The organism is Myroides marinus (genome assembly GCF_900109075.1).
Classification (GTDB): Bacteria; Bacteroidota; Bacteroidia; order Flavobacteriales; family Flavobacteriaceae; genus Flavobacterium; species Flavobacterium marinum_A.
Genome location: NZ_FNYS01000001.1, coordinates 115,344 through 230,686, shown reverse-complemented (window position 1 = coordinate 230,686; position 115,343 = coordinate 115,344). Strand labels below are relative to the sequence as shown.

91 protein-coding genes and 6 tRNA genes (2 of these 97 cut by a window edge) are annotated in these 115,343 nt (G+C 34.8%); 69 read left to right on the top strand and 28 right to left on the bottom strand.

Annotated features, from left to right (window positions below):
* Window positions 1–597 carry the 3' portion of a cytochrome-c peroxidase gene (locus BMX53_RS01050; RefSeq protein WP_074744202.1) on the top strand. 447 nt of this gene lie to the left of the window's left edge, so the window shows 597 of its 1,044 coding nt (coding positions 448–1,044); its start codon lies off the left edge, out of view; the stop codon is at window positions 595–597.
* A gap of 45 nt (window positions 598–642) precedes the next feature.
* Here the strand turns inward: BMX53_RS01050 and lysS are convergent, their stop codons facing one another.
* Entirely contained in the window at window positions 643–2,343 is a 1,701-nt protein-coding gene (gene lysS, locus BMX53_RS01045; RefSeq protein WP_038984694.1) for a lysine--tRNA ligase, read from the bottom strand.
* 190 nt (window positions 2,344–2,533) lie between these two features.
* On the opposite strand from lysS, the gene BMX53_RS01040 reads away from it, so the two are divergent.
* The 3 genes from BMX53_RS01040 (at window position 2,534) to rpe (ending at window position 4,155) form a co-directional block, all read left to right on the top strand.
* Window positions 2,534–2,698: a YqaE/Pmp3 family membrane protein gene (locus BMX53_RS01040; protein WP_074744200.1), complete on the top strand. Its 165-nt coding sequence runs from the start codon at window positions 2,534–2,536 to the stop codon at window positions 2,696–2,698.
* Between the two features lie 10 nt (window positions 2,699–2,708).
* Window positions 2,709–3,422 (top strand): lipoyl(octanoyl) transferase LipB, encoded by a 714-nt coding sequence (gene lipB / locus BMX53_RS01035; RefSeq protein WP_038984697.1) that lies wholly within the window; start codon window positions 2,709–2,711, stop codon window positions 3,420–3,422.
* Window positions 3,423–3,492: 70 nt separating this feature from the next.
* On the top strand, window positions 3,493–4,155 hold the full coding sequence (rpe, locus tag BMX53_RS01030; protein WP_074744198.1) for a ribulose-phosphate 3-epimerase: 663 nt from the start codon (window positions 3,493–3,495) through the stop codon (window positions 4,153–4,155).
* Between the two features lie 130 nt (window positions 4,156–4,285).
* Here rpe and groL read toward each other — a convergent pair whose 3' ends face one another.
* From groL to miaB, 7 genes are all read right to left on the bottom strand, one after another.
* Complete coding sequence (groL, locus tag BMX53_RS01025; RefSeq protein WP_074744196.1) at window positions 4,286–5,914, bottom strand: chaperonin GroEL; 1,629 nt, start codon at window positions 5,912–5,914, stop codon at window positions 4,286–4,288.
* Between the two features lie 37 nt (window positions 5,915–5,951).
* Window positions 5,952–6,227, bottom strand: a complete 276-nt coding sequence (locus BMX53_RS01020) for a co-chaperone GroES (protein ID WP_006259659.1) — start codon at window positions 6,225–6,227, stop codon at window positions 5,952–5,954.
* 151 nt (window positions 6,228–6,378) lie between these two features.
* Entirely contained in the window at window positions 6,379–6,753 is a 375-nt protein-coding gene (secG, locus tag BMX53_RS01015) for a preprotein translocase subunit SecG (protein ID WP_038984705.1), read from the bottom strand.
* A gap of 5 nt (window positions 6,754–6,758) precedes the next feature.
* The gene (locus BMX53_RS19215; protein WP_244154458.1) at window positions 6,759–8,102 is read right to left on the bottom strand and encodes a tetratricopeptide repeat protein; all 1,344 of its coding nucleotides are present in this window, start codon (window positions 8,100–8,102) and stop codon (window positions 6,759–6,761) included.
* Between the two features lie 22 nt (window positions 8,103–8,124).
* A complete protein-coding gene (locus BMX53_RS01005; RefSeq protein ID WP_038984707.1) occupies window positions 8,125–8,628 on the bottom strand; it encodes an LptE family protein in 504 nt (167 codons plus the stop codon).
* A gap of 2 nt (window positions 8,629–8,630) precedes the next feature.
* Window positions 8,631–9,920, bottom strand: a complete 1,290-nt coding sequence (locus BMX53_RS01000; RefSeq protein ID WP_074744194.1) for a sigma-54 interaction domain-containing protein — start codon at window positions 9,918–9,920, stop codon at window positions 8,631–8,633.
* 26 nt (window positions 9,921–9,946) lie between these two features.
* Window positions 9,947–11,395 carry a tRNA (N6-isopentenyl adenosine(37)-C2)-methylthiotransferase MiaB gene (miaB, locus tag BMX53_RS00995; RefSeq protein WP_074744192.1) on the bottom strand — a complete coding sequence of 483 codons (1,449 nt, stop codon included), beginning with the start codon at window positions 11,393–11,395 and terminating at the stop codon, window positions 9,947–9,949.
* A gap of 782 nt (window positions 11,396–12,177) precedes the next feature.
* On the opposite strand from miaB, the gene BMX53_RS00990 reads away from it, so the two are divergent.
* Window positions 12,178–12,765, top strand: a complete 588-nt coding sequence (locus BMX53_RS00990; RefSeq protein WP_074744190.1) for a hypothetical protein — start codon at window positions 12,178–12,180, stop codon at window positions 12,763–12,765.
* Here the strand turns inward: BMX53_RS00990 and BMX53_RS00985 are convergent.
* The gene (locus BMX53_RS00985) at window positions 12,752–13,555 is read right to left on the bottom strand and encodes a helix-turn-helix domain-containing protein (protein WP_083394377.1); all 804 of its coding nucleotides are present in this window, start codon (window positions 13,553–13,555) and stop codon (window positions 12,752–12,754) included. The genes BMX53_RS00990 and BMX53_RS00985 overlap by 14 nt on opposite strands.
* Window positions 13,556–13,559: 4 nt before the next feature.
* Window positions 13,560–13,841: a putative quinol monooxygenase gene (locus BMX53_RS00980; protein ID WP_074744186.1), complete on the bottom strand. Its 282-nt coding sequence runs from the start codon at window positions 13,839–13,841 to the stop codon at window positions 13,560–13,562.
* Window positions 13,842–14,397: 556 nt separating this feature from the next.
* Between BMX53_RS00980 and topA the strand changes: the two genes are divergently transcribed.
* From topA to BMX53_RS00940, 8 genes are all read left to right on the top strand, one after another.
* Complete coding sequence (gene topA / locus BMX53_RS00975) at window positions 14,398–16,914, top strand: type I DNA topoisomerase (protein WP_074744184.1); 2,517 nt, start codon at window positions 14,398–14,400, stop codon at window positions 16,912–16,914.
* 6 nt (window positions 16,915–16,920) lie between these two features.
* Window positions 16,921–18,063 carry a formimidoylglutamase gene (locus BMX53_RS00970; protein ID WP_074744182.1) on the top strand — a complete coding sequence of 381 codons (1,143 nt, stop codon included), beginning with the start codon at window positions 16,921–16,923 and terminating at the stop codon, window positions 18,061–18,063.
* Window positions 18,064–18,185: 122 nt separating this feature from the next.
* A complete protein-coding gene (porK, locus tag BMX53_RS00965) occupies window positions 18,186–19,586 on the top strand; it encodes a T9SS ring complex lipoprotein PorK/GldK (RefSeq protein WP_038984725.1) in 1,401 nt (466 codons plus the stop codon).
* A gap of 35 nt (window positions 19,587–19,621) precedes the next feature.
* Complete coding sequence (porL, locus tag BMX53_RS00960; RefSeq protein ID WP_038984727.1) at window positions 19,622–20,290, top strand: type IX secretion system motor protein PorL/GldL; 669 nt, start codon at window positions 19,622–19,624, stop codon at window positions 20,288–20,290.
* 27 nt (window positions 20,291–20,317) lie between these two features.
* Entirely contained in the window at window positions 20,318–21,883 is a 1,566-nt protein-coding gene (porM, locus tag BMX53_RS00955) for a type IX secretion system motor protein PorM/GldM (RefSeq protein WP_074744180.1), read from the top strand.
* Between the two features lie 75 nt (window positions 21,884–21,958).
* On the top strand, window positions 21,959–22,816 hold the full coding sequence (porN, locus tag BMX53_RS00950) for a type IX secretion system ring subunit PorN/GldN (RefSeq protein ID WP_240485443.1): 858 nt from the start codon (window positions 21,959–21,961) through the stop codon (window positions 22,814–22,816).
* Between the two features lie 71 nt (window positions 22,817–22,887).
* Entirely contained in the window at window positions 22,888–23,937 is a 1,050-nt protein-coding gene (locus BMX53_RS00945; protein WP_074744178.1) for an NAD(P)/FAD-dependent oxidoreductase, read from the top strand.
* Window positions 23,938–23,949: 12 nt separating this feature from the next.
* The gene (locus BMX53_RS00940) at window positions 23,950–25,866 is read left to right on the top strand and encodes an ABC-F family ATP-binding cassette domain-containing protein (protein ID WP_074744176.1); all 1,917 of its coding nucleotides are present in this window, start codon (window positions 23,950–23,952) and stop codon (window positions 25,864–25,866) included.
* A 112-nt stretch (window positions 25,867–25,978) separates the two neighbouring features.
* On the opposite strand, the gene BMX53_RS00935 is transcribed toward BMX53_RS00940, so the two are convergent.
* Window positions 25,979–26,051: transfer RNA gene (locus BMX53_RS00935), tRNA-Met, on the bottom strand.
* A gap of 342 nt (window positions 26,052–26,393) precedes the next feature.
* Between BMX53_RS00935 and BMX53_RS00930 the strand changes: the two genes are divergently transcribed.
* Window positions 26,394–26,831 (top strand): hypothetical protein, encoded by a 438-nt coding sequence (locus BMX53_RS00930; protein ID WP_038984732.1) that lies wholly within the window; start codon window positions 26,394–26,396, stop codon window positions 26,829–26,831.
* Window positions 26,832–26,859: 28 nt separating this feature from the next.
* Here the strand turns inward: BMX53_RS00930 and BMX53_RS00925 are convergent, their stop codons facing one another.
* The 3 genes from BMX53_RS00925 to BMX53_RS00915 all read right to left on the bottom strand — a co-directional run bounded on the left by BMX53_RS00925 (window position 26,860) and on the right by BMX53_RS00915 (window position 28,607).
* Window positions 26,860–27,690 (bottom strand): hypothetical protein, encoded by an 831-nt coding sequence (locus BMX53_RS00925; protein WP_074744174.1) that lies wholly within the window; start codon window positions 27,688–27,690, stop codon window positions 26,860–26,862.
* 111 nt (window positions 27,691–27,801) lie between these two features.
* A tRNA-Met gene (locus tag BMX53_RS00920) sits at window positions 27,802–27,874 on the bottom strand.
* 76 nt (window positions 27,875–27,950) lie between these two features.
* On the bottom strand, window positions 27,951–28,607 hold the full coding sequence (locus tag BMX53_RS00915) for a CatB-related O-acetyltransferase (RefSeq protein WP_074744172.1): 657 nt from the start codon (window positions 28,605–28,607) through the stop codon (window positions 27,951–27,953).
* A gap of 122 nt (window positions 28,608–28,729) precedes the next feature.
* Between BMX53_RS00915 and era the strand changes: the two genes are divergently transcribed.
* From era to BMX53_RS00900, 3 genes are all read left to right on the top strand, one after another.
* Entirely contained in the window at window positions 28,730–29,617 is an 888-nt protein-coding gene (era, locus tag BMX53_RS00910) for a GTPase Era (protein WP_074744170.1), read from the top strand.
* A 66-nt stretch (window positions 29,618–29,683) separates the two neighbouring features.
* Window positions 29,684–30,994: a ribosome biogenesis GTPase Der gene (gene der, locus BMX53_RS00905; protein WP_038984738.1), complete on the top strand. Its 1,311-nt coding sequence runs from the start codon at window positions 29,684–29,686 to the stop codon at window positions 30,992–30,994.
* Window positions 30,995–31,054: 60 nt separating this feature from the next.
* On the top strand, window positions 31,055–33,796 hold the full coding sequence (locus tag BMX53_RS00900; RefSeq protein WP_074744168.1) for a TonB-dependent receptor: 2,742 nt from the start codon (window positions 31,055–31,057) through the stop codon (window positions 33,794–33,796).
* Window positions 33,797–34,255: 459 nt separating this feature from the next.
* Here the strand turns inward: BMX53_RS00900 and BMX53_RS00895 are convergent, their stop codons facing one another.
* The 5 genes from BMX53_RS00895 to BMX53_RS00875 are packed head-to-tail and all read right to left on the bottom strand — an operon-like array spanning window position 34,256 to window position 37,450.
* Entirely contained in the window at window positions 34,256–35,092 is an 837-nt protein-coding gene (locus BMX53_RS00895) for a TPM domain-containing protein (protein ID WP_074744166.1), read from the bottom strand.
* 4 nt (window positions 35,093–35,096) lie between these two features.
* Entirely contained in the window at window positions 35,097–35,537 is a 441-nt protein-coding gene (locus tag BMX53_RS00890) for a TPM domain-containing protein (protein WP_074744164.1), read from the bottom strand.
* A gap of 10 nt (window positions 35,538–35,547) precedes the next feature.
* Complete coding sequence (locus BMX53_RS00885; RefSeq protein WP_074744162.1) at window positions 35,548–36,132, bottom strand: LemA family protein; 585 nt, start codon at window positions 36,130–36,132, stop codon at window positions 35,548–35,550.
* A gap of 11 nt (window positions 36,133–36,143) precedes the next feature.
* Window positions 36,144–36,473 (bottom strand): MerR family transcriptional regulator, encoded by a 330-nt coding sequence (locus BMX53_RS00880; protein WP_038984745.1) that lies wholly within the window; start codon window positions 36,471–36,473, stop codon window positions 36,144–36,146.
* A complete protein-coding gene (locus BMX53_RS00875; RefSeq protein ID WP_038984746.1) occupies window positions 36,473–37,450 on the bottom strand; it encodes a M23 family metallopeptidase in 978 nt (325 codons plus the stop codon). Before BMX53_RS00875 ends, BMX53_RS00880 begins: the two co-directional genes overlap by 1 nt.
* Window positions 37,451–37,674: 224 nt before the next feature.
* Between BMX53_RS00875 and alaS the strand changes: the two genes are divergently transcribed.
* The 3 genes from alaS (at window position 37,675) to BMX53_RS00860 (ending at window position 41,958) form a co-directional block, all read left to right on the top strand.
* Window positions 37,675–40,302 carry an alanine--tRNA ligase gene (gene alaS / locus BMX53_RS00870; protein WP_074744160.1) on the top strand — a complete coding sequence of 876 codons (2,628 nt, stop codon included), beginning with the start codon at window positions 37,675–37,677 and terminating at the stop codon, window positions 40,300–40,302.
* Between the two features lie 64 nt (window positions 40,303–40,366).
* The gene (locus tag BMX53_RS00865) at window positions 40,367–41,323 is read left to right on the top strand and encodes a GSCFA domain-containing protein (RefSeq protein WP_074744158.1); all 957 of its coding nucleotides are present in this window, start codon (window positions 40,367–40,369) and stop codon (window positions 41,321–41,323) included.
* Window positions 41,324–41,325: 2 nt separating this feature from the next.
* Complete coding sequence (locus BMX53_RS00860) at window positions 41,326–41,958, top strand: DUF4230 domain-containing protein (protein ID WP_038984752.1); 633 nt, start codon at window positions 41,326–41,328, stop codon at window positions 41,956–41,958.
* Here BMX53_RS00860 and BMX53_RS00855 read toward each other — a convergent pair.
* Window positions 41,953–43,704, bottom strand: a complete 1,752-nt coding sequence (locus BMX53_RS00855; protein ID WP_074744156.1) for an aromatic amino acid hydroxylase — start codon at window positions 43,702–43,704, stop codon at window positions 41,953–41,955. The two genes, BMX53_RS00860 and BMX53_RS00855, sit on opposite strands and share 6 nt — an antisense overlap.
* 282 nt (window positions 43,705–43,986) lie before the next feature.
* Here BMX53_RS00855 and BMX53_RS00850 point away from each other — a divergent pair, with 282 nt between their 5' ends.
* The 4 genes from BMX53_RS00850 (at window position 43,987) to BMX53_RS00835 (ending at window position 48,544) form a co-directional block, all read left to right on the top strand.
* Window positions 43,987–45,108 carry a hypothetical protein gene (locus BMX53_RS00850; protein ID WP_074744154.1) on the top strand — a complete coding sequence of 374 codons (1,122 nt, stop codon included), beginning with the start codon at window positions 43,987–43,989 and terminating at the stop codon, window positions 45,106–45,108.
* Between the two features lie 45 nt (window positions 45,109–45,153).
* A complete protein-coding gene (locus BMX53_RS00845; RefSeq protein WP_143061399.1) occupies window positions 45,154–46,209 on the top strand; it encodes a hypothetical protein in 1,056 nt (351 codons plus the stop codon).
* A 92-nt stretch (window positions 46,210–46,301) separates the two neighbouring features.
* Window positions 46,302–47,399, top strand: a complete 1,098-nt coding sequence (locus BMX53_RS00840) for a hypothetical protein (protein WP_074744150.1) — start codon at window positions 46,302–46,304, stop codon at window positions 47,397–47,399.
* A gap of 20 nt (window positions 47,400–47,419) precedes the next feature.
* The gene (locus BMX53_RS00835) at window positions 47,420–48,544 is read left to right on the top strand and encodes a hypothetical protein (RefSeq protein ID WP_074744148.1); all 1,125 of its coding nucleotides are present in this window, start codon (window positions 47,420–47,422) and stop codon (window positions 48,542–48,544) included.
* A 57-nt stretch (window positions 48,545–48,601) separates the two neighbouring features.
* On the opposite strand, the gene BMX53_RS00830 is transcribed toward BMX53_RS00835, so the two are convergent.
* A complete protein-coding gene (locus tag BMX53_RS00830; protein WP_074744146.1) occupies window positions 48,602–49,159 on the bottom strand; it encodes a DUF4136 domain-containing protein in 558 nt (185 codons plus the stop codon).
* 19 nt (window positions 49,160–49,178) lie between these two features.
* Window positions 49,179–51,167 carry a urocanate hydratase gene (locus tag BMX53_RS00825; protein WP_074744144.1) on the bottom strand — a complete coding sequence of 663 codons (1,989 nt, stop codon included), beginning with the start codon at window positions 51,165–51,167 and terminating at the stop codon, window positions 49,179–49,181.
* Window positions 51,168–51,346: 179 nt separating this feature from the next.
* Here BMX53_RS00825 and BMX53_RS00820 point away from each other — a divergent pair, with 179 nt between their 5' ends.
* From BMX53_RS00820 to hemL, 4 genes are all read left to right on the top strand, one after another.
* Window positions 51,347–51,673, top strand: a complete 327-nt coding sequence (locus BMX53_RS00820) for a hypothetical protein (RefSeq protein WP_074744142.1) — start codon at window positions 51,347–51,349, stop codon at window positions 51,671–51,673.
* Entirely contained in the window at window positions 51,673–52,551 is an 879-nt protein-coding gene (locus BMX53_RS00815; RefSeq protein WP_074744140.1) for a 1-aminocyclopropane-1-carboxylate deaminase/D-cysteine desulfhydrase, read from the top strand. Before BMX53_RS00820 ends, BMX53_RS00815 begins: the two co-directional genes overlap by 1 nt.
* 81 nt (window positions 52,552–52,632) lie before the next feature.
* Complete coding sequence (locus BMX53_RS00810) at window positions 52,633–53,529, top strand: glucosaminidase domain-containing protein (RefSeq protein ID WP_038984783.1); 897 nt, start codon at window positions 52,633–52,635, stop codon at window positions 53,527–53,529.
* Between the two features lies 1 nt (window position 53,530).
* Window positions 53,531–54,814: a glutamate-1-semialdehyde 2,1-aminomutase gene (gene hemL, locus BMX53_RS00805; protein ID WP_074744138.1), complete on the top strand. Its 1,284-nt coding sequence runs from the start codon at window positions 53,531–53,533 to the stop codon at window positions 54,812–54,814.
* A gap of 371 nt (window positions 54,815–55,185) precedes the next feature.
* Here the strand turns inward: hemL and BMX53_RS00800 are convergent, their stop codons facing one another.
* Entirely contained in the window at window positions 55,186–55,785 is a 600-nt protein-coding gene (locus BMX53_RS00800; RefSeq protein WP_038984773.1) for a ribonuclease HII, read from the bottom strand.
* A 408-nt stretch (window positions 55,786–56,193) separates the two neighbouring features.
* Between BMX53_RS00800 and BMX53_RS00795 the strand changes: the two genes are divergently transcribed.
* From BMX53_RS00795 to BMX53_RS00750, 10 genes are all read left to right on the top strand, one after another.
* Window positions 56,194–59,349, top strand: coding sequence for a SusC/RagA family TonB-linked outer membrane protein (locus BMX53_RS00795; RefSeq protein WP_074744135.1), 3,156 nt, complete (start codon window positions 56,194–56,196; stop codon window positions 59,347–59,349).
* Window positions 59,350–59,364: 15 nt separating this feature from the next.
* A complete protein-coding gene (locus tag BMX53_RS00790) occupies window positions 59,365–60,879 on the top strand; it encodes a RagB/SusD family nutrient uptake outer membrane protein (RefSeq protein ID WP_074744133.1) in 1,515 nt (504 codons plus the stop codon).
* A gap of 79 nt (window positions 60,880–60,958) precedes the next feature.
* Complete coding sequence (locus BMX53_RS00785; protein ID WP_074744131.1) at window positions 60,959–61,759, top strand: hypothetical protein; 801 nt, start codon at window positions 60,959–60,961, stop codon at window positions 61,757–61,759.
* 259 nt (window positions 61,760–62,018) lie between these two features.
* Window positions 62,019–65,066 (top strand): SusC/RagA family TonB-linked outer membrane protein, encoded by a 3,048-nt coding sequence (locus BMX53_RS00780; RefSeq protein WP_074744129.1) that lies wholly within the window; start codon window positions 62,019–62,021, stop codon window positions 65,064–65,066.
* A gap of 5 nt (window positions 65,067–65,071) precedes the next feature.
* Window positions 65,072–66,562 carry a RagB/SusD family nutrient uptake outer membrane protein gene (locus BMX53_RS00775; RefSeq protein ID WP_074744127.1) on the top strand — a complete coding sequence of 497 codons (1,491 nt, stop codon included), beginning with the start codon at window positions 65,072–65,074 and terminating at the stop codon, window positions 66,560–66,562.
* A 186-nt stretch (window positions 66,563–66,748) separates the two neighbouring features.
* Entirely contained in the window at window positions 66,749–69,952 is a 3,204-nt protein-coding gene (locus tag BMX53_RS00770; RefSeq protein WP_074744125.1) for a SusC/RagA family TonB-linked outer membrane protein, read from the top strand.
* A 15-nt stretch (window positions 69,953–69,967) separates the two neighbouring features.
* Window positions 69,968–71,473: a RagB/SusD family nutrient uptake outer membrane protein gene (locus BMX53_RS00765; RefSeq protein ID WP_074744123.1), complete on the top strand. Its 1,506-nt coding sequence runs from the start codon at window positions 69,968–69,970 to the stop codon at window positions 71,471–71,473.
* A gap of 288 nt (window positions 71,474–71,761) precedes the next feature.
* On the top strand, window positions 71,762–74,881 hold the full coding sequence (locus BMX53_RS00760) for a SusC/RagA family TonB-linked outer membrane protein (RefSeq protein WP_038987492.1): 3,120 nt from the start codon (window positions 71,762–71,764) through the stop codon (window positions 74,879–74,881).
* An 8-nt stretch (window positions 74,882–74,889) separates the two neighbouring features.
* Window positions 74,890–76,548: a SusD/RagB family nutrient-binding outer membrane lipoprotein gene (locus BMX53_RS00755; RefSeq protein WP_074744120.1), complete on the top strand. Its 1,659-nt coding sequence runs from the start codon at window positions 74,890–74,892 to the stop codon at window positions 76,546–76,548.
* Window positions 76,549–76,642: 94 nt separating this feature from the next.
* Window positions 76,643–78,625: a putative porin gene (locus BMX53_RS00750; protein WP_074744118.1), complete on the top strand. Its 1,983-nt coding sequence runs from the start codon at window positions 76,643–76,645 to the stop codon at window positions 78,623–78,625.
* A 59-nt stretch (window positions 78,626–78,684) separates the two neighbouring features.
* On the opposite strand, the gene BMX53_RS00745 is transcribed toward BMX53_RS00750, so the two are convergent.
* A complete protein-coding gene (locus BMX53_RS00745; protein WP_074744116.1) occupies window positions 78,685–80,370 on the bottom strand; it encodes a GLPGLI family protein in 1,686 nt (561 codons plus the stop codon).
* Between the two features lie 78 nt (window positions 80,371–80,448).
* On the opposite strand from BMX53_RS00745, the gene BMX53_RS00740 reads away from it, so the two are divergent.
* The 4 genes from BMX53_RS00740 (at window position 80,449) to BMX53_RS00725 (ending at window position 84,158) form a co-directional block, all read left to right on the top strand.
* Window positions 80,449–81,732: a DUF2851 family protein gene (locus BMX53_RS00740; protein ID WP_074744114.1), complete on the top strand. Its 1,284-nt coding sequence runs from the start codon at window positions 80,449–80,451 to the stop codon at window positions 81,730–81,732.
* A gap of 87 nt (window positions 81,733–81,819) precedes the next feature.
* The gene (locus tag BMX53_RS00735; RefSeq protein WP_038987497.1) at window positions 81,820–82,041 is read left to right on the top strand and encodes a PspC family transcriptional regulator; all 222 of its coding nucleotides are present in this window, start codon (window positions 81,820–81,822) and stop codon (window positions 82,039–82,041) included.
* Window positions 82,042–82,290: 249 nt separating this feature from the next.
* On the top strand, window positions 82,291–83,004 hold the full coding sequence (locus BMX53_RS00730) for a ComEA family DNA-binding protein (RefSeq protein WP_244154457.1): 714 nt from the start codon (window positions 82,291–82,293) through the stop codon (window positions 83,002–83,004).
* An 11-nt stretch (window positions 83,005–83,015) separates the two neighbouring features.
* The gene (locus BMX53_RS00725; RefSeq protein WP_038987499.1) at window positions 83,016–84,158 is read left to right on the top strand and encodes an acyl-CoA dehydrogenase family protein; all 1,143 of its coding nucleotides are present in this window, start codon (window positions 83,016–83,018) and stop codon (window positions 84,156–84,158) included.
* A gap of 28 nt (window positions 84,159–84,186) precedes the next feature.
* Here BMX53_RS00725 and BMX53_RS00720 read toward each other — a convergent pair whose 3' ends face one another.
* Window positions 84,187–85,365, bottom strand: coding sequence for a cation:dicarboxylate symporter family transporter (locus tag BMX53_RS00720; protein ID WP_074744110.1), 1,179 nt, complete (start codon window positions 85,363–85,365; stop codon window positions 84,187–84,189).
* Window positions 85,366–85,413: 48 nt separating this feature from the next.
* Window positions 85,414–86,568 (bottom strand): dicarboxylate/amino acid:cation symporter, encoded by a 1,155-nt coding sequence (locus tag BMX53_RS00715; RefSeq protein ID WP_074744108.1) that lies wholly within the window; start codon window positions 86,566–86,568, stop codon window positions 85,414–85,416.
* Between the two features lie 736 nt (window positions 86,569–87,304).
* Between BMX53_RS00715 and BMX53_RS00710 the strand changes: the two genes are divergently transcribed.
* The 24 genes from BMX53_RS00710 (at window position 87,305) to BMX53_RS00595 (ending at window position 109,249) form a co-directional block, all read left to right on the top strand.
* The gene (locus tag BMX53_RS00710; RefSeq protein WP_074744106.1) at window positions 87,305–87,817 is read left to right on the top strand and encodes a GNAT family N-acetyltransferase; all 513 of its coding nucleotides are present in this window, start codon (window positions 87,305–87,307) and stop codon (window positions 87,815–87,817) included.
* Window positions 87,818–88,291: 474 nt separating this feature from the next.
* Window positions 88,292–90,424 carry a TonB-dependent receptor gene (locus BMX53_RS00705; protein ID WP_074744104.1) on the top strand — a complete coding sequence of 711 codons (2,133 nt, stop codon included), beginning with the start codon at window positions 88,292–88,294 and terminating at the stop codon, window positions 90,422–90,424.
* A gap of 97 nt (window positions 90,425–90,521) precedes the next feature.
* Window positions 90,522–91,142 carry a tetratricopeptide repeat protein gene (locus BMX53_RS00700; RefSeq protein WP_074744102.1) on the top strand — a complete coding sequence of 207 codons (621 nt, stop codon included), beginning with the start codon at window positions 90,522–90,524 and terminating at the stop codon, window positions 91,140–91,142.
* Window positions 91,143–91,205: 63 nt separating this feature from the next.
* Window positions 91,206–92,288 (top strand): sensor histidine kinase, encoded by a 1,083-nt coding sequence (locus tag BMX53_RS00695; protein WP_074744101.1) that lies wholly within the window; start codon window positions 91,206–91,208, stop codon window positions 92,286–92,288.
* Window positions 92,289–92,445: 157 nt separating this feature from the next.
* Window positions 92,446–93,189: a LytR/AlgR family response regulator transcription factor gene (locus BMX53_RS00690; protein WP_074744099.1), complete on the top strand. Its 744-nt coding sequence runs from the start codon at window positions 92,446–92,448 to the stop codon at window positions 93,187–93,189.
* A gap of 264 nt (window positions 93,190–93,453) precedes the next feature.
* Window positions 93,454–93,942, top strand: a complete 489-nt coding sequence (locus BMX53_RS00685) for a DUF5362 family protein (RefSeq protein ID WP_074744097.1) — start codon at window positions 93,454–93,456, stop codon at window positions 93,940–93,942.
* A gap of 32 nt (window positions 93,943–93,974) precedes the next feature.
* Window positions 93,975–94,328 carry a hypothetical protein gene (locus tag BMX53_RS00680; RefSeq protein WP_074744095.1) on the top strand — a complete coding sequence of 118 codons (354 nt, stop codon included), beginning with the start codon at window positions 93,975–93,977 and terminating at the stop codon, window positions 94,326–94,328.
* 123 nt (window positions 94,329–94,451) lie between these two features.
* Window positions 94,452–94,646 (top strand): 30S ribosomal protein S21, encoded by a 195-nt coding sequence (gene rpsU, locus BMX53_RS00675; protein WP_038987509.1) that lies wholly within the window; start codon window positions 94,452–94,454, stop codon window positions 94,644–94,646.
* Window positions 94,647–94,712: 66 nt separating this feature from the next.
* Entirely contained in the window at window positions 94,713–95,615 is a 903-nt protein-coding gene (locus BMX53_RS00670; protein WP_074744093.1) for a tyrosine-type recombinase/integrase, read from the top strand.
* Window positions 95,616–95,634: 19 nt separating this feature from the next.
* Complete coding sequence (gene hpf / locus BMX53_RS00665; RefSeq protein WP_038987511.1) at window positions 95,635–95,934, top strand: ribosome hibernation-promoting factor, HPF/YfiA family; 300 nt, start codon at window positions 95,635–95,637, stop codon at window positions 95,932–95,934.
* Between the two features lie 93 nt (window positions 95,935–96,027).
* A tRNA-Thr gene (locus BMX53_RS00660) sits at window positions 96,028–96,101 on the top strand.
* A 31-nt stretch (window positions 96,102–96,132) separates the two neighbouring features.
* Window positions 96,133–96,213: transfer RNA gene (locus BMX53_RS00655), tRNA-Tyr, on the top strand.
* 19 nt (window positions 96,214–96,232) lie between these two features.
* Window positions 96,233–96,304, top strand: a tRNA-Thr gene (locus tag BMX53_RS00650).
* Between the two features lie 58 nt (window positions 96,305–96,362).
* Complete coding sequence (gene tuf, locus BMX53_RS00645) at window positions 96,363–97,550, top strand: elongation factor Tu (RefSeq protein WP_038987512.1); 1,188 nt, start codon at window positions 96,363–96,365, stop codon at window positions 97,548–97,550.
* Window positions 97,551–97,612: 62 nt separating this feature from the next.
* Window positions 97,613–97,683: transfer RNA gene (locus BMX53_RS00640), tRNA-Trp, on the top strand.
* A 16-nt stretch (window positions 97,684–97,699) separates the two neighbouring features.
* On the top strand, window positions 97,700–97,897 hold the full coding sequence (gene secE, locus BMX53_RS00635; protein WP_038987513.1) for a preprotein translocase subunit SecE: 198 nt from the start codon (window positions 97,700–97,702) through the stop codon (window positions 97,895–97,897).
* 17 nt (window positions 97,898–97,914) lie between these two features.
* A complete protein-coding gene (gene nusG / locus BMX53_RS00630; protein WP_038987514.1) occupies window positions 97,915–98,466 on the top strand; it encodes a transcription termination/antitermination protein NusG in 552 nt (183 codons plus the stop codon).
* A gap of 55 nt (window positions 98,467–98,521) precedes the next feature.
* Window positions 98,522–98,959, top strand: coding sequence for a 50S ribosomal protein L11 (gene rplK / locus BMX53_RS00625; RefSeq protein WP_038987515.1), 438 nt, complete (start codon window positions 98,522–98,524; stop codon window positions 98,957–98,959).
* An 18-nt stretch (window positions 98,960–98,977) separates the two neighbouring features.
* Window positions 98,978–99,667 carry a 50S ribosomal protein L1 gene (gene rplA, locus BMX53_RS00620; RefSeq protein ID WP_038987516.1) on the top strand — a complete coding sequence of 230 codons (690 nt, stop codon included), beginning with the start codon at window positions 98,978–98,980 and terminating at the stop codon, window positions 99,665–99,667.
* A 23-nt stretch (window positions 99,668–99,690) separates the two neighbouring features.
* Complete coding sequence (rplJ, locus tag BMX53_RS00615) at window positions 99,691–100,179, top strand: 50S ribosomal protein L10 (RefSeq protein ID WP_038987517.1); 489 nt, start codon at window positions 99,691–99,693, stop codon at window positions 100,177–100,179.
* Window positions 100,180–100,262: 83 nt separating this feature from the next.
* Window positions 100,263–100,631 carry a 50S ribosomal protein L7/L12 gene (gene rplL / locus BMX53_RS00610; protein WP_038987518.1) on the top strand — a complete coding sequence of 123 codons (369 nt, stop codon included), beginning with the start codon at window positions 100,263–100,265 and terminating at the stop codon, window positions 100,629–100,631.
* A gap of 126 nt (window positions 100,632–100,757) precedes the next feature.
* Window positions 100,758–104,570: a DNA-directed RNA polymerase subunit beta gene (gene rpoB / locus BMX53_RS00605; RefSeq protein WP_074744091.1), complete on the top strand. Its 3,813-nt coding sequence runs from the start codon at window positions 100,758–100,760 to the stop codon at window positions 104,568–104,570.
* 70 nt (window positions 104,571–104,640) lie between these two features.
* Window positions 104,641–108,936, top strand: coding sequence for a DNA-directed RNA polymerase subunit beta' (gene rpoC / locus BMX53_RS00600; protein WP_038987520.1), 4,296 nt, complete (start codon window positions 104,641–104,643; stop codon window positions 108,934–108,936).
* Window positions 108,937–108,940: 4 nt separating this feature from the next.
* Window positions 108,941–109,249 (top strand): DUF3467 domain-containing protein, encoded by a 309-nt coding sequence (locus BMX53_RS00595; protein WP_038987521.1) that lies wholly within the window; start codon window positions 108,941–108,943, stop codon window positions 109,247–109,249.
* A gap of 158 nt (window positions 109,250–109,407) precedes the next feature.
* On the opposite strand, the gene BMX53_RS00590 is transcribed toward BMX53_RS00595, so the two are convergent.
* The gene (locus BMX53_RS00590; RefSeq protein WP_074744089.1) at window positions 109,408–109,770 is read right to left on the bottom strand and encodes a hypothetical protein; all 363 of its coding nucleotides are present in this window, start codon (window positions 109,768–109,770) and stop codon (window positions 109,408–109,410) included.
* Window positions 109,767–110,360: a superoxide dismutase gene (locus BMX53_RS00585; protein WP_074744087.1), complete on the bottom strand. Its 594-nt coding sequence runs from the start codon at window positions 110,358–110,360 to the stop codon at window positions 109,767–109,769. Before BMX53_RS00585 ends, BMX53_RS00590 begins: the two co-directional genes overlap by 4 nt.
* A 208-nt stretch (window positions 110,361–110,568) precedes the next feature.
* Between BMX53_RS00585 and BMX53_RS00580 the strand changes: the two genes are divergently transcribed.
* The 3 genes in view from BMX53_RS00580 to BMX53_RS00570 are tightly spaced (at most 18 nt apart) and all read left to right on the top strand, a layout consistent with a single transcriptional unit that may run on beyond the window.
* Window positions 110,569–113,817 carry a SusC/RagA family TonB-linked outer membrane protein gene (locus BMX53_RS00580; protein ID WP_074744384.1) on the top strand — a complete coding sequence of 1,083 codons (3,249 nt, stop codon included), beginning with the start codon at window positions 110,569–110,571 and terminating at the stop codon, window positions 113,815–113,817.
* Window positions 113,818–113,835: 18 nt separating this feature from the next.
* Window positions 113,836–115,284 carry a SusD/RagB family nutrient-binding outer membrane lipoprotein gene (locus BMX53_RS00575; RefSeq protein ID WP_074744085.1) on the top strand — a complete coding sequence of 483 codons (1,449 nt, stop codon included), beginning with the start codon at window positions 113,836–113,838 and terminating at the stop codon, window positions 115,282–115,284.
* Between the two features lie 15 nt (window positions 115,285–115,299).
* Window positions 115,300–115,343 carry the 5' end (the start) of a calcineurin-like phosphoesterase C-terminal domain-containing protein gene (locus BMX53_RS00570; protein WP_074744083.1) on the top strand. It continues 1,468 nt past the right edge of the window, so 44 of the gene's 1,512 nt are visible here — the first part of the coding sequence; it begins with the start codon at window positions 115,300–115,302; its stop codon lies beyond the right edge, outside the window.

Sequence of the window (115,343 nt, the reverse complement as noted above, 5' to 3'; positions counted from 1 at the left end):
ATACTTGATAAGTTGCGTTTGGATATAGAGTACCAACAGATGTTCAAGAAGGCTTATAATGATGAAAAAATGACGTCTACGAGTATGTTAAAAGCTTTAGCTCAATATATGACTCTGTTAGTATCAAGTAATTCTAAATATGATAAGTATGTCCGCAAAGAAGAAGGAGGTAACTTAAACGAGTTAGAGAAGAAAGGTTTAGTTCTTTTTAGACAGAATTGTTCATCTTGTCATAGCACAGATCTATTTACAGATAACAGCTTTAGGAATAATGGAGTGAGGGTTAATCCTTCTGTCAATGATAAAGGAAGAGAGGATGTGTCAGGTGAAGAGGAAGACCGATATAAGTTTAAAGTGAGTACAGTACGTAATGTGGCACTGACCGCCCCTTATATGCATGATGGTAGTATAGCTACATTAGAAGATGTCTTAGACTTTTATTCTTCAGGGATAAAAGATAGCCCGACATTAGATCCATTACTAAGACAAAAGAATGGACGAGTAGGAATACCAATGACAAGTGAAGAGAAGAAAGCTATAATCGCTTTTCTACATACGCTTACGGATTATGACTTTATTAATAACCCAAAGTATTAAGCATAAAAAAAACGAGACTCATTGAGTCTCGTTTTTTAGTATCTCTTAGTGTTGGTACACTACATATTTTACATCACCTTCTGTCTCTACTTTAGTTAAGTTATGAGAAGAAAGGCCTTTCATTGCTTTATCCCATTTCTTACCACTTAAAGCAGCTTGTTCTTTTAAAGAAGCAATCTCAACTTTATTGTCGTTGTTCTCTAAGATTTGAATGATGATTTTTTCTTCATCTGATAATTCTACTGAAGGAGCAGTCTTCTCTGGTCTCATTTGAGGGAAGAATAATACTTCTTGAATAGAAGGGTTGTTCGTTAAGAACATGATTAAACGGTCCATACCGATACCTAATCCTGATGTAGGAGGCATACCATACTCTAATGCACGTAAAAAGTCTTGGTCGATAAACATCGCTTCATCATCACCTCTATCAGCTAACGCCATTTGAGCCTCAAAACGTTCTCTTTGGTCGATAGGATCATTAAGCTCAGAGTACGCATTAGCAATCTCTTTACCACAAACCATTAACTCAAAACGCTCCGTTAAATCTGGATTGTCTCTGTGTAATTTAGTCAATGGAGACATCTCTTTAGGATAGTCAGTAATGAATGTTGGTTGGATGTAGTTTCCTTCACATTTCTCACCGAAGATTTCATCAATAAGTTTTCCTTTACCCATTGTTTCATCTACAGGAATACCCATACCTAAAGCAGCTTGACGAATTTCATCCTCTGTTTTACCAGTGATATCAAACCCAGTAAACTCTTTAATAGAGTCTGCCATTGTGATACGTTTGTAAGGAGCCTTAAAGTTAATCTCGTGTTCTCCGAAAGTAGCATTAGTAGTACCATTAACTGCGATGGCACATTGCTCTAATAGACGCTCAGTGAAGTCCATCATCCAGTTGTAGTCTTTATATGCTACATAGATTTCCATAGCTGTAAACTCAGGATTGTGTGTTCTATCCATTCCTTCGTTACGGAAGTTTTTAGAGAATTCGTATACTCCATCAAAACCACCTACGATTAAACGTTTTAAGTACAACTCATTAGCAATTCTCAAGTATAATGGAATATCTAATGCATTGTGGTGCGTGATGAATGGACGAGCAGAAGCTCCACCAGGGATAGACTGTAATACAGGAGTTTCTACTTCCATATAACCAGCTTCGTTAAAGAAGTTACGCATAGCAGTAAACAACTTCGTACGTTTGATGAAGATATCTTTGTTTAATGGGTTTACCACTAAATCAACATAACGCATTCTGTAACGCAATTCTGGATCAGTAAATGCGTCAAACGTATTTCCTTCAGCATCTGTTTTTGGTAATGGAAGAGGACGTAAAGATTTGCTTAATAACTGTAAACCTTTTACACGTACTGTTTTTTCACCTACTTGAGTAGTGAATAATTCTCCTTCGATACCTACGATATCACCTAAGTCAATAAGTTTTTTGTAGATCTCATTGTATAACGTTTTATCCTCGTCTGGACAAAGTTCATCTCTATTGATATATAACTGAATCTTACCTTCGCTATCTTGGATAGTTGCGAAAGAAGCTTTTCCTTGAATTCTTGAAGACATTAATCTACCAGCCACGATAACCTTCTTACCTTCTTCAAAATCGTTCTTAATCTGCTTCGAAGTATGGTCTACTGGAAATAGATTAGCAGGATAAGGATTCACACCAAGCTCTTGTAACTTGCTCAGTTTTTCTCTTCTGATGATTTCTTGTTCTGAAAGTTGCATAATAACTGTAAATTAATTTAAAAGGCAAATATAGTTAATCTTTGAAAATGCGACAATTACTATTCCTCTTAAAAGCAGTTAATTTGCAATACTTTGTCTTAAAAGTATATAGAGCTGATGATTTTTGACTGTGCATAGGGCAGTTCACCAAAAAAATGCCGAAATTTGTACTATATAAAAATATTTAGTCATGAGTTTAGGACGAGTGCTTTTAGCTATTATTTTTCCACCTTTAACTGTTTTAGATAAGGGATGTGGATCTATATTATTGGTATGTATATTGACGCTTTGTGGATGGATACCTGGTGTTATCGCTGCATTAGTCATCTTAAACAATCCTAAATACAATAAATAACAAGATCACAATGAACAAGCAAGTAAAGCTTATTGACTTAGGCGAGAAAGATTATAAAGATACTTGGGATTACCAAGAAGAGATATTTCAATCTATTTTAGACGTAAAGATTAGAAATAGAAGAGAAGAGCGTACTGATGATACAGATAATTATTTATTATTTGTAGAACACCCTCATGTATATACTTTAGGTAAGAGTGGAGATGCTCACAATATGCTTCTTAACGATGAACAATTAAAAGCAAAAGGAGCGACATTCTATAAGATTAACCGAGGAGGAGATATTACATACCACGGACCAGGGCAAGTAGTAGGTTATCCAATCTTAGATCTAGAGAACTTCTTTACAGACATTCATAAATACCTACGTCTTTTAGAAGAAACTATTATTTTAGTATTACAAGACTACGGTATAGAGTCAGGTAGAAGTGAAGGAGAAACAGGAGTATGGTTAGGAGTAGGTACAGCTTTCCCTCGTAAGATTTGTGCGATGGGAGTGAGAGCTTCTCGTTGGGTGACGATGCATGGTTTTGCCCTAAATGTCAACTCTGATTTAGGTTACTTTGACAATATTATCCCTTGTGGAATACGAGGTAAAGGAGTAACATCTCTTAACGTAGAGCTTGGAGTAGAGTATGTAGATGAAGATGAAGTAAGAGCTAAGATCATTAAGTATTTCTCTGAATTATTTGAAGCAGAAGTAATCGCTCAACAAGCGATCTAACCGATATAATACATCCCAATAGCCTCTGCTGTTGGGATTTTTTTTATCTTTGTACAAACAACACAATTATATGAAAAATACTATTATAGCACCTTCAGTATTAGCTGCTGACTTTGCTAATCTTCAGAGAGATATCGAAATGGTGAACAACAGTCAAGCAGATTGGTTTCACATTGATATCATGGACGGAGTATTCGTTCCTAATATCTCTTTTGGGATGCCTGTATTAGCAGCAATTAATAAGCATGCTAAGAAAACATTAGATGTGCACTTAATGATTGTTGATCCTGATCGTTATATCAAAACGTTTAAAGAATTAGGAGCAGACATCTTAACAGTACACTACGAAGCGTGTACACACCTTCACCGTACTGTACAAGCTATCAAAGCTGAAGGAATGAAAGCAGGAGTAGCACTTAATCCACATACACCAGTTAGTGTGTTAGAAGATATTATTCAAGACTTAGATTTAGTATTGATCATGAGTGTTAACCCAGGTTTTGGAGGACAGAGCTTTATTGAGAATACGTATGAGAAAGTGCGTAAGCTTAAAGCAATGATTGATGCTAAAGGAGCGAATGTAATGATTGAGATTGACGGAGGAGTGAATAATAAGAATGCAAAAGCATTAGTAGATGCTGGAGTAGATGCATTAGTAGCAGGTAACTTTGTATTCAGTGCTGCTGACCCTATCGCAACTATTGCTGATTTAAAAGAAATAACTTTGAAGTAAGAAGTAAAAGATAATAATCAAAAAGGCTTAGTACGTTCATAGTACTAAGCCTTTTTTTGTCATTACTGGTAAGGTAAAAAATAAGGGGCTATCATAGACAGCCCCTTTAATATTGAAATAAGATAAGGTATTACATCATACCTGGCATACCACCACCCATTGGCATAGCAGCAGCGCTGTCGTCTTTAATATCTACTAAAGCGCACTCAGTGATTAAGATCATACCCGCTACAGAAGCAGCGTTTTCTAAAGCAACTCTAGTTACTTTCTTAGGGTCGATTACACCAGCGTTAAGCATATCTACGTATTCATTTGTTTTAGCATTGTATCCGAAGCTTTCTTTTCCTTCTAATACTTTAGATACTACTACAGAACCTTCTAAACCAGCGTTCTCAACAATAGTTCTCAATGGAGCCTCTACTGCCTTAGCGATGATAGAGATACCAGTTTCTTCGTCAGCGTTATCAGCTTTGATATCAACTAAAGTATTCTTAGCTCTTAATAAAGCTACACCACCACCAGCTACGATACCTTCTTCTACAGCAGCTCTTGTAGCGTGTAGAGCGTCATCTACGCGGTCTTTTTTCTCTTTCATTTCTACTTCAGAAGCAGCACCTACATAAAGAACAGCTACACCACCAGCTAACTTAGCTAAACGCTCTTGTAACTTCTCTCTGTCATAGTCAGAAGTAGTAGTTTCCATTTGCGCTTTGATTTGGTTTACTCTGTTTTTAATCATTTCAGCCTCACCATCACCACTTACGATAGTTGTGTTATCTTTATCGATGTTAACTCTCTTACAAGTACCTAACATGTCTAAAGTTGTGTTTTCTAAAGTATATCCTTGCTCTTCAGAGATAACCACACCACCAGTAAGGATAGCGATATCTTCTAATATAGCTTTTCTTCTATCACCGAATCCAGGAGCTTTAACAGCTGCGATTTTTAACGCACCTCTTAATTTGTTTACTACTAATGTAGATAAAGCTTCACCATCAACATCTTCAGCGATGATTAACAATGGTTTTCCTGATTGAGCGATAGGTTCTAATACAGGTAAAAGCTCTTTTAATGAAGAAACTTTTTTATCGTATAATAAGATATATGGAGTATCTAATTCTACTTCCATTTTCTCAGAGTTTGTAACGAAGTATGGAGATAAATAACCTCTGTCAAACTGCATACCTTCTACTACATCAACATAAGTCTCAGTACCTTTAGCCTCTTCTACAGTGATAACACCTTCTTTACCTACTTTTTCGAAAGCTTGAGCGATTAACTCACCGATAAAGTCATCGTTATTAGCAGAGATAGACGCTACTTGTTTGATTTTATCCATAGAACCACCTACTTCTTGAGATTGTTTTCTCAAGTCTTCTACGATGATTTCTACAGCTTTATCTATACCGCGTTTTAAGTCCATAGGGTTAGCACCAGCAGCTACGTTTTTAAGACCTTCTTTTACGATAGCTTGAGCTAATACAGTAGCAGTAGTAGTACCGTCACCAGCTAAGTCATTCGTTTTAGAAGCAACTTCTTTCACCATCTGAGCACCCATGTTCTCTAATGTATTCTCTAACTCAACTTCTTTTGCTACAGATACACCATCTTTAGTTACAGTAGGAGCACCGAATGATTTACCGATGATTACGTTTCTACCTTTAGGTCCTAATGTTACTTTAACAGCGTTAGCTAAAGCATCCACTCCGCGTTTTAAACCTTCGCGAGCTTCAATGTCGAATTTAATATCTTTTGCCATTTTATTCTTTTGGATTTAGTTGTTATTGATTCAATTTTTAAACGATTGCTAAAATATCGTCCTCTCTCATGATTAGGTAATCAGTACCTTCTAATTTTAGCTCAGTTCCAGCATACTTACCGTATAATACAGTATCACCTACTTTAACTGTCATTTCATGATCTTTAGTGCCATTTCCTACAGCTACTACAGTACCTCTTTGTGGTTTCTCTTTTGCTGTATCAGGGATAAATAATCCTGAAGCAGTTTTAGTTTCAGCTGGTAATGGTTCGATAAGAACTCTATCTGCAAGTGGTTTAATATTTACTGCCATAGTTTTTATAGTTTATGAAATTGAATTACTATTTTTAATTATTATAGATAGTAGATGTCATAAAGTGTGCCAAAGCAAAAAAGTGACATTATAGGCAAAAAAAAATGCCAGCTTGACAGCCGGCATCTTGTGTATTTATTGAAGCTAAAGGTTATTCAGCTTGATTTTGAGTTTCTTGAGCTGGAGCAGGTGTCTCAGCTGGTGTCACAGGAGCTTCTTGCGTAGCAGGAGCTTCTGGTGTTACAGGTTGAACTGGCACTGCGTTAGGATCTAATAATTTAGAATCTCCTGCAGCTCCACCACTAAAGCTAGTTGATGATAACAATATTAAAATAATTAATACTGCACCTAAAGTCCATGTACTTTTATCTAAGAAATCATTTGTATTCTTTACACCTCCAGCTACAGTAGAACCTCCGAAAGAAGAGTCAAGACCTCCACCTTTAGGATTCTGTACCATAATTACTACGATAAGTAAAAAACATACAATTGCGATTAAGATTAAAAATATTGTAAATGTGTTCATGGTGATTAACTATTATGTTGTTGTAACGCTTTTATATCTAATATTTGGTTTGCAAAGAAACTACTTTTTTCTGGATATTTCAAAATTAATATTTCATAAGCTTGAATGGCCTTTTGATATTTCTTTTGTTCCAAGTAAATTTTAGCTAAAGTTTCAGTCATTAAACTACTGTTTTCTTGTACTGAAGACTCGATGTTTACTGGGGTTACCGTAGATTTCTTTGTAGGAACTATCTTTGGATTTGTTTCGATAAATTTATCTATTAATTCTATTTTTTTTTGTTTTTCGACATCTGATTTTTGCTCAATATCTGTTAAAATAGAATCATTTTCTCTATCTATCGGCTTTATTTTAGATAATTGTAACCACTCTTGGAAGGACAATTTCTCCTTTTCGTCAAAGTTTAATGGACTACCTATATCTAGTTTGTCTTCAAGCCTATCTATCTCTTCTTGTTTCTGATTTGTTATAGTATCTTCATTAGATAAGGATTCTGATACAGTAGGCTCAATTACAGCCTTTTCCTCTTGTGTCGAATCTTCACTATTTGATTTACTCTGAGACTGTTGGTTCTCTACTATTGTGATAGACTGTAAAAGACTCTTAATAGCAGTAGAAGTAAGCTTAGGTTCAGGAGTTTCCCTCATTAGACTTTCTTCTATCTCAGTCTCTTCTGAAGTAGCGATATCTTCATTTACTAATTGTCCAACAGTAGGAGTAACGTCTATTTCAGTCTCTTCTGAAGTAGTGATGTCTTGATTTACTAGTTGTCCAACGGTAGGAGTAACGTCTATTTCAGTCTCTTTTGAAGTAGTGATGTCTTGATTTCCTAATTGTCCAACGGTAGGAGTAACGTCTATCTCAGTCTCTTCTGAAGTAGTGATGTCCTGATTAACTAATTGTCCAACGGTAGGAGTAACGTCTATCTCAGTCTCTTCTGAAGTAGTGATGTCCTGATTAACTAATTGTCCAACCGTAGGAGTTACATCTATTTCAGTTTCTTCTGGTGCAGTGATTACTTCAGTAACAGTAGTAACTGTGTCAGCAGGCTTTAAGGTGTCAGTAGATTCTAGTGCTATATTAGCGTCAATGTGTATTGGCTTATAAGCAACGAAATCAGGAGAAACGATAAAGTCAAACAAGATGTCTCTATCTAGGGTATAAGCCGCAGTTGTCTTTAACTCTTGGTTATAATTATAACTATTCTGTGCATATAAGCTTTTCAGATAAAGACTTCTCACAGACTGAAAGTACGGATACTGGTCTATGATCTGTTTTAGCTGTGTAGCATCCTCCTCAGTAATCTGTTGAGGTTGGCGAAGCAATATGTCTAATTCGTTTAGAGTCAAGATATTTCTGTTTATTAAATAATTACCACTTAGCTAAAGACTCATTGAATACATCTTGAGTGATACGTTCATATATAGTCTCCATAGCTGTATTAAGAGTAGGTCCCATCAGCTGCGTATTAGCAGGATAGTCATAGTAGAACGAGAATCTCTTTTCGAAGTCCTCATCCGGTTTTCTCTTATTAAAGAATCTCACGTTCACTGCTACATACAATCTATTTTGCGCCGCTCTCTGATCAGCTGTCGCTGTCATCGGGCTGATACGATACTCTACTATTTCACCCTCATACACTAAGTCACCATCTGTATTAGTCAGACTCAGACTTGTTTGGTTTTGGATTAAATCCTGTAGTGAAGTCGTAAAGGTACGCTCTATCCCAGGCTCTACTAAAGGAGCATTGTTCTGAAAAGAGTTTACCTGAAATGTATCAGCATCTATCTTACCTGTTCCAGTAAAGTTATAATATTTACAGCTATGAAAAAATAGTGATATAAATATTAGTGCAAATAAATGTTTGATTTTCATAACTATAAGTCGTATTGTTTTATTTTTCTGTACAGTGTACGTTCAGATATATTAAGTTCTTTAGCCGCAGCTTTACGCTTACCACTGTGTCTTTCTAGAGCACGCTTAATTAGCTTTATCTCTTGATTCTCTAAGTTCAGTGGCTCGTCATCTACAGTCTCTGCCTCTAGATAGTTAGATGTATCTTCATCCTCATCTACTGTATCGTGAAACATCACATTAGGAGTAGATGGCATGTGGCTCTCCATCGGTATCACATCTAAGTTAGCACTCTGAGGAGCCATCAGTTCAGGTAGCTCAGCCTTCTTGGTACCATAGATTTTTTGGATTAGAGATTTGTTAGACTCAGATACTGTACCCTTATCGTGCTGTAGTAACTCTAGTGTCAGTTTCTTAAGATCTGTAAGGTCGCTCTTCATATCAAATAGCACTTTATACAGAATCTCTCGCTCATTACTAAAGTCAGAGTCAGACTTAGAAGTATTAATCACAGAAGGCAATTGTCTATCGTGATTAGGTAAATAACCCTGAAGTACAGGTAGAGATATATCTCTATTAGTTTCTAATACAGATATCTGCTCAGCCACGTTGCGCAGTTGACGGATATTACCATACCAGCTATATCTCATCAGATAAGCAGCAGCAGCAGGCTCTAATTTAATAGGAGGCATCTTATACTTATGTGAGAAGTCTGAAGCAAACTTTCTGAACAGTAGATGTATATCTTCACCACGCTCACGTAGAGGAGGTAATAATATCTCTACAGTACTCAGTCTGTAGTATAAGTCCTCTCTAAATTTACCTTTGTTGATAGCATCTACCATGTTGACATTAGTAGCAGCAATGATACGGATATCAGTCTTCTGTACTTTAGACGAACCTACCTTGATAAACTCACCATTCTCTAACACACGTAGCAGACGCACTTGTGTAGTAAGTGGTAGTTCACCTACCTCGTCTAAGAATATAGTACCGCCGTCAGCCTCTTCGAAGTAACCTTCACGAGTGCCAATAGCACCCGTAAAAGCTCCTTTTTCGTGTCCGAATAGTTCACTATCTATTGTCCCTTCTGGGATAGCACCACAGTTCACAGCGATAAATTTACCGTGTTTGCGGTGAGATAGTGAATGTATAATTTTAGGAATACTCTCTTTACCCACACCACTCTCTCCAGTGACTAAGACTGAAATATCAGTAGGAGCTACTTGTATAGCTTTCTCCAATGCACGATTTAGTTTTACATCGTTACCGATAATCTCAAAGCGTTGTTTTATGACTTGAAGGTTTTCCATTCTTTTCTTTTAAATATTGCTATTTACTACTCTTGCATAGCAGAGTATCCTACAGGTTTACCGATAAGTGTAGCAGATGTACAATCAGTAATTTCTACCATAACGAAGTCTCCTACATTGTAGTTTTCTTTAGGGAAAATTACAGTAGTATTTTGAGAGTTACGTCCAGACCATTCTACTTCAGAACGCTTAGATGTTTTCTCGATTAATACCTCTACTGTCTTACCTAAGAATCGTTGCATACGCTCTAGACCTATCTCACGTTGTACGTCGATAATCTCTGTCAGACGACGTTTTTTAGTCTCTTCTGGCACATCATCCTCTAACTTACGAGCAGCTAATGTACCTGGTCTTTCAGAGTATGCGAACATATAACCGAAGTCATAGCGCACGTGTTTCATTAATGATAATGTATCTTGGTGATCCTCTTCTGTTTCAGTAGGGAATCCAGTAATCATATCTTGTGATAACGAAATCTCAGGAATAAGTTCATATATCTTATCTACTAATGCGATATACTCTTCTCTAGTATGCTGACGGTTCATCTCTTGTAAGATACGTGTACTACCAGACTGTACTGGTAAGTGGATATATTTACAGATATTCTCATGTCTAGCGATAACCTCTATCACCTCGATATGCATATCCTGAGGGTTAGACGTAGAGAAACGGAAACGCATCTTAGGGAACATAGTTGCACATTGCTCTAAAAGTTGAGCGAAGTCTACAGCTGTAGCCTTTTGCATCTCAGTAGCTTTTTCGTAATCCTTCTTAAGACCACCACCATACCATAAGTAACTATCTACGTTCTGACCTAGTAGAGTGATTTCTTTGAATCCTCTTTGTTTTAAGTCAGTGATCTCTTCGATGATACTTTGAGGGTCACGGCTACGCTCACGACCTCTAGTGAATGGTACTACACAGAATGTACACATATTATCACATCCTCTAGTGATAGACACGAATGCCGTCACCCCATTACTTTGAAGACGTACTGGAGAGATATCACCATAAGTCTCATCTTTAGATAAGATTACGTTGATAGCATCTCTACCTTCTTCTACATCTTTAAGTAGGTTAGGAAGATCTTTATATGCATCTGGACCTACTACCATGTCCACGATTTTTTCTTCTTCTAAGAACTTTGCTTTAAGACGCTCTGCCATACAACCAAGAACACCTACTTTCATACCAGGGTTCTTTGTTTTCATTTGATTGTATTGATTCAGACGTTTACGCACAGTCTGTTCTGCTTTATCTCTGATCGAACAAGTATTTACTAATACTAAATCAGCCTCTTCTAGCTTATCAGTTGTATTATATCCTTCATTAGATAGGATAGATGCTACAATCTCACTGTCAGAGAAATTCATTTGACAACCGTAGCTTTCTATGAATAGCTTTTTCGTATTGTCTTGTTTTTGTTCTAATTGTAAGCTTGTACCTTGTTTATTTTCGTCAATTACCTTTTCCATAAGATACTCTAAGGGTGTTTTACTTTAAGTTGCAAAGATACTTTTTTTTATATAACTGACAAGATGACAGTGTTTGTTTTAAGTTTTTTTTGTTAGTGTTTATATACAGCGATTTAGGTAATGTGTTTTGTGTTAGAGATAGCCAATTTAGGAGAAGCTTTAGACTGTTTAAGACTCCCTTTGCTTTAGTACAAATTCTTTTTGTGGAATTAATGAAAGCCTCTATTCAGTTTCTTTGATAAGTATGAAAATGTACCCAAATATAATATAAGCGGATTCTTAGAATAGTTCAAGATTTAGATAGAAGGACAATAGAACAAGTATAAGACATAGATTCATCGACAAAGAGCCTCTTTACTCAACTAAATACGGCTTATTGTCGTTCTATTGTCGATGGATTAATGCACAATGCTTGATTTTACTGCGTTTATAGCCCTATTCAGTTTTATAGTGTCTATTTTGTGATTTTGATTAAAGTGTTGTTATTTAATTGTTTATATTGTTTTTATCTCGTTTTGAGAACCAAAAAAAGTAGATTGTTTTTTTGTAAAATGCCTTGATAGGAGTCTTTTTGAGCGTTTTTTATAAAAAAAGCCTATAATAAAAACCTTAAATCAGGTTTTATATTCATTTTTAGACTAAAAAAGGGAAAATTGTAGAGCGAAAATAAGAAGAGTAACTCGTAGGTAGATAAATTCTCATAAAGAACTAATGCAATAGTTTTCCAAGAAGTGAAATATGTTGTTATTTTATCAGGTATTTAAAACATAATTATAGAGCTGATGAATCAACAGGTTAAGTTTAACGGGACAGGATGGTTTTTTAGAGTGAGTGCTAAGGAAGCGATATGGGGAAGTATCATCTTCCTAGGGTTGTTCTGTGCAGTCTTTTATCTAATTCATTTTATAGTAGAATCGGTAGGTAATGAAACGCTTAATTCATTACAAATGCCTATATTCTTAGTTCTTCTTTTTGTTGTGTCATTTCTCATAGTGCAGCAATTTATAGTACCACATATTAAGTTTAATCAGCTTGTGTTTTGTGAGGGATATATCAGTATTTATAAAACATCTGGTGAGCATCGCGTCTATCTAGATGATATTAATACCCTTCAGGTGAATGTGATATTAGAAGATGGTACTATCTATAAAGAGAGATACAGTGGCTTTAGATTTTTGACGACTAAAGGGACATATGTTATCTCTATGATAAAAGGTGTGGAAGATAAATGTGCTAGTGAGCCTATGAGTAATATGTTCTATAAATTACTTAGTGATAGATTAGACCTAGATAATACTAAGTGTAAAAAATCTAGAGTGTACAAAAGAAGTTATGGTCTGGTGTACGAACTGAAAGCTAAACAGTCTTAGTGAAGTAAAAGTGAAGACTATTGTCCTTTAAGTTTATAATCTCTGAAGGGGAGTAGTTCGTATAAGCCTTACATTCTTTGATAAAATGCGATTGGTCATAATACCCGCTATCTAATATTAGGGATAGTTGATCTTTATTAGGAGAGAAGAATAACTTTCTTAGTGTATTCTCGAATCTACTTACTACTTGAAAGTTTTTAGGATTGAATCCGAACTCTTGTTTAAACTTTCTTTCGAAGTGACGTGTACTGATGTTTAGTTGTTGACTTAGTTCACTGATGCACACTGTACTGTGATTTTGGTAGATAGTACGCATTGCTTGATCTAGTATGGTGTTGGTACACTGGTGTTTTAAGAGTAGTAGAGTGAAGAATTCATCTAGAAGCTGTATTCTGTTTTCTATAGTTGAGGTATGATATAGTTTATCTATTAAGATATCTCCTTCTTCTTTCCATAGATCATGTACAGTCACATAACTGTTGTGTAGTTCGTTAAAGTTAATAGGACTGAAGTGTCTAAAAGCTCCGTGATTAAAGCGAATAGCTATAAAGTCTATGTCGCCCGAAGTAGTGATATTAGCATGCTGACGTGGACATAGTATATGTGATGTAGATAGTGCTTGATTATCTACATAGAATGAGGTGCCGAAGTGTATATACACATCGACACCTGTACCTGCTACTAGAGGAAACATAGTAATGCTGTCCTCATTGGTATTAGATTTTCCCCAGTAATACCTGTTTATATAGGGCAATAAAGTTGCCGTAGGTTTATGATGGGCTAGTTGCATAAGTTTATCTGATGATGTCTATAAGTGGTGCTTTAGCATAGGTGTGCTCTGCAGCAGCGATAAAGGTGTTAAAATGTGCAGTCTGTGTATGTGTATCAAAGCTAGTCTGATCCTTAAACTGTTCATTAAATACGAAGTGTGTGTGATCCTCTACATCTTGATAGAGATGATAAGAGATATTACCAGGTTCTAATCTTGTGTTTTTGATTAGATCATTAGTCAGTGTTCTAAATTCACTGATGTGTTCTGGTTTAATAAAAAACTGAGCAACTATAAATTTTTCCATTGTACTTCAAATTATGTTTTTAGTTGTAGCAAATGTATTAGATGCAAATATAATAGGATTGTAAAAATACGACATGTTTAGATTATGTTAGTATGAGAGTGTAATCTTAAGATGTTTTAAATGTGTGATGCTTTTGGTGATTGATTTGTTGTGTCGATAGTATTAAAGAAATAAGATAAGGAAGGCCTTGTGATTAGGCTCTTGTTGTTAGGTCTATGGAAAACGGCTTAGTAAGCTTTTTTGTTATTGTGATTTTTACAGTAGAATAATTAGCAAACTTTATGTATTGTGCGAAAAAATAGCAGTATAAAGTATTGTAAGAAGTAAAAATTAAAATTTTTAGAGAAATGTTATCAAATTGTTTAATCTTCTTTTTTTGTTTAGAAAGAAAATTAATTTCTTGATTTATTACTGTATTCTTGCTTTATTTTACAAATAACTAGACAATTATTGTGAGAATTGTATGCTAGCATATTAGTTAAAAGAGGTATTAATAAGTGTGAGCACGGATATATTCAAAAAAATCATATATTTTTGCTTCACAAAATAATGAAGTATGGCAAAGAATTTAGTGATTGTTGAGTCACCTGCAAAGGCAAAAACCATTGAAAAATTTTTAGGACAGGATTATCAGGTAGAGTCTAGCTATGGACATATAGCGGATTTACCTTCTAAAGAAATAGGAGTAGATGTAGAGAATAACTTTAAGCCTAAGTATGAAGTATCGAATGATAAGAAGGCGGTAGTTAAGAAGTTAAAGGATCTTGCGAAGAAAGCTGAAATGGTTTGGTTAGCATCCGATGAGGACCGCGAAGGGGAGGCTATTGCATGGCACTTAGCGGAAGAACTAAATTTGAAGAATGACAATACGAAACGTATAGTGTTTCACGAGATTACGAAAAACGCGATATTAAAAGCAATCGATAATCCTCGACAAATAGATTATAACTTAGTGAATGCTCAACAGGCTAGACGTGTGCTAGATAGATTAGTTGGGTATGAACTGTCTCCTATACTGTGGAAAAAAGTAAAAGGAGGTCTGTCTGCTGGACGTGTACAGTCTGTAGCTGTACGTCTTATCGTGGAGAGAGAAAGAGAGATTAACGACTTTAAAGTAGAGTCGTCTTATCATATCTCAGCTGAGTTTAAAACAGATGAAGGAAAAACATTAAAAGCGAAATTACCTAAGAACTTTGCTACTGAAAAAGAGGCAAGAGATTTCTTAGCTGTTAATATTGGAGCGGCGTATAGAGTATCTGATTTAGAGACTAAACCAGCTAAAAAATCGCCAGCAGCTCCATTTACTACTTCTACGCTTCAACAAGAGGCAGCTAGAAAACTTCACTATTCTGTAGGTCAAACGATGATGTTAGCACAGCGTCTATATGAGAGCGGGCTTATCACGTATATGAGAACGGATAGTGTGAACTTATCTAAAGAGGCTATGAGTGCGGCTGCGGCTGAAATCACTAAGTCTTACGGTGCTGAATATTCTAAACCACGTACATATACTACTAAGAGTAAAGGGGCTCAAGAGGCTCACGAGGCTATACGTCCTACGAATATGGCGCTACACAATGCTCCTGTAGATAGAGACCAAGCTCGCCTTTATGACTTGATCTGGAAGCGTACTTTAGCTTCTCAGATGAGTGATGCTCAGTTAGAGAGAACAAATGTGCGTATCGAGGCAAATAAGTTTAAGGAGTTATTTGTGGCTTCTGGTGAAGTATTACTTTTTGAAGGATTCTTAAAGGTGTACTTAGAAGGACATGATGATGAGGATGAAGAAGTAGAAGGTATCTTACCAGCATTAAGAGTTGGTGAAGGATTAGAACAGAATGCATTAGTGGCTACACAGCGTTTTACTAAACCTGCGGCTAGATATACTGAGGCTTCTCTAGTGAAAAAATTAGAGGAGTTAGGTATCGGTAGACCGTCAACTTATGCACCTACTATTTCTACTATTATCGCTAGAACATATGTAGAAAAAGGAGAGACTGAAGGAAAAGAGCGCAACTATAAGATGATGATGCTTAGAGGTGCTGAGGTGAAGGAGAAGGTGTTAGTAGAGAAGACTGGTTCTGATAAAGGGAAGTTAGTACCTACAGATATCGGTATGATCGTAAATGACTTCTTAGTGAAGAACTTTAAGACTATCCTAGATTATAACTTTACTGCTAAGGTAGAAGAAGACTTCGATGAGATCGCAGCAGGTAATGAAGACTGGGCGAAGATGATGAGAGAGTTCTATGATCACTTCCACCCGACAGTAAAAGATGTAGAGGAGAACGCTGAGCGTGAATCGGGAGAACGTATTTTAGGAGTAGATCCTAAGAGTGGACGTACTGTATTAGTTCGTTTGGCTAAGTTCGGTCCTGTGGCACAGATTGGTAATCCTGAAGATGAAGAAAAACAATTTGCAAGCTTAGCTGCAGATCAAAATATAGGAACTATTACTCTAGAAGAGGCTTTAGCTTTATTCTTATTACCTAAAGTATTAGGTGAATATAAAGGAGAAGAGGTTGAGGTGAACAATGGTAGATTTGGTCCTTATGTGAGAGTGGGTAAGACATTTATCTCTCTGCCAAAAGGAGAAGAACCTGCTGATGTGACTATGGATAGAGCTATGGAACTTATCAAAGAAAAAGAACAAGCTGATGCACCTATTGCTACTTACCAAGGGTTAGCAGTACAAAAAGGTGTGGGACGCTTCGGGCCTTACTTAAAGTGGAATGGTATCTTTATCAATGTGAGTAAGAAGTATAACTTCGATAATTTATCTCAGAATGATATCAATGAACTAATCGAAGATAAGATTCAAAAAGAGAAAGATAAAGTTATTCACGACTGGGCTGAAGAAGGAATTAGAGTAGAGAAGGCTAGATGGGGACGTTCGGTGATCTTAAAAGGAAAGACTAAAATAGAGTTGGGTAAAGATGTGGATGCCGCTGCTTTATCTCTAGATGAGGTAAAGGCAATGATAGAGGCAAAAGCTCCAGCTAAAAAGACTGCTGCAAAGAAAACAGCTACAGCTAAAAAAGCAACTACAACTAAGAAGACTACTAAAAAGTAATAAGGCATGATCTACGAACTGCTAAAACCAATAGATAAGGACTTAGTCAATTATATAGACGGTCTACAAAGTCAATGTATCGGTAAGAAAGTTACTTTCTTTTCGGGTGGTGACTTTGAGAATAACGGTAGATATAATATCGCTATCATCGGTATAGGTGATAATAGAGGAAATGCAGAAGGCGTTAGTATTGTTGATATTGCCAAAATTAGAAAGTCGTGGTATAGCTTATATCCAGGTAACTGGGGAGTTAATATTATCGATTTAGGTGATGTAGTAGCTGGTGAGAGATTAGAAGATACTTATTTTTTAGTCAAATCATTGGTGGCAGACTTGGTTAAACAAGGGGTTATTCCTGTATTAGTAGGAGGTTCTCAAGATATGACGTATGCTATGTATAGAGCATACGATGCTTTAGAACAATCAGTAAATTTAGTTGCTGTAGATGCTAAATTAGATTTGTCTAAGACTGAAGGAGATATTGCGAATAGTTATTTGACTCGTATTATAGTAGAAGAGCCTATTAATTTGTTTAATTTTTCAAATATTGGATACCAGACTTATTTTAATGCTCAAGAAGAAATAGATTTAATAAGCAGTTTATTTTTTGAAGCATATAGAGTAGGAGAAATATCACATAATATAAAATTAGCAGAGCCTGTATTAAGAGATGCAGATATCGTAAGTATAGATATGACGTCTGTAAAATCAGGGGATTCAGGAAACTTTGAATTCTTTAATCCGAATGGTTTTGATGGAAGAGAGATATGTGCCTTGGCTCGATATAGTGGCTTAAGTGATAGAGTTTCATCTTTTGGGATATTTAATTATAATAATTACAAAAATGAAACGTTATTAATAGCACAAATGCTTTGGTATTTTGTGGAAGGAGTTAATTATCGCTCTAATGAATATCCTTTTGTAAGTAAGTCAAGTTATACGAAGTATATAGTTCCTATAGATGGGTATGACGATTTAATATTTTTCAAGAGTGATGTGTCTGAACGCTGGTGGATAGAGGCCTCAGTGGGAACATTGGAAGCTGATAGAAAAGTATTATTGCCTTGTAGTTATGATGATTATGAGTCAGCAATAAATCAAATAGTACCTGAAAGATGGTGGCGAACAATGAAAAAAAGTATAGTTTGAAAATTAATTTAACAAAAATAAATAATTTAGTTAAATTAATTTTTAGCTTTGTTTTGTGAAATAAAAGAAAAAAAAATTACTTGTTAGTATTTCAAAGAAGTACATAAAAAACCTAAAATTATATGAAGAAGATCATTACGTTAGGAGCAGTTTTAGCCTTGATGACCAGTTGTGGAACTGGAGATAAAGGTGAATTGATGCATGGTGAGCCTGGGAAGAGATGGACTAGTGACAAACCTCAAGGAATGTCTCTTATCCCTGGAGGTACATTCACTATGGGTCAAGCAAATGAGGATTTCTTAGGAGCCCAAGATGCGCCAACAAAAACAGTGACTATCGGTTCATTTTATATGGATGAAACTGAGATTTCGAATAACCAGTACCGTAAATTCGTAGAATGGGTAAAGGATTCGGTTGTTAGAACTAAGTTAGCTATTGCAGCTGATGAAATGGGTGTAGCAAAAGAATCTGGAGGTATCGGTGCTTATGCATTCTTAGATGCAGAAGAGAATCTAGATAAAATGACTCCATACCAAAAGTATATGTATGACAATTATTACAGCCTTCAGGTGAGTGATGATATCTACGGTGGACGTCGTTTAAACAAAAAAGTGCCTTTAGTTAAGGATACTCGTAAATACCCAGATGCTAACTATGTGGAAGTAATGGATTCATTATACATTCCAGCTAGTGAGACTTATAATGGTATGACTACATTCGATAACTCTAAACTTAAATTTAAATACTCTTACGTAGATGTAGATGCAGCTACAAGAGATAGATCAAATGAGAATAGAGGTAAGAGAAATAGACACTTAAAAACTGAAACTTTATTAATCTATCCTGATACTACACGTTGGATTAAAGAGTTTCAATACTCATACAATGAGCCAATGCACAATGATTACTTCTGGCATGAGGCTTTCGGTGATTATCCTGTAGTAGGTGTTAACTGGAATCAAGCAAAAGCGTTCGCTGCGTGGAGATCTATGTACAAAAACAACTACTTAAAAGATAATAAACAAACTATTGAAATTAACGAATTCCGTTTACCAATGGAAAGCGAGTGGGAATATGCGGCTAGAGGTGGTCTAGAAGGAGCTATGTACCCATGGGGTGGACCATATGCTACAGATGAGAAAGGTTGTTTTATGGCTAACTTTAAACCAACTCGTTATGATTATGCAGCAGACGGAGCACTTTATACAGCTAACGTACGTTCATATCCACCTAACGGATATAACTTATACAATATGGCAGGTAACGTAGCAGAGTGGACTAGTTCTACTTATGATCCTTCTAGTTATGCTCATATGTCATCATTAAAACCAAGAAATAGACCTAGTGATAGCCCTCTAAAAGTAGTAAGAGGAGGTTCTTGGAGAGATCCAGCTTATTTCTTACAAGTGTCTACTCGTGATTCTGAGTATGCAGATTCAGCAAGAAGTTATGTCGGATTTAGAACTGTACAGTCAGTATCAGGTTCTTTATCACGTGTTAACCAAGCAAAAATGGCTCGTTAATAATCATTAAAAAAAAATAAGAAAGAAAGAAAGCTATGGTAATACCAAAAAGAGTGATGAACTTCTGTTATGGAATAGGAGCATCGATAGTAATCGTCGGAGCGTTATTTAAAATTACGCATATGGAATTCGGACCATTAAATGGTAACAACATGTTAACTATTGGTCTATTAGTGGAGGCGTTTATTTTCTTCCTGTCTGCATTCGAGCCAGTTGATGATGAATTAGATTGGTCAAAAGTGTACCCAGAATTAAAAGATGGAAAAGCTAGAGAAGTAAAAACAGTGAAACAAGCTGTAGTTGCTGAACCTCAGGATACTGAAGGTATGCTTTCTAAAAAATTAGATCAAATGTTGAAAGATGCTAAAATTGACGGTGAGTTGATGAATAGCTTAGGTAATAGTATTCGCAACTTCGAGGCTGCTTCTAAAGAGATGGCTCCTACTGTGAATTCTGTGGCTTCAACACAAAAATATGCACAAGAAATGACATTAGCTGCTCAACAGTTAGAGTCTTTAAACAAAGTGTACAAAGTACAGTTAGACAGCGCTACTGCTAATGCAGAGATTAATAAAGCTGTAGCTGAAAATAATGCTCAATTAAAAGAGCAAATGCAAGCATTAACAAACAATTTAGCGTCATTAAACAACGTTTATGGTGGAATGCTTTCTGCTATGGGTGGTGGAAATAGAAATGCTAATTAGTTTATAATTTAAAAACATTATAAGGTAATGGCACAACAAAAATTGACACCTAGACAAAGGATGATTAACCTTATGTACCTTGTGTTCATCGCAATGATGGCTCTTCAGGTATCTACAGAGGTTTTATCAGCTTTTGGAGTAGTGAACGAAAAGTTTGAGGCTGCAAATGAGAATGCAGTTAAAAATAATGAGGGTTTACTTTCTGGTCTTGAAAAAAAGGCGGAGGATGACCCAACGCGCTTTAGAGAGCCTTATAAAAATGCTCAACAAATCGCTAAGATTACAGAAGAGTTTTATGCTTATATCGGTGGTATAAAACAACAAGTAGCAGCTCCATTCGAAGGAGAACGTACAGAGAATGGTAAATTACCTGCTGAGCGTATGGAAAAAGGTGAAGTATTAGATAACCTTTGGTTTAAAGGGGATAAATACTCTGCTGAAGGAGATGCTTTTGTTGGAGAAATCGAGAAGTATAAAAAAGCACTTACTGATATTTTATCTAAAGATGTGAAGTTTAAGTTTATCGTTGATGATATCAATAGTAAATTTGACTTAGGTGAGGTAGTAGATGGTGAAGGAATTAAAAAGAAGTATTTAGATTACAACTTTAAAAAATTCCCTGCTATCGCTTCTTTGACTAAATTATCTACTATGCAAAATGATGCTAAGATAATCGAGTCTGAGATCTACAACGCATTTATGGGTAATACACTTAGTAAAGCAGCTTCTATGAAGAACTACCAAGCAATTGTAGTGGCTGAGAAGTCAACCCTTTTTGCTGGTGAAGCTTATAAAGCAAAAGTTGTTTTAGGACGTTACGACAAATCTACGGTTCCAACGAAAGTTGTTGTTAATGGTCAAACAGTTGATTTATCTAAATCATTAGTTGACGGACAAGTTCAAGTTGGATTTACAGTAGGTAACGTTGGAGAACATCAAATTGGTGGTAAGTTTACTTTTATTGAAGATGGACAACCTGTTGAGATTGATATTAAAGGAAGCTATGTAGTAGTACCTAAACCAAACTCAGCTAACATCTCTGCTGATAAGATGAACGTTGTATACCGTGGTGTATCTAACCCTATTACTGTTTCATTCGCAGGTATTTCTAATGATAAAGTAGTTGCTTCTGCTCCTGGTTTAAGTAGCTTAGGAGGAGGAAAATATATGCTTAAACCACAAGGTGGAAGAGAAGTAGTAATCAATGTTACAGGTACTCTACCTGGAGGACAACAAGTGTCTGATAGAAAAGTATTCCGTATCAAGGATATCCCTGCACCTAGAGGTACTACTCGTGGAACATCTAGTGATAAAGGACCAAGAGCTAACTTAGCTGCAATCACTGTTAATGCGTCTCTAGATGACTTTGACTTTGATTTAAGTTTGACAGTTACTGGTTTCGTAGTACAAGTTCCAGGACAACCTAGTGTTGTAGTAAGCGGTAATAGAATGAACGAGAGAGCTAAAGCTGCTATTAGTAGAGCTCAAGCAGGAGACGTTGTTGTGATTTCTGATATTAAGACTCGTTTAGATGGTGTAAGCGATTACGCATTGAAGAAAACGGCTCCTTGTACTTTTGAAATTACACAATAGTTTACTTAATATTATAAGAAGAAAATTTTGAAGAATATGAACTTGAAGAATTTTTCACTATATATAGTGTTTACAATGTTTTCAATAGGAACGTTTGCACAAACAAGCCTATTGAACGCTAAATCTGCTGCTGATATTGGTATTATGCCACTTGAGCAAATTTTGATTAAAGCTGAAGGACCTATCCCTTACGGATATGTTCGTGAGAAAGATATTTTATTTGGTATTAAGGTTTGGGAGAATATCTCTTTGTCTGAGAAAGCTAATGAAATGTATTTATATCCTCTTGAAGAAAGTTTAAATGAAGGAGGTATTGGTGCTAAATCATTGTTTAAAGTATTACTAGATGGAATAAAGTCAGGAGATATTACTGAGGTTTATGACGATAGTGATTTTAAACGTAAAAGAAATCTTAAAGATATCGAGGATTCATTCGTAAAAGTAGATACTTTGGATGCAGGTCTTGAGTATTTAAATGCTGGTGAAAAAGTGCCAGATGAGTATATTCAAAGAACTGAATTAACTGCTTCTGACGTTAAAGAATACCACATCATGGGTATGTGGTTCTTTGATAGAAATGAAGGACAGTTAAAGTATAGAATATTAGGTATTGCTCCTGTAGTAGCTGATATTTATACTAAAGGTTCTGCTAGAGAGAATTATGTTGAGTTATTCTGGATTTTCTTTACAGATGCTCGTGGTACATTGTTCCAGAATTATGCATTTAATGCTAAAAACCCATTAAATCCTGTTAACTTTGATCACTTGTTAAATGCAAGAAGATTTAGTGCTACTATCTATAAAGCGGATAACCAGTATGGTAACCGTAAAATAGATGAGTATATCAAGAATAATGATTTAAAACGATTATTTGAAGGTGAAAGAATTAAAGAATTAATCCGAAACCTTGAAGATGATATGTGGAATTACTAATTTTGTAGTTTCTAATTTATTAAGCTCTTATCTAATTAATTAGATAGGAGCTTTTTTAATGTATATAAGTTATGGTTGATTATATCGTAGTTGGAAGTGGTCTGGCAGGTATTTGCTTTACTGAGAAACTAATGGCTGAGGGGAAGAGTTTTGTAGTTATAGATAACGAGAAGCGCTCTTCGTCGTTAATGGCAGGAGGAATGTATAATCCTGTTGTATTAAAGCGTTTTACTGATGTGTGGAAGATAGAGGAACAACTAGAGATAGCTATGCCTTTTTATGCAGAGTTAGAACGTAAGTTAGGTGTTGAATTTATGTTTGAGATTCCATTGTATCGTAGATTGTTGTCAGTGGAAGAACAAAACAATTGGTTTCATGCAGCTGATAAACCTAATTTAGAGAAGTTTCTATTGCCAAAGTTAGTTCGCAAAGAAGTACCAGGTGTTATTAGTCCATTTGGATTTGGAGAAGTTACTCATACTGGGTATTTAGAAACTAAAACTTTAATAGCAGCGTATAGGGATTATCTTACTAAGATGTCTGCTTATAGAGTAGAAGAGTTCGATTATGACAGCTTAAGTTATACGGACGAGAGTGTAAAGTATAAAGATATCGAAGCAAAGCATATTGTTTTTGCGGAAGGTTTCGGAATGTTGCAGAACCCGTTCTTTAAAGATTTGCCACTAGATGGTACAAAAGGGGAAGTGCTTTTAGTAAAAATACCAAACTTAAATATTGACTTTATGCTTAAGTCTAGTGTATTTTTGATCCCTGTTGGAGATGACCTTTATAAAGTTGGAGCTACTTATGATTGGGAAGACAAGACTGATACTCCTACAGAAGAAGGGTTAAATGAACTATTAGAGGGGCTTAGAGATGTTATAGATCTTGAGTTTGAAGTAGTAGCTCACAATGCAGGAGTTAGACCAACAGTAAAAGATCGTCGTCCTTTATTAGGAAGAAGTAGAGAGTCAGCTAGAATCCATGTGTTAAATGGATTGGGTACAAGAGGAGTTTTATTAGGACCTTTCTTAGCTGAGAAATTATATAATAATATAGAAAACGCTATGGTGTTAGAAGAGAGTGTCTCTATCCATAGATATAAAAAATTTAAATTTTAGTAGAATCTAAGTATGATAAATATACATAATCTATCAGTGTCATTCTCTGGTACGTATTTGTTTGAAAACGTTACATTTCGCATCGGTGCGGGTGATCGCGTAGGTTTAGTTGGAAAAAATGGAGCTGGTAAGTCTACTATGCTTAAGTTATTAGCAGGTGATATAGAGTCTGATACAGGTAGTATGGCTATGGAAAAGGATTTGCGTATCGGATTCTTAAGACAGGATATTGATTTTATACCTGGACGCACAGTATTAGATGAAGCATACCAAGCTTTCGTAGAGATTAAAAAAGTTGAAGCTGATTTAGATAATGTAAATAAGGAATTAGCAGAACGTACAGATTATGAATCTGAAAGTTATAGTGAGCTTATTGAAAAGTTGAGTGATCTAACTCATCGTTTTGAGATTATTGGTGGATATAACTACGTTGGTAATACAGAAAGAGTATTACTAGGTCTTGGATTTAAACGCGAGGAGTTTAATAACCAGACAGACACTTTCTCAGGAGGGTGGCGTATGCGTATAGAGTTAGCTAAACTGTTATTACAAGATAACGATGTATTGCTTCTGGATGAGCCTACCAATCACTTGGATATTGAGAGTATTATTTGGTTAGAGCAATTCTTAAAGTCTTATGCAGGTGCAGTAGTTATTATTTCGCACGATAAGATGTTCTTAGACAACGTAACTAATCGTACGATAGAAATATCATTAGGAAAGATATATGACTTTAATAAGCCTTATTCACAGTATTTAGTATTGCGTGAAGAGCTTCGTGAGATGCAGTTAGCAGCTCAGAAGAACCAAGCAAAGAAAATAGAGGAGACGGAGAAGCTTATCGAGAAGTTTAGATACAAAGCAACTAAGGCTTCTATGGCACAGTCTTTAATCAAGAAATTGGATAAAGTTGAGCGTATCGAGGTAGATGAGGATGATAATGCTGTGATGAATATCTCTTTCCCTGTGAGTATTGATCCAGGTAAGGTTGTATTAGAGATAGATAAAGTTACTAAACGATTCGGAGATAAGGTGATCTTTAAAGATATTGACTTATTGATTGAACGCGGAACTAAAGTAGCTTTCGTTGGTCAGAATGGTCAAGGTAAATCTACACTGATTAAAGCTATTATTGATGAGTTTGAATATGAAGGTAACATTAAGTTGGGACACAATGTTCAAATCGGTTATTTCGCACAGAACCAAGCAGATTATTTAGATGGAGAGAAGACTATCTTAGATACAATGCTAGACGCGGCTACAGATGGTAATCGTGTTAAAGTGCGCGATATGTTAGGATCTTTCTTGTTTAGAGGAGACGATGTAGAGAAGAAAGTAAAAGTACTTTCAGGAGGTGAGCGTAATAGATTAGCTCTTTGTAAGATGTTGCTTTTACCGATCAACGTATTGCTAATGGATGAGCCTACGAACCACTTAGATATTAAATCTAAGAATGTATTGAAGAAAGCATTAGAGAACTTTAAAGGAACTTTAGTGTTAGTGTCTCACGACCGTGACTTCTTACAAGGGTTAACGCAGTTCGTTTATGAGTTTAAAGATCAGAAGATAAGAGAGTACTTAGGAGATATCAACTACTTCTTAGAAGAGAGAAACGCACAGAATATGCGTGAGATCGAAAAGAAAACTACGGTAGAGCCAACAAAAGCTGTAGTGGTAGAAGAGAAGAAAGCCCCAGCTTTATCTTATGAAGATCAGAAGAAACAAAAGTCTTTACAAAATAGACTAAGCAAGATCGAAAGTGAAATTTCTGAATTAGAGAAAAAAGTAGCTAAAGATGATGAGCGCTTAGCAGTAGATTATGAAAAGCTTATGGCTGATACTAGCTTCTTCAGCGATTATGAGAAGAAGAAGAAAAAGATAGATGAATTAATGATGGAGTGGGAAGAAATCCACGAACAATTACAATAGAAAAGAAAAAAGGGATTACTTAACGTAATCCCTTTTTCTATAAAATAGGCGTAATAAAGTTATATTATTTCAAGAAAAAACCACTTCATTGCGTGAAGTGGCTCTTACTTAGTAGCGGGAACAGGACTCGAACCTGTGACCTTCGGGTTATGAGCCCGACGAGCTGCCTACTGCTCTATCCCGCGATATTGTGGTGCAAATGTACAACCAATATTTGGGTTGACAAAATAGGACAATTGACAGATATCTTCTTTTAATGGAAATTTGTTAATGATTTACTTGTTTGTTGAAGATGTTTTTTTCTTTTTTTGAGAATAATGTATTTTATATAGGTATTGGTATTAGAAGGTTAGCTTCTTTTTAAGGAAGTTGTTTGAAAGAAGTTTAATTGTTAATTTAAAAAAGATAAAATCTTTTATTTTGTGAATATTTTAGTATTTTAGATACTAGAATTGTAAGGTATAAGCGCTGTTTAATGCACTTGTATAAGTACAATTGAGCAACTCTTATTAACACTTTGCACACTTATGAAAAATATACAGAAGGCTTTTCAATTAATTAGCTACCTACAATATCCCTTTATGCTATTAGCAGTGTTCTATGCTTTTAAACCTATTTATGATATGATAGCCCTAGGTATAAAGGATACCTTTCTTCCTTGTCTTAATTCAGCTTTAATGTTTATGGGAATAGGAGTAAGCTTTTCGGCTCTACAGGATTCGACTAAGACACAGAATAAAATGTCTAAGCGTATCTGGCAGGATGAAAAGAAGGGAGCTATAGCATTATGGATAATGCTTGCTATGACAATATTCTTTTTCGTTGCTGGTGGGATAGGTTACTTTACAGCTACGAGTAGCATTTTAGAAGAAATATCTGTTGGGCTACTTGTTTTAGGGATTGGTTATACAGGATTACTAAGTGTGGCGATAGAAATGTATAAGTACCAACAAGCCAATAAATAGATTACTTATTGTAAAGTATTATGCAATCCTAGTATTGTTTTAGTTCCTGAGTGATATCTCCTCCTTCTTTACGAGGTGTTATCTTTAATTCTTTTGTCTTTGGATACCAGATGCTATAGTGGTTTTTACCTAATACAATATGTTTTTCCCAAGTAATGTAGTCTCCATATAGTAGTAGTGTACAGATGTCTGTAGCTGTTACTAGACTACCTGTGTCATCTGAGTGGCTGTGCATTGTCTTTACTATTGTTTTAGATTCTAGCATACCACTGTCTATAGGTATAATACTTTGGTGCAATTGCTTTTTATTTATTAACTTATTGTCTTGGTCAAAAGTCAATAAATAATCATTGCCAAATATCACTACACCTGCTTCATTAGGCCCTGTAAGTACATATACTTTCTTTTCTGTACCATTGATTAATGGTATAATATTTAATCTACCAATGTTGTAGTGCTTAAAGAAGCTGTCATTTTGAATAATATTGATAGCAGATTCTCTGATACTGTATAGATCTTTTTCTTTAGTCGTAAACTCTCTTTCTTCTAGATTAGTGATTGGTCTGAAGTTATCAGAATTGTTTTGAATTGTGATTGTGCCAATGACGATAGGAGCATCCGAATTAGAGTAGAAGATACATTTAGATAGTTCGTCTTCATTGTATGAGAAATATCCACCTACATTATTTGGATTAGAGTATATAGCTAGAAACTCGTCTGTGCCTTGCCAAGAGGCTTTCTCTGATTTATACAGTTCTATTCCCTCCTTTAATATGGCTTCTTTCTGTATTTCTAGATCATCTTGAGCTATTAAGTTTAATGATAGAAAGGGGAGAAGTAGTATGATTACTTTTCGCATAGTTTTGATTGTGGTGTTTAAACCAACTAATTTACAGATAATTAGTTTTAAATCAAATACCAAGATTAATGCATAAAAAAAGCCACTTCATTTGAAGTGGCTTTTACTTAGTAGCGGGAACAGGACTCGAACCTGTGACCTTCGGGTTATGAGCCCGACGAGCTGCCTACTGCTCTATCCCGCGATATTGTGGTGCAAATATAGAACGAATATTTGGAACTCACAAATGAGTTCCTGAAATATTTCGTTATTTTTTACTTTTATTTACTCTCTAAGCCTTTTAAATACGCATTATGAGCCTTGGTCAATGCTTCAATATCATTGTTACATAGATGGTTAAGTAGCTTGTTGAACTTTTCTTCTGGCCAATCATAAATTTTTAAATCCAGTAATTTTTTTATTACTTCTTCTGAAAATCGCTGTTTTATTGGCTTTGCAGGGTTGCCAGCTACTATTGTATAAGGCTCAACATCCTTTATAACTACTGCTCCAGAAGCGATGATAGCTCCTTCACCGATATTTATACCAGGCATAATCATAGCACGCATTCCTAACCGTGCACCATCACCTATGATTGTATCTCCCTTCGCTTGATAAGCTTCTTGTATAGTATCAATATAAGGATATAGACTAAACCAATCTGTGCGATGTGTATTATTACCACCCATTAGTATCATTACTTCCGCGGCTATACATACATGTGAGCCTATGTACAATTGGTCTATATGCCATTGAGGTTCCCATGTCTTTAGACTATACTCATCTCCATATAAGTAACGCACTACACTATCTTCGAAGCTACCAGACCAGGCATTGCTGTAGTAACTTGTTGTTCCCTTAATATGTATGTTTGGGTTTTTTACAGTTTCGTGTAGGTATTCTACTTTAGACCAATGTTTCTTATTCTCTTCTATCATTTTTTCTTTTCGTTTTATTCATTTTAAAAGCTAAATATATATAAAGTGTTGTTATAAATTTTATTTAATTTTTCCTATGTCATTGATATAAGCTACCTTTGCTCCCGAAAAAATTAAATAATATGACGCATAAAGCTGGTTACGTTAACATTATTGGTAATCCAAATGTAGGTAAATCAACACTAATGAATGCTTTAGTAGGAGAGAGATTGTCTATCATCACTTCTAAAGCACAGACTACTAGACATAGAATATTAGGAATCGTGAATGGAGATGATTATCAAATCGTATTTTCTGATACACCTGGTATTATTAAGCCTGCATACGAATTACAAGAGTCAATGATGGACTTCGTTAAATCTGCTTTTGAAGATGCTGACGTATTAGTTTATATGGTAGAGATCGGGGAGAGAGAGTTAAAAGATGAAGCATTCTTTGCGAGAATTAATAACTCTAAAGTTCCTGTGATGTTGCTTCTTAATAAGATAGACAAGTCTAATCAAGGACAATTAGAAGAGCAGATTACCCTGTGGAGTGAGAAAGTTCCTAATGCTGAGATATTCCCAATATCTGCTTTAGAGAAGTTTAATACACAAGCTGTATATGACCGTATCATCGAGTTGTTGCCAATGTCACCACCTTACTTCCCTAAAGATGCCCTAACAGATAAGTCAGAGCGTTTCTTCGTGAATGAGATTATCCGTGAGAAGATATTACTTAACTATGATAAGGAAGTACCTTATGCAGTAGAAGTAGAGACAGAAGAGTTCTTAGAAGAAGAGAATATTATCCGTATCAAATCTGTTATTATGGTAGAACGCGATACACAGAAAGGGATAATCATAGGACATAAAGGAGCAGCTCTAAAGAGAGTAGGTATTGCAGCTAGAGAAGAGATGGAGAAATTCTTTATGAAGAAAGTTCACTTAGAGCTATTCGTGAAGGTTAATAAAGATTGGAGATCAAGCGACTTTCAGTTACGTCGTTTTGGATATAACCAAAAGAAATAAGGAATAATAAAATAATCATTAAAATATCGCATTGAAACACTAACTTTGCGACATATTAAAATATTTATGAGTAGTATAGTAGCCATAGTTGGTAGACCAAACGTAGGAAAGTCAACTTTTTTTAATCGTTTGATTCAAAGAAGAGATGCCATCGTAGATTCGGTTAGTGGAGTGACACGTGATAGAAACTACGGCAAGTCAGAGTGGAATGGTAGAGAGTTCTCAGTAATTGATACTGGTGGATATATCAAAGGTTCTGATGACGTATTTGAAGGTGAGATTAGACGCCAAGTTTCTTTAGCTATTGAGGAAGCTGACGTAGTAATATTTGTAGTAGATGTAGAAGAGGGTATTACACCTATGGATGCTGAAGTAGCACGTCTATTACGCAAAGAGACTAAACCTGTATTCGTAGCTGTAAATAAAGTAGACAGTGCGAACCGTATGGATGATACTTTCGAGTTCTATAACTTAGGATTAGGAGAGATATTCCCTATCGCTGGTATGAGTGGTAGTGGTACAGGAGACTTATTAGATGAAGTCGTTAAAGCTTTACCAGAAGAAGAAGTAAGAGAGACAGAAGAAGAAGAGTTACCACGTTTTTGTGTGGTAGGTCGTCCTAATGCTGGTAAGTCTAGTTTTATCAACGCACTTATTGGTGAAGATCGTTATATCGTAACTGATATAGCAGGTACTACACGTGATGCTATTGATACGCGTTTTACTCAGTTTGGTTTTGACTTTAACTTAGTAGATACTGCAGGTATCCGTAGAAAATCAAAAGTAAAAGAAGACTTAGAGTTTTACTCAGTAATGAGATCTGTGAGAGCTATTGAGCACAGTGATGTATGTATCCTTATGGTAGATGCTACACGTGGTTTCGAAGGACAAGATCAGAATATATTCTGGTTAGCAGAGAAAAACAGAAAGGGTGTTGTGATCCTAGTAAACAAATGGGATTTAGTAGAGAAAGACACGATGACTACTAAGCAATTTGAAGATAGAATTCGCCAAGAAATAGCGCCATTTACAGATGTGCCTATCGTATTTACTTCGACTGTTACTAAACAACGTTTATTAAAAGCGTTAGAGACAGCTGTAGAAGTATATGAAAACAGAAAAGCGAGAATTTCGACTTCTAAATTTAACGAGGCGATGTTGCCAATCGTAGAGCACACACCACCTCCAGCAATTAAAGGTAAATATATCAAGATAAAATACTGTATGCAATTGCCTACAGCTACACCTCAATTCGTATTTTTTGCTAACTTGCCACAATATATCAAAGACCCTTACAAACGATATATTGAGAATAAGTTAAGAGAGATGTACAACTTTAGTGGGGTGCCTATCGATATTTATTTCCGTCAGAAATAGTAAATTATATATTCAATATAATCCAGCGGTCTTTGTATAAGTACAAAGACCGCTTTTTTTATGAACAGACTTCTTACCTTACTACTATTAATCTTCACTGTGACTGCATACTCACAGAGCACTATCAATGTCTCAGGTACTGTACTTGACAGTCTTAAGCAGCCAGTAGAGGCGGCTACTGTATATCTATCTAAAGAGCGTGATTCGACTTTAGTAGAATATACGATGACAGATGTAAAAGGAAACTTTAAGCTAACTTTTAATAAGCTATCAGAACCCTCTGTCTTAAAGGTGTCTATGGTTGGTTATAAAGACTTCACTAAGAAGTTTAGCAATGGTATATCAGAAGATACAGACATAAAGACATTAATACTTAGAGAATACGGCAATCAGCTAGATGAAGTACTCATCGTAGCAACAGCGCCGCCTATACGTGTAAAGAAAGATACATTAGAGTTTAACGCTAATTCGTTTAAGGTTCGACCTGATGCTAATCTAGAGGAGTTATTAAAGAACTTACCTGGTGTACAGCTAGATGAGAATAAAAAGATAACGGTCAATGGAAAACCTGTCAATGAGATCTTAGTCAATGGAAAGCCATTCTTTAATGAAGACGGAGCAGTAGCCTTAGAGAACTTACCTGCTGAGATTATCAAAAAGGTTCAGGTAACAGATAAAAAAACAAAGAAAGATAAATTTACTGGTGAAAAGAGTAGAACGGATGATGCTAGTATCAATATAACCATAGATGAGGATAAGAATAAAGGGCATTTTGGGCGTGTATCTGGTGGATATGGATCAGATAAGCACTATGAGGCAGGAATGTTCTTAAATACCTTTAATAAACGCAGAAAGATAAGTCTGATCGGTTCGGCCAATAATATCAATGCAGTTGGGTTTTCTATGGATAAGGTCTTTGATAATATGCGTACAGGGCGATCTAGAGGAGGATTGACAGAATCTAGAATGTTAGGACTTAATTTTGTAGAGGATGTGTCTGATAAGTTAAAGATAAATGGAAGTTATGATTATAACTTCGCAGAGACAGAGCAGGCTAATAAGTCATCTACCACTAAGTTCTTACCTTCAGGTCAGTTTAGCACAGATTCTAATTCGTCATCACTGGGAGGTAATGAAGGACATAGAGGTAATGTGTCTATAGATTATATGGGAGATAAAGACGCGTTCTATTTTAGTCCATATTTTAGTAAAGACCACACCTATAATACGAGTGAGAGCAATCAAATCTCTTATGATGAGAAAGGGGAGAAACTAAATAGTAGTAACTCTAGCTCATCTTCTCGAGGTAACTCTAACAGTTTCGGTACATCTGCTAGATATACACGTAAGTTAAAGCAGAAGGGACAGTATTTTAGTGTAGAGTTAAATAATAGTAATCGCAGTGCCACTAATGATGCTTTGAGAGAATCATTGACACAATTCTATCAGTCAGATAAACCTGATGATAGCCGTAGACAGTTCAGACAGAATAATACTACGACAGATAATTATGGTTTATCTCTTGAGTTCACACAGCCTATTACAGACTCACTTCAGATATCTGTAGGTACAGAGTGGAATAGAGCACAGAATATAAATGACCTGCAAGTATTTAATTACAATGAGGCAAACCAAGGTTATACCGACCTAAATATATTAGAGACTAATAGATATACAGATATAGGTACTACTGTAGCTCCTTATGTAAACTTTGCCTTGAATAAGAATAAGTACAATATTAATGTTACTACTAAGACGCAGATTGTTAAGAATACGGCTAATGCTCTGTATAACGCGAAGTGGTATAGTCTAGATAAGCATTATGTAGACCCTAATATCAATGCAATGATTAACTATAGACTGTCTAAGAACAACAGCTTATTTGGTATCTACAGATATAATGTCAACTATCAGAGTGCTACTCAGCTATTAGATATTACAGATATATCTAATCCATTAAGTACTACTATAGGTAATCCAGATCTAAAGCCTACAGGTCAGCATAACGTTAATCTGAGTTATCGATCATATAACTTTCAGACGCGAGCAGGATATAGTATCTCTGCTAATGCATCTATCTATGATAACAGTATCGTAGGATCAGTAATCTATGATGAAGATAAGAAGGCTATCTCTATGTATAAGAATATACAGGGTAACTATCAGTGGGGGATCACAGGTGACTGGTATAAGAATAGTAAGTGGGGAGAGCATGCTCTTAGATATGGTATTATGTTGAGATCTAACCAGACAATTAGCAATGGGTATATAGATGGAGCTACTTATACTGCTACTGGTAATACGATAGGACCACGTGTGTATCTAACTTATGATTACGGTGAATGGGTGTCTATCAAACCGTCATATAACTATAATCACAATACAACGAATTATACTAACTTCTCTGTGGATAAAGCATCTAACTTTACACACAGATTTAATATACAGACGACAACGTATTGGCCAAAGAAAGTGACTTTCGGTAACGACTTTGCTTATAATTACAACTCACAGATAGCTAAAGGATTTAAGAAGGATTTCTTTATGTGGAATATCAGTTTAGCTTATGACTTCTATAAAGATAAGTTTAGCGCTAAGATGAAGGTGTATGATGTATTAAACCAGAATACTAGTAGTACACGTACCATAGACCCGATGCAGATTGTGGATACAGAAAGTTTAGTGCTTAAACGATATGTGATGTTCTCTCTGACTTATAAGCTTAATGAGTTCGCTGGAATGAAGAAGGGAGCAAATAAAGGAAGAGGAGGAATGGGAAGACCAATGCGTGTTATGAGGTAGTAAGTACAATGTATTAAGAGAATAAATTTATTTTATTAGAAATAATAAAGAAGGCAAGTAGAGTATGACTTTCGTTTAGGATATACTTTACTTGCCTTTTTATTGACCTGTCCTAAAAGAACAGTACAGTTTTTAAAACATTAAGAGATGGGTAGAGAACAAAGAAAAAAGGACTAATAAAAAACGGTACAGTACTAAGTGGTATTATTCACTATAGCTGTATCGTTATAGCAGGACGAGATAAGAACAATACATAGTTGGTTAGGGATAGGTCCATAGTGAGTCCATAATGAGTCCATAGTGACTCCATTGTTTTAGGAGATATAATGGAGTCACTATAGAAGTACTATATAGACAATATGCTTTTATCCCAAACTAAAGTCAATAAAAAAAGCAAGTAATATAGACTCTAATGCAGAGTGATATATTACTTGCTTATATATGTTATGTCAGAATGGTTTACCAGCTACCGCTAGATCCTCCTCCAGAGAATCCACCGCCGCCAAAACCTCCTCCGAAGCCGCCACCGCCGCCTCCGAAACCTCCTCCGCCACCGAAGCTACCACCACCACCTCCGCCACCACGGCCAAGGCTGCTTAGTACTAAGATATCTAATAGGGAGCTACCGAAGTCTCTACCGCGGTTATTGCCTCCTCCGCCACCGCCTTTATTGTTCTTATTGCTAAAAACAATACTGAAGATGATCACAAAGATGATTATACCAAGGCATAATAGTCCACCTATGCTATTCTCTCCATCAGCGCGGACAGTTTTGTCTGCTTTATATGTTCCGTTAAGATAATCAAATATTGCGTCAGTACCTTTGTCAAGTCCTGCGTAATAATCATTTCGTTTAAACTCAGGAGTGATAATATTACGGATAATTTCACCGCCTTGTCCAGCTGTGATAAGGTGTTCTACGCCATAACCTGGGTAGATACCTATCTGACGTTCCTTAGCAGCCATTAGGATGACAACACCATTACCTTTTCCTTTTTGACCGATACCCCACTCTTGTCCCCATTTAGGACCTAGTATACCTATATTTTCTCCTTTAAGAGAAGGAATGGTAATCAGGACTATCTGAGTCGAAGTAGAGTCACTGTATGCGATAAGCTTTCTCTCTAGTTGCTTTCTTTGGTTAGCTTCTAGGATAGTAGCGTAGTCATATACAGAAGTCTGTTTAGAGATTGGTGGTGCTTTAGGAATATCAAATTGAGCATAAGTAAACTGTGATAGTAGCACTGCTATTATCACTAGTATGAAATGATATGCTTTTAGTATTAGCTTGATCATTGATTTATGCTTTTGAAATTTCGTTTGGTAATTCGTTTTTATTCTCTTCTGTAGATGGAAAATGTACTTTTAGTTGAGCTCCTGCCTTTAGGATACCGTAGATAAGTCCTTCTTTAAACAGTCCTTGTCTAAAGTGGTTTATCACTAATTCTTTAGTTCCTTCCCAGAAGTTATCTACTTTTACTTTATCGTCTATTCCTTGATCTCCTAGTATTACGAAAGCTTTCGAGTTTGTGCAGATATAGAATAACACACCGTTACGAGCAGTAGTTTTGTCTATGCCTAACTCGAAGAATACTTCTTGGGCTCTCTCATAAGGAGCTTTTTTAGAAGTAGTCTCTACGTGTACTCTTATTTCTCCAGAAGTGTTCTTCTCTGCTTGCGTGATCGCTAGCACGATTTCTTCTTCGTCTGCCTTTGTTAAATAGTCTCTTAGCCCGCTCATAGTTGATAGATTAGAATTTTACTTCAGGTGCTTTCTCTGCTCCAGCTTCTGCTTGGAAGTAAGGTCTTTCTTTATAGTCACTTAAGAAGAACTTATTAGGTACTTTAAGTACATAACTGTTATATACAGCTACAGCATCGTTAAAACGTGTACGTTGAGTTAAAATTTGGTTCTCAGTACTAGCCAATTCGTCTTGTAATTTCAAGAAGTTTTGATTTGTTTTTAAGTCAGGATAGTTTTCAGTTACCATAAGTAATCTACCTAATGCACTAGATACACCAGATTGAGCTTTTTGGAACTCTTGGAATTGTTCTGGAGTTACATTAGAAGGATCTATATTAATAGAAGTTGCTTTTGCACGTGCACTTACTACAGCTTCTAAAGTTGATTTTTCGAAATCAGCAGCACCTTTTACAGTATTTACTAAGTTTCCGATAAGGTCATTTCTACGTTGGTAAGCACTCTGAACATCAGCCCAAGATTTATCTGTAGCTTGTTTATGTCCTAAGGCAGAGTTGTTGTAGTTCATCGACAGCATAAAGTATCCTCCGATAAGTACTACTAATACGATAATAATAGGTAACGCTTTTTTCATTTCTTTTTTATTTAGAGTTCATTTTTAATATTCAATAATGCAGCTTTGATTCCTTCTAGTTTTTGTATGATTTCGAAGTTATCCATAATGTCTTTAGAGTTCTTTTTTAAGTGTTCTTTAGCTCCTTCTAATGTGAAACCTCTCTCTTTCACTAGGTGATAGATCAGTTGTAGATTTTGCACATCTTGAGGAGTGAACATGCGATTTCCCTTAGCGTTCTTTCTAGGTTTGATAATGTCAAACTCTTTTTCCCAGAATCGCAATAGAGAAGTGTTTACGTCAAACGCTTTAGCTAGTTCACCGATGCTATAATAGCGTTTATCAGGTAAGTTTAGTTCCATTAGTCAAGTGATTGATTTTCTTGGTTAGCTTCTTGAGATAAAAGTTCAAATTCTTTAGCAGAGATTTCTCCGTAATAGTAGTTCAGTGGGTTGACCACATTGCCTTGATAGTGTACTTCATAGTGTAAGTGAGGTCCAGAGCTACGCCCTGTACTACCTACATATCCGATGATATCTCCACGTTTTACAGCTTGCCCGGCGCGTGCTTGATACTTGCTTAAGTGGGCATATCTCGTAAGGTATCCGTATCCGTGATCTACTTCGATAAGGTTTCCATAACCCGATAGTTCATTATTAGCACGGATTACTTTACCGTTACCTGTAGCATAGACAGGAGTACCTACTTCGGCAGAGAAGTCCATACCAGAGTGAAACTTCTTAATCTTAGTAAAAGGGTCACTACGATATCCATATCCAGATGCCATACGTTTAAGGTCTTCATTTTTGACTGGCTGTATTGCTGGGATAGAGGATAAGAATTCTTCTTTTTTCTTAGCTAGAGCTATGATGTCATCTAGAGATTGCGATTGTATGGCTACTTGTTTTAGTAGTTGGTCCATCTTCACATTGGTCTCAGTTAGTAGTCTTTCGTTGTTAAGTCCTACGAAAGCTCTATATCTGTTAATACCACCTAATCCGGATTTGCGTTGTTCATCAGGGATAGGTGCTGTATTAAAGTATGCTCTGTATATATCGTTATCACGTACCTCTAGTTCGTCTAGAACTTCGGTGATAAGGTCAAGTTTCTTATTCAGAAGAGTATAGTTGGTTTTAAACTCAGCTATTTCTCTAGCTTGTTTCTTTTCTTTAGGAGTCTGAAGGATATCGCTGTTGATTAAAAAGAATAATCCCATCACACCAAAAATAGCTGCGGTCAATAAAAACAGTAGTATATTACCTAACTGTCTAAACTTTTTAGGACGTATTTTTAGAAACGCTAATTTTTCAGGGTCGTAATAATATTTTACCTTAGCCATATTTTTAAAAAAACACTATTTTTGCACTGTCTTTTTTGTATCTTCTTAGAAGTGCTATCATTGGTTAGCTAACAAATTTAAAAAATGTTTTCGTTATAATGATAGTTTAAGTGCCAAAGAGAATAAAATAAAAGCTAGTTATTCGTTAATTTATAATATGTTTAACAAGTAAGCGAATAACTTAATAATAAGAATTTAAAAGAATAATTTAGTTTCCAAAGGATATGAAATCACAAGAAATTCGTCAGAAGTTTTTAAACTTTTTTGAAGAAAGAGGTCACATGATAGTACCTTCTGCGCCGATCGTTCTTAAAGACGATCCAACTTTAATGTTTAATAACTCTGGGATGGCCCAGTTTAAAGAATATTTCTTAGGAAACGCCAAGCCTAAAAGCAACCGTATCACTGATACTCAAAAGTGTCTTCGTGTATCTGGTAAGCACAATGACTTAGAAGAGGTGGGTATCGATACATACCACCACACTATGTTCGAGATGCTAGGGAACTGGAGTTTCGGAGATTACTTTAAGAAAGAGGCTATCAACTGGGCTTGGGAATTATTGACTGAAGTTTATAAAATCCCTAAAGATATTTTATACGTTACTGTATTTGAAGGTAGCGAAGAGGAGAATGTTCCTTTTGACCAAGAAGCTTATGATATCTGGAGTACGCTTATCGATAAGGATCGTATCCTTATGGGTAACAAGAAAGATAACTTCTGGGAAATGGGGGATCAAGGACCTTGTGGACCATGTACAGAGATACACGTAGATATCAGAAGTGCTGAGGAGAAAGCTAAAGTTACTGGTAGAGAATTAGTAAATGGTGATCACCCACAAGTAGTAGAGATCTGGAATAACGTATTTATGGAGTTTAACCGTAAAGCTGATGGATCTCTAGAGAAGTTACCTGCTCAACACGTAGATACAGGTATGGGATTTGAGCGTCTATGTATGGTGCTTCAAGGGGTACAGTCTAACTATGATACAGATGTATTCTCTCCGCTTATCGCTAAAGTATCTGAATTGACTGGTGGTAAGTATACTATCAAAGCAAAAGATGATGAGGAAGAGAAGATAAATATTGCTATCCGTGTGATCGTTGACCACGTAAGAGCTGTAGCATTCGCTATCGCTGATGGTCAGTTGCCTTCTAACGGTGGTGCTGGATATGTGATTCGTCGTATCTTACGTCGTGCTATCCGTTATGCATTTACATTCTTAGATAAGAAAGAACCATTTATCTACGAATTAGTGGAGGTACTAAGTACTCAAATGGGGGCATTCTTCCCAGAGATCACTAGCCAAAAAGAGTTAGTGAAGAATGTAATTAAAGAAGAAGAAGCTTCTTTCTTAAGAACATTAGAACAAGGATTACACTTATTAGACAACGTAATTAAACAAACTGAAGGTAAGGTAGTATCTGGAGTGAAAGCTTTCGAACTATACGATACATTTGGTTTCCCTATTGACTTAACAGCTCTTATCCTTAGAGAAAAAGGATTTGAATTAGACGAAGCTGGTTTTGACGCTGCTATGTTAGAGCAAAAAACGCGTTCTCGTGCTGCATCAGAGGTATCTACTGATGACTGGACTGTATTAGTACCAGGTAACGTAGAGCAATTCGTAGGTTATGATCAATTAGAGAACGAGGTTAAGATAACTCGTTACAGAAAGATTGACAGTAAAAAAGATGGTAAGTTATTCCAAATCGTACTAGATTCTACTCCGTTCTACCCAGAAGGTGGAGGACAAGTAGGTGATAGTGGTGTATTAGTATCTGCTAATGATACTATCCAAGTTATCGATACGAAAAAAGAGAATAACTTAATATTACATATCGTAAGAGAGCTTCCTGCTAATGTAGAAGGAGCTTTAGTAGCTAAGGTAAATGTAGATGCTCGTAAGCAATCTATGGCTAACCACTCTGCGACTCACTTACTCCACCAAGCGTTGCGTACTATATTAGGTACTCACGTAGAGCAAAAAGGTTCGTTAGTAGCTCCTACACACTTGCGTTTTGACTTCTCTCACTTTGCTAAAGTTACTGAGGAAGAATTAGCACAAGTAGAGGCTTTTGTGAATGAACGTATTCACGAGCAATTGCCATTGATCGAAAGAAGAAGTATTCCTATGGCTCAGGCTATTGCAGAAGGTGCTATGGCATTATTCGGTGAGAAGTATGGCGATGAGGTACGTGCTATCCGTTTCGGTGAGAGTATGGAACTATGTGGTGGTACACACGTACAAAACACTGCTGATATCTGGCAGTTCAAAATTGTAAGTGAAGGTGCTGTAGCTGCTGGTATTCGTCGTATCGAAGCAATCACTAATAAAGCCGCTCGTCAGTTTTACGCTGAACAAGAAGAAACTTTAAAAGAGCTTAAGGCAGTATTAAAGAACCCTCAAGATACTTTAAAAGCGGTGGTATCTCTTCAAGATGAGAATGCTAAACTTAAAAAACAAGTAGAGCAATTATTAAAAGAGAAAGCTAAAAACCTAAAAGGAGACTTAAAAGGTCAAATACAAGAGGTAAACGGAATAGCATTCTTAGCTGTAGAAGTTGATTTAGACGCTTCTGGTGCTAAAGACTTAGCATACGAGTTAGGTAATGAGTACAGTAACTTATATGTATTGTTCGGAAGTGTAGCTAATGATAAACCGATGTTGACTTGTTATGTGTCTAAAGACATCGTAGAAAGCAAAGGTCTAAATGCTGGAACTATCGTACGTGAACTAGGTAAACACATCCAAGGTGGTGGTGGTGGACAAGCGTTCTTCGCTACTGCAGGAGGTAAGAACCCAGCAGGTATGGCAGAGGCTATCGCACACGCTAAAGATTATTTGAAATAATATGTTATAAATAAAAGAAGATTCTCAATAGAGGATCTTTTTTTATACAAGAGATAATTTGGTTATGAAGTTTAGTACAGTAGTACCTACTAAGGTAGCAAAAGATAGAATAAAGTACGAGCACAAGATCTTATCTATGGGATCGTGCTTTGCAGTTAATATCAGTGATAAGTTAAAGGAGTATCAGTTTCAGAGTGTGGTTAATCCCTTCGGTATTCTGTTTCATCCTTTCGCTATAGAACGCGTGTTGGAGTATGCTGTGGATGGATATGAATTCACTAGTAAGGATGTGTTCTGCCATAATGAGGTGTGGAGTAGCTTTATTGCTCATTCAGACTTGAATGAGTTAGAAGAAGAGGATATCGTGACTAAACTAAATGTAAAGTTGTTTGATCTACAAGTGGCTTTGAAGGAAAGTTCTTTTATGTACATCACTCTAGGTACTGCATGGGTATATGAACATATAGAGTCTGGAATGGTTGTTGCTAATTGTCATAAGGTACCACAGAGTAACTTTAAGAAGAGATTGCTATCTTATGAGGAAGTAAGTGCTAGTTTATCTAAAATCATTAAATTAGTACAAGCGATTAATCCTGAGTTACAAATAGTGTTTACAGTATCTCCTGTGAGGCACTTTAAGGATGGTATCGTTGAGAATCAAAGAAGTAAGTCAGTGTTGTTTACAGCACTTCACGATGTTTTAGATAGACAAGAGGAAGTGAGTATTGGATACTTTCCATCGTATGAGATAGTGATGGATGAGCTAAGAGATTACCGTTATTATAAAGCGGATATGCTACACCCAAACGAGTTGGCGATTGACTATATATGGGAACGCTTTGTGACTACGTGGATACATCCAGATATGTATCCAATAATGCACAAGGTGGATGAGGTGCAACGTGGGCTTAATCATAGACCGTTTAATCCTACTGCAGAACAACACCTGAAGTTCTTAGATACATTAGTAGAAAAGATAGATTACTTATTAGAGAAATATCCATTTATGAGTTTTAGATAGTTATGAGAAAGTTATTACGTGTATTATTCGGAATATTTGTAGTGCTCTTTTTTATGTTTTCAGGAGTAGTTGTGTACAATTACTTAACAAAAGGAAAGAGTGATGATATGCAGTACAATACTGCTCTGATCCAAGAACAGTTAAAGAATGTGAGTAAGCTTGTAGTGACTGAAGCTACGTTCTCTCAAGTGATGACTTATAAAGATCAACAGAAGTATCTGATGAACTTACTTTCTTTTGACAAGAAGGCTGTAGTAATTATTAATGCAAAGGCTACAGTAGGTTATGATCTTAGCCAACTAAAGTATCAAATAGATGAAAAGAATAAGGTAGTTCAAATATTATTTATTCCTGAAGCGGAGGTAAATATATACCCTGACTACAAGATACTAGATGTAGAGCAGAGTAAGTTCAATCCGTTTAAAGGAGAAGATTATAACAAGATCAATGCAAAGGTGAAAAAAGACTTAGAAGATAAAATAGAAAAGTCCACTTTAAAATCGAATGCAGAGAATCGACTTATAAGTGAACTTTCTAAAATATTGATAGTTACCCAAGCACTTGGCTGGAAACTAGAGTATCAAGGTAATACTATTCAAAGTGATAAAGACTTAGTCTTAGATATGGCTTTATAAGCTTTTAAGAATAATGTCTATACCGTCTTTAATTAAATGAGCTACTTCAGGTCTGTTAGTTTGAACAGATTTAAGGTGGCTCATTGCTTTTTCGGCTAAAGCTGTATTAGAGGCTTTTTTAGCTAGTTCTAATATTTCTACTGTCAACAACCAGTCTGTAGAGTAATCATTGATTAAAACGTCTAGAATACTGTTTAAATCAGTTGTTTTGTTCTCTTCTCTCATTGCTCTTACCTCTTGGTAGTAGCTTTCAAGCTTTATTTTGTTCTCGTCTCTCTTCGCTTTTATTGTTTGGCTTGAAGGTACATGGTTAATTAGATCAAAGCTTCTGTAATCAGCAGGTCCTGAGAAAGCAGAGATGATATTAGCACCTACAGCCATGTCATAAGTTCCCCATTCTGGTTGGAACAATACTTCGTCATTATGCTTCACTGTACAATCGCTGAAACTAATCAAAATGATTTTACCGTGTATGTTTCTAATACCTGTGATGTTAGTTCCAGATACAGTTATACCACCCTCGAACTCTAATGTTACAGGCTTACCTTCGTATAAGTTGTAAGCTTTTAGGTCTCTAGGACTCATATCTTCGATAGCTAGATTGATTCCTTTTAATCTTCCTAATGCTGTACCAAAGCCGTGTGGGTGAGTCTCTGTCCCATGTCCTACTAATTCTTTTTCTCTGTATGACAATGCTGTTTGACCAGTCGTTTGTACATAAGCAGGTTTACCTTCATGTTCGATAACACGTGTGAATACACCTGATATTTGAAGTCCTGTATTAAGCTCTATAGTACCTAAGGCTTTAGAGTCTATAAGTTTGCTAACTCCCATTAAACCTCCTTTTCTCAAGGCCATCTTATTCGCAAACTCTTCTAATACTTCACTTAGGTAAGCAAAGTCAGGAGTTACATATAGTTGAGGTTGAGGTTTAGTAATGTCAAAACCTTGGTATGCAGCTTCTATACTATAAGGAAGTTTCTTTACATTGTTAGTCATACACCATGCACTCTCCCCGATAGAAGATAGTAAACCAGCTCCGTATATCTTAGGGTTGTCAGTAGTACCTATTAGTCCATACTCTACAGTCCACCAGTGAAGGTTACGGATAAGTGCCATTTCAGAAGGTTCTTCTACTATACTTTGTAGGTGTTCTACTTGTGCCTCTGCTTTAGCTATTTCTTCTTCCGCTACACCTTCTGCTTCTTTAAGAATAGATAATAGACGAATAGCTTCGTATATCTCATAATCTCTACCAGAAGAGATTGCTTTACAACCTATCTCGCCGAAGCGTCTAAGGTATTCAGCATACTCTGGGTTTGCGATAATAGGAGCGTGTCCAGCACCTTCGTGTATGATGTCTGGTGCAGGTGTGTATTCTATATTTTCTAATTGTCTAATATCTGATGCAATAACAAGAACTTTATAAGCCTGAAACTCCATAAAGGCATTCGGTGGTATAAAGCCATCTACTGCTACAGCAGCCCAACCTATTTCTTTTAATATTCTATTCATCCCATACATACTAGGGATACTTTCTATAGAAATACCTGTTTTAGCTAGACCGTCAAGATATGATTCGTGAGCAACTTTAGATAGATAATCAACATTTTTACGCATAACATATCTCCACACGGCTTGATTAATTGGTGTATAATCTTGATAACTCTGTGGTTTGATAAATTGTTTTAAATGCTGTGGTAATCTTTCGATCAAGTCGTTACTTTCATATTCTTGTGTTTTCATAAATGAAATTTGTTATTGTTTGTGGTAAATATAATAAAAACAATGACTGTTTTAGATAAAGATGTGATGTAATGAGGTTTTAACCAATTTTTAATGATTTGATAGGAGCTTTTTTAGAAGAGGTTGAGACTTCGTTTTTGTGTTTTTTGAATCAATGTAATCTTCAGTGTTTGAATTGTTTTGTTAATAGATAAATATGTTTGAATAGGTATAGTAATTAATTTGATAGGTTTTTTGTGTTATTGTTATTTAGTACCAACTAATTAACCTAAATAATAAATTATGAAAAAACTGTTGTTTTATTTCTCCTTAGCTCTCTTGACTATTAGTGTAGTCGGTTGTAGTAAGGATGACAATACCCCTAGTGACTTTGTGTTAAAAGACTTGTTCGTTGAAGCAAGTGATATTGCTGTAGATGAAGGTGGTCTTGTAACCTTTAAAGCTTATGATGGGGATAGAAAGGAAGTCTCTGGTGTTGACTTTTATGTCGATAATGTAAAGGCTACCCAGGAATATAAGTTCGAAAAAAGAGGAGTATATAATATCATTGCTAAAAAAGCAGGATATAAGAATAGTGCGGCTTTAGCTATTTTAGTAGGTGGGACTATAGCTGAGAAACTAACTCTAGAGGCTGATTCTTATGATGTGAGAATAGGTGATAAAGTTATGTTTACTGTCACTGCTGATGGTAGAGCTGTTTCAAATTACTATATAGAGAATAAAGGATATGGTCTATTTAGTGGGAATAGTTGGAATCCAAGCGAAGTGGGTACTTATACTTTCTATGCTTTTAAAGAAGGATTTTTTAATAGTGAAGTCATTACGATTATGGTTAGCCCTAAAGAGATAAAGGAAAACCAATACTTCGTATTGAAAGATAAAAAATATGGTATTGATGCTACACAACTTAGTGTGCAGATCCATAAGTTAAAAGATGAAAATGATGAGGCTAGGCCTTATATGTATACGGATGAAAAAACAGGTAAGAAATACCAAGTGTATGAATTGTTGGTTATGAATACTGATGATAGAAGTGGTATCATTTATCTAATGGGAGTTTATGTTTCTGCTAATGAGACAGGATTTGTATTTCCAGAACAAGCAGAGAAAGCTAATGTGTTTCCGATAAGTGTTATCGGTATGGTACAGGGCAAAGAAGAATTAAAAGCTGATGCTAATGCTATAGATAAGATGTCGATCGAATGGGTAGGAGTATATGATTCTAATAAAGAAGAACAGGGGCCTATTAATTATTATTTATCTCTAAAGGATAAAAGTGCAGATCTTAAATATGAAGGTACATATGAAGGAATATATGGTAGTGAAGTAAAAGAAAAGACAACAAAAGTAGGTAGAGTGTTTAATTCTAAAATAAAAGATAGTAGTAAGCTTCGTCTTAAGTAATTAGAGTAATAAATAATCTTTTTTAATCAAATAAAATGTAAAGACATGAAACAGGTTTTAAAATATTTTGTTGTATTACTATTAATGTTTTTTGGTGTAGGCTGTAGTAATGATGATGCTAATGCTGAATTAAAAGAACTAATTATCAAAGTAGATAAGTCTACTATAAATGAAGGAGAGTCTATATTCTTTAGTGCTAGAGATGTTAATGATAAGGTGATTAATGAGGTAGATTATTATGTAAACAATATTAAGGTTAGTAATCCTTATAAGTTCAATACAGTAGGGACTTTTAATGTAACTGCTAAAAAGAATGGCTATAAGAATAGTAAAGCAATTGATATTCTTGTTAATAGGGTTATTAAGAAACTAACTCTTATCGCTAGTGGTACTGAAGTTGCAATAGGTGAGGATGTGCTTTTTAATGTAACTGCAGAAGGAAGTGTTATATCTGATTTCTCTATAAAATATGTTGGGAATGGATTGTTTAGTGGTAATACGTGGTATGCTAATAAAATAGGTACTCATCAATTTTATGCTGTAAAGGAAGGCTTTTATGATAGTGAAATTATTAGTATTAATGTGAAACCTAAAGAAGATCAGCGTTTTATTATTGACGAAAAAGAATATTCAATAGATGATGTTTATCTAGAAGTATATACAGCATATGATATTAATAGTGGAAAAAGAGTTCCATATATCTATACTGACGAAGTAACTAATAGGACTTATCAAAAGTATCGTTTGTACGCTAAGAATAGTAGTGCTCCTCTTCTACAAAGTGAATTCATAGTCGAACTTAGAGTCTATGTAGCATCTACAGAAACTAATTTTGTTGTACCTAACCAAGAGAATATAAAATATACGAAAGTGTCTTTTGTATATTTTTTTACACAAACTAAATCAAGAGCTTATGCATTAAAGGATTTAGAGACAGTTAATTTTAAATGGATAAGTCCATTTGAACATTCTTATGTGAAACCTGGAACAATCAGTTATCAAATAACTACAAAAGATAAAAAAGTTGAGATTAACTATCAAGGAGAATACAACGGACTTAGATTTAGAGATGATTATGAGATTGTACCGCAATCTAAATAAACTGTCTAATAGGACAAAGAAATACCTAAAAGTGAAATTTATAAAAGTAATGTTTAGGTAAATAATTAATAACAATTACTAAAGAATTAAATATGAAACAGGTTTTAAAATATTTCTCTGTATTACTATTAACTATTGTAGCTGTAAGCTGTAGTAGTGATGATGCAAGTACAGAATTAAAAGAACTCATAGTCAAAGTGGATAAGATGACTGTAGAGGAAGGCGAGGTAGTTAAATTTAGTGCTGTAGATTCTAATAACAAGATAATTGAAGGAGCTGATTACTTTATAAATAACGTGAAAGTTAGTAACCCATATAAGTTTGTAAAGAGTGGTACGTATAATGTCGTTGCTAGAAAGAATGGTTATAATATGAGTTCTCCAAAAACGATATTGGTAGGAAGAGTATTAAATAAGAGATTAGAACTTGTAGCAAGTAAAGCAGAAATTGTAGCAGGTGATAATGTAACTTTCCAAGTTCTTGCCAATGGTGAACCAGTTACTGATTATTATATAGAGGTAATGGGAAGAGGGATATTGTTAGGTGATACTTGGACATCACTTACTGAAGGAACGTTTAAACTTTATGCTTTTAAAGGTGAGTATTTAAATAGCAATGTAGTTACCATAAAAGTAAAAGATAAACCTATTGATGAGAATCAATTCTTCTCAATAGTTGATGAGAAGTATGGTATAGGAGAAGTACAGTTTGCAGCACATGTACAAGCTGAAGATGATGCGAATATTAAACCTTACCATTATACTGATAAAGCTACAGGAAAGAAATTTCAAGTGTATGAGTTAGTTTCAATTAATAGAGTTAGACAGGCATTAACATCTTATTTGATAGGAGTTTATGTAGCAGATAATGAAACTAAGTTTATTTATCCAAGCTCGGCAAAACCAACAGACGTATTTTCTATTGGAGGAGTTGGTGTAGTAGGTAATAATACTACTGTATCATTTAATGCCCAGGATATAGCGGAAGTAAATATTGATTGGATAAAACCTATAGCACCTTTTGACCCAACGAATCCTGATAAAACCAGTAAAGGAGAAATTAACTATAACATAATTACAAAAGATAAAAAACTTCAAGTAGTTTATAAGGGTGAGTTCAAAGGGCTGAGTTTTGTTCCTATTAAAAAAGAGACTAAAAGTGTAAAGCAAGCTTTCTCTATTAGTTTTTAATAATTAATCAATTAAAGTACATGAAAAATATATTAAAGTATTTTACAGTAATGTTACTGATAGTAGCAGCTGTAGGGTGTAGTAAAGAAGATGACACTATAGATGATTCTGGAAAGAAAGAGTTGTTTATTAAGCCAGATAAGACCAAAGTAGCTATTGGTGAATTGGTAGCCTTTACAGCAATAGATAAGGACAATAATAAAGTAGAGGATGCAAGTTTTTATCTAAATGGAGTGAAAATTTCTAAAGATTTTAAGTTTGATAAGAAAGGAGTTTATAATGTAATCGCTAAGAAAATAGGATATAAAGCAAGTGCCCCAGTTTCTATTTTTGTTTCAGATGGAGGCGAGGTTATTGCCAATAAATTAAAGTTAACTGTAGATAAGAATACTGTTTATCTTGGAGAGTCTGTCAAGTTTAGTGTGATGGCAGATGGTAAAGAGGTAGAAGGAGCTAAGATACAATACATAGAAGGAGGAACTCTTGAATCATCTACTCTAGTTATGGATAAGTTTGGGACATATAGATTTGTGGCTACTAAAGAAGGATATTCAAACAGTGATATTTTAGAAGTGAAAGTTTTACTAAAACCAAGTGTGACAGATCAGACTTTTACTATTAATGGGGTGAAGTATGATATAAAGAATGTTGAATTGACTATTGATGTTGATAAGAATACCAAGAAACCAATATTGTACAAGGAAGGTAAAGAAGCATATTATGTTTATAAATTGTTTGCTGATAATGTAGAAGGAACTTTTGCTATGTATATTATGAAGGTTATTGTTCCAAATGATACAGATAAAGTTATATTGCCATATGAAGTTCCTGCTAATAAGGTTGTGATACTTGGAGGTTTAGGAGTGATAGACAGAGAGATAGAAGCAGAAATACTTTCTATGGATATAGAGAAGGCGTATGCAAAATGGTTATCACCTTTGACTTCGTTATCAAAAGGGAAAGGTGAAGTAGAGTATGAGTTTATATCTGTTGATTATGCATTAGAAGTTAAATATAAAGGAGTGTACAATGGCTTAGGTATTGTCAATGTAAATCCAGGAGATACTGGTAAAAGTCTGGATATAGAAAGACGAAACACAGGTTTCTCTTTTGAGGAGCTAAAAAAAGAAATTAAGAATAGATAACTTGATAAGCTCTTAAACGAAAAAGGCTCTCCATTGGAGAGCCTTTCTTTTATTCTTTTATTTCTTCTCTATAACAGGAGGAAACTTAGTCAGTATCTTTTCGATAAAATCATTGATACGTTGTTCTTTCTTTTCAGGATTAGGAGCTTTATCTAAATAACCAGTTCCTATACCCTGCCAGATTAACGCTTTCTTATTCGTGTCTAGGATGTCGATATACAATGTTCCTTCGATAGACGTAGTTACAGTTGTATTATTAGGTCCCCAGTATGGTCCCCATCCCCATCCATAGTATCCATAAGGAGAGTAAAAATGACTGTTATTAGTAACATTTACTTGCTCTTGAGCTTTGGTGAAGATATTAATAACAAAATCAGGATTTTTATCTGTTTTCACAAGACCTTTAGCAGCAAGATTAGCATCTATAGCATTAAGAATTCTTTTTTTGTCTAAGTCATTCACCTTAGCTTGATCAATACCTTCTTTAAAGAAAGCATATGTTTTATACTGTTGGAAGTCTACAGCTTTGTCATAGTCAGCTGTAACTTTTACGCTACTACATGAAGTTACGAATAACATCAGTAGAGCTAGTGGTAATAATTTAAAAGCTTTCATGAGTTTCATTGTTTATTAATTATTTTAATAAGTTTTCGTCTACTAGATTAGGTATAGTTACCTTTAACAATGGTTCTACCTCCATAGCTCTTTTAATAGCGAAGATAGCTTCATCATTACGAGCCCAGCTTCTTCTAGCGATACCATTGTTTACATCCCAGAATAACATAGACTCTAATCTTTTTTGAGCTTCGATAGTACCATCAAGTAACATGCCAAACCCACCATTGATTACTTCACCCCATCCTACACCACCACCATTGTGGATAGATACCCATGTAGCTCCTCTAAAGCTATCGCCGATAACATTGTGGATAGCCATATCAGCTGTAAACTTAGAGCCATCATAGATATTAGATGTTTCTCTGTATGGAGAATCTGTACCAGATACATCATGGTGATCTCTACCTAGCACTACAGGACCTATCTTACCCGCTTTAATAGCATCATTAAATGCTCTAGCTATATTAATACGTCCTTCAGCATCTGCGTATAAGATACGAGCCTGAGAACCTACTACAAGTTTGTTCTCTTGAGCACCTTTTATCCAACGGATATTATCAGCCATCTGTTGTTGTATTTCTATAGGAGAGTTCTTAATCATCTCTTCTAATACTTCACATGCTATCATATCTGTTTTCGCTAAGTCCTCAGGATTACCCGAAGTACATACCCATCTAAAAGGACCAAATCCATAGTCAAAACACATTGGTCCCATAATATCCTGTACATAACTAGGATATCTAAAGTCTATATTATTAGCAGCCATCACATCAGCTCCAGCTCTAGAAGCTTCTAATAAGAAAGCATTCCCATAATCAAAGAAGTACGTCCCCTTAGCTGTATGCTTATTTATAGCAGTAGCCTGTCTTCTAAGAGACTCTTGTACTAATTCCTTAAATTTAATTGGGTTATTAGCCATCAAATCATTTGCCTCTTCAAAAGATACTCCTACAGGATAGTAACCACCAGCCCATGGATTGTGTAGAGAAGTCTGATCAGATCCTAAATCAATATATAAGTTCTGTTTATCAAATTCTTCCCATATATCTACTACGTTACCTTGGTAAGCGATAGAAACTATTTCTTTATTCTCTTGTGCCTTTTTAACACGAACTACTAAAGCATTGATGTCAGTTACTACTTCATCTACCCAACCTTGTGAGTGTCTAGTGTATACTGCTTTAGGGTTTACTTCAGCACATACAGTAATACATCCCGCTATATTACCCGCCTTAGGCTGAGCACCACTCATTCCTCCTAATCCAGAAGTAACGAATAATTTACCAGCTAGACCTTCTCCATTTTTAGAGATTTTTCTACCACCATTTAATACCGTGATAGTAGTACCATGTACGATACCTTGTGGTCCGATATACATATAGCTACCAGCGGTCATCTGACCATACTGTGTCACTCCTAGTGCATTAAACTTTTCCCAATCATCTGGCTTAGAATAATTAGGAATCATCATACCATTAGTAACAACTACTCTAGGAGCGTTTTTATGTGATGGGAATAATCCCATCGGATGACCAGAATACATTACTAAAGTCTGTTCGTCAGTCATTTCACCTAGATATTTCATCGTTAGTAAGTACTGAGCCCAGTTAGAGAATACAGCTCCATTACCTCCATAAGTGATTAGTTCATGAGGATGTTGTGCCACTGCATAGTCTAAGTTGTTTTGAATCATTAGCATGATCGCCTTAGCCTGTAGACATTGACCTGGATATTCATCGATTGGTCTAGCATACATCTTGTAATCTGGGCGTAAGCGATACATATATATTCTTCCATACTTTTCAAGTTCTTCTTTGAACTCAGGAATAAGGGTACTGTGATTTTCGCTAGGGAAATAGCGCAAAGCATTCTTAAGAGCTAATACTTTCTCATCCTCTGATAAGATTTCTTTTCTCTTAGGAGCGTGATTGATAGAAAGATCATACTCTTTTTTAGGAGGTAATACAGTAGGTATTCCTTGTAAAATATGTTCTTGAAAAGTCATTTTTATATTTTTTAGTTTGTTATTAATTTTTACTTAAATAGACACGGATTAGCAAAAATCATTAAGTACTTTTGCTAAGTCGTTTATCTATTATGTGATAGTGTCATAAACAGATGGGAAGATAGTAATAAAGTTGGAAAGTATAAATACCTCTAGTATTAAAAAGTTCTAAAAAGAAGATGATAGTAATCTGTAAGAATTTAGTGCCTAAGGGATACCAAGGAGTAACATTGTTTCCTTTTATCATTCTGAGGTCAGTTGAGGATAAGAATAATGCGTATCTAATTAATCATGAGCGTATTCACCTACGCCAACAGTTAGAGCTGTTGGTAGTGTTTTTTTACATCTGGTATATCCTAGAGTTCATAATGCATTACATTAAGAGTAATGATGTGAAGACTGCTTATAGATCTATTATTTTTGAGCGAGAAGCTTATCAATATGAACATAATCTAGAGTATCTAAAAAACAGAAAGTATTTTTCATTCTTAAGAAATAAGAAATAATGTTTGAGAAAGAGAATGTATATAATGAACAGTTAAATGTAGAATTACCTCGTGGTATTACTATTTTTGTCAAGAGAGAAGATTTGTTACATGAAGAGGTTTCTGGTAATAAATTCAGAAAGTTAAAGTACAATATTTTAAAAGCGAAAGAGTTAGGATATAGTAAGCTATTGACTTTTGGAGGAGCATATTCTAATCATATTGCAGCTACAGCAGCGGCAGGACGTATCTGTGGTATAGAGACGATAGGTATCATAAGAGGAGAAGAGCTAGAAGATAATTATACAGGAAATGCTACTCTGACTAAGGCTGTAACCGATGGTATGCAGCTTGGCTTTATGACTAGAACAGAATATAGACAGAAAGCAGATGAGGTGATTATAGATAAACTGAAACAGAAATATGGTGAGTTTTATCTAGTGCCAGAAGGAGGGACGAATGAAGAGGCTATAAGGGGAACTGAAGAAATATTAAAAGAAGAAGATTACACCTTTGACTATGTGTGTACAGCAGTAGGGACTGGGGGGACAATAGCAGGTATTATTAATAGTTCACGCGATAATCAGACAATAATTGGCTTTCCGGCATTAAAAGGTAATTTTCTATATGAGGATATTCGTAAGTTTGTCACTAATAGTAATTGGCATTTAGTCTTAGACTATCATTTCGGTGGATATGCCAAGTATAACGAAGAATTGCTTTCTTTTTTGAGACTGCTATATAAAGATACAGGAATTTTATTTGATCCTATATATAACGGGAAAATGATATATGGAGTGTTAGAGGAAATCAAAAAAGGGAAGTTTAAGGATAATAGTAGAATACTTGTAATTCACACTGGTGGAGTACAAGGATGGAATGAAAAGATTAAAATTTAGTAATAATAATGTATGTATAGAAGAGTCATTTTTTTTATTTGTATGCTATTTCTTGTTGGCTGTGCTAGCAAGAAAGCTCCAATGCCTAAGAGTAAGCCCCTAACAACGAGTAGGTATCCTGCTCCAACTGGTAAGAAGGTGAAAGAAAAAGAACTAGTATCTAAATCTGAGTATAGAGCACAAGTTCAGAAAGAGGAAGTGGAGAAAAAGAAAGTAGAAAAGAAAAAAAGTAATAGTGAGGTGTTAGAAGCTACGTCAAGATTAAGTGTGACGAGTGATAATATACGTGACTATATCCATACATATAAAGAGACTGCTAAAGAAAATATGCAGACTTATGGAGTGCCTGCTAGTATTAAGTTAGCTCAAGGAGTCTTAGAATCTGGATCAGGACAAGGTACACTTAGTAGAAATGCCAATAACCACTTCGGAATTAAATGTCACCAAGGATGGGAAGGCGAGTCTGTACGTCATACAGATGATGCGCCAGATGAATGCTTTAGAAAGTATGATAATCCTAAAGACTCTTATACAGACCATTCGCTGTTCTTAAGTAAAAGGGGGAGATATAATGATCTCTTCTTATTAGATAAAGATGATTACGAAGGTTGGGCAGTAGGACTTAAGAAAGCTGGGTATGCTACAGATCCGCGATATGCTGATAAACTTATTAGTCTTATAGAACGATATGAGTTATACAAGTACGATGCAGAAGTGCTTAATAAGAAAGTGACTGGGCCTAGACCTCGCACTATCTCTACAGCGACAGATAGTACTAGTGTAGCTTCTAACACAAAGACTACATCTAAATCAAGTCAGACTTCTACTACGAAGAAGGGTGGTACACACACAGTAGTAAAGGGAGATACATTATACAATATATCTAAAAGATATAATCTAACTGTAGAACAACTACAGAAGTTGAATAAACTGACAAGTAACACAATTTCAATCGGACAAACCTTAAAAATTAAATAATATGTTATACCAAAGAAGCAGTCAGCTTTTTGCAGAAGCTGAGAAAGTAATACCTGGAGGAGTTAACTCTCCTGTACGTGCTTTTAAATCTGTCGGAGGAACTCCTATCTTCGTAAAAGAAGCTAAAGGAGCATATTTATATGATGAAGATGGCAATAAACTTATAGACTACATTAACTCATGGGGACCTATGATATTAGGGCATGCTTATGAGCCTGTAGTTAACGCTGTAATCGAAAAAGCTAAATTAGGAACTTCTTTTGGTATGCCAACAGAGATAGAAACAAAGATAGCAGAGTTAGCTGTTTCTATGGTTCCAAATATTGATAAAATACGTTTTGTAAATTCAGGTACAGAAGCATGTATGAGTGCTATACGTCTAGCACGTGGATTTACAGATAGAGAAAAGATAATTAAGTTTAAAGGATGTTATCACGGACACTCAGATTCATTTTTGATTTCTGCAGGTAGTGGTGCTGTTACGTTCGGATCACCTAATAGCCCTGGAGTAACTTCAGGTACTGCTAAAGATACATTATTAGCTACGTATAATGACTTAGCGAATGTAGAGTCTATCTTAGATGCTAATAAAGGAGAAGTAGCAGCTATCATCGTAGAGCCAGTAGCTGGTAATATGGGATGTGTACCTCCTGCTAAAGGGTTTTTAGAAGGATTAAGAGCACTATGTGATAAACATGGTACGTTATTGATCTTTGATGAGGTGATGACAGGATTCCGTCTTGCTAAGGGTGGAGCGCAAGAGTTATTTGGAGTGAATGCTGATATCGTTACATTTGGTAAAGTTATCGGAGGTGGACTACCAGTAGGAGCTTTTGCAGCATGTAATGAAATTATGAATTATCTAGCTCCTGTAGGACCAGTATACCAGGCAGGTACTTTATCTGGTAATCCATTGGCTATGGCAGCAGGATTGACAATGTTACAAGAGATCAATAAAGACAGTGAATTATTCACTCGATTAGAAGAGAAGACTGCTTACTTAGAGAGAGGAATGCGAAAAGTGTTAAATGACAATAAAGTAGCTTATACTATCAACCGTGTTGGATCTATGATCTCTGTATTCTTTGACGAGAGAGAGGTAGTAGATTTTGATACAGCTGGATATGGTAATAATGATACGTTTAAGAAATTCTTCCATGGATTATTGGCAGAGGGCGTGTATATCGCACCTTCATCATATGAGACATGGTTTATTACAGATGCATTGACATACGAGGATTTAGATTACACTATTAATGCTGTGAATAAGATATTCGCTAGCTAGTCAGTAGTACTATCTATTATATATTAAAGGAGCTATTTCTAGATATAGAAATAGCTCCTTTATTTTTTTAAATATTTATCTATTTGATATTTTTGACCTTGTTTGGCGTTTTTGACTCAATTATCTCTTTTTGGCTAATTATGAATATAGATTTTTTGTATAAGTTATTGTAAATCAATATGTAGTAATTTTTTGTTCTTAGTTTGTTTTGATGTTGTTCGGTAACTCCCTGTGTTTACTTGGGTTAAGAAGCTGTTTTCCGAACCGTACCAAAGTCGTGCCCGAAGGAACTACTATGGAAGATAAAACTAATCTTAAATACAGAAATAGTAAAAAGAAAGATAATAATTAATTATCTCTAAGTAGTAGAATTATAGTTCTAGCTTTAATTGGTCAGGTAATAACTTAAAAGACATTCTGTGATACTTACAGGGACCATATTTAGCTATAGCTTCTCTGTGTTCTTTAGTAGGGTATCCTTTGTTTTTTTTCCAATTGTACATTGGAAACTCTTCGTGTATCATATCCATATAATCATCTCTATATGTTTTGGCTAATATAGAGGCTGCAGCTAGACTTAGATATTTCATATCGCCTTTAACTATACACTGATGAGGTAGACTAGGAATAGGAGTGAATCTATTACCATCGATGATTAAGAATTCTGGTTTAGGATCTAGTGCTTCTACAGATAAAGTCATCGCTTTAATAGAAGCATGTAATATGTTTAACTCTTCTATAGTATCTTCATGGAGATGCGTTACTTTATAAGTAAGAGCTTTTTCTTCTATGATTTCTCTAAGTTTATATCGTATTTTGGAAGTGATTTTTTTAGAGTCGTTTATTTCTTCGTTTAAGAAATCCTGAGGTAGGATAACAGCAGCGGCAGTTACTGGGCCAGCTATACATCCTCTACCAGCCTCGTCTGTACCTGCTTCTAATAAAGACTGTGAATAGTTCTGTAATAACATAAAATGTATACTTTAGGTATAAGACAAAAGTAAGTATTAATCTACTTAATGGTGTTATTTGAGTTATCATAATTTTGATATATAGGGTAATCAATGTTTTGTTAAAATAAGTGCTTTTTTTTGGCACTAATTTTTGTAAACCTTGATTGTAATTATACTATTCAAGTTTTGTACTGTTAAAAAAAATGCATTTGTTTTGTTTTTTTTAATAGTAAGTTAAAAATCAAATTATTTAAGATGCATATATTTGAATTTTATAATAGTTTATAATGTTTTTTATTTGTTAAAATAATAAATATTATTTAAAGTGTTAAGATTGGTTTTGGTTATTGTTGTTAATAATTGGTATTAAGGTTAGGTTGTGTAATTACTTTTTTAGATTTGTGAACTAACTAATTCAATTTAATAATGATTTCTAAGTTAAGATGGACTTTAGCTCTGGCAGCAGGGCTAGCTGTGCAAACTTCTTTTGCACAACAAAAGACTCTATCTGGAGTAGTATCTGAGGGAGGTCTTCCATTACCAGGGGTAACTGTGGTAATCAAAGGAACTCAAGAAGGAACTCAAACAGATTTAGACGGAAAGTATTCTTTAAAAGTAAAACCTGGTGATGTATTAGTATACTCATTCATCGGGATGAATGATAAAGAGTACAAAGTGTCTACAGCAAACAACTATAACGTTTCTTTAGAATCAGAAGATTCTATGTTAGAAGAGGTAGTAGTAACTGCATATGGTACTCAAAGTAAAACTTCTATTGCTGGTTCTGTAGCAGTAGTTGATAGCAAACAAATTAGAGATGTAACTACGTCTGATGTAACTCAAGGTTTAGTAGGTAAGGTTGCTGGGGTTCAGATTATGAATAACAGTGGTTCACCTGGTGATAACGCAACTATCCGTTTTAGAGGGGTAGGGTCTATCTCTGCTAGTTCTGAGCCGTTGCTAGTAGTGGATGGTGTACCATTTAATGGAACATTAAATTCTATTAATAATGCTGATATTGAGACTATCTCTTTCTTAAAAGATGCGTCTGCTGCAGCTTTATATGGAAATAGAGGGGCTAATGGTGTTATCATTATTACTACTAAACGTGGACAATCAGGAAAAACTAATGTTTCTTTTGATACTAAAGTAGGTATTGCTAGTTCTAAATTCCAAGATTACGATAAAATGACTAGTCCTTCTAAGTACTATGAGTCTTACTATGGTGCTTTAAGAAATAGTTATATGTCTAATGGTAAAAGTTTTGCAGATGCTTCACAATTAGCTTCTAAAGGGTTAATTAGAGAGTATTCTGATAAATTAGGATCAGGTTTAGGATATAATATTTATAATGTACCAGATAATCAATTAATTGATCCAGCAACTGGAAAAATGAACCCAAATGCACAATTAATGTATCATGAATTATATGATGATTATTTATTTAGAGATGGGTTATTTACTCAAAATAATTTAAGTATTTCAGGTGGTACTGATAATACTACATTCTTAATGTCTTTAGGGCATGAGAAGAATGAAGGTATCGTAGCTAATAATGATTACCAAAAAATTACTGGACGTTTAAGTATTGATTCTCGTATTAATAAAACTTTCAAAGTAGGAGGTAGTGTAAACTATGCTCACATTGAAAGAGAAAATCCAATGGGAGGAGATTATATCAGAGGTAATAATACTGCTTATGCTAACCCTTTCTTCTGGTCATCTAGAATCGCACCTATCTATCCAGTACACGCTTATGATGCTAGTGGAAATATCATGAGAGATGATAATGGAAGTGTAATGTATGATGATGGATCAGGAAGTGTTAGCCCTAACTTAAGACCTTTTGGACAAAATGCTAACCCATATGCTTCTGGTACTTATGACTACAGAAAGACAGTTGGTGATCAATTGTTTACTTCAGCATATTTAGATATGAGATTAGCAGAAGGATTAACATTTAAATATGTTATATCTGCTGATATGAATAGTGATATATTACGTTACACTATGAATCCAGTTTATGGTTCAGGTACTGGTGTTAATGGACGTGCTAATCAACAAGATAATAAGATGTATGCTGTGACTAACCAACAGTTATTAAACTATAACAAATGGTTTGGACAACATTCAGTTGATTTTTTAGTAGGTCACGAGACAATGGATAGAAAGAAAGATAACTTATATGTACAACGTACTAATATGTTATTCCCAGATAGTCCTTATATTGATCATGCTGCTGTTATTAATAGTGCAAATGGTGGAAACGAAACTTATTCTTTAGAAGGGTATTTCGCTAAACTTAACTATGGGTATAATAATAAATACTTCGTTAATGCAAGTATTAGACGTGATGCTTCTTCTTACTTCCACCCAGATAATAAATGGGGAACTTTCTTTGGAGTTGGTGGAGCTTGGGTTATCTCTTCTGAAAACTTCATGAAGAATATCACATGGATTGATCAATTAAAAATAAAATCTAGTTACGGTGAGCAAGGGAATGATAACTTGTTAGTTATGAATCCTTTCCAAAATCAGTATTCTATTACTCCTAGTTTTGATCCAGATGCACCAATTAAGATTGTTGGAGAATCAAAAGGAAATAAAGATATTACTTGGGAGGTTAATAAAAACTTTAACGTAGGTTTTGAAGGATCATTCTTAAATGGTAGAATCGCTGTTGATGCTGAGTACTTTGTTAGAAAAGTGGACGATATGTTATTCTTCGTTCCTCAACCAGTAGTAACTGGATTCAAGACAATGCCTTATAATGCTGGTAATATGAAAAATACTGGTTTTGAGGTTAGTTTAACAGGTGATATCGTTAGAACTAATGACTTAAAAGTTAGCTTAAATGTTAACGGTACTCATTATAAGAACGAAATTACTAAGCTTCCAAATGGACAAAAGAGTATCATCTCTGGTCAATTTATTCGTGAAGAAGGAGGATCAATTTATGAGTACTACTTAAAAGAGTATGTTGGTGTTAACCAAGAGAATGGTAACGCTCAGTTCATCAAAATTAATGAAAAAACTGGTGAGCGTACTATTACTGAAAACTGGAATGATGCTTCTTACCAAAGAATTGATAAATCTCCACTTCCAAAATTATATGGAGGATTTGGTTTAAATGTTGAGTATAAAGGATTTGATTTATCTGCAAACTTTGCTTACCAATTCGGTGGCTATGGTTATGATACAAAATATACTAACTTCTTTGCTTTAAAAGCAGGTCAGAATTTACATAATGACTTTGATAAAACATGGAATCCTGTTACTAAACAAGGATCTATGCCTCGTGTAGATGTTGATGATAAATCTAATGCATATAGTGGTTCGACTATGGCGTTAATCAAATCTGATTACTTAAGCTTACAGAACGTTACTGTAGGATATACATTTAATAAAGATGTTGTAAGTAGTATAGGATTAAGCAGATTACGTTTATATGCAACAGTTGATAATGCAGCTTTATGGTCAAAACGTCAAGGTTATGATCCAAGATTAAACTTAACAGGTTTATCTGGAACAGGATATCCTTTATATACAACATTTGCATTCGGAGCTAATATCCAATTTTAATTCTAGAAGTTTATTATGAAAAAAATTATATATTCTACTTTCGTTCTAGGATCTATTGTTTTAGGTTCTTGTTCGAAAGATTTTACAGAGAATGATTTGAATTCAAATTTCTCTGATAATCAAATGGCCGCGTTAGCTAAGTTCCCAGAATCTGCAATGGTTTTGAATAATGGACTTGAAAGTGGTGGTTTAAACCTTATGTTTAAGAGTGGAGTTGCGGAAGTAGGTTCACATGAGGATTTTGGACAGAAAGCTGTTGATATTATTGTAGATGCTATGAGTAATGATGTTGCTTATGCTAATATTAACTGGTTTTCATACCATTATACTTACCAAGATCGTTTAGAAAGCTATAATACAGCTACGGTTTATAATTATTATAATAAGTTAGCTCACAGTGCTAATCAGGTTATTCAATCTGTGTTACGTACAGACTCTAAGTATGAGTCAAATGCTATTTATGGTCGTGCATTAGCACTTAGAGCATTTGCTAACTTAAACCTAATCCGTTTATATGAATATAATGGAGATGGAATTAGTATTGAGAGTATTGATGAAAAAGGTGAGCAAGGACCTAAAGGAGAATTTATTTATAAACTAAATAGAGTTCCTGCTAGTGAAGTTAAGAAATTTATAGAGAATGACTTAGTTAGAGCTTATACTATTCTAGAAGGATATAGTCGCCCAAATGCGAACTATATTAATCAATCTGTTGTAGCAGGTATCTTATCTAGATATTATTTATACACTGAAGAATTTGCTAAAGCGAAAGACTATGCTAAGTTAGCTTTAGGTGGGAATATCGGTGCTGCTAGCTTTGATGTTGTTAATAGTGGAAACTTTAGTTCAATAGCTAATGCTGATTGGATGTGGGGTACTGCTATTGACGGAAGTAGTACTACTTTCTATGCATCATACTTTTCTCATATGGATTCATTTAACGTAGGATATGGACGTGTTGGTAACACAACTAAATCTATTGATAAACGTTTATATGATGAAATGAATGGTACTGATAAACGTAAAACTGAGTGGTTTGCTGATGGAAAACGTATTTATAGTAGCCCAAACTGGAAAGAAGATGCGGCATTACCATTATATGTTAATACGAAGTTCATTGATAAAACTAAGTTCTTAGGAGATTACTGTTATATGAGAAAGACAGAAATCTTATTTAATTATATGGAAGCTGCAATTAAGTTAGGTGAAGAAGGAGAAGCTAAAAAAGTTTTAGTTGATTATATGTCTACACGTGATAAAGGATATGATATCAATAAGAGATTAGCGTCTAAATCTTTATTCGAAGAGTTTAAGATACAAAAGAGAATTGAACTTTGGGGTGAAGGTTTTGGTTTAATAGATATGAAACGTTGGGGTACTTCATTAGTTAGAATCTATGAAGGAACTAACCACATAGCTAAAGGACAACTTAAAGATATTATAGCACCAAGTGCTAAATTTACTTTACAATTGCCAAAAGCTGAACGTGATGCAAATCCATTGTTATCACCACAGAATCCAATTGAATAATAAAGAAAAAGGTTGTTGTAAAAACAACCTTTTTTTTATCCATATATTTATTATTTTGCAACCATTAAAATTAAAATAAATGAAACAGTTTAAAATATTTTCAGTGTTAGCTTTTATTGGTGTTACTCTTGTTTCTTGTAACAGTAGTGAGAATGATCCATATAAGCCGGAACCTAGTAAAGGTGATTATGTGAAAGTAGAAAGTATGGAAGTCATCCTAGATTTAGAGAAAGAGTATTTAGTGAAAAAATTATATTCTATTAGTTATAATAGTATATTAAAGCCTAAAGTAATAAAAGAGTATAGTGATATTGATATTACTGCTATACCAAGTATAGCACCTTTAAGTTATGAGTTTAGTTATTTAAAAGAGGAAGAGCTAAATTCTATAGTGATTAAAAAGGATGGAGAGTTAGAACTAGATAAATTGATTGCAAATTATCAAGGTGGTAAGTTGACTACTTTAGAAGGGAAAGATGCTAGTAAGAATATCAAGTATGAGTTCTTAAATGCAAATACTATTAAAGCTACTCAATTAGGTAAGACTTATACTTATGAATACAATAATCGTGGTAATTTGAGTTCTGTATCTGATGAATCAGGAAAGTTATTTGCGTATGAGTATGGAGTGGGATACAATCCTTTTGTGCATAGTGAGTATAATTTATTGTTTGATTATGTACCAGGAGGAGATCTTGTACGTTTTGTTTTGAGTTCTAAGAATGAGGTTAAGTCTGCGGTTAATGAAAAAACAGGAGAAGTATTTAAATTCACATATAAGTTAGATGAATTTGGGTATCCTATTAGAATGGAAGTTGAAGGTAAATCGTCTAAGGTGTTAGTAAAGTTTACAAATGCTATTATGCGTAGACCATCTTAGTTACAAATTAAATAAATCACAAAAAAAGCCCTGGAGTTTACTCCAGGGCTTTTTTTGTGATTTATTTTTATCTTAATTTTTGGATTTTATATATTTTTTTTGTTGATTTTATTTGTTTTATGTTAAAATTGATTATTATTATATTTTTTTTAAATAAAAATATGTTTAATGTTTTTATTTGATTTTTTATTTTGTTAATTTTATTATAATATAATTCAAATATTTTGTTAGATTTGTTTCAATTACTAATTGAATTATTATGAAATTAAACTACAAATGGATTGTAGCTGCAGGTATAATGCTTCTATCGCAGAATATCTCAGCACAACAGAAAGCCCTGAAAGGGGTAGTTACAGAAGGAGGGGTACCACTTCCAGGAGTAACTGTTGCTATTCAAGGTTCAAATGAAGGTACACAAACAAACTTGGACGGTAGCTATTCTTTAAATGTTAAACCTGGAGATGTTCTAGTGTTTAGTTTTATTGGGATGAAAGATGTTACTTATAAAGTAGGTGATGCAATGGTTTATAACCCATCTTTATCTGTTGAAGGTAGTCAACTTGGAGAAGTTGTTGTATTGGCATATGGACAAAGTAAGGCTAGGAATGAGATTACTGGAAATGTTGTAACTGTACAAGGTGATGTTATTGGAAAGACTCCTACTGTTTCTGTTGATCAAGCTTTACAAGGACGTGTAGCGGGATTGCAAATGGCAACAACTTCAGGTTCGCCTGGAGCTACCCAGAATATCCGTATTCGTGGACGCAATTCGCTATCTGCTAACAATGAGCCTTTATTTGTAGTAGACGGAATACCTTTAACAAGTGGAAATATATCGGGAAATGATGTGGGGACTTCCCTATCTTCTATTTCTGGAATAAATTCAGAAGACATCGAAACAATGACTGTATTGAAAGATGCTGCTGCAACTGCTGCATATGGAGCAAGAGGTGGTAATGGAGTTATCGTTATTACAACTAAGAAAGGTAAAAGAGGTGAGCCAAGTTATAGTTTAAAAACCTCTATAGGATTCCAAAATTTTGCTAGAAAAGGTCCTAAATTCTTAACTGGTGAACAGAAGAAAGAGTTGTGGTTAGAAGCGAATTTTAACGATTATGGAGCTGAAGATGGTTTTACAATGGATAATGCTTGGGAATGGTATATAGGACCTAAAGGATATGGGCCGAATAATATTCTTTCTAAATGGGTTGCTAATGGGTCTCAAAATTATGACTGGAGAAATGCAGTATTGAATAAAGATGCTATTACATCTACGGTTTCTCTTGGTGTAAATGGAGGAGATGAAAAAGGGACGTATTATGCTAATTTTGCTCATGAAAAATTTGATGGCGTTGTTATTGGTACTGATTTCAGGAAAGTTAGTGGAGCATTTAATATGACCAGAAAGCTAAATGATAGATTGGATGTCAAAATAGGAGCAAACGTATCTAATATTCTTCAAAATGGTATTAATGAGGCTGGAGCATATTTCTCTAATCCTAATTTATCCGGAATGTTTATTTCTCCTTGGGCACCTATATATAATGAAGATGGATCATATAATTTAGATATTCCTGCTAACTTGCACAACCCACTTCATGTGACTGCTAATAATATTTCAAGAAATGATGTTATACGAGTGATGTCAAGTAATACTTTAGGATATAAAGTTCTTGATAATTTACGATTTGAGTCAACTATCGGATTGGATTATTTATTAGCAAATTACAAAGTGTATCGAAATCCAGATCATGGTGATGGTGAAGCATATGGGGGTAATGCTAGTGAGACTGATCGTAAAAGATTTAATTATGTATGGCAAAACAGTTTGAATTATAAGTTTTATATAGGGGATGACCATAAGTTTGATACAAGAGTATTAATGGAGTATCAAAAGAATAAAGCTAATAATTTAATGGGCTCTGGAGAAGTATTGCCTCCGGGAATGATTAGTGTAGGAGCATCTGCTGCAAACTATCAAGCAAGTGCGGGGTATACAGATTGGGCTAACTTAGGATTCTTAGGATTATTGAATTATAATTACAATGATAGATATTTAGTTGATTTAACTTTGCGTAGAGAAGGGTCTTCTCGTTTTTCTGAAAATAAAAGATGGGGAACGTTCTTTGCTGTAGGTGGTGCTTGGAATATTAGTTCTGAGGCATTTATGGAAGATGTGAAATTTATTAACTTATTGCGTTTAAGAGGATCTGTAGGAACAACAGGTAACTCAGAGATTGCATCAAATACTTATGCTCAACTTTTAAGTCCAGGTAGCTATAATCAAGAATCAGCTATGATATCAACTCAATTTGGTGGATTGTTAGGTTGGGAGAAGCAAACAAAAACAGATATTGGTATTGAGTTTGGTATGTTTGACAACCGTTTAACAGGGTCGTTCACTTATTTTATTAGTAAGAGTAAGGATTTATTATATGCAAGACCATTATCACGTACTTCAGGATTCTCATCTCAATGGACGAATTTAGGAGATTTAAAGAATAGTGGTATTGAGATTGAATTAAACTATGATGTAATTCGTTCAGAAGATTTTAATTGGTCTATAGGCGGAAATTTAGGAACAGTTAAAAACGAAATGGTAACTATGCCTATCGTTGATGGGAAACCATTAGAAGTATTAGGAAGCTTTAAAGGAACTGCAGAAGGGAAAATATTAGAAGAGTGGAGATTAAAGGAGTATGCAGGAGTTGATCCTCAAACAGGGTTAGCACAGTGGTATATGGCTGATGGTACTAAAACATCAAATTATAACGCAGCAGAAACAAGATATTTAAATAAGAGTGCACTACCTAAGTTGACAGGGGGTATTACTACGCATATAGATTATAAAGGATTTTATTTAGATGCTTTATTTAGTTTTGCAGCAGGATATAGTGTTTATGATTATTGGTCATCTTATACAAACTCTATTAATAATAGATCATTGTATAATTATAATGGTACAACCGAATTATTAGAAAGGTGGCAAAAACCAGGTGACATTACAGATGTACCAATGGTCTCTACTGGTGGAGGAGCAACTTATACTTCCCCAAGTACAAGATGGTTATATGACGGGGATCATATCCGTTTGAAACAGATTACTTTAGGTTATAATTTGAGACCTAAAGTTGCGAAATCATTAGGATTAGATGCAGTTAATTTATCCGTTTCCGCACGTAATCCATTAACATGGGTAAAGGATAGTAGATTGAAATGGGATCCAGAGGTAGATGCGACAGGGTATATTGAAATGGCGACACCTCCATTGAAATCATTTGTGTTTACGTTAAACGTTAAATTTTAAGTAGAATGAAAAATATAGTTAAAGTCTTTTTACTTGCTGGATTCGTAGGATTAGCAAGTACAAGTTTTACAGCATGCTCATTAGATTCTGTTGATTCTAATACAAAAGATAATGAAAAATCACCGATTAGCTCTGAAAAAGAGTTGAAGTCAAGTTTAAATGGATCTTATGCACGTATGGCAGCTGAAACATATTATGGTCGAGATATTATAGCATTTTCAGAAAGTAGATCATCATATATGTATTCAACTGATGGAAGTGGACGGTTTGGGTCTATTTCAGGATTTACAATTCTTCCAACACACGCTTATTCAGCTGATACATGGGAACAAATTTATAAAGTGATTTCGAATACTAATCGTGTTATAGAAGCAAATATTGAAGAGAGTGGTGCTGTTAAGTATTACAAAGGTCAAGCATATGTTTTGAGAGCTATTGCTCATTATGATTTGGTTAGACTTTATGGAGAACAGTATGTAGGAGGATTTGGGTTAAATGCCTTAGGAGTGCCATATAAAACTTCTTTTTTAGATATTGATGAAAAAGTATCTCGTCCAACTGTAAGAGAAAATCAAAAATCAATTTTAGCTGATTTGGAGAAGGGTATTAAAATGATGACTGAGGCCGAGGCAGTTATAGGACGTGGAGAGAATATCCGTTTAACAGTAGCTAGTGCTAATGGCTTTAAATCAAGGATTGCTCTGTTTTTTAGTAAATATGATACTAGTATGCTAGATGTGGTTGTTGAGAGTTCTTTGAAAGCGATAACATCAACTGGAACTACAGTAATCGCTAGGGGATCATTTGTAGATGCTTATAAAGGTGATGGAATTATGAGTAATTCTCTTTTTGAATTAGCACAGTCAGGTGTAGATAATTTAGGTGTAAATAGTTTGTTTAATATTTACAATGTTAAACCTGGTTATGGTGATCTTGTTTGTATGAATGATGCTATAGTATCGTTGTTTCCAGAATTTGAAGGAGATAAAAAGGTTGATGATGTTCGTCTTTATATTATTGGTAAAGGTGTAGATAGTGCTCTTCGTAATTTGGGTAAATATACAGTTCGTACTTCTAATGTTCGTGTAATGCGTATCGAGGAAATTATGTTTAATTACGTTGAAGCTACTTTAAAAGGAGCTTCAAATGGTGATAACGGTCAAGCTTTGAATTACTTGAATAATATTGTATCTCAACGTGTTACTTTACAGGCACCAAAAGATGCGAATGGAGTACAACCTTCAGCGTTGCCTAAGATCTATGATGTATTAACATTTGAGGATTATAAAAAGGAAAGAATTAGAGAATTAATGTTTGAAGGGTTTGCTTATGAAGATATTATGCGTTGGGGAGGAGAGGTTGTAAATCCTAAAAGTAAAGTAAATAGGCTTTTAACTAATGGGAAGGTTGTTTTTGGAGATAAATATGCCGCATTTCCAATACCTCAAGTAGAGATTAATGTTAGTAAAATAGAACAGAATCAAGCATATAAGTAATTTAAATATGTTAATGTAAAAAGGGAAAGCCTCAAAGCTTTCCCTTTTTTTTTGTTTAAAACTAAGCCTAACTGGAACTATATGATTATTTGAATACTATCATCAATACTATAGAGTTCTTTGTTTATGTTAATTTAATGTTAAGTGATCTAGGTAGATTTGTTATACTAACTAATCAATGTTTTTATGAAGAAATCTAAACTTAATTGGTTTTATGCTAGTCTACTATTACTTTCAGTAAGTGTGGGATATGCACAAAACAAGACACTTACTGGGTTGGTAAGTGAAGGCGGTGCGCCTCTCCCAGGAGTTACTGTTTCCATAAAAGGTAGCAGTGAGGGAACTCAAACAGATCTAGATGGTAAGTATTCCCTTAAAGTAAAACAAGGAGATGTTCTTGTTTTTAGTTTTATTGGGATGCATGAAGTTACTTATAAAGTTGGTGTAGCTAATATACATAACGTTGAATTATCTGATGACGAACAGATTTTGGATGAAGTTATTGTTGTTGGATATGGAACGACAACTAAAGAGTCGTTTTCGGGATCTGCTTCTCAGATTAGTTCCCAACAAATTGAAAAGAAAAGTGTGTCTAATGCTTTAGTGGCTCTTTCAGGAGAGGCAGCAGGTGTTAGAATTATTAATGCAACTGGTCAACCAGGTGCTGATCCAACAATTCGTGTTCGTGGTTATGGTTCTATTAATGGTAATAGAGATCCTTTGATAATATTAGATGGAATTCCATACAGTTCAAGTCTTTCATCTATAAATCCTGCAGATATTGGTTCAATGACAGTTCTGAAAGATGCTACGGCAACTGCAATCTATGGATCAAGAGGAGCAAATGGTGTTGTTATTATTAATACCAAATCAGGTAAAGGTGTTAAGTCTTATATTGAAGTAGATGCGAAGACAGGTGTTAATTGGAGAGCTTTGCCTCAGTATGATGTGGTGACATCGCCAGAAACTTATATAGAGTACTCTTATGAGGCTTTAAAGAATTATGGGAAGATTAGAGGAAAGATGACTGATGCACAAGCTACTGCGTGGGCAAATAGCAATTTGTTTAAAGATCAATATGGTATAGATTCTAAATATAATATGTGGAATGTTGCTAATGGTGGTGATTTAATTGATCCATTAACTGGTAGAGTTAGACCAAATGTAACAAGAAGATATACTCCGGAGAATTGGAAAGACTATGCTTTTAAGTCATCTAAACGTGTTGAAGCTAATGTAAATATGGGGGGAGGAACAGATAAAACGTCTTATTTTACTTCTCTTGGTTACCTGAAAGATGAAGGTTATTCTATTAAATCAGATTTCGAACGTTTAACAGCTCGTTTAAATCTACAGCATAAGCCTAAGGATTGGTTAGATGCAAAGATGAATATTGGTTATTCTCATACACAAAGTAATAATAGCGGGCAAAGTAATGATTCAGGTAGTTTATTCTGGTTCACTGAGAATATCCCATCTATATATCCTTTGTTTTTAAGAGATGCAAAAGGAAACTTTATTACTGATATTTATGGTGGTAAAGAGTATGATTATGGTAGAGGTCGTGGTTTTAGTTCTTTGACTAATGCAATAGCTGATGCTACTTATGGTAAAAATCAAGGTACACGTGATGAAATAAATGCTAGTGCTGCTTTTAATTTTTCATTATATGATGGATTAACTTTCGAAACAACTATAGGAGGGCAGTATTATAATAATACTCGTAATATTTTGAATAGTAGATTTTATGGATCTATGGCTTCATCAAATGGGTCTATTTCAAAAACTAAAAGTGAGGTTTTTACTTATAACTGGCTGAAGTTATTACGTTATAAAAAAGCGTTTGGTGCTCATGGATTGGAAGTTTTGGCAGCTCATGAAAATAGTTCATACGAGTTTCGTATAAACTCTATGGGTAAAACTAACCTTGCTGATCCAGATAGTCTTGAGTTGAATAATGGATCTAATACTTTACCTAGTAGCGGATATGTGGAAGGCTATAATTTAGAGAGTTATTTTGGACAATTAAATTATGATTTTTCGAATAAATATTTCTTAACTGCTTCTGTAAGACGTGATGGGTCTTCAAGATTTAAAGAGGAAAAATGGGGGACGTTTACATCTGTTGGTGTGGCATGGGTAATGTCTCGTGAGAATTTTATGCAGAACCAAACATTATTTTCAAACTTAAAATTAAAAGGAAGTTATGGAACCATAGGTGATCAAAGCGTAGGAAGTTATTATGCAGGTGATAATTTATGGAATGTATCTACTTACGGTGGACAGCTGGCAATATTTGAAGGAACAGTTGGTAATGAAGCGTTGACTTGGGAGAAAGCTAAGATGTTTCAAGTTGGAGCTGAATTTAGCTTAAAACAATTCTTAGACGTTAGTATAGATTACTACGTTAAGAATACTGATGATTTAATTTTTCAGAGGGGAATTGGGCCTTCTGTAGGATATGAATCGATGACCGTTAATGATGGTAAACTTCGTAATCAAGGTATTGAATTTAATGTGGTGGGGCATTTGTTAAAAACTAAGGATGCCTATATAGATATATCTTTAAATGGAGAATATTTAAAGAATGAATTAGTAAGAATGCCAAAGGATCCATCTACAGGGAAAGAAAAAATATTAGATGTTAATGGATTGTATGGTAGGTCTTCAGGACATTCTTTAGCCGATTTCTATATAAGAGAATGGGCTGGTGTTAATTCAGAAACTGGACAGGCTCAATGGTATACTTATACTTATGTAGATAATAATGGAAGAAAGCAACATGTAGAGTCTTTAACTGATTTCTTAGCTAAGAATCCTGATAAACAAGGACAGTTAACTAGAGAGGTTACAACAGAGTATGCTAAAGGAACTTTACAGTATGTTGGTAAATCTGCTATTCCAAAACTAAGAGGAGGTATTAATTTAAATGCTGGCTATAAAGGATGGGAATTAGGTGTACAGTTAATCTATAGTCTAGGTGGATATGCTTATGATGGTGCATACTCTTCATTAATGGGGAATGGTAAAATAGGAAGTAATAACTGGCATAATGATATAGCTGGACGTTGGCAAAAGCCAGGTGATATTACTGATGTGCCACGTTTGTCAAGTAATGCTGATACTAATGTGAATAGTGTATCTACTAGATTTTTAACTAAGAGCGATTTCTTAAGTGTAAATAATATTAGATTAGGTTATAGGTTGCCTGCTAAATATGTAAAACAATTAGGGTTAAGCGAATTAAGTTTTTATGTTTCTGGAGATAATTTATTCTTGTTTACAAAAAGAAAAGGATTTAACCCTACTGCTTCAGAGTTTGGACAATCATCAACATATCAATATTCTCCACTATCAACTGTTACAGGAGGAGTTAAAATTAAGTTTTAATAAAAAAATAATCATATGAAAAAAGGATTAATTATAGCAGCAGGAATTGGATTATTGTTTAGTGCTTGTTCTAAAGATTATTTGGAATTGAGTCCTACTAGTTCTCTGTCAAAATCGAATATAGATAAAATCTCTAAGTATTCTCCGCATTTAGGTGAGGCTACATTAAATGGGTTGTATGCCTATAATGTTAAGGCTGGATCTGGAGGGACAACGGGTCATGATGATTTCGGTCAAAAGGGATATGATATTTATACAGACATGTTAACCGGAGATATGAATGCTAATCAGTTAAAATATGGTTGGTATGGAAATATAAATAATTTTAATGGTACCTCTAACTTTACTTCTACTGAAAACTATAAAGGTTGGCGTTTTTATTATTATATGATACGTGGTACTAATAATATTATTTCAGGTTTTAGTAATCCAAGTACTCTTACAACTGCACAGAAAAAAGTATTAGCTGAAGCAAAATCTTTTCGCGCATATATGTATTACAACCTTGTGACAATGTATACTTTAGGATATGAAGCAAATCAGAAGATACTACCTATTTATACAGCTCCTGTAGCACATAATACTCCAGCTAAGAAAACTCAAGAAGTTTTTGAATTGATGATTAAAGATTTGACAGAATCTTTAAAATTGTATGAAGAGATTGGTAATGTAAATAGAGGGGGAAATATTAATTATTTTGTAACAAAAGGGTTCTTGTCATATGTATATGCGGCTAAAGGTACAAATGATGCTTTAGTAGAAGCAGCGAAATTGACGGAATCAATAATTAATGAAGGAGGATATCAGTTAGCATCGAAAGATGTATTATTAGGAGGCTTTAACAAAACGATGAGAAATCCAAACTGGATGTGGAGTGCTCAACTAACAATGGAAAATAGATTAAATTTAATTTCTTGGTATGGACAGATGGATGTGTTTACTTATGGATATCCTTCGTCAGGTGATACCAAGGGATTATCTAAAGAGTTATATGATAAAATACCTACTAACGATATTAGAAAGAAACAGTTTGTAGTTGGTATTGTAACAGATGATACAGGAGCAAAGTATGATTTTGGAAGTTATGCTATTATCCCTGTAAATAAATTTTATCCTGCTTCAGGTAAAGTTGTGGATGGTGTACGTTTTGTTGAATCGGATTATGTCTTTATGCGTATTGAAGAAATGTATTTGTTAAATGCTGAAGTTAATGCTCGTTCAGGTAATGAAGCTGCTGCTAAAAGTACACTAATGAAGTTAATGGAAATACGTAGACCTGATGTCTCATATATAAATGGTTTAAGTGGTAAAGGGTTGTTAGATGAGATTGTTCTTCAAACCAGAATTGAATTATGGGGAGAAGGAAAAGCATATGCAGCTATTAAAAGGAATAAAGGAACTTATGAGTATGGTTCTAATCACTTAAGCTACCCTGGTTCTACTTTTCCGTTTGATGATCCTCGTTTAACATTTAAGGTACCGCAAAGTGAATTGTTAAATAATACTGTTTATTATGAATAGTTATAAAAGATGATCTCAAAACTATGTTTAGAAATAGACCACTATTAGATTTAATAGTGGTCTATTTTTTTTGTCTTAATTGTTAAATTAGTGATGTTGTGTATGCTCTTTTTTAATTATTAATTGAATTTATATTATTGTTTGGCTTTTATTTATGTGTTTGTTTTAGTTTTATTGTTTTTTTGTTGATGTAATTTAATATTTTAAGTTTTTTAAAAAACTTAAAATAAACTTAATGAGTTTAAAATATTTTGTTAGATTTGTGAAACTAACTAATCAATAATTAAAATGAAATCAAAGTTTAAATGGATCTTAGTAGGGTCTCTTGCCTTTTTAGTGCAAGTAGGTTTTGCTCAAGAAAAGACTTTTAATGGAGTGGTAAGCGAAGGTGGTCTTCCTCTTCCAGGTGTTTCCGTGACGATTTCTGGTACCTCAGAAGGTACTCAGACTGATTTAGACGGGAAGTATACATTAAAAGTGAAAAAAGGAGATGTGATCATCTATTCTTTTGTTGGAATGAAAGATGTTAGACACACTGTAGGTGGAGAAGCTACTTATAATGTGACTATGGCTGGAGACGAAGAAATGCTTGAAGAAGTAGTTGTTACTGCTTTAGGTATTAAACGTGACAAGAAAAAACTGGGATACTCTTCACAAGAAGTGAAAGGAGATAATTTATCAGGTGCTGGTCAAACAAATGCTGTAAATGCTCTTTCAGGAAATGTAGCTGGTTTACAAGTTACTTCTCCTTCTTCAATGGGTGGGTCTGCTCGTATCGTATTACGAGGTGTTAAATCTGTAACAGGAAATAACCAACCACTTATCGTTGTAGATGGTGTGCCATTAGACAATAGCAACTTCTCAGATTCAAACATGCAACGTGGTGCAGGAGGACGTGATTATGGGGATACTTCTGCAGATATTAATCCAGATGATATAGAATCTGTTACTGTGTTAAAAGGTGGACCTGCGTCTGCTCTTTATGGGAATAGAGGAGGTAATGGAGTTATTATCTATACAACGAAGTCTGCTAAAAATGGACGTACAGATATCGAAGTTAATACTGGATTAAGTTTTGAGAGTATTAATGTTATGCCTGGGTTACAAACATTATATGGTGGAGGTTCAGCTAGTAAATTACCAACTGCTGTAATAGGTGGGAAAACTTATAATATTGCAGAATATAAAGTAGATGAAAGTTGGGGACCAAAGTTTGATGGTACAATGTATTTACCATGGTATGCATTTGATCCTGAATTTGCTGGTGATTATATGAAGGAAGTGCCTTGGCAAAAATCAAAGAATGATGTAAAATCTTTCTTTAACACAGGAATTACACATAATCAATCTGTTTCTATTGGAAAGTCATATAAAGATAGTAATGTAAGAATGTCTTTTAGTAATAATGTTACTGAAGGGGTTGTTCCAAATTCTAAGTTGCAGCGTAATAATTTTGCTGTAAGTGCTTCTACTCAATTGACAGATAAATTAAAAGCTGAGACTAATTTTAATTATGTGTATACAAAAGGATTTAACCGTCCTGAAGTAGGGTACGGAGATAACTCTGTGGCACAAAAGTTTTTCCAATGGGGACAGCGTCAAGTAGATTTTAAGAAATTAAAAGATTATAAGTTAGCAAATGGTGATCAGCGCTCTTGGAATAGAAATTCATGGGATGACGGTACACCTGCTTACTCTGATAACCCATATTGGGTAATTAATGAAAATACATCTCAAGATGTACGTAATAGAACTTATGGTAATGTAAAATTAACATATAACTTTACTGATAAGATCTATGCTGTAGGAACTGTGTACGGAGATCGTTATAGTTTTACTGTAGAAGAAAGAGTGGCAAAAGGTTCACAAGCTACTTCTAAGTATAGTATTATGAAGCGTGACGTTTCTGAATATAACTATGAAGGACGTGTTCACTATGATGATCATTTTGGAGACTTTGGTATTAATGCTTTTGTTGGAGTTAATAGAAGTGAAAAACGTAGAGATTACGTATATGGAACTACAGTAGGAGGATTAGATATTGCTAATTTATATAATCTAAGTAATAGTGTTTCAGATCCAAAGGCAAGTAATGAGAAATTTCATTCAAGAACAAATAGTGTATTTGGGTCTGTTAGTGTGAACTATAAAGAGTTTTTATTCTTAGAAGGAACAACACGTACAGATTGGTTTTCGACTGTTAAAAAGTCAGTGACATATCCATCTGTAACAGGAACATTCATTTTCTCTCAGTTAATGCCTGAAGTAGATTGGTTATCATTTGGTAAAGTTCGTCTAGGATGGGCTCAAGTGGGTAATGATACAGAAGCTTATAGAACAGCTGACTATTATAACTTAGATGGACCATTCAATGGTGATCCAACATATTCTCTAAGTGCTACTGCTAATAACCCTAATTTAAAACCTGAGATGATGACTACTAAAGAAATTGGTTTAGAAGCTGGTTTCTTGAATAATAGAATAGGGTTTGAAGTTTCTTATTATCAGATTGATACAAAAGATTTAATTACTCGTGTTCAATATGATGCTTCAACAGGGTTTGCTTATCAGTGGCAAAATGCTGGAGATATGAAAAATAAAGGTATTGAGGCAACAGTTAATTTAGCACCTATTCGTACAAAAGATTTTTCTTGGGATGTTACTTGGAACTTCTCTAAAAATAAAAATGAGTTAACACGTTTAGCTGATGGCGTTGAATCAGTAGAAATAACTAGAGCACCATTCCAGGTATCTTTACAAGGAAAAGTAGGAGAAGCTTATGGTCAGATCTATGGAACAGACTTTGTTTATGATGATAATGGTAATAAAGTTGTTGGAGAGAATGGTCTTTATTTGAATACAGGAATTCAAGCCTTAGGTTCATATTTACCTGACTATAATATGGGACTTAGAAATAGTTTTAAGTATAAAAATTTTAGCTTAGGGGTTTTAATTGATATGCAAAAAGGAGGAAATTACTTCTCTACTTCTCATATGTTCGGAATGTATACTGGTATGCTTGATAAATCAGCTGAAAATGGAATTCGTGAAAATGGAATTATTTTAGATGGGGTTAAACAAGATGGGACTAAGAATGATAAAGTCGTATCTGGTCAAGCATGGGCTCAATCACATTATGGTGGTGTTGATGCATTAAATGTATTTAGTTCAGACTATATTAAGTTACGTGAGATTTCTTTAGGATATGATTTACCATCTAAGTGGATCGGACCATTTAAAGGAATTACAATCTCTGCTTTCGGAAGAAACTTGTTCACATGGAACTTAGACTGGAAAGGTATGGATCCTGAAATGGCGTCTTACGGAAGTGGAAATATCCAAGCAATTGAAGGAGCATCTTTGCCTTCTACAAGAACTTATGGTATGAATGTTAAATTTAAATTCTAGAAACTCAAATGAAAAAGTATATATATAAAATATCTCTTTTAGCGTGTTTCATGGCTTTAGTTAGTTGTGATAAAGACTTAGAAGATATTAACGTTAATCCTAATAAGCCTTTAGAGGTTCCTACAGGAGGTTTATTTAATAAATCAAATAAGGATTTAATGACAAATACTAGAGGGGGGTTCCCTTCTGGTCGTATGGCATTACCATGGGTACAATACTCTGCACAAAGAAATTACACTGACGAAGATTTATATCTATTCCGTACAGGAGTAAATAATAGTTTATATACAGATATTTTCTTAGCAGCAAAAGGGTATAAAGAAATTATTGATATCGTTACAAACCCTAATAATCAAGTTAAGGTTAAAACTTATGGACATCCAGGGAATATGCTAGCAGCTTCTCGTATTATGTTGGTATATAGTCAATTACAAGCTTTAGAGGTTTATGGGGATATCCCATATTATTCTTATGGTAGCGATGATCCAGATTTTGAAGCAATGACAATAGGAACACCCGAAGCTAAGAGAACTCCTAAGTTTGCTCCACAAGATAAGATCTTCAAAGATATGTTGAAAGAGTTAAAAGAAGCTTCTGAGTCTATTGAACTTGATTCGGGTATTTTTAATCAAGGAGATTTTTTATTTGGTAATGCAGGTAAGATGAAGAAGTTTGCAAACTCTTTAAGATTAAAAATTGCAAACCGTGTGAAAGGTGTTATCCCTGAAGCTCAAGAGCATATAGCAGATGCTATAAAAAGTGGTGTAATGAGTTCAAATGATGATTCTGTTGGACTTAAGTTTCAAAATGATAAAGTAAACCCAGCGCCATTATACAGAGCAGCATTTATTGATAACCGTAATGACTTTGCTCCGACAAATACTTTTGTAGAGCTGTTAAAAGGAGAAGAAAAGATGGTGGGTAAAAAGAATCCATTTAAAGGAATAGTTGACCCACGTTTGTTTAAAATGGTAGCACCTAAAACAAATATTACTAAAGACGAGAATAATAAAGATATCGAAACGACGGTTTCTTTTCGTGCAAGTAAAACTGTTGGTAGTATTGAACAAGGAAATTATGTTGATAGAACAGCTGATTTTTATGTAGGAATGCCAATAGGTATTTTAGGGTCTTTTACTGGATCTCAAACTGGAAGTGTATCTCAATTTGGTTCGGCTGTTTATAAAGCAGATAAAGTTGAAGTTTTAATGGAATATGCCGAAGTTGAGTTTATTCTATCAGAAGTAAATGGATGGAATGACACCAATTATAAAAACGGAATTAAAGCATCTATGCTTAGTTGGGGAATCACTCAAACAAAAGTTGATGAGTATCTAAAAGAGGTGCCTTCAGCGAATGAAGAGAATGTAATGACTCAGAAGTATATTGCATTATATATGCAACCTTATGAGGCATGGTCAGAATATAGAAGAACGAAGTTCCCTAAAACATTCTTGTTACCTGGGGAAACGCGTGATTTAGTGGCTCCTGGACCAAACGGAGAGACACAGTATACATTTGTACCAAAAGTCGATCTAAAAGATTTACCTGAGAGAATTACATATCCATCAGATATGGACCTTGTTAATAAGGCAAATAAAGATGCTGCTGCTCAACGTATGGGTGGTGACAAAATGGATACAAAACTTATTTGGGCTAAAAAATAATTAGTGCAGTAAGTATTAAAATAGAAAGCCATCTTCGGATGGCTTTTTTTATTTAATTCAAAAATAAATTTACCTTTGTCCAAATTATATTTTTATGCGAAAGTACTTAGGTGTTTTTCTATTATTCTTCTGTGTTGTAACTGTTCAAGCTCAGTTTCAAACTGTAGATATGCAAAGTAGTTATCGACCAGATGGAGATCCAAATAAGAAAGAGAAAAAAGAGATAGGAAGTCTTAGACAGAAAGCTAAAAAAGACTCTGTAGCACCTATTATCGATTATAAGATTATATCAATTAAGAATGATACTATTGCTGTAGATACAGCTTTATCAGTAAAGAAGCACTACGAGTTTAATTACCTTCGTAAGGATCCTTTTGGTTTATTACAATTTGCTAATGAAGGACAGACTTATAATGTACTTAAGTATAATTATAAATCGAATAATGTATTACCAGGGTTTGGTTTTGAAGCTAAGCAATTTGCTTATTTGAACGTTGAAGATATTAAGTATTACTCTGCACCTACTCCTTATACAGATTTATATTATCGATCTGTGATGAAACAGGGACAGAATCTTGATGCTTTTATCACTTTAAATACAAGTAAAAACCTTAATTTCTTTGTTGGATATAAGGGACTTCGTTCTTTAGGTAAATATATTAATCAATTGTCTTCAACAGGTAATTTTAGAATTGGATCTAGTTATCAATCTGAAGACAAGAAGTATTTAATGAGAGCTCACTTTACAGCTCAAGATATAATGAATAAAGAGAATGGAGGAATTCGTGACCTTGATTTATTCGAATCTAGTGTGAAACCTTATAATAAGAGGGAACGTCTTAATGTATATTATCGTGATGTTGAGACAATGTTGAAAGGAAAGAGACTATACTTAAATCATCAATACCAATTAAATAATTCATTTGAGAATGGTATCTTATTGACGCATGAGTTTACTTATGAGGATAAATTCTTTGAGTATAAGCAAGGAGACATTAACAACCAGTATAATGACAAAGCACACTTTGGCGAAGCTTTTAAAAATAATATAAACAATAAAACACGCTACTATAATATCTTTAATAGAGTAGGTGCTGCATATCAGTCTGATATCGTAGGGCGTTTTGAAGGATTTGTAGATTTTTACAAGTACAGTTATTATTATAAGAGTATTGCTCACGTTAATGGGACATTAGTACCAGATAAAATGGAGAAAAACATTTCGATGCTAGGAGGTAGATATATCTATCATAAGGAGAATTGGAAAGCTAATGTATTAATGAGTACCTCTCTTGGAGATGATAAAACTAGAAATGTTGAAGCTAATCTTGACTATAAATACTCTGAGAATATCGCATTAAAGCTAGGGTACCAAAATCTTAGTAGAATGGGGAATCTAAACTATTATTTATATCAGAGTGATTATGTGAACTATAACTGGTACAATGAGTTTAAGAATGAAAAGGTAAATCAGTTTGACGCATCAGTTACAACTCCTTGGGTTAAGTTATCTGGAACATATGCCGTATTAGATGATAAGTTGTACTTTTCTAATGATGCTACAGAGTTTGACAAGTTTGGTATTCCTACACAAGTGTTAGTTACACCTAAGCAATATGGAGGAACAATCAACTACTTGTCTATTCAAGCAGAGAAGGACTTTAGATTTGGGAAGTTTGGTTTAGATAATACATTCTTATATCAAAAGGTAGATCAAAAAGATAATATTTTAAATGTACCAGAGTTTGTAACTAGAAATACATTATACTTCACAGATGCATTTTTTGATAAAGCATTAAAGTTCCAAACAGGTATAACACTTAGTTATTTTACAAAGTATTATGGTAATGACTATAATCCAGTAATAGGAGACTTCTTTGTTCAAGACCAAGTGAAGATTGGTAACTACCCAGTATTTGACTTCTTTATTAACATGAAGATTAGAACTGCTAGAATTTATTTAATGTTAGAACATTTTAATTCTAGTATGACAGGATATAAGTATTATTCTGCTCCTAATAATCCATATAAAGACTTTACGTTTAGATTTGGTATAAGTTGGAACTTCTTCTCTTAAGAAGAGCTTAGATAATAGAAAAAGAGCTGATTTAAAGTTTATTTAAATCAGCTCTTTTTTTATTCACCGAATAGCACACCAGACACATTCCAATAGCTAAAGCTATTACCTTCTCGCTTGCCTTGAGGTATTTTTACTTCTATAGTATGAGTACCTTTTTTTATATCACCTAGAGGAATCCATATTGGAGCTGTTACAGTTCCTGGACACCAATTAGAACGGCTAAGATCTGATGAAGATAAACCTGTCTCAAAGTTTCCAGATGCTGGATTGTAATCTCGATAAGAACCACAATCTTGTCGCCAAGGGAAGTAATCCAAGGCTTTATTATCATCTAATGTGATTGTATTTATCTTTGGATTAAATTCGTCACCGTTTTCCCATCCGCCGTGACCAGTTGTTATATACCTCAATTTAGCATTTTTAATATCAGTAGTCGTGGTAAAAGTTATCTTCAGACCATTAGGTGAAGCAAACATAATTGGGTAATTCTGTCCAGCCATTTCCATTAAGTTTGTTGTATTAAATAGAGGCATCATCATAGTCGTTTTACTTGCGACATCATTACCACCAGGATGTATAGTAATATCAGCACTTATCTTATGCCCTCCTTTATCATAGTTCCCAATATAAACTCCCACATACCACTCACTATTACTTAATAGTGGTTGAAACTCCGTAATTTCTTGTCTATAATAAGCCTTGTCTTGCCATTTATAATCAAGTACTTCTATATGATTAAACCCTTTTACACCAAAAGGAGTAAAGAAACGCATTAATTCTATAGGCGGAGTATAATTATTAGTTGCTATAACACCTTGAAACTTCTCTGTTGAATCTTGGTTTTGATATATTGGTAATACACCAACTCCTTGTTCTAGTGCATCCATAAATGAGATCTCGTGATAATGTGGTATTAAGAACACACTACCTGTTCGGTCATAAGCATCACCATTAGATTGTTCTGTCAAGTTTATAAATAGTTGGTCAGTCGGCTTCAATGCGGGGATTTTTACCTTAGTTACTAACACAGTACCTTTGGCAAAACGCATTAAATTAGGTTTCTCAATAATAGAATCTGAGAAATTTACTAAGTCCTCTTCAAATAGTTTGATTGTTGTGAATCTACTATTCCACAATTCAGTTTTATATGTTTTAGTATCTACCAGTTTACTATCCTCTAGTTTCAAATAATCATATAAATTTATTTTAAGGTCCTTATGTATTTTGTTCGCTACAGTTTTATAAGTACCATTTCGATCTACTTCTAATACTAGACCTAGATTAGCCCCTAATGACATGGGACTACCTTTAGCTTTAAGCTCATTCGTATACCATAGAGTTAAGGTATTAGAATTAATAGATATCGTAGCCTTTTTGCAGTTGTATCCCAGTATATTCTTCGTTTCACTGTGTAGCGTAAAGTTTTGTTTTGACTCAGGTAACAACATTCTGATCTTATTCTTTTTTGTCAGATGAGCTATACTGTATAGTTCTTTGTTCTTATAGTCAATAAATGTTTGTTCATAAGGGAACTTCTCTAACCCTATATCTAATTGTTTTTTCCTTGCTATAAAAGCATTGTTTTCATTTGCTATCAGTGTTATAGGATCATCAGCGTTAACTATTTTATTATTAGAGTAAGTAATGTATTCTATAACAGTGTTTTGGTTAGGTTTTTGTGCATATATAATACTAGAAAACAAAGTCGTAGTAATACAAATCAAGTAGAATCGTATTCTCATAGTTTTGGTTGGTATGATTATAGTTTTTTATAAAAATAGAGAAAACCATTTGAATATAACCAACACACTACCACTTTTATGAAAGAAGCATTCCTGCATTACGTTTGGGCTAATCAGTTATTTAATTCGAGTCAATTATATACTGCATCTAATGAAGAATTGATTATTCATTCCCCTGGAACTTTCACAGGATTAGACGGGCCAGATTTTTTTAATGCACGTTTACAGATAGGAGCTCAGCAGTGGGCTGGTAATGTAGAGATTCATATCAATGCCTCTGATTGGTATGCCCACCATCATGAGATAGACAGACGTTATGATAGTATCATATTACATGTAGTATGGGATAACGATACTCCTGTATTTAGAGCAGATGGCAAAGAAGTAACTGTATTTATTATGAAGAACTATGTGGATGCAGATGTATTATCGAGATGCAATCAACTTTTCTTGCGTAAACCTCATTTTAACTGTGAAGACACCATTAGTTCAGTACCCTCTCATATCTGGATAAATTGGAAAGAGAAGTCATTCTTAGAACGATTAGAAGAGAAAATTACACCAATTCAAGACTTGCTAAAGATAACTAATAACCATTGGGAACATGTGTTCTTTTGCTTTTTAGCTAAGAGTTTTGGACTTAATGCCAATGGCGAAGCATTCTTTGACGCAGTGAAGAATCTCCCTATATTATCAATCTATAAACAATCGCATTCTCTACTACAGATCGAAGCCTTATTATTTGGTGTTACAGGATTATTAGAAACAGAAGACGAAATAGAAGATAACTATGTAAAAGAACTTAAGAGAGAATGGATATTCTTAAAACATAAATATAATATAGAAGAACAATCCGTATCGTCTTTGCGATTCTTTCAACTTCGTCCACCTAACTTTCCTACTATCCGCTTAGCTCAACTAAGCAGTTGGTTATATCATCAGCAGATGCCTGTTACCTCAATTCTCACGACTAGTGATCTCGACTATTTTTATACTTTATTTGATGTACAAATAAGCGAATATTGGCAGACCCACTATGTATTTAATAAAGTGAGTAAGAAACAAAATAAGCGTATATCTAGAGACTTTATAGACTTAGTTATCATTAATGTCATACTCCCTATGCAGATAGCCTATAAGCAGAGTAACTCTATAGACGAGTATGATGTAAGCGATGTGATAGACCTAGCAGTGAAGATAAAGTCAGAGAAGAATAGTATTATTAATTTATTTGAACAATATAAGGTTGGAGCGGACTCTGCCTTGGACAGCCAAGCCTTAGTACATCTAAAGAAGAAATATTGTGATAAGGGACGTTGTCTAGAATGTCAATTAGGGAAACAGTATCTAAAACAGAAGTAACCCCAATGCTAGTATATTATTTGAAAGTGATAAGATAAGTGAGAGGATATAATCATTACCTTTGTCAGAGATCAATTATTAGGAGATATGGTTACAGGATTAAGACATTATTTTGAACGCAGAGGTTTTAGAGTATCTAGTCGAGTAGCAGACAGACTGGGTATAAGAGCTACCAGTGTACGCCTATTTTTTATTTACCTATCTTTTTTTACGCTAGGATTAGCCTTCGCCTTATATATCACATTAGCTTTTTTAGCTCGTATTAAAGACTTAATCTATACAAAGAGATCATCTGTTTTTGACCTATAAGATTCTTTGATTGCTATATGTAAGCTTGCGCTTATTCTCGTAATTTTCCTAGAAAACTAAGCGATGTTTTCAAACTATAGGAAAAAGTTTTATTACTACACTAAGTCACAGAAGCGAGGATTGTTCTTTTTGATCCTTATAGTTATCTCCGTTCAGCTATTAGTCTATTACTATTCCAGACATAGCGATAGTAGTATACGAGATAGATACCCCTCCTTATTTACCGATGAGTATTACGCTAGAGTACGCATGATAGACAGTATCCGAGCTATTACACAGAGTACACGCGATACTATCTACCCATTTAACCCCAATTTTATTACTGACTACAGAGGATTTATATTAGGTATGTCTACAGCAGAGATAGACCGATTATTAGCCTTTCGAAAGGAGAATAAGTACGTTAATTCAGCAAAGGAATTTCAACGTATTACTCTAGTATCAGATGAATGGTTAGCGCAGTATAGTCCTTATTTTAAGTTCCCAGATTGGGTGACCAACCCTAAACCAAAGCAGGAGTATATTGACTATAATAAACCTAAAGAGGTAGTACCTATTGTACCAATATGTATAAATAGTGCAACTCAAGATGACTTACAGAAAGTAAGAGATATAGGGCCATATTATTCAGAACGCATTATAAAAGAGAGAGAGAAATATGGAGGCTTTGTGTCTATTCAGCAGCTAAAGTTTATATATGGTATATCCGAAGAGGTTGTAAATGAGTTGTATAGGTATTTTAAAGTTATCAATGCTCCATCAGTTGTGCAACTTAATGTCAATGAGGCATCTATAAATCAATTAAAAGAAATACCCTATATGAATTACTATATTGCAAGAGAAGTAGTTAAGCATAGAAGTATGAATGGAGATTTTGTTAATAAAGAAGGATTACTACAAATTGAGAAATTCCCTATTGACAAAATTGATATAATTAGTTTATATTTGAGATTTACGAATTAAAACTATCAACCATGAATTTTGAATACAACGAAACTCAAGCAATGATTGCTCAATCAATTCGCGACTTTGCAGAACAACATATTCGTCCGCACATTATGGAATGGGACGAAGCTCAAATCTTTCCAGTAGATTTATTTAAGAAACTAGGAGAGATGGGATATATGGGAGTTTTAGTTCCTGAAGAATACGGAGGATCTGGACTAGGTTACCACGAATATATCACTATCGTAGAAGAAATCTCTAAAGTAGATTCGTCTATCGGTTTATCAGTAGCGGCACATAACTCATTATGTACTAATCATATCTTATCATTTGCTAATGAGGAACAAAAGAAAAGATGGTTACCTAAACTAGCTACTGCTGAGTGGATCGGTGCATGGGGCTTGACAGAGCACAATACTGGATCTGACGCAGGAGGTATGAGTACTACAGCAGTGAAGGATGGAGACCACTGGATTCTTAATGGAGCGAAGAACTTTATCACGCATGCTATCTCAGGTAATGTTGCAGTAGTTATCGTTCGTACAGGAGAGAAAGGGGATTCTCACGGAATGACAGCTTTCGTAGTAGAGAAAGGTACACCTGGATTCTCAAGTGGTAAAAAAGAAAATAAATTAGGAATGCGTGCTTCTGAGACAGCAGAACTTATCTTTGACAACTGTCGTGTACCTGATGCTAACCGTTTAGGGGAAGTAGGAGAAGGGTTCATTCAGGCGATGAAGGTATTAGATGGAGGGCGTATCTCTATTGGTGCATTATCATTAGGTATTGCTAAAGGAGCGTATGAAGCTGCATTAAAATATTCTAAGGAAAGAGTACAGTTCGGTAAACCAATTAGCCAATTCCAAGCTATCGGATTTAAGTTAGCTGATATGGCTACTGAGATCGAATGTTCAGAATTGTTATTACACAAAGCTGCTTTCTTAAAGAATAATCACAAGCCGATGACTAAGATTGGAGCTATGGCTAAGATGTATGCGTCTGAGGTATGTGTAAAAGTATCTACCGAAGCGATCCAGATCCATGGAGGATACGGATATACTAAAGACTTCCCAGTAGAGAAGTTCTTCCGTGATTCGAAGTTATGTACTATCGGAGAAGGAACTACAGAGATTCAGAAGTTAGTAATCTCTCGTAATATCTTAAAAGACTAATTATATAGATCTATATAGAAAAGGGAAGCTATTGAGCTTCCCTTTTTTGTTGTCTTTCATTGAATGCTGTAGCCATAAGGCTCAGTGCACCATCACCCACTATATTACACGCTGTACCAAAGCTATCTTGTAAAGCGAATATAGTTAACACCAATGCAATACCTGTATCGTCGAAATCTAACATAGAAGTTATCAACCCTAGTGATGCCATTAGTGCACCACCAGGTACACCAGGAGCCCCTAAAGCAAATATACCTAATAGTAGTACGAAGAGGATAAGTGTACCCATATCAGGTAAATGTCCATAGAGTACTAGTGAGACAGTCATCACAAAGAATGTCTCAGTAATCATAGCTCCGCATAGATGTACATTAGAGAAAAACGGTATTGTGAAATTCGTTATCTCAGGTTTTAGCACCTTACTTTTATGAGCAGACTGTAACGCTACACCTAAGCTAGCTGCAGATGACATTGTTCCTAGAGCAGTCAGATAGGTAGGTCCATAGTGTTTTAATACTTCCCAAGGGTTCTTTTTAGAGTATATCCCCGCTATCGTATATAGTACTCCTATCCAAATAATATGAGCTAAGATCACAATTAGTATTACAATAAGAAAGATAGGTAATTGAGACTGTATAGTTCCTACATAACTAAGCAACGCAAAGTTACATGCTATGTATAGTGGAAGTAAAGGGACTAGTACTCTATTTACTAATAATAGAACTATCTCTCTAAAGTGATCAAAAGCAATTTCTAACGGTTTTGACTGTGTCCACAGAATACCTAACCCTATCATTAGCGCTAAGACTAATGAAGTCATAACATCGAATATAGGAGGTATATCTAGTTTAAACAGCATAATAGGTAAAGCTTTACCAGTAGTTGCAGCAGATGGTATATCTAACCACGGTAGTATAGAGTATCCTAGAGACCCACTAAAGAACCCTGCTCCAATACTAGATATATAAGCTATAGCAAGTGAGAACCCGATGATAACAGAAGACTTCTGATCTAGTTTAGCGATAGATGATACGATAAACCCCAAAATAATCAGTGGAACCAAGAACAAAATTAGTTGGCCTAATATGTGTTTCGTTGATAAGATTATTTGTAGTATGATATCGTTTAGATATGGTCCGACTAATAACCCAATGATTACTCCAGATACTAGTCGAATTATAGTATTGTTTGCTAATCTTTTTAACATAGTATGTATATGTAAAAAAGGGAAGGCATAAGCCTCCCCTGATTGTATTTATTTTTCACTGTATTTAGTCACCATAAGGCTTAGTGCCCCATCCCCTGTAATATTACATGCTGTACCAAAACTATCTTGTAATGCGAATATTGTTAGCGTAAGAGCTATTCCAGCATCGTCAAATCCTAGTACAGAAGCGATAATACCTAACGAAGCCATCACCGTACCACCAGGTACACCAGGTGCACCGATAGCAAATATTCCTAAAAGCAGTACAAATAGTATCATAGTACCAACCGTAGGGATAGTACCATATAACACCTGAGATACGGTCATCACGAAGAAGACTTCTGTCAATACCGAACCACATAAGTGAATATTAGAGAAGAAAGGTATTGTGAAGTTTGTGATTTCAGGTTTTAGTACTTTGCTCTTATGAGCAGACTGTAATGCCATCCCTAAAGATGCTGCACTAGACATAGTCCCTACTGCAGTTAGATAAGCAGGTGGATAGTGTTTAATTACTTCCCAAGGGTTCTTTTTAGAGTATATTCCCGCTATAGTATATAATACACCTAGCCAAACGAAGTGAGCCACTATCACGATAAGTATTACCGTTAAGAACACAGGTAGTTGAGACTGTATCGAGCCTTCGTAACTAAGTAACGCAAAGTTAGCCATGATATAGAAAGGCAATACAGGTACCAACACTCTGTTTACTAATAACAGTACGATGTCTTTAAAGGAGTCAAATGCTCGCTCTAACGGTTTAGATTCAGTCCATAGAATACCAATACCAATCATTAGCGCAAGTGTTAGAGAAGTCATCACCCCAAATACAGGAGGAATATCTAACTTAAATAGCATCTCAGGCAATTCTTTAAGTGATTCTACATTGTTCTCTATTTGTAAATGAGGTATAATATTAAATCCTAATGTAGTACTAAAGAAGCCTGCTCCAATACTAGATATATAAGCGATAATGATAGAGAACCCGATAATACTAGTTTGTCCTTTGTCTAGTTTAGCAATCGAGGATACTACAAATCCTAAAATGATTAGTGGTACTAAGAACAGAATGATCTGACCTAATATATGTCTAGTAGACAAGATGATTTGTAGTAAACTATCTGTTAGATAAGGTCCTATGATTAGACCTACTATTACCCCTAGCAAAAGCTTTACTATCGTATTACTAAATAATTGCTTCATATTCGTATGCTTATATATTTGTTTAAAGTACTAAATTATCTAAAGCAAAGGTATGTATATCCATCTTTTTTTGTTAGTGTTTTAGGGAATATACCATAAATATGGTACTTGCATAGTAGTAGGGGTATATTGTGTTATTTCATCTTAGATATTTTATAATCAAAACAGTAAATAGGTTTTTATACGTTGTTTAGTAAAAAGTATATATAAAGCTTCTGTTGTTGCTTTACCCAATTTACGTTGATTTAAGGTATAGTGTAAAAAATACAATAGCATAGAATTAACTACTATTTTTTTGTTTTAAAACCTATTTTGGTTTGTTTTAGAGCCTATTTTTGACTTATAAGTTTCATTTTTTTCTATTAATACAACTATAAACAGTATTTAGAAGTAGTTTTTGAAAAAAAAGCAGTCATTTTTTTTATGGGATTAATTACTTATTTTTTAATTAAGTGATTGGTTTTTAGTTATTTATATTTGTTTTGTTATTTGTGATGTTTAGGGATGGTATTAGTCTTATCCCTTATATACACTAGTGTTGTTGTCAATTCCTTCGACAATACAACGACAATACACCGAGAATGATTGAGTACAAACCTGTTTTCTCGAAGAAATCTTGTTTTACTCATGTCTTATTCTCGTTGTAAGATAGTACTGTAGATTAGTAAAGTGTATTCGGATCGTTGTCAGATAGTAATAAAAAATAATGTATCTTAGTTAGATAGTAATTTTTTAGATGAACCATATTATAGAAACAGAACGATTATTCTTGCGAGAGTTGACAGTAGATGATGCAGAGCATTTCTATCGATTGAATCTCAATCCTAATGTGATACGTTATACAGGAGACGATGCCTTTAAGGATGTAGAAGAAGCAAGACTATTCTTAGAGAACTATAATGACTATAAGAAAAATGGTTTTGGTAGATGGGCTGTTATCCGCAAGTCAGATAATGTGTTTTTGGGATGGTGCGGATTGAAGTACAGCAACGACTTAGATGAAACAGATATAGGCTTCCGCTTTTTTGAAGAGCATTGGAACAAAGGTTACGCTACAGAAAGTGCCAAAGCATGTATTGAATATGGATTTAAATACTTAGGGCAAACACTTATTATCGGTAGAGCCATGAAAGACAATATAGGATCTATACGAGTATTAGAAAAGATAGGACTAACTTACCTCAAAGCTTTTGACTTTGATGGACACGAAGGTGTTATTTATGTGTGTAGGGATAGAGATTTAGAGTAATTATTTGTGGAGAACGATATACACCATGTATACAGTAGAGACGCAATACTTTGCGTCTACCACAAAGCAATCACAATACAACTACAGATTGCAAAAAAACCTACTTCGTAGTTAGCATAGAAGATAAATAGCAAACGGTTAATAGTGTAAAAAGCTATTAACCGTTTTTTTTATATCAGGAAGAATAGACAAACCTTATTGTTATAGGTATGCTACTTTTGAAATAACAATGAGTATTAACTGATTTTATGGGGTGTTGGATATTGTTTATTAAAACTGTGAGGTAGACGCAAAGTATTGCGTCTCTACTTTGACGTGGATTGTAGATTAGGTTAACCGCACACTTAAAACTGTCCACCATTAACCGTTAACCAACCCCCATTCACGCATCGTATTCTACAGTTCGCGCGCACAGTTTTTCAGAAGCACAGCCGCTAAGCTACGTTTGTAAGGTAATTAAGAACCTATACAACGATGAGAACACTATTATGTATGTTATTAACCCTGTTTTTAGGAGCAGTACAGGCTCAGACAATCACCATATCAGGAACAGTGGTTAATGAAAGAAATAAACCAATAGAGAATGTAAATGTGTATCTGGAAGAGAGCTTTGATGGAGCATTATCAGATGCTAAAGGATACTTTACCTTCACTGTAAAGGATACTGTAGTAAAAGATGTACTAAAGCTAATGCATCCACAATACGGAAATATGGATGTGTATATCGATACAAAAGAAGATTACACCAATAGTTTCGTGATGAGTGGACAGGACGATCTATTGGGCGAAATAGTAGTAATCGCTAAGAGTAAAAATAAAAGAGAGAGAGCAGAGAGCATTGGACTTAATGCTATGGATGTAGTAAGTACAGCTGGAAGCCCTGGGAATATTATAGGAGTATTAAGTACGATGCCTGGTGCACAGACTAATGGTGAGGATGGAAGATTATTGATAAGAGGAGGTAAGGCAGATGAGAGTGGTATCTATGTGAATGGAATAAAGGTGTTTCAACCTTATACAGCATCAGTAGGTAATGTACCAGTGCGTTCTAAGTTCAATCCTTTCTTGTTTAAAGGGATGTCTTTTTCGGCAGGAGGATATAGCGCAGAGTTTGGGGATGCCTTGTCAGGAGTATTACAGTTAGATACATCTGATGATATAGACCCTTCTCGTAAGGATATCTCCATCTCTACAGTAGGCGTTAGCTTTGGGCAGACTCATCAATGGGGAAAGAATTCACTGTCATACAGTCTTAACTATCTAAATTTAGGAGCATATACAGCACTGGTAAAACAGCGATATAATAGTAAAAAGCCTTTTAATACAGCTTCGGCAGAGGTGGTGTATAAGAGAGAGGTGAAAGACGGGGGATATAAATTATATACAGCAGTAGACTTTACCTCTATCAAGTATGAACAAGAGATAGAACCAAGTAACAGAGTAGATACATTAGCTTTTAAATCAAATAATGTGTATATGAATAGCCTTTACTTTAAAAAGCTATCTCCATACATGCGATTAGATGTAGGAACAGGATTAGGATACTCAGACTATAAAGGAGATAGTAATGAAAAGCATATTGGTAGAAAGAATTGGGATTTAAATCAGAAAGTAAAATTGTCTTATCAGTGGAACAGCAAGTGGCAATCTTTTATTGGTGCTGATGTGCAAGTAGCACAGTTAGACTTGACACGCAGCATCGGAAAATATTCTACTAATAATGAAACAGATGCTACGAGGTTTGCCTTGTTTTTTGAGAACAATTGGAATATTGGATCTGGGGTATCATTAAGAGCAGGGGTAAGAGTGAATAAATACTCAACAATTTCTGATTGGACAATAGAACCAAGAACCATGCTTACTTACCAGATGGATACAAAACAACAAGTATCGCTGTCTTATGGAGTGTTTAATCAAGCTTTAAATTTAGAACAAGCTATTTCATTAAAGCAAGAAGATTGGATGCAGGCAGATCACTATATTTTTAACTATACGTATGAGTTCAAAAAGAGAATGCTTAGAGCTGAGGTATTCTATAAAGACTATAGCAAACTACTGTTGACACCAATGGGTAAACCAAGTCAGTATTCTCAATTAGGAGGGGGATATGCAAAAGGATTTGATGTGTTCTGGAAAGATAGCAACACATTTAAGAACTTTAATTACTGGATTACTTATACCTACATTGACTCTAAGCGAAAAGAGATGTATTGGGATGAGTGGGTACAACCGTCTTATGTAGCTAAGCATAACTTCTCTGTAGTGACGAAGTACTGGATAGAGCAATGGAAGTCACAAGTGAGTATGACGTATAACTTTACTACTCCTCGACATTTCTATAATACCGACACTACAGATAAGGTAGTGTATAAAAGTAGTCAGATACACAATGTAAGTATGAGTTGGGCTTATCTATTAAGTGCACAAAAGATACTGTATGCATCAGTGGATAATCTGTTAGGTCGCAATCCTGTGTATGCATATCAGTTTACTCAACAAGGCGGACAGCCAGATGTGATAAATCCAACAGCAAAGAGATTTGTATATATTGGATTTATGTGGACAATCAGTTCAAACAAGAAGTCAAATCAATTAGATAATTTGTAGTAACGGTTGGCGCGCGATAAACAACAGTTCACACAACTTAGTTTCTCGTCGTGTATAGAACAGCGTAATTTTATCCTATAACCAAACAATTAATCAAATGAAGAAATTATTTACTTTAGTTTTTAGTGTATTTAGCCTAATGGGATTTGCTCAATCTAAATACGAGTTAGGAATGCAAAAGGCATTACAACAATGGCAAGATGGACATCCAAAAGAAGCTGTCGCAATCTTAGATCGAGTAGCAACTATGGACAAAGAGAACTGGATTCCGGTGTATTATAAAGTGTTTATAGAGGTTACACAAGGGTTTAATAACCCACAAGGGGATGATGTAGAGGATATCATAGAGAGAAATAGAATATTGATAGACCAATGGATAACAGTAGGAGGGGATGAGTGGTATGTGTTGAAAGGGTTAAATGAAACATTAGAATTAATAACTGATCCTATGAATAAAGGAATGACTCAAAGCCCTATTATTAACAAAGCTTATGAGCAGGCTGTCAAACTAAATCCTAACAACCCAAGAGCAGTGTATTCGTTGGCAAGCTTTCATCTAAACAGTGCTAAGTTTATGAAAGTAGATATACCATACTACTGCCAGATGTTAGAGAAGTCTATTGTGTTATTTGATCAGCAGAAAAGCGATGTACCATTCTATCCATCATGGGGAAAAGATTGGGCAGTAAAGACGCAAGAAATATGTAAGAACAAGTAATAAAAACGGCTTGCGTTATATATCGTATTTGAGATATTTGTACATTGTATAAAAAAGGGAATTATGGTGGTCAATTGGCGAAGACATATTGTGTTAGCGAGTATTATAGGAATACTTACTAGTTTAGCTATATCCTATTACTCTTTTCAGGATAAAGGAATGACATTTGGAGAGATGTTGGTTAATTATCGTTTCATAAAGAATACTTTCTTTTCGTTTGTATTGTCAATACTAATCTATGCAACTAATGTATTGACGAGTTCATTTGTTTGTATGTTGATGGATAGAAGAGATGCTAAGAATAGTTTACCAATGAGTAAGATGTACCGCAATATTGTATTCTTTATTAATGGAGTACTTACATCTGTGTTCTCTTATTATATATTCTTAGGTACGCTATTGAATTTGTTCTATGATATTCCTTTTAGTAAGTTCTTTAGTGGTAATCACCTTCAGTTTGGAAACTTTTTAGGGATAGTATTGTTGAGTGTGTTTATTTTATTGATTGTTTTCACATTTGCATATCACGATCAATTGCGATTGTTGGAGATTAAGAATAAAGAGATGGAGATAGCCTTACAGAAGAGTCAGATAGAGAGTATGAAAGAGCAGTTGTCACCACACTTTTTATTTAATAATTTAAATGTGCTGATTAGTACTATACAAGAGGATCCTGTGAAGGCAGAACAATTTGCTCGTTCTTTCTCTAAGATTTACAGATATGTGTTAGAGAAGTTAGATCATACCTCTTGTGCTTTAGGCGATGAGTTAGCTTTTATTAAAGATTATGTATATCTATTAAATGTAAGGTATGACAATGCTATTGACTTTGAGATATCGGATGAGGTAGAGAAGTATGTAGATATTCTATTGCCTACTTTAAGTCTACAGATTCTAATAGAGAATGTAGTTAAGCACAACACTATTCCTTCTGAAGGAAAGATTAAGGTATTATTAAAAATAGAAGAGGGGGGATTAGTACTGTGGAATGAGAGATGTGCAAAACCTAAGCAGGTAGATTCTGCAGGAGTAGGATTACAGAATTTGTCTAAACGCAGTCAATTGCTGTTTAAACAAGAAATAGAAATAAGAGATAGCGAAGATAGTTTTAGTGTACGAATACCATTAACCCAGATTTCGCATTAGCCCAATACTGCGAGCTAATTCTACTTTATATCTCTATCACTTTTTCTAAAAACCATACTCGAGTATGCTTTTTTTATAAGTTCAGAGCTATTTTGTATAATTAACTCTCGTTAATTGGTCTATCACATAATCCGGGTTTGTTTAGAAACGATAAGTTATGAATATAGTAATTATAGAAGATGAAAAGCCTGCAGCAAGGTTGCTGACACGCGAATTGGAGAAGTTAGGATTTACAGTACAAGAAACACTGTATTCTGTAGGTGAGGCTATCCCTTGGTTTATGCAACATGAACATCCTGATTTAATATTTGCAGATATACAATTAGCGGATGGATTGTCTTTAGAAATATTCGAGCAAGTAGAGATTAAGAGTGCTATCATCTTTGTGACCAGCTTTGATCACTACGCTATAAAGGCTTTTAAGCTAAATAGTATTGACTATTTACTAAAACCAATAGATCCTGCTGACTTGGTAGGAGCTATTAATAAATATAAAGCACAACAGCGCAATACTACACAGACTGTACAAACTCTAAGACAAAGTATAGGTGGTAGTAGCTATGCTAAACGGCTGATGATAAAAGTGGGAATGCAAATAAAAATGGTGTTGGTAGATGAGGTCGTGTGTTTCTATAGAGAAGATAGGGGGGTGTATATCTCTACAGTAGATGGGAGATCACATCTCTTAGAAGAGAGCTCGATAGAAGCAGTGATTAAAATAGTAGATCCTGCTAAGTTTTATCGAGTAAATCGTTATCAGGTGGTGTGTATAGATTATATCGAACAGATAGTACAGTTATCTACTTCTCGCCTTAAACTGGTAATGAAGAATTATACTGATGAGGTTATCGTTAGTAGAGAGAGAGTAAGTGAGTTTAAGATGTGGTTAGCGAGTAATTAGTTGTTTAGAAGTAATAACAGAAGTTGGCTAAGTAGCCAACTTTTGTGTTTTAGTAAGTGATGTGAACTTAGAACTGTTATCAAAGTGACTATTTTACAATAGAATGCTTTATTTAATACTGTTAAGAGTTATGTATTAAGAGAGTGGCGTTAATATTACTTGTCTTTTTTGATTAACTAAAAATATTTTTTAGTAGTGCCTATTTGAATTAACATAAAATTAAGTATCTTTATTCTGTAATAACTTTAAAAAATATGTTTGAAAATGGATTTTAATAACATGGTAGATGACAGGGAACTTATTGTAGTTCCAACAGAAACTAGATTTCATTTAGAAAAAACTAGTACTTATACTAAAGCTTTTAGTATTGTAGGATTTATTTTTGGTGCTATTCTAGTTTTGGCTTCTTTAGGAGTTTTATTCGGAGGATCTGCAGTAGCAAGTTCTATACCTGGTATGGGAGGTTTAGGACTTTTAGGAGGTGGAATATTTATGTTTATTGGATTATTAATGCTTGCTTTTACAGCAGTGTTTATTTTCTTAATGGTAAAATTAATGCGCTTCTCTACTTTATCGGCTTCTAGTATTATGAAAGAAGACAATCAAGAATTAGAAGCAGCTCTTAAAGAATTGAAAACTTATTTTGTGGTGAGTGGTATATTAGCTATAGTTTTTATTGCTACATTCATACTTAGTATGATTGCTTTTGGCGGAATGATTATGGGGCTTGCAGGTGGAGGACTTGGACTTTAAACCAGTGTTTTAAAATTAAAAATTGATAAAAGATGAGTACTGAAAATAAAAAATTAGCATTTACAGCAAATGCACAAGGATATATAAAAACTATTTCTAGTTGGGGATTGTTTTTAGCAGTTTTAGGGTTTATAGGAGCATTATTCTCATTGTTTAGTGTTTTTGTAAGTTTTAAAATGGGAATTATTAAAGGAGTACTATCAATAGTGCTATTAGGAATTCAATTTATGTCTGCTTTGGGATTGTTTACTTTCTCTTCTAAAGTGAAACACGCTTTAGAAGGTAGAGATAATTCGAGTATAGATGTAGCATTTAAAGGAATGATGACTTATTTCCTTTTCATTCTTATATCTATGTGTGTATCTTTTATATCTGCTTTTTTCTAAGAGATAAGAATATAGTCTCTTAGTGGAGAAATAATTAAATGTTTGAAAAAAAGTATTTTTTTATTGCTATGAATAAAAAAAGTTTTACTTTTGCACCACTAATGAGAGGAGGTGTATGAAAACATGTTGATCATTCCAATTAAAGACGGAGAAAATATCGATAGAGCACTAAAGCGCTATAAAAGAAAATTTGACAGAACTGGAACTTTACGTCAGTTAAGATCTCGTCAGGCATTCTTGAAACCATCTGTTCTTAAAAGAGACAAAATGCAAAAAGCTGCATATGTACAACACTTAAGAGATTCAGTAGAAATCTAAGAAGTATTGTCTTAAATAAAATAACCGTTGTAATAAAGTATTAACTTTGTTGCAACGGTTTTTTTTATGTTTGAAAATTTAGAAAAGTTTATCGAGTATATAGAGAAAGAGAGAAAGTATTCTGATAAGACAGTAGAGGCTTATCAGAATGATATTTCTGACTTTGTTACTTTTTTAGAAGGATTGTCTTTAGATTATCTAAAGGTAGGGTATGATGGTGTACGTTTATGGATTGTGGAATTATCTGAGCAAGGTTTAACGAATAGATCTATTAATAGGAAAACGAGTGCTCTTAGTTCGTTTTATAAATTCCTACTTAAAATCGAGGTTGTGGATACTAATCCTTTGTTTCTACATAAATCACTAAAAGTGGAGAAGAAATTGCAATTGCCATTTTCTCTAAAAGAGATAGATGCTGTAAGAGCAATGTTTGAAGGAAAGGATGATTTTGATTCCTTAAGGGATTTGGTAGTAGTGGAGATGTTATACTGTCTTGGTTTGCGTAGAGCGGAGTTAGTTGCTTTAGAAGTCGAAGATGTAGATTTTTATTTGCATCAGGTTAGGGTGTATGGTAAAGGAGCGAAAGAACGTATTGTACCAATGTTGTCTGAGTTAGAGCAGTTGCTTAAAAAGTATTTAGATGTAAGGCGGATAGTGTTAGCTGATAAAGGAGAAATAAAGGCACTTTTAACAAATAATTCAGGTAAGAAAATTGATGAAATGCTTGTGTATCGAATTATAAATGGTTACTTTAGTAATACAACAACGAAGGAGAAGAAAAGTCCTCATATGTTGCGTCACTCGTTTGCAACGCATCTCTTAGAAGGAGGTGCGGATATTAACTCAATTAAGGAGTTAATGGGACATGAAAGCTTATCGACAACTCAAGCTTATGCACAGATTAATTTAAGCGAGTTAAAGAAGGTGTATCAGAGTTCGCATCCGAGGGGAAGAAATAATAAAAAATAACCATTTAAAACCGTTAATTATGAAAGTGAACATTCAAGCTATTAATTTCAATGTGGATCGTAAGCTAGTAGATTTTGCAAATGAGCGTTTGGCGAAAATTGAAAAGTTTTATGATAAGATAGTTTCAGTAGACGTATTTTTTAAATTAGAAAACACAACAGATAAAGAAAATAAAATTACGGAGTTAAAATTATTGGTTCCTGGTGACGAAATGATCGTTAAAAAAACATGTAAAACTTTTGAAGAAGGAGTTGACGCTGGTGCTGATGCTTTAGAGAGATTATTGGTAAAACATAAAGAGAAAATGAAAGCTCATTAATTTAAAAAAATAAGTAAATTGTTTTTTTTAATCAATAAAATATATACATTTGCAGTCCGTTAGAAATAGCGGACTTTTTCTATTGAGTCATTTGCCGGTGTAGCTCAGCTGGCTAGAGCAGCTGATTTGTAATCAGCAGGTCGTGGGTTCGAGTCCCTCCATCGGCTCAAAGAAAAGTAAGATCAAACAAATGTTTGAGGGGAGATACTCAAGCGGCCAACGAGGACGGACTGTAAATCCGTTGGGTAACCTTCGCAGGTTCGAATCCTGCTCTCCCCACAGAGAATAAGAGACATCTGCCGGTGTAGCTCAGGGGTAGAGTGCTTCCTTGGTAAGGAAGAGGTCACGGGTTCAAATCCCGTCATTGGCTCAGGTTTTTTTATTATATTTGAACACTAATTATATAACTAAGATTAAATTATTAAATCATGGCAAAGGAAACTTTTGACCGTTCGAAACCGCACTTAAACATCGGTACTATCGGACACGTTGACCACGGTAAAACTACTACTACTGCTGCTATTACTAAAGTATTAGCTGACGCAGGATTCTCAGAAGCTCGTTCATTTGATTCAATTGATAATGCTCCAGAAGAGAAAGAGCGTGGTATTACAATTAACACTTCTCACGTAGAGTACCAAACTAAAAACCGTCACTATGCACACGTTGACTGTCCAGGTCACGCGGATTACGTGAAAAACATGGTTACTGGTGCTGCACAAATGGATGGTGCTATCTTAGTAGTTGCTGCTACTGATGGACCAATGCCACAAACTCGTGAGCACATCCTTTTAGGACGTCAGGTAGGTATTCCAAGAATCGTTGTATTCTTAAACAAAGTTGACTTAGTTGATGATGCTGAGTTATTAGAGCTTGTTGAAATGGAAGTAAGAGATTTATTATCTTTCTACCAATACGACGGTGATAATGGACCAGTTGTTCAAGGTTCTGCTTTAGGAGCATTAAACGGAGAGCAAAAATGGGTTGATGCATTATTACACTTAATGGATGAAGTTGATGCTTGGATCGAAGAGCCAGTACGTGATAATGAGAAACCATTCTTAATGCCAGTAGAAGACGTATTTACAATTACAGGACGTGGAACTGTTGCTACAGGACGTATCGAAACTGGAGTTGCTAATACAGGAGATGCTGTTGAAATCATCGGTATGGGAGCTGACAAATTAACTTCTACTATTACAGGAGTTGAGATGTTCCGTAAAATCTTAGACCGTGGAGAAGCTGGAGATAACGTAGGTTTATTATTGAGAGGTATTGACAAAACTGATATCCGTCGTGGTATGGTTATTTGTAAACCAGGTTCAGTAAAACCACACGCTAGATTCAAAGCTGAGGTTTATATCTTGAAAAAAGAAGAAGGTGGACGTCACACTCCATTCCATAACAACTACCGTCCTCAATTCTACGTTCGTACAACTGACGTAACTGGAACAATCCAATTACCAGAAGGAACTGAGATGGTTATGCCTGGAGATAACTTAACTATCACTGTTGAGTTATTAAGCCCAATCGCTTTATCAGTAGGTTTACGTTTCGCTATCCGTGAAGGTGGTAGAACAGTAGGTGCTGGTCAGGTAACTGAAATTTTAGACTAATTCTTTTTAGGATAAATAAATCACAAAAGTCAGTGGTTAAGGCCACTGACTTTTATTAACAAACGGGTGTAGTTCAAGGGTAGAATAGCGGTCTCCAAAACCGTTGATGGGGGTTCGAATCCCTCCACCCGTGCAAAAACAATATTAACATGGCAAAGGTTTTTAATTACATATCAGATGCTTTCACAGAGTTAAAAAGTAATGTTACTTGGTCTCCGTGGTCAGAAGTTCAACGATACACTATAATAGTTGCTATTTTTGCAATTTTGTTTTCTTTAGCAACATGGGGTGTAGACACTGTGTTCGGAAGAGCGTTAGGAGTATTTTATAATTGGGCTAGAGCATAAGGAATAAAAAAGATATTATGGCTGATACAAGTGTCAAAAAATGGTATGTGGTTCGTGCGGTAAGTGGACAGGAGAATAAGGTTAAGAATTATATCGAAACTGAAATTGCTCGTTTAGGTTTATCAGATTACTTATCACAAGTATTAGTACCTACTGAAAAAGTAGTGACTGTAAAAGATGGTAAAAAGAAAACTACAGAACGTGTTTACTTCCCAGGTTATGTTATGATAGAAGCTAACTTAACAGGTGAAGTTCCTCACGCTATTAAATCTATAACAGGTGTTATTGGTTTCTTAGGTGGAGAAAGAGGGGGAGACCCACTTCCTTTACGTGAGTCTGAAGTAAACAGAATGTTAGGTAGAGTCGATGAACTAGCTGTAAAAGTTGAAACAGGTGTTATTCCTTACGAAGTAGGGGAGTCTGTGAAAGTTATCGATGGACCATTCAATGGATTCGATGGTACAATCGAAAACATTAATGAAGAGAAACGTAAACTAGAAGTAATGGTTAAGATTTTTGGAAGAAAAACACCATTAGAGTTAAGTTTCACACAAGTAGAAAAATTATAATGTTACAATAGTCACATCTTGGCTTCCAAATGAGATGTGCCAAATTTTTTAAGAAATGGCAAAAGAAATTAGTAAAGTAGTTAAACTACAAGTTAAGGGAGGTGCAGCGAACCCATCGCCACCGGTTGGACCTGCTTTGGGGGCTGCTGGAGTTAATATCATGGAGTTCTGTAAGCAATTCAACGCTAGAACACAAGATAAACCTGGCAAAATTTTACCAGTACAAATTACTGTATACAAAGACAAATCATTTGACTTTGTTGTTAAAACGCCACCTGCTGCTGTTCAATTATTAGAGGCTGCGAAAGTGAAATCTGGATCTGGTGAGCCTAATAGAAAAAAAGTAGCTAGCGTAACTTGGGAACAAGTTCGTGCTATTGCGGAAGACAAAATGCCTGATTTAAATGCATTTACTGTTGAGGCAGCTATGAGTATGATTGCAGGAACTGCAAGATCTATGGGAATTTCAGTAACTGGAACTGCTCCTTTTTAATTGTAAAAGAAAGAAGAAATGGCAAAATTAACGAAAAAGCAAAAAGAGGCTGCTGCTAAAATTGAAAAGAATAGATTATATTCTTTGAAAGATGCATCTGCATTGATTAAAGAAGTTGCTTCTGCAAAATTTGACGAGTCTGTAGATATCGCTGTACGTTTAGGTGTAGACCCACGTAAAGCTAATCAAATGGTTCGTGGTGTGGTTACGTTACCTCACGGAACAGGTAAAGATGTAAGAGTGTTAGCATTGGTTACTCCTGATAAAGAAGCTGAAGCTTTAGCTGCTGGGGCTGACTATGTTGGACTAGATGAGTACTTACAAAAGATTAAAGACGGTTGGACAGATGTTGATGTTATCATCACTATGCCTGCTGTTATGGGTAAATTAGGTCCTTTAGGTCGTATTTTAGGACCAAGAGGTTTAATGCCAAACCCTAAAACAGGAACTGTAACTATGGACGTAGCGAAAGCTGTTCAAGAAGTGAAAGCTGGTAAAATCGATTTTAAAGTTGATAAAACTGGTATTGTTCACGCATCTATCGGTAAAGTTTCTTTCGAGGCTCAAAAAATTACTGAGAATGCAGCTGAATTAATCCAAACATTAATCAAATTAAAACCAACTGCAGCTAAAGGTACTTATATCAAGTCTATTAATATATCTAGTACTATGAGCCCTGCTATTGCTTTAGATCCTAAAGCAGTATAATTGGTAAATAAATAATTATTCGTATGACTAGAGAACAGAAAGCAGTAGCGATAGAAGATTTAAAAGCTAAGTTAGCTGACGCTAATATCTTCTATATCGCAGATATATCAGGATTGAATGCTGAAGTTACTTCAAACTTAAGAAGAGCTTGTAACAAAGCTGGAATTAAAATTGAAGTAGTTAAGAATACATTGCTTGCAAAAGCGATGGAAGCTTCAGATAAAAATTACGAAGAGTTACCTTCTACTTTAAAAGGAAATAGTGCTGTTTTATTTGCAGAAGTTGCAAATGGACCTGCTAAAATCATCAAAGATTTCAGAAAAAAATCAACGATTCCAGCTTTAAAAGGAGCTTATATCAATGAAGAAATCTACATCGGAGATGAGAATTTAGATGCATTAGTTGCTATTAAATCTAAAGAAGAAGTTATTGGAGAAATCATTGGATTACTTCAATCACCAGCTCAAAGAGTTATTTCAGCTCTTAAAAACCAATTTAAAGACGAAGAATAGTCTACGACTAGATCCAGTTTTTAAAGTTCAGTAGAACGCACATTAATAAATTATATTTTTACAAATCATTAAAAGATAGAAAAATGGCAGATTTGAAACAATTCGCAGAACAATTAGTTAGCTTAACTGTAAAAGAAGTTAACGAATTAGCAACTATATTAAAAGATGAGTACGGAATCGAACCAGCTGCTGCTGCTGTAGTAGTTGCAGGTGGAGCTGCAGGTGAAGCTGCTGAAGAGCAAACTGAATTCACTGTAGTATTAAAAGAAGCTGGAGCTTCTAAATTAGCTGTAGTTAAAGCTGTTAAAGAATTAACAGGTTTAGGATTAAAAGAAGCTAAAGATATCGTAGATTCTACACCAGCTAACATCAAAGAAGGAGTTTCTAAAGATGAGGCTGAAGGTCTTAAAAAAGCATTAGAAGAAGCTGGAGCTGTAGTAGAGCTTAAATAGTTTTTTTCTAAAAAATATTTTAGGTTTAGGTCTTGGGAGGCTTCCCACAGGCCTAAACCATTTTGCGTATAAAGAGATTTTGCGTAAAATACAATTCAAATTCTAATCAAAATTTTTTGTCCATTGATGATCACAAATCAGACTGAAAGATTAAATTTTGCCTCGACAAAGAACATTCCAGCTTATCCAGATTTCTTGGATATTCAGGTAAAGTCTTTTAAAGATTTCTTTCAATTAGAAACGAAATCTGAAGAGAGAGGTAAGGAAGGTTTATACAATACCTTCATGGAGAACTTCCCGATTACTGATACAAGAAACCAGTTCGTGTTGGAGTTCCTTGATTACTTTGTTGATCCTCCTCGTTATTCAATCGAAGAATGTATTGATAGAGGACTGACTTATAGCGTTCCGCTTAAAGCGCGTTTGAAGTTGTACTGTACTGATCCTGAACATGAAGATTTTGAAACTATAGTTCAAGATGTTTATTTAGGAACAATTCCGTACATGGCGCCTAGTGGTACATTCGTAATCAATGGAGCAGAGCGTGTAGTAGTTTCACAATTACACCGTTCACCTGGTGTTTTCTTTGGACAGTCATTCCATGCAAATGGAACTAAGTTATATTCGGCGAGAGTAATTCCTTTTAAGGGATCATGGATTGAGTTTGCTACCGATATTAATAGCGTGATGTACGCTTATATCGATAGAAAGAAAAAGTTACCTGTTACAACGTTATTCCGTGCTATCGGGTTCGAAAGAGACAAGGATATCCTAGAGATTTTCGACTTAGCAGAAGAGGTTAAAGTATCAAAGACAGGACTAAAAAAATATAGCGGAAGACGTCTTGCTGCACGTGTGTTAAACACTTGGCATGAGGATTTCGTAGATGAGGATACAGGAGAGGTTGTTTCAATTGAGAGAAATGAGATTATCTTAGACCGTGATACAGTCCTAGATAAAGATAATATCGAAGAAATCATTGAGGCTAACGTTAAAACTATCCTTTTACATAAAGAAGATAATAATCAGGCAGATTATGCCATCATACATAATACGTTACAGAAGGACCCTACGAACTCTGAAAAAGAGGCAGTAGAGCACATCTACCGTCAGTTGCGTAATGCAGAACCGCCAGATGAGGAAACTGCACGTGGTATTATTGATAAATTGTTCTTCTCTGATCAACGTTACAATCTAGGTGAAGTTGGTCGTTATAGAATGAACAAAAAACTTAATCTTGATACTCCAATTGACAAACAAGTTTTAACAAAAGAGGATATTATCACTATTGTTAAGTACTTGATTGAATTAATTAACTCAAAAGCTGAGATCGATGATATCGACCACTTATCTAACCGTCGTGTTAGAACTGTAGGAGAGCAATTATCAGCTCAGTTTGGTGTTGGTTTAGCTCGTATGGCTAGAACAATTCGTGAGCGTATGAACGTACGTGATAACGAGGTGTTTACTCCTATCGATTTGATTAACGCTAAGACTTTGTCTTCAGTTATTAATTCATTCTTTGGAACGAACCAGTTGTCTCAATTTATGGATCAAACGAATCCATTAGCTGAGATTACTCACAAACGTCGTTTATCAGCTTTAGGACCTGGAGGTTTATCTAGAGAGAGAGCAGGTTTCGAGGTACGTGACGTTCACTATACTCACTACGGACGTTTATGTCCTATTGAGACTCCAGAGGGACCAAACATTGGTTTGATTTCATCTTTAGCTGTATATGCTAAAGTTAATAATATGGGATTCATCGAGACTCCTTATCGTCCAGTAGTGGAAGGTAAAGTTGATATCTTTAATGATCCTATTTATTTAAGTGCTGAGGAAGAAGAAGGAATGTTAATTGCTCAGGCAAACGTTCCTGTAGATGCTGAAGGAAACATTACTGAAGAAAGAGTAGTTGTTAAAGAAGAGGGAGATTTCCCTGTAGTGGAACCAAAAGATATCCACTTCACTGACGTTGCTCCAAACCAGATTGCTTCTATTTCTGCTTCTTTGATTCCTTTCTTAGAGCACGATGATGCGAACCGTGCGTTGATGGGATCTAACATGATGCGTCAAGCAGTTCCATTATTACGTCCAGAATCTCCAATCGTAGGTACTGGATTAGAAAGACAAGTAGCTTCAGATTCGCGTGTTTTAATTAATGCTGAAGGTGAAGGTACTGTTGAGTATGTTGATGCACAGAAGATCATTATCAAATATGATCGTACTGATGAAGAGCGTTTAATCAGCTTTGATCCAGATGAGAAAACATACAACTTAATTAAGTTTAGAAAAACGAATCAAAGTACAAGTATCAACTTGAAACCAATCGTAAGAAGAGGTGATAGAGTTACTAAAGGTCAAGTACTTTGTGAAGGATACGCTACTCAACAAGGAGAGTTAGCTTTAGGTCGTAACTTGAAAGTGGCGTTCATGCCATGGAAAGGATACAACTTCGAGGATGCTATCGTAATTTGTGAAAGAGTAGTACGTGAAGATATCTTTACATCTATCCACATTGATGACTATACTTTAGAAGTGAGAGATACTAAATTAGGTAACGAAGAGTTAACTAACGATATCCCTAACGTTTCTGAAGAGGCAACAAAAGACTTAGATGAAAACGGTATGATCCGCATTGGAGCTGAAGTTAAGCCTGGTGATATTCTTATTGGTAAGATCACTCCTAAAGGAGAGTCTGATCCTACTCCAGAAGAAAAATTATTACGCGCTATCTTTGGTGATAAAGCAGGAGACGTTAAAGATGCTTCATTAAAAGCTTCACCATCATTAAGAGGTGTTGTATTAGATAAAAAATTGTTCGCAAGAGCAGTAAAAGATAAACGTAAACGTTCAAAAGATAAAGACGAATTGGCTTTATTAGAAACTAGATTTGAAGTTAAATTCAACGAGTTAAAAGAGCGTTTAGTTGAGAAATTATTCTTCATCGTGAATGGTAAAACATCTCAAGGTGTATTGAATGATTTAGGAGAAGAGATTTTACCAAAAGGTAAGAAATTTACTCAAAAAATGTTATTTGCTGTAGAAGATTTCGCACACTTAACAAAAGGTCAATGGACAACTGATGAGGAGACAAACAGTATGATTACTGATTTAATCCACAACTACAAAATCAAGTTAAACGATCTTCAAGGAGTTCTAAGAAGAGAGAAATTCATGATTACAGTAGGGGATGAGTTACCATCTGGAATTTTGAAATTAGCGAAAGTTTATATTGCTAAAAAACGTAAATTACGTGTAGGAGATAAGATGGCTGGACGTCACGGTAATAAAGGTATTGTAGCTCGTATCGTTAGAGATGAGGATATGCCTTTCTTAGAAGATGGAACACCAGTAGATATCGTATTGAACCCATTAGGGGTACCTTCTCGTATGAACATTGGACAGATTTATGAAACAGTATTAGGATGGGCTGGTCAAAAACTTGGTAAAAAGTATGCGACTCCAATCTTCGATGGTGCAGAATTAGATCAAATTAATGCTCTTACAGATGAGGCAGGTATACCACGTTTTGGACACACTTACTTATATGATGGAGGTACAGGAGAAAGATTCCACCAACGTGCAACTGTTGGGGTTATCTATATGCTGAAACTTGGTCACATGGTAGATGATAAGATGCACGCACGTTCTATTGGTCCTTACTCATTGATCACGCAACAACCATTAGGAGGTAAAGCTCAGTTTGGAGGTCAGCGTTTTGGAGAGATGGAGGTTTGGGCATTAGAGGCTTATGGAGCATCTAGTACATTACGTGAAATCTTGACGGTAAAATCGGATGACGTTATTGGTAGAGCTAAAACTTACGAAGCAATCGTTAAAGGAGAAACTATGCCAGAACCAGGATTACCTGAATCATTCAATGTATTAATGCATGAATTAAAAGGTCTTGGACTAGACATCAGATTAGAAGAATAAACTAAGATTATAGGGTAAGCAGTAATGTGCTGCTTACTCTTTATCATACACTTTAACAAGTAAGTTTACCATGAATAAAAATAAAGAGAAAAATACCGTAAAAAGGTTTAATAAAATCTCAATTGGTTTAGCATCGCCAGAGTCTATTCTAGCAGAATCGAGAGGTGAGGTTTTAAAACCAGAAACAATCAACTATCGTACTCATAAACCTGAACGTGATGGTCTTTTCTGTGAGCGTATCTTTGGACCTGTAAAAGATTACGAGTGTGCTTGTGGTAAGTATAAGAGAATCCGTTATAAAGGAATCGTGTGCGACCGTTGTGGTGTTGAAGTTACTGAGAAGAAAGTACGTAGAGATAGAGTTGGTCACATCAATTTAGTTGTGCCAATTGCTCATATCTGGTACTTCCGTTCTTTACCAAACAAAATTGGTTATATCTTAGGTCTTCCTTCTAAGAAATTAGATATGATCATCTACTATGAGCGTTATGTAGTTATCCAAGCTGGTATTGCTAAAAACGTTGATGGTGAACCTATCAATAGATTAGATTTCTTAACTGAAGAAGAGTACTTAAACATCTGTGATACTCTTCCGATGGAAAATCAATATTTAGATGATAATGATCCTAATAAATTCGTTGCTAAAATGGGAGCGGAGTGTATTATGGATCTATTAGCTACTACTGACTTAGATCAATTATCATATACTCTACGTCACGCTGCTAATAACGAAACATCTAAACAAAGAAAAACTGAGGCGTTAAAACGTCTTCAAGTAGTAGAGTCTTTCCGTGATTCTAATTTGAATCGTGAGAATAGACCTGAGTGGATGATCTTGAAAGTTATTCCAGTTATTCCACCAGAATTACGTCCATTAGTACCACTAGATGGAGGTCGTTTTGCTACTTCTGATTTAAATGACTTATACCGTCGTGTAATCATCAGAAATAACCGTTTAAAACGTTTAATGGAGATTAAAGCTCCTGAAGTAATCTTACGTAATGAGAAACGTATGCTTCAAGAAGCTGTGGATTCATTGTTCGATAACACTAGAAAATCTTCTGCTGTTAAGACTGAATCTAACCGCCCATTAAAATCACTTTCTGATTCATTAAAAGGTAAACAAGGTCGTTTCCGTCAAAACTTACTTGGTAAACGTGTTGACTATTCAGCTCGTTCGGTAATTGTTGTTGGACCAGAATTAAAATTATTCGAATGTGGATTGCCAAAAGATATGGCAGCTGAACTATACAAACCTTTCGTTATTCGTAAGTTGATTGAAAGAGGTATCGTTAAAACAGTTAAATCTGCTAAGAAGATTATAGATAAAAAAGAACCAGTTGTTTGGGATATCTTAGAAAACGTAATTAAAGGACACCCAGTTTTACTTAACCGTGCTCCTACGTTACACAGATTGGGTATTCAAGCTTTCCAACCTAAGTTAATCGAAGGTAAAGCTATTCAATTACACCCATTAGTGTGTACGGCTTTCAACGCCGATTTCGATGGTGACCAGATGGCAGTTCACTTACCTCTAGGACCTGAGGCAATCTTAGAAGCTCAATTATTAATGTTAGCTTCTCACAATATCTTAAACCCTGCTAATGGTGCTCCTATTACTGTACCATCTCAGGATATGGTACTTGGATTATACTACATGACTAAGTCACGTAAGTCTACTCCAGAACATGAGATTAAAGGTGAAGGATTGACTTTCTATTCTGTTGAGGAAGTTCATATTGCTTTAAATGAAGGTAAACTTGATCTTAATGCTAATGTTAGAGTTAGAGCTAAAGATTATAATGCTGAAGGAGAATTAGTATATCAAATTATTGAAACTTCTGCTGGTAGAATTTTATTTAATGAAGTAGTACCTGAAGTTGCTGGATATATCAATGAGGTATTAACTAAGAAGTCTTTAAGAGATATTATCGGTCGTATTTTAAGTATTACTGATGTACCTACTACAGCTGCTTTCTTAGATGATATCAAAAACATGGGTTATGGTTATGCATTCCGTGGAGGATTATCATTCAGTTTAGGTGATATTATGATTCCTGAGCGTAAGCAAGAGTTGATTGATGAGGCTAATGAACAAGTAGATCATATTACTATGAACTATAACATGGGTCTTATCACGAATAATGAGCGTTATAACCAAGTTATTGACGTTTGGACTTCAACAAATGCTATGTTAACTGAGTTAGCGATGAAGAATATCCGTGAGGATAAACAAGGTTTCAACTCAGTATATATGATGCTTGATTCTGGAGCCCGTGGTTCTAAAGAGCAGATTCGTCAGTTAACAGGTATGCGTGGTTTGATGGCTAAGCCTAAGAAATCTACAGCAGGTGGTGGTGAAATTATTGAAAACCCGATTCTTTCTAACTTTAAAGAAGGTTTATCGATTTTAGAGTATTTCATTTCTACTCACGGTGCTCGTAAAGGTCTTGCGGATACGGCGTTAAAAACGGCGGATGCTGGTTACTTAACTCGTCGTCTTCACGATGTAGCACAAGATGTTATTGTTAATTCAGTAGACTGTGGTACATTAAGAGGGATTGATGTTAAGCCACTTAAGAAGAATGAGGAAGTTATCGAATCACTAGGAGAAAGAGTTTTAGGACGTGTTGCTCTTAATGATGTAGTTAATCCTTTAAATTCTGAAGTATTAGTTGGAGCTGGTGAAGAAATTACTGAAGCAATTGCAAAAGCTATTAATGCTGCACCAATTGAATCAATTGAAGTACGTTCTCCATTGACTTGTGAAGCTAAAGTAGGTATCTGTGCTAAATGTTACGGACGTAACTTAGCTACTGCTAGAATGGTTCAAAAAGGTGAGGCTGTTGGTGTTATTGCTGCTCAATCAATTGGGGAGCCTGGTACACAGTTAACTTTAAGAACGTTCCACGTAGGGGGTACTGCAGGTAACATTTCTGAGACATCTAGTATTACTGCTAAATTTAATGGTCGTTTAGAGATAGAAGATCTTAAAACAGTAAAAGGAGAAGACAACGAAGGAAATGCTATTGACATTGTTATTTCTCGTTCAACTGAAGCTAAATTATATGATTCTAATACTGGAATCTTATTAACAACTAACAACATTCCTTACGGATCTACAATTTTTGTAGCTGATGGAGATACTGTTGAAGTTGGAGCTACGTTATTTAAATGGGACCCTTATAATGGTGTAATTGTTTCTGAGTTTACTGGTAAAGTAGCTTATGAAGATATCGAGCAAGGACAAACGTTCATGGTTGAAATCGATGAGCAAACTGGTTTCCAAGAAAAAGTAATTACTGAATCAAGAAATAAAAAATTAATTCCTACTTTATTAATTTATGGTAAAGATGGTGAGTTAATTCGTTCATACAACTTACCAGTAGGTTCTCACTTAATGGTAAATGATGGAGATAAGATTAAAGCTGGTAAAGTTTTAGTTAAGATTCCTCGTCATACATCTAAAGCAGGGGATATTACAGGAGGTCTTCCTAGAATTACTGAGTTATTAGAAGCTCGTAATCCTTCGAATCCAGCTGTAGTTTCTGAAATTGATGGTGTTGTATCATTTGGTAAAATTAAGAGAGGTAACAGAGAGATTGTAGTTGAATCTAAAACAGGTGATGTTAGAAAATACTTAGTTAAGTTATCTAACCAGATCTTAGTTCAAGAGAATGACTATGTGAAAGCTGGTATGCCACTTTCTGATGGAGCTATCACTCCAGACGATATCTTAAGAATCCAAGGACCATCTGCTGTTCAACAGTACTTGGTTAATGAGATTCAAGAGGTTTACCGTCTACAAGGGGTTAAGATTAGTGATAAACACTTTGAGGTAGTTATCCGTCAAATGATGCGTAAAGTGAAAATCGAAGATCCAGGTGATACTTTATTCTTAGAAGATCAATTAGCACATGCTGCTGACTTTATCGTTGAGAATGATAGATTATATGGAATGAAAGTAGTAGTTGATGCTGGTGAGTCTGAGAACTTGAAAGAGGGACAGATTATTACAATGCGTGAATTACGTGATGAGAACTCTTTACTTAAACGTGAGGATAAGAACCTAGTTGTATCTCGTGATGTTATGCCTGCTACAGGTACTCCAATGTTACAAGGTATTACTCGTGCATCATTACAAACTAAATCATTTATTTCTGCTGCGTCGTTCCAGGAAACAACGAAAGTGTTAAACGAAGCTGCTGTAGCAGGTAAAGTAGATGGTTTAAATGGATTAAAAGAAAATGTTATCGTAGGTCACAGAATTCCTGCAGGTACTGGTATGAGAGAATATGAAGATATTATCGTAAGCTCAGTAGAGGAAGAAGGATTTGCTAACAAAGAAAATGATTTAAATTTCTAATACTATGGATACAGAACAAGATCAATTCGGTCTAGAATTAGACGAGACAACAGCTGAAGGAATTTTTTCTAATTTGGCTATTATCAATCACTCTAATACGGAGTTTGTGGTTGATTTTGTTAAAGTTATGCCTGGTATGCCTAAAGGAAGAGTAAAGTCTAGAATTATTTTGACGCCTCAACATGCGAAGAGATTATTAAATGCTTTACAAGAGAATGTTCAACGCTATGAAAATAGTTATGGACAAATTATTGATGCAGATAGTTCTAATGAGTTATCAGCTATTAAGTTCGGAACTAAAGGCGAAGCTTAAATCAAAAGATACAGTCGATTTACGACAAAGAAAAAGGTCTACAGAAATGTAGACCTTTTTTGTTTAAAGGAGGTTATGATATATTGTTCTATTAGAATTATGGCTTTACTAAATTACGAACTAACCTCCTTTTTTATTTTAAAGTGCACTAAGTAGTGTTAGTTTATTTTTTCAGTTATCGAGTTAAGTTGATTTAGTATGGTTTTATTGTTATTTAAGGTGCTCTTAAGATTTATAATAAAACTTTTGATTTTATGAATTACTGCATGGTATTTGTCATAGTGATCTTCTTTTTTGTACAGCTTAGCTAGTTTAAGTGAAGTTTCTATGTATTGTATATACAGAGATGGTCCTAATTCGATATATGCGTTATATGAAGAACACAGTAGTTCTATGCGGCCTAATGCTTCTAGGTAATAGTTGATGGCTACGGTATAGTTGTTTTGTGACTCTTGTTCTAAGGCAAGTCGTTGTTTTATTTCGCAACTATTTTCAATATGTCTAATGCACTCTATACTCATTGCTTTAGATTTTTATTTACAAATTCCCAGTTGATAAAGTTCCAAAACTCTTGAATGAATGTAGGTCTTGCATTTCGATGATCTATATAGTAAGCATGTTCCCAAACATCTAAAGTTAATAAGGGTTTATGCCCATGAACTATCGGTGTATCAGCATCTTTTAAACTCATTAGTTCTAGTTCATTATCTTGATTTAGTGTTAACCAAACCCAACCACTGCCAAAAAGTTTAGTAGCAGTTTGTGTAAACTGTTGTTTGAAGTTGTCTAAGGTGCCGTATGATTTTCCTATAAGTTCTAGTAGTTGTTCACTTGGTAGACTTCCTTGATTAGGAGTTATAGAATTCCAGAAAAAACTGTGATTATAATGTTGTGCTGCATTATTAAATAGAGCTACTTCACCTTCTTTAATAGAGTCTGTGATAATGTTTTCTAAACATAAGTTATCCCATTTCGTGTTTGTTACTAAACTGTTAAGGTTGTTAACATAAGTCTGATGATGCTTTCCATAGTGATAGTTGAATCCCTCTTCTGAAATGAATGTATTGAAAGATTTTTTATCATATGCTAAATCAGGTAGTTTGAATTTCATTGTTTTAGTTTTAAAAATTAGACGAGGCTAAATTAATTATTTAGACTAAACTAAAAAAGAATAATAACTATTATTTTTTGTTTACAATTATATAATGTGTCTTAACTGTTTGGTAACAGCTTTTTGTTGTGACTACTTGTGACATTCTATTCATTTGTACCAGTATTATATAGGGGTATTTAATACTGTAACAGCACAATATATAGTAATGAAAAAAGTAAGACGTAATTGTCATCAAGTTTGTTTGATTATAGGAAGCATGTTTCTTTTACAATCAAATTCTCTATTTGCATCTAATACAACTACTAAGGTTGTAGAAAGTAGATATACTACTTACTCATATGAGGTTAACAATGGTTCAATAGTAAAAGGAAAGGTAATTGATAATTTAGGTTTACCATTGCCGGGTGCAGTAGTACAATTGGCAGGAGCAAAGGCTATAACATCAACAGATTTAGATGGTCATTTTACATTATCAGTACCAGATACATTTCTCACTGGAGATATAATTGTGTCTTTTGTAGGTTTTGAAGACAAGAGAGTTAAAGTACAAAAGGGAGCAGTAGTAGATATAACATTAGCAGAGTCTGCTGATATGCTTAATGAAGTAGTTGTAACAGCTCTAGGTATTAAACGTGAAGAAAAACAACTAGGTTTTTCACAACAAACTATTAGTAGTGAACAATTAGATAATACTAGATCTAATACGTGGTCAGATGCTTTAAAAGGAAAGGTAGCAGGTATGACTATGACTTCTGCTAATTCTGGACCAATGAATTCAACTCAGCTTAAGCTACGTGGTGATCGTTCATTGAATGCTGATGCTAACGGAGCTTTAGTTGTAGTGGACGGTGTTATTGTCAATAGTACTTTGTGGAGTAGTGGAGCTAGTGATGCCTATATTGGTACAGATGCTCCTGTTGACTATGGTAATGGTATAGCAGATATTAATCCAGATGATATAGAAAGTATTTCGGTATTAAAAGGACCTGGTGCTGCGGCATTATATGGTTCTAGAGCGAGTAACGGAGTGTTGATGATCACAACTAAGTCTGGTAAAAAGGACAAAGGATTAGGAATAACGTTTAACTCTGATGTTAGTTTTGATGTTATACAACGTTGGCCTGATTATCAGTATGAGTATGGACAAGGATCTGGTAAGAGTTTTAATAAAGCTGGTGATCCTTATTATTCTTATGGATTATCTGAGGATGGTGCTAATACAGGAAGTACTAGTAGTGCTTTTGGACCTAAGTTTGATGGGCAGTACTATTTTCAATATGATCCAAATACGGAAACGCAAGGAGCAGAACGTACACTGTGGAGACCTTATGAAAACAATATAAAAGACTTCTGGAGAACAGGTGTTACTACTACCAACACCTTAGGTTTATCAGGTGGAAATGATAAAGGGGATATTAGAACGACTGTTACACATTCTAAGAACGAATGGATAATGCCAAATACTGGTTTTGATAGAACTACTATATCGACTAAAGCTAAATACGAGATATCTAAATCTGTAACAGCTAATGCTAATATTAGTTATACTAACAGACAGAGTGATAACTTACCAGGAACAGGATATGGTAATCATACTATATCGTACTTTATGATTTTTCAGAACCCAAACGTTGACCTAAATTGGTATAAACCTATTTGGAAGAAGGATTATTACCAAGTAGATCAGATACATCCTTTTAGTTCTTATATAGAGAATCCTTATCTAATCGCTTATGAAACCACAAACCCAGTTAACACTAACACTATAACAGGAAGCTTATCGACTGATATTACTTTTACACCAAAATTAAAATTAATGATTCGCGGGGCATTAAACTCACGTAATGATAAACGCGAACAGAGAAGACCTTATAGTACCACTAAATTTGGTAAAGGATACTTCAAAACTCAACAAATAAACTTCCAAGAGATCAATACTGATTTCTTACTTACTTATACAGAGAAAGATTCTGATATATTTACATACAGTGCCTCTATCGGGGGGAATATGTTAGACTCTAAATATCACAGTGTATCAGCTTATGTAGATGGTCTTGTTACACCAGGGATATATATGTTAGCTAATGGTATTAATCAGCCTATTACTACCATAGCAGATGATAACTATAAAGTAAACTCTATCTATGGTATGGCGTCATTTGGTTATAAGAATATGATCTTCTTAGATGCGACCATTAGAAATGACTGGTCAAGTACACTTCCTAAGGAGAACTGGTCATTCCTTTATCCTTCATTAAATGCTAGTTTTATCTTAAACGATATTTTTAGAATGCCAGCAGTTATTGACTATTCTAAGTTAAGAATATCAGTTGCCGAAGTAGGTAATGGTACTAGACCTTATCAGACTTTACAGTATTATTCTAATAGTGCTTTTGCTAGTTCTGCTACTTCACCTACTACTCTTCATAATGCTGAATTAAAACCAGAGATAACTAAATCTATTGAGTTTGGATATGAACACAAGATGTTTAAAAATAGATTAGGATTTGACGTAACTGTATACGAAACTAATACAAAGAATCAAATTATCACGGTTCCTCTTAATTATGTAACAGGTTATAGTAAGGCAGTTATTAATGGAGGAGATGTAAGAAATAGAGGGATAGAACTAACATTGAATGCTACACCTGTTAAGACACAAAACTTTTCTTGGAATACCTCTGTAAACTGGGCAAAGAATAAAAACAAAATCTTAAGTCTAGCTGAAGGTTTTGACGGTGGTGATCAACAAGTATTAGCAGAGTCTGGTACAGCTTCTATTATTGGTAAAGTAGGGGGAACTACAGGGGACTTATACGGATATAAGTTTGTTAGAAACGATCAAGGACAAATAGTGTATACAGCTAAAGGGTTACCTGAACAGTCTAAAGAAATTGAGTATATCGGAAGTGCTTACGCTGATTGGACGATGGGATGGACGAATACATTTAAATATAAAGGTTTTAGATTCAGCTTTACTTTAGATGGTCAGTACGGAGGTAAAGTATATTCTCAGTCTCACCATAAAATGAGTGAACAAGGGAAACTTAAACACACATTAGCAGGACGTGAAGAAGGATATATCATCGGAGATGGTGTAGTACGCAATGGAGATGGTACATTCTCTCCTAACACTACTAAAGTTAATCCTGCAGAGTACTACGGAGAGTATTATAGACGTGCTAATCTAGAGTCTAATACATTTGATGCATCTTATATTAAGTTAAGAGAAGTGAGCTTAGAGTATAGTTTCTCTAAAGAAGTATTAAAGCGTATGAGACTTAAGAAGCTAAGTGTATCTGTCTATGGTAGGAACTTAGCTATGATATCAGACTTCCCAATGTTTGATCCAGAGACAGCAGCACTTAATGGTGGGAGTATGATGCCAGGAGTAGAGATGGGGCAGATGCCTTCTCCTGCTACTTATGGATTTAATATCAAACTTGAAATCTAATATTTAAGAATTGAACAAATGAAAATTAAACATATATTTTTTGGTATAGCTACTACAGCATTATTAGTAGCTAGTTGTACTTCAGATTTTGAAGAGACTAATATTGACCCAAATAGGTTACAACAAATAAGCCCAACTACATTGTTAAATCCTATTATATATGAAGTAGGGAGTCATAATATGTATAGAAGCTGGTCTCATAATAACCACTTAATGCAAGATATAGTAGTATATCCTAGCTCTGTACCAGGTTTACAGCGTTATGATCTTAGTGATGATGTAGGTGCATCATCATGGAATGCGTACTATAGATGGATGAAGAATGCGAAGGATATGGAAGCTGAGGCTATCAAATCAAAAGAGGCAAACTATGAAGCGATAGCTATAACACTTAAGGTATGGATTACTGCTAACCTTACAGATGTATTCGGTGCTGTTCCTTATTTTGATGCTTCTAAGGGAGGAGAGAAATTGTTATACCCTGAGTTTGATAATCAGGAGAAGATATACGATAGTTTATTAGCAGACTTAGAGAAGGCGAATTCGCTTTATGATGTTAAGCGTAAGATGACGTTTAATCCTGATATACTATATACGGATGCGATGACGTATTGGCAAGATTGGCAAAAGTTTACTAACAGTTTACATTTGCGTCTATTGCTGAGAATATCGAATAAGACTGAGAAAAACTCATATCAGAGAATGTTAGCTATTATTAATGATCCTGTGAAATATCCGATCATAGATAATCTAAAGTCTCAAGCTAACCTTAAAATTACAGGAGTAACACCTAATATCTCTCCATGGAGTCGTCTCCAAGATTTCACATTAAGTCGTAAGATGGCCTCTTTCTTTTTAGATAACCTAAATGATTTTAAAGATCCTCGTTTACCATTATATGCTACAGAAGCATACAGAGTTGAGGGTAAAAATAAGGTGATGATAGGATATAAAGGTATTATTAGTGCTTATGATGGACCAGATTCACAGTTTGATTATGAAGCATCTACTTTGAATAATATTATGGCAGCTAACCCTACTGAAGCACCTGTTTTAACCTATGCAGAAGTACTTTTTATAAAAGCAGAGTTAGCACAGAAGGGATACTTACCTAATGCAGAGGCATTGTATAAAGAAGCTGTCAAAGTAGCGATTACATCTAAAGGATTAGAGATGCCTTCTACTTATTTTGATTTAGAAAGCACTAAGTATAATGGGACGTTAGAACGTATTATGTTACAGAAGTATTACGCTTTATATATGACCGATTATCAACAGTGGTTTGAGTATAAGCGAACAGGATATCCTGTGTTGCCTAAGACTAAATCAATGCTTAATGAAGGTAAAATGCCTAATCGTTTTCCTTATCCTATTTCTATTCGTACACAGAATAAAGATAACTATCAGAAGATTATCTCTCAGATGGGAGGAGATAATATTAATTATAAGATGTGGTGGCAAAACTAATCAGATAAACATTCTATGAGTTCGAGACGTAATTTTATTAAGAATATAGCTTTGACAGC

Excerpts from the sequence above, each read along its gene's own strand:
- BMX53_RS00710 (WP_074744106.1), top strand. The coding sequence starts at position 87,305 with ATGAACCATATTATAGAAACAGAACGATTATTCTTGCGAGAGTTGACA.
- BMX53_RS00895 (WP_074744166.1), bottom strand. The coding sequence starts at position 35,092 with ATGATCAAGCTAATACTAAAAGCATATCATTTCATACTAGTGATAATA.
- rpsU (WP_038987509.1), top strand. The coding sequence starts at position 94,452 with ATGTTGATCATTCCAATTAAAGACGGAGAAAATATCGATAGAGCACTA.
- BMX53_RS00850 (WP_074744154.1), top strand. The coding sequence starts at position 43,987 with ATGAAAAAACTGTTGTTTTATTTCTCCTTAGCTCTCTTGACTATTAGT.
- BMX53_RS00835 (WP_074744148.1), top strand. The coding sequence starts at position 47,420 with ATGAAAAATATATTAAAGTATTTTACAGTAATGTTACTGATAGTAGCA.
- BMX53_RS00670 (WP_074744093.1), top strand. The coding sequence starts at position 94,713 with ATGTTTGAAAATTTAGAAAAGTTTATCGAGTATATAGAGAAAGAGAGA.
- groL (WP_074744196.1), bottom strand. The coding sequence starts at position 5,914 with ATGGCAAAAGATATTAAATTCGACATTGAAGCTCGCGAAGGTTTAAAA.
- BMX53_RS00750 (WP_074744118.1), top strand. The coding sequence starts at position 76,643 with ATGCGAAAGTACTTAGGTGTTTTTCTATTATTCTTCTGTGTTGTAACT.
- BMX53_RS00880 (WP_038984745.1), bottom strand. The coding sequence starts at position 36,473 with ATGGAACTAAACTTACCTGATAAACGCTATTATAGCATCGGTGAACTA.
- BMX53_RS00840 (WP_074744150.1), top strand. The coding sequence starts at position 46,302 with ATGAAACAGGTTTTAAAATATTTCTCTGTATTACTATTAACTATTGTA.
- BMX53_RS00765 (WP_074744123.1), top strand. The coding sequence starts at position 69,968 with ATGAAAAAAGGATTAATTATAGCAGCAGGAATTGGATTATTGTTTAGT.
- secE (WP_038987513.1), top strand. The coding sequence starts at position 97,700 with ATGGCAAAGGTTTTTAATTACATATCAGATGCTTTCACAGAGTTAAAA.
- BMX53_RS00945 (WP_074744178.1), top strand. The coding sequence starts at position 22,888 with ATGGTTGATTATATCGTAGTTGGAAGTGGTCTGGCAGGTATTTGCTTT.
- porN (WP_240485443.1), top strand. The coding sequence starts at position 21,959 with ATGTTTTCAATAGGAACGTTTGCACAAACAAGCCTATTGAACGCTAAA.
- porK (WP_038984725.1), top strand. The coding sequence starts at position 18,186 with ATGAAGAAGATCATTACGTTAGGAGCAGTTTTAGCCTTGATGACCAGT.
- BMX53_RS00745 (WP_074744116.1), bottom strand. The coding sequence starts at position 80,370 with ATGAGAATACGATTCTACTTGATTTGTATTACTACGACTTTGTTTTCT.
- BMX53_RS00575 (WP_074744085.1), top strand. The coding sequence starts at position 113,836 with ATGAAAATTAAACATATATTTTTTGGTATAGCTACTACAGCATTATTA.
- BMX53_RS00720 (WP_074744110.1), bottom strand. The coding sequence starts at position 85,365 with ATGTTAAAAAGATTAGCAAACAATACTATAATTCGACTAGTATCTGGA.
- BMX53_RS00760 (WP_038987492.1), top strand. The coding sequence starts at position 71,762 with ATGAAATCAAAGTTTAAATGGATCTTAGTAGGGTCTCTTGCCTTTTTA.
- BMX53_RS00740 (WP_074744114.1), top strand. The coding sequence starts at position 80,449 with ATGAAAGAAGCATTCCTGCATTACGTTTGGGCTAATCAGTTATTTAAT.
- hemL (WP_074744138.1), top strand. The coding sequence starts at position 53,531 with ATGTTATACCAAAGAAGCAGTCAGCTTTTTGCAGAAGCTGAGAAAGTA.
- BMX53_RS00930 (WP_038984732.1), top strand. The coding sequence starts at position 26,394 with ATGAAAAATATACAGAAGGCTTTTCAATTAATTAGCTACCTACAATAT.
- BMX53_RS00680 (WP_074744095.1), top strand. The coding sequence starts at position 93,975 with ATGAGTACTGAAAATAAAAAATTAGCATTTACAGCAAATGCACAAGGA.
- BMX53_RS00735 (WP_038987497.1), top strand. The coding sequence starts at position 81,820 with ATGGTTACAGGATTAAGACATTATTTTGAACGCAGAGGTTTTAGAGTA.
- der (WP_038984738.1), top strand. The coding sequence starts at position 29,684 with ATGAGTAGTATAGTAGCCATAGTTGGTAGACCAAACGTAGGAAAGTCA.
- BMX53_RS01000 (WP_074744194.1), bottom strand. The coding sequence starts at position 9,920 with ATGGAAAACCTTCAAGTCATAAAACAACGCTTTGAGATTATCGGTAAC.
- miaB (WP_074744192.1), bottom strand. The coding sequence starts at position 11,395 with ATGGAAAAGGTAATTGACGAAAATAAACAAGGTACAAGCTTACAATTA.
- BMX53_RS00810 (WP_038984783.1), top strand. The coding sequence starts at position 52,633 with ATGCCTAAGAGTAAGCCCCTAACAACGAGTAGGTATCCTGCTCCAACT.
- BMX53_RS00780 (WP_074744129.1), top strand. The coding sequence starts at position 62,019 with ATGAAATTAAACTACAAATGGATTGTAGCTGCAGGTATAATGCTTCTA.
- BMX53_RS00705 (WP_074744104.1), top strand. The coding sequence starts at position 88,292 with ATGAGAACACTATTATGTATGTTATTAACCCTGTTTTTAGGAGCAGTA.
- BMX53_RS00900 (WP_074744168.1), top strand. The coding sequence starts at position 31,055 with ATGAACAGACTTCTTACCTTACTACTATTAATCTTCACTGTGACTGCA.
- topA (WP_074744184.1), top strand. The coding sequence starts at position 14,398 with ATGGCAAAGAATTTAGTGATTGTTGAGTCACCTGCAAAGGCAAAAACC.
- BMX53_RS00815 (WP_074744140.1), top strand. The coding sequence starts at position 51,673 with ATGTTTGAGAAAGAGAATGTATATAATGAACAGTTAAATGTAGAATTA.
- hpf (WP_038987511.1), top strand. The coding sequence starts at position 95,635 with ATGAAAGTGAACATTCAAGCTATTAATTTCAATGTGGATCGTAAGCTA.
- BMX53_RS00725 (WP_038987499.1), top strand. The coding sequence starts at position 83,016 with ATGAATTTTGAATACAACGAAACTCAAGCAATGATTGCTCAATCAATT.
- BMX53_RS00825 (WP_074744144.1), bottom strand. The coding sequence starts at position 51,167 with ATGACTTTTCAAGAACATATTTTACAAGGAATACCTACTGTATTACCT.
- BMX53_RS00800 (WP_038984773.1), bottom strand. The coding sequence starts at position 55,785 with ATGTTATTACAGAACTATTCACAGTCTTTATTAGAAGCAGGTACAGAC.
- BMX53_RS00695 (WP_074744101.1), top strand. The coding sequence starts at position 91,206 with ATGGTGGTCAATTGGCGAAGACATATTGTGTTAGCGAGTATTATAGGA.
- lipB (WP_038984697.1), top strand. The coding sequence starts at position 2,709 with ATGAACAAGCAAGTAAAGCTTATTGACTTAGGCGAGAAAGATTATAAA.
- rpoB (WP_074744091.1), top strand. The coding sequence starts at position 100,758 with ATGATCACAAATCAGACTGAAAGATTAAATTTTGCCTCGACAAAGAAC.
- BMX53_RS00970 (WP_074744182.1), top strand. The coding sequence starts at position 16,921 with ATGATCTACGAACTGCTAAAACCAATAGATAAGGACTTAGTCAATTAT.
- rpoC (WP_038987520.1), top strand. The coding sequence starts at position 104,641 with ATGAATAAAAATAAAGAGAAAAATACCGTAAAAAGGTTTAATAAAATC.
- BMX53_RS00985 (WP_083394377.1), bottom strand. The coding sequence starts at position 13,555 with ATGCAACTAGCCCATCATAAACCTACGGCAACTTTATTGCCCTATATA.
- BMX53_RS00595 (WP_038987521.1), top strand. The coding sequence starts at position 108,941 with ATGGATACAGAACAAGATCAATTCGGTCTAGAATTAGACGAGACAACA.
- BMX53_RS00730 (WP_244154457.1), top strand. The coding sequence starts at position 82,291 with ATGATAGACAGTATCCGAGCTATTACACAGAGTACACGCGATACTATC.
- rpe (WP_074744198.1), top strand. The coding sequence starts at position 3,493 with ATGAAAAATACTATTATAGCACCTTCAGTATTAGCTGCTGACTTTGCT.
- BMX53_RS00590 (WP_074744089.1), bottom strand. The coding sequence starts at position 109,770 with ATGAGTATAGAGTGCATTAGACATATTGAAAATAGTTGCGAAATAAAA.
- BMX53_RS00940 (WP_074744176.1), top strand. The coding sequence starts at position 23,950 with ATGATAAATATACATAATCTATCAGTGTCATTCTCTGGTACGTATTTG.
- BMX53_RS00790 (WP_074744133.1), top strand. The coding sequence starts at position 59,365 with ATGAAAAAAATTATATATTCTACTTTCGTTCTAGGATCTATTGTTTTA.
- BMX53_RS00855 (WP_074744156.1), bottom strand. The coding sequence starts at position 43,704 with ATGAAAACACAAGAATATGAAAGTAACGACTTGATCGAAAGATTACCA.
- BMX53_RS01040 (WP_074744200.1), top strand. The coding sequence starts at position 2,534 with ATGAGTTTAGGACGAGTGCTTTTAGCTATTATTTTTCCACCTTTAACT.
- rplA (WP_038987516.1), top strand. The coding sequence starts at position 98,978 with ATGGCAAAATTAACGAAAAAGCAAAAAGAGGCTGCTGCTAAAATTGAA.
- BMX53_RS00585 (WP_074744087.1), bottom strand. The coding sequence starts at position 110,360 with ATGAAATTCAAACTACCTGATTTAGCATATGATAAAAAATCTTTCAAT.
- porM (WP_074744180.1), top strand. The coding sequence starts at position 20,318 with ATGGCACAACAAAAATTGACACCTAGACAAAGGATGATTAACCTTATG.
- BMX53_RS00990 (WP_074744190.1), top strand. The coding sequence starts at position 12,178 with ATGAATCAACAGGTTAAGTTTAACGGGACAGGATGGTTTTTTAGAGTG.
- BMX53_RS00865 (WP_074744158.1), top strand. The coding sequence starts at position 40,367 with ATGAAGTTTAGTACAGTAGTACCTACTAAGGTAGCAAAAGATAGAATA.
- BMX53_RS00885 (WP_074744162.1), bottom strand. The coding sequence starts at position 36,132 with ATGAAAAAAGCGTTACCTATTATTATCGTATTAGTAGTACTTATCGGA.
- BMX53_RS00795 (WP_074744135.1), top strand. The coding sequence starts at position 56,194 with ATGATTTCTAAGTTAAGATGGACTTTAGCTCTGGCAGCAGGGCTAGCT.
- rplK (WP_038987515.1), top strand. The coding sequence starts at position 98,522 with ATGGCAAAAGAAATTAGTAAAGTAGTTAAACTACAAGTTAAGGGAGGT.
- BMX53_RS00690 (WP_074744099.1), top strand. The coding sequence starts at position 92,446 with ATGAATATAGTAATTATAGAAGATGAAAAGCCTGCAGCAAGGTTGCTG.
- lysS (WP_038984694.1), bottom strand. The coding sequence starts at position 2,343 with ATGCAACTTTCAGAACAAGAAATCATCAGAAGAGAAAAACTGAGCAAG.
- BMX53_RS00915 (WP_074744172.1), bottom strand. The coding sequence starts at position 28,607 with ATGATAGAAGAGAATAAGAAACATTGGTCTAAAGTAGAATACCTACAC.
- BMX53_RS00875 (WP_038984746.1), bottom strand. The coding sequence starts at position 37,450 with ATGGCTAAGGTAAAATATTATTACGACCCTGAAAAATTAGCGTTTCTA.
- rplL (WP_038987518.1), top strand. The coding sequence starts at position 100,263 with ATGGCAGATTTGAAACAATTCGCAGAACAATTAGTTAGCTTAACTGTA.
- BMX53_RS00685 (WP_074744097.1), top strand. The coding sequence starts at position 93,454 with ATGGATTTTAATAACATGGTAGATGACAGGGAACTTATTGTAGTTCCA.
- BMX53_RS00925 (WP_074744174.1), bottom strand. The coding sequence starts at position 27,690 with ATGCGAAAAGTAATCATACTACTTCTCCCCTTTCTATCATTAAACTTA.
- BMX53_RS00785 (WP_074744131.1), top strand. The coding sequence starts at position 60,959 with ATGAAACAGTTTAAAATATTTTCAGTGTTAGCTTTTATTGGTGTTACT.
- BMX53_RS00770 (WP_074744125.1), top strand. The coding sequence starts at position 66,749 with ATGAAGAAATCTAAACTTAATTGGTTTTATGCTAGTCTACTATTACTT.
- BMX53_RS00860 (WP_038984752.1), top strand. The coding sequence starts at position 41,326 with ATGAGAAAGTTATTACGTGTATTATTCGGAATATTTGTAGTGCTCTTT.
- BMX53_RS01020 (WP_006259659.1), bottom strand. The coding sequence starts at position 6,227 with ATGGCAGTAAATATTAAACCACTTGCAGATAGAGTTCTTATCGAACCA.
- era (WP_074744170.1), top strand. The coding sequence starts at position 28,730 with ATGACGCATAAAGCTGGTTACGTTAACATTATTGGTAATCCAAATGTA.
- rplJ (WP_038987517.1), top strand. The coding sequence starts at position 99,691 with ATGACTAGAGAACAGAAAGCAGTAGCGATAGAAGATTTAAAAGCTAAG.
- BMX53_RS00700 (WP_074744102.1), top strand. The coding sequence starts at position 90,522 with ATGAAGAAATTATTTACTTTAGTTTTTAGTGTATTTAGCCTAATGGGA.
- secG (WP_038984705.1), bottom strand. The coding sequence starts at position 6,753 with ATGAACACATTTACAATATTTTTAATCTTAATCGCAATTGTATGTTTT.
- alaS (WP_074744160.1), top strand. The coding sequence starts at position 37,675 with ATGAAATCACAAGAAATTCGTCAGAAGTTTTTAAACTTTTTTGAAGAA.
- tuf (WP_038987512.1), top strand. The coding sequence starts at position 96,363 with ATGGCAAAGGAAACTTTTGACCGTTCGAAACCGCACTTAAACATCGGT.
- BMX53_RS00755 (WP_074744120.1), top strand. The coding sequence starts at position 74,890 with ATGAAAAAGTATATATATAAAATATCTCTTTTAGCGTGTTTCATGGCT.
- BMX53_RS00820 (WP_074744142.1), top strand. The coding sequence starts at position 51,347 with ATGATAGTAATCTGTAAGAATTTAGTGCCTAAGGGATACCAAGGAGTA.
- BMX53_RS01005 (WP_038984707.1), bottom strand. The coding sequence starts at position 8,628 with ATGAAAATCAAACATTTATTTGCACTAATATTTATATCACTATTTTTT.
- BMX53_RS00715 (WP_074744108.1), bottom strand. The coding sequence starts at position 86,568 with ATGAAGCAATTATTTAGTAATACGATAGTAAAGCTTTTGCTAGGGGTA.
- BMX53_RS00980 (WP_074744186.1), bottom strand. The coding sequence starts at position 13,841 with ATGGAAAAATTTATAGTTGCTCAGTTTTTTATTAAACCAGAACACATC.
- BMX53_RS00580 (WP_074744384.1), top strand. The coding sequence starts at position 110,569 with ATGAAAAAAGTAAGACGTAATTGTCATCAAGTTTGTTTGATTATAGGA.
- BMX53_RS00845 (WP_143061399.1), top strand. The coding sequence starts at position 45,154 with ATGAAACAGGTTTTAAAATATTTTGTTGTATTACTATTAATGTTTTTT.
- BMX53_RS00775 (WP_074744127.1), top strand. The coding sequence starts at position 65,072 with ATGAAAAATATAGTTAAAGTCTTTTTACTTGCTGGATTCGTAGGATTA.
- porL (WP_038984727.1), top strand. The coding sequence starts at position 19,622 with ATGGTAATACCAAAAAGAGTGATGAACTTCTGTTATGGAATAGGAGCA.
- nusG (WP_038987514.1), top strand. The coding sequence starts at position 97,915 with ATGGCTGATACAAGTGTCAAAAAATGGTATGTGGTTCGTGCGGTAAGT.
- BMX53_RS00890 (WP_074744164.1), bottom strand. The coding sequence starts at position 35,537 with ATGAGCGGGCTAAGAGACTATTTAACAAAGGCAGACGAAGAAGAAATC.
- BMX53_RS00830 (WP_074744146.1), bottom strand. The coding sequence starts at position 49,159 with ATGAAAGCTTTTAAATTATTACCACTAGCTCTACTGATGTTATTCGTA.